This is a genomic window from Caballeronia sp. AZ1_KS37, assembly GCF_023631165.1.
GTDB classification, from domain to species: domain Bacteria; phylum Pseudomonadota; class Gammaproteobacteria; order Burkholderiales; family Burkholderiaceae; genus Caballeronia; species Caballeronia zhejiangensis.
In genome coordinates this window covers 1-104,339 of record NZ_JALQDP010000032.1, presented here as the reverse complement: position 1 = coordinate 104,339, position 104,339 = coordinate 1, and the positions used below count along the sequence as shown (strand labels likewise).

The following is a 104,339-nucleotide window of genomic DNA, read 5'->3' as shown; positions in this document are numbered from 1 at the left end:
GGACGCCAGATTCAATATACAAGTAACCAAAGAAAGCAGCTTCCGATACGCCCGCGGTCACACGCAATTTGGGTAGTCCTCTCGTCCATCGTGGGCTGCCTAACGAGTGCCCTCATAGGCCCCATCGGGCTTGGCTCGCGCACGGTCTGTCACATCGCACCACACAACAAACTGGTTCAGCACCACATAGCTCCGGCCCGCTTCGCGGCCGACCGGTCAATCGGGTCCGCGCGTGCTTCGCTACTAACGTCTCAATCTCGCTGCACTTGCCGCACGTTGGTTTCCCTTGCATACCGGGCGGCAGCGCGTAGCGCTGTGCCGAAGCTCTTTCGTGCTGAACCAGTGTCCTCAGCGTTTTCGGGCGGCGGACCGTGTGCGAGCCAAGCCCGATTAGGTGTTTGAGGGCACTCTTTAGGCGAGTGCCGCCTGTGACGAGAGGACTACCCAAATTGCGTGTGACCGCGGGCGTATCGGAAGCTGCTTTCTTTGCTTACTTTCTTTGCAGCAGCAAAGAAAGTGAGTGCCGCCCCGCACAGGGGCAACGCTAATAGACCGACGCGAAACCGGGATCCGGCGAAAAAGCCCCCGAATAACAAACGCTCAGCGAGCAAGACGCAAAGCCCGAACCCACTTCTCGACGCGAAGCGGATCAAGCCTCCCAGTACGTCCATCGCGCTCATCGCAAAGAGCCCCACGAAACCCGGCAATATCCGGCGCGAGCAAACGAATCCTGTCGAGATCGTCCCAACGCAGAGACCCGGCGACGGCAATCATCGTCCCCCGCTTGCGCGCATCGCCGATGCAGGAAGCAAGCGCCCCCACATCGACGCAATCGAACAACGTGCGCCCGTCCTTGCTCGCCGTATCGAACACGATGCCCACAAAACCCAGTTGCGCCGCAAGCGCGGCCAGTTCGCGATCCACGCCATCGTCGGATAACAACACCGGCACGACAGCCGCCGGCAAGCTCGCCAGATGCCGCAAGCACGCAAAAGCGCCCGCCCCGGGCGACACCCCGACCTTCACATAATCGACGCCCGTAGCCGCGACATCGAGCACGCGCGCGGTCATCTCGTCGAGCGCATCGTTGGGCAAATCGCCGATCGTCGCGCTGATCGGCCGCACCGCATACCGCGCACGCAACGCCCCCACGATACGCGCGATATCGCCGATCGCAACAGCGCCCAGCGCGCCCGCGCCCGGCTCCTTCAGGTCGATCAGTTCGGCGCCGGCGTCCGCCGCATCGAAGGCTTCGTCGGCCGAGCGGACGCTCGCGAGCAATGCGGTCATCGTCGAAACTCCAGAGGGATGGCTAAGGAAAACGCGTCAGCTCACAGCCTTCGCGCGATGCGCCTCGATCGCCTGCAAAAGCCATTGCCAGGCCTCGCGCTCGGCGTCGCCCGCAGTCTTGTCGATGGCGATCCGCAAATACGCCACCTCGCTATCCACCTTTTCAGGCGGCAACATGAACAGCCGGCTCACGAGAATCGCGCCTTCGACAACCGCCGCCTGCGCGCGATTGAAGCCCGGAAACGGCGCATGCGTCTCGCGATGCACACATTCCATGCGCAACGTCGGGCGCGCTTCGTCATCGAGAAGTTCGGCGAGACGCAGCTCGATATGCGCGAGCGTCGATGCGAGCCGCACGCTTGGCACCGTGCTCGCGGCAACCGTCGGCCAGTCGCGCGCAATGCCCGTCACGCAGCCCGCGAACACGCGCACGTCCGTCGTCAGATTGATGACGGCGCTCTTCGTCGCGATGACGTTATCGAGCGTCGTCGACGGACGGAACGGCGCAAGAATCGCGAGGCCCTCTTCGAAGCGCACGCCCATCGGCGCGATATGCGGCCGGCCATCGCGATCCGCGGTCGTGACGATGGTCTCGTAAATCATGATGGTCGGCGAAAGTATTCGTAGCCGCACGAAAGAGCCGCCATCGCTTCGATGCGGCTTCGTGCGGGTTCGGTCCGCGTTTAGCGGGTGGCGATATACATCGTGATTTCAAAACCAAAACGCATATCGGTGAAGCTCGGCGTGGTCCATTGCATGGGCGTTCCTCCAGATGAGTCGGGTTGATGCCTCGATACCGCTTCGATGATTTGCCGATGCGGACGAATCCGCCAGGCGGCCGGGAGGGGGCCGGCCCTTCGACGATGCAAGCGCCATGCCAATGACATGAAGCGGATGCCGAAGAGCGCGGCTCGCTCATGATGCGCGCCGACTGTGACGAAATCAGAACACAGTGTCCCATTGCTTCGTTCATAAACGCATCAGGGCTATTCCCGACTAAGGCATCGCTTAAGCCCGGGCAAGTAATTCGTGAATTCCTTTCTGTGCGACGCGTGCTTACTCTGCAATGACAGCAGGGCGCGGTTCACAAGCGGCGATCGCTTCGAGCAGCACCGCGACGCCACTCTCATCTCACTGTCGAGGAAACGGAATGAACGACTTCAGCAAGGCCGCCGTCGAGGCGGTGCGCAATCCGTCCGATCCGCGCTCGCGCTATGCGGCCGGCGTCATGAAGTATCGCGAGATGGGCTACTGGCAGCCCGATTACACGCCGAAGGACACCGACGTCGTCGCGCTCTTTCGCATCACGCCGCAAGCGGGTGTCGAGCCGGAGGAAGCGGCTGCGGCCGTGGCGGGCGAGTCGTCGACGGCGACATGGACGGTCGTGTGGACCGACCGTCTCACTGCATGCGACATGTACCGCGCGAAGGCGTATCGCGTCGAACCGGTGCCGAATGCGCGCGCCGACGAGCCGCAGTACTTCGCTTACATCGCGTACGAACTCGATCTTTTCGAAGAGGGATCGGTCGCGAACCTGACGGCGTCGATCATCGGCAATGTGTTCGGCTTCAAGCCGTTGAAGGCGCTGCGGCTCGAAGACATGCGTATTCCCGTTGCGTATCTGAAGACGTTTCAGGGACCGCCGACGGGCATCGTCGTCGAACGCGAGCGGCTCGATAAATACGGACGTCCGCTGCTCGGTGCGACCGTGAAGCCGAAGCTCGGCTTGTCGGGAAAGAACTATGGGCGCGTCGTGTACGAAGGCTTGAAAGGCGGGCTCGATTTTCTGAAGGACGACGAGAACATCAATTCGCAGGCGTTCATGCACTGGCGCGATCGTTACCTCTTCGCGATGGAAGCGGTGAGCCGCGCGCAAGCCGAGACCGGCGAAGTGAAGGGTCACTATCTGAACGTGACGGCCGGCACGATGGAAGACATGTACGAGCGCGCGGAATTCGCGAAGGAACTCGGGTCGTGCATCGTGATGATCGATCTCGTGATCGGCTGGACCGCTATTCAGTCGATGTCGAAGTGGGCGCGTCGCAACGACATGATTCTGCATCTGCATCGCGCGGGACATGGGACTTATACGCGGCAGCGCAATCATGGCATCTCGTTTCGCGTGATCGCGAAGTGGCTGCGGATGGCGGGCGTCGATCATGCTCATGCGGGCACTGCCGTCGGCAAGCTGGAAGGCGATCCGTTGTCGGTGCAGGGCTATTACAACGTGTGCCGCGAGGCGCGCAATGAGCCTGATCTGTCGCGAGGGATTTTCTTCGATCAACCGTGGGCGGGGTTGCGCAAGGTGATGCCGGTGGCATCGGGCGGGATTCACGCAGGGCAGATGCATCAGTTGCTCGATCTCTTTGGGGATGACTGCATTCTGCAATTCGGCGGCGGGACGATTGGACATCCGCAAGGGATTCAGGCCGGGGCGACGGCCAATCGCGTCGCGCTCGAAGCCATGGTGAAAGCGCGGAATGAAGGGCGGGATATTGCTCGTGAAGGCCCCGATATTCTTGAAACCGCCGCGCGGAGGTGTACGCCGTTGCAGCAGGCGCTCGATACCTGGCGCGATGTCACTTTCAATTATGCGTCGACGGATACGCCGGATTTTGCTGTTACTGCTACGGCGGGGGTTTAAGAGGTTTGTTGTTGTTGTTGTTGTTGTCGCCGGATCCCGTTTTCGTGTCGGTCTATTAGCACTGCCCCTGTGCGGGGCGGCAGTCACTTTCTTTGCTGCTGCAAAGAAAGTAACCAAAGAAAGCAGCTTTTCAGGCCCGCGGTCACACGCACGTTGGGTAGTCCTCTCGTCACAGGCGGCACTCGCCTAAAGAGTGCCCTCAAACACCTAATCGGGCTTGGATCGCGCACGGTCTGCCGCCCGAAGGTGTTGAGGACACTGGTTCAGCACGAAACAGCTTCGGCACAGCGCTACGCGCTGCCGCCGGGTCCGCAAGGAAAACCAAAGGGCGGCGATTGCAGTGAGATGGAGACGTTAGTAGAGAAGCACATGCATCCCCGATGGACCGGTCGGCCGCGAAGCGGGCCGGAGCTATTTGGTGCTGAACCCGTTCGGTGTGTGGTGCGATGTGGCAGACCGTGCGCGATCCAAGCCCGATGGGGCCTATGAGGGCACTCTTTAGGCAGCCCACGATGGACGAGAGGACTACCCAAATTGCGTGTGACCGCGGGCGTATCGGAAGCTGCTTTCTTTGGTTACTTTCTTTGCAGCAGCAAAGAAAGTGACTGCCGCCCCGCACAGGGGCAACGCTAATAGACCGCCGCGAACACAGGATTTCATAGAAGAAGCCGAATCTCCAAACATAAGGAACCCGAAATGAACATCACCCAAGGAACATTCTCCTTCCTGCCACCATTAACCGACGAAGAAATATCCGCACAGATCAATTACGCGTTAGAGCAAGGCTGGGCCTGCTCGGTGGAATACACCGACGATCCCCATCCAAGGAATACGTATTGGGAAATGTGGGGCCTCCCCATGTTCGACCTCCACGATGCCGCCGGCGTGCTGATGGAAGTGAACGAATGCCGCAAGACGTATCCGAACCACTACATCAAGGTGAACGCCTTCGACTCGGTCCGCGGATTCGAAACGATGCGCCTCTCGTTCATGGTGAATCGCCCAGCGGAAGAACGAGGCTTCCGACTCGAACGCCAGGACGACAGAAGCCGCATCCAGCGCTATGCGATCCGCACCTACGCAACCGATCGCCCGAGCGGCGAGCGTTATTGATGAGGAACACCGACCATGAACGCCGAAGCCACGCTCGAAGAAGCGCCGCAAGCGAAAGCGATGCACGCCGACCTGATGGCGCTCTATCGCGAATCGCGCATCGGCGAAGTACTGGCGGAACTGGACCGCGATCTCATCGGCCTCGCGCCGGTCAAGACGCGCATCCGCGAGATCGCCGCCCATCTGCTCGTGGAGCGCGCCCGCGAGACACTCGGTATCGCATCGGGTGCGCCCACGCTGCACATGTGCTTCTCGGGCAATCCCGGAACCGGCAAGACCACGGTTGCGCTGCGCATGGCGCAAGTGCTGCATCGCCTGGGCTATATCCGCCGCAATCATCTCGTCTCGGTGACACGCGACGATCTCGTCGGCCAGTACATCGGCCATACCGCGCCCAAAACGCGCGAAGTGCTCAAGCGTGCGATGGGCGGCGTGCTCTTCATCGACGAGGCCTATTACCTGTATCGCCCGGAAAACGAACGCGACTACGGACAGGAAGCCATTGAAATCCTGCTGCAAACGATGGAGAACCAGCGCGACGACCTCGTCGTGATCCTCGCGGGATACGAGTCGCGCATGGAGACGTTCTTTCATAGCAACCCGGGCTTTCGTTCGCGCATCGCGCATCACCTCGTATTTCCGGACTACGCGCCCGGCGAGCTTCTGCAAATCGCCGAGCACATGCTGAGCGACATGCACTACCGCTTCGACGACGCCGCGCGATGCGCCTTCGAAGACTATCTCGCGCATCGCATCAGACAGCCGAACTTCGCCAACGCGCGTTCGGTGCGCAATGCGCTGGATCGCGCGCGACTGCGTCAGGCGAACCGGCTGTTCGCCGCGGCTGAAAGCGGCAACGGTGTCGCCGATGCCAACGCGCTGATGCAACTCGACGCCAGCGATATCCGCGCGAGCCGCGTGTTCACCGATTCATAACTCGAAGGAGAACGCGATGCAGGATGGACGCACGACCTTATCGAAGTTCCTGATCGACACGCTCGACCGCAAGCCCGGACCCGAGGCGGCGAGCGGACTCTCCGCGCTGTTGATCGACGTGGCCGCATCGATCAAGACGATCGCGGCCGCATTGACGCGCGGCGCGTTGAGCGGACAGCACGGCTCGGCACAATCGATCAATACGCATGGCGAGGAACAAAAGAAGCTCGACCTCGTGACCAACGATATCTTCCTGCAGCATTGCGAATGGGACGGTCTGCTCGCGGGCATGGTGTCGGAAGAAATGGACGACGTCTACGCGATTCCCGAGCCGTATCCGCGCGGCGAGTATCTGCTCGCGTTCGATCCGCTCGATGGCTCGTCCAACATCGATATCAACGGCGTAGTCGGATCGATCTTCTCGGTGTTGAGGCGCGCGAGCGACGAAAGCGACGCGCCCAACGATGCAGCGTTTCTGCGTCCGGGCCGCGAGCAGGTTGCGGCAGGCTATGCGATCTACGGCCCGTCGACGATGCTCGTGCTCTCCGTCGGCAATGGCACGCACGGCTTCACGCTCGAACGCGATGTCGGCAACTTCGTGCTCACGCATTCCGATATTCGCATTCCCGAGGATTCGTGCGAGTTCGCGATCAACGCATCGAACGAGCGCTTCTGGGAACCCCCCGTGCGCCGCTACGTGCAGGAATGCAAGGACGGCCGCACCGGATGCCGCGCGCAGGACTTCAACATGCGCTGGATCGCATCGATGGTCGCGGAAGTGCATCGCATCCTCATGCGCGGCGGCGTGTTCATGTATCCGCGCGACTTCAAGACGCCAGCGATGGAAGGCCGCCTGCGTCTCCTGTATGAAGCCAGCCCGATGAGCTTTCTCGTCGAGCAGGCGGGCGGGCTGTCGATCACCGGGCGCGAACGCATTCTCGATGTCGAGCCGAAAGCGCTGCATCAACGCGTGCCCGTGATACTCGGCTCACGCAACGAAGTCGACCGCATTCAGCGCTATCACGGCGAATACGATCGCGGCGAGGACAAGCCGTTCACGTCGCCCTTGTTCAAGGAGCGCTCGCTGTTCCTGCCGGAAACGGAAGCCTGATCCCGCATCTGAAACGGCGCTCATCGATTACATTCAGGGAGACAAGCGCATGTCAGTCAAACATCCGATCGTTGCAGTGACCGGTTCGAGCGGCGCCGGCACCACCACCGTCATGAAGAGTTTCACGCATATCTTCAGGCGCGAAAAAATCAACGCGCAGATCGTCGAAGGCGATGCGTTCCATCGATACGATCGCCTCGGCATGCGCGAAGCGATGAAGCAGAGCGAACGCGACGGTCTCGTCAACTTCAGCCACTTCGGGCCGGAAGCGAATCTGCTGCTTGAACTCGAAACGCTGTTCGATACCTACGGCGAAACCGGCGGCGGCAAGTTTCGCCACTACGTGCACGATGAAGGCGAAGCCGTGCATTACAAGCAGGAAGCGGGCACCTTCACGCCATGGGAAGACGTCACGCCCGGCACGGACATGATGTTCTACGAAGGCCTGCATGGCGCAGCCGTCACCGACAAGGTCGATATCGCGCGTCATGCGGACTTGCTCGTCGGCGTGGTGCCGATCATCAATCTCGAATGGATTCAGAAGCTGCATCGCGATCAGACGATGCGCGGATACTCGCATGAAGCCGTCGTCGATACGATCCTGCGCCGCATGCCCGATTACGTGAACTACATCTGCCCGCAATTCTCGCGCACGCATGTGAATTTCCAGCGCGTGCCGACCGTGGATACGTCGAACCCGTTCACGTCGCGCGAGATTCCGCAGCCCGACGAGAGCTTCGTCGTGATCCGCTTCGCGAAGCCGAAGGGCATCGACTTTCCGTATCTGTTGACGATGCTGCACGACTCGTTCATGTCGCGGCCGAATGTGATCGTCGTGCCCGGCGGCAAGATGGGTCTCGCGATGCAGCTCATCTTCACGCCGATGATCCTGCAGCTACGCGACCGGCGCGCGCGCGCATGAAAGGTTTCTCATCATCGCATCCAAGGAGGCATCACATGAATGCCGTCGCTGAAGCATTGCCCCGACTTCATCGCTCACCCGACACGCGGCAGATGGCGAACGCGTTGCGCATGCTCGCCGTCGATGCCGTGAGCCAGGCCAACTCCGGTCATCCCGGCATGCCGATGGGCATGGCGGAGATCGCGGTCGCGTTATGGGGACGTCATCTGAAACATAATCCCGCCGATCCCGACTGGCCCGATCGCGACCGCTTCGTGCTGTCGAACGGGCACGGCTCGATGCTGCTCTATGCGTTGCTGCATCTGAGCGGCTATGACTTGTCCATCGACGAGATCAAGCGCTTCCGGCAGATGGGCAGCAAGACGCCCGGACATCCGGAATTCGGCGTGACGCCCGGCGTCGAAACGACGACCGGACCGCTCGGGCAAGGGCTGACGAACGCAGTCGGCATGGCGCTTGCCGAAGCCTTGCTCGCGCGCGAGTTCAATCGGCCGGGGCATGAGATCGTCGACCATCGCACGTATGTTTTCGCGGGCGATGGCTGTCTGATGGAAGGCGTGTCGCACGAAGCGGCGTCGCTTGCGGGCACGTTGCGGCTGAACAAGCTCACCGTGCTTTACGACGACAACGGCATTTCCATCGATGGCCACGTCGACGGCTGGTTCACCGACGATACGCCGAAGCGCTTCGAATCGTACGGCTGGCATGTCGTGCGCGCGGTGGACGGCCACGATGTCGACGACGTATCGCATGCGTTGCAGCTCGCGCGCGAGTCGGACCGGCCGACGCTGATCTGCTGCAAGACGGTGATCGGCCTCGGCGCGCCGAAGATGGCCGGCACGCACGATGTGCACGGCGCGCCGCTTCCCGCCGACGAAGTGGAAGCGACGCGGCACGCGCTTGGCTGGATGCATCCGCCGTTCGAGATCCCATCGCCGATACGCGCGCTGTGGGACGCGCGCGAGGCGGGCGCGGCGGCACAGGACGACTGGAATCGTCGCTTCGGTGCGTATCGCCGCGTGTTTCCGGGCGAGGCCGCCGAATTCGAGCGGCGCGTGCGCGGCGCGTTGCCCGCGAACTGGCGCGACACGGCGCATACGCTCGTGCGCGATGCGGATCGCGCGCGACAGAGCATCGCGACCCGCAAGGCGTCGCAACTCGCGATCGAAGGACTGGCGCGCGCGTTGCCCGAATTGCTCGGCGGTTCGGCCGACCTGACCGGCTCGAATCTCACGCGCTGGAAGGACGCGGTCGATGTAAGCGCCGCGCCGGAGAAGGGCAACTACATCCACTTCGGCGTGCGCGAGTTCGGCATGAGCGCGGTGCTGAACGGCGTTGCGCTGCATCGCGGGTATCTGCCGTTCGGCGGCACGTTTCTGACGTTCTCCGACTATTCGCGCAATGCGCTGCGCATGGCCGCGCTGATGAAGACGCGAACGGTGTTCGTTTTCACGCACGATTCCATCGGACTCGGCGAGGATGGCCCGACGCATCAGCCGATCGAACACGCCGCGACGCTGCGCATGATTCCGGGCCTCGACGTGTGGCGTCCGTGCGATACGGTCGAGACGATGCAGGCGTGGATCGGCGCGATCGAGCGCGACCGGCCTTCGTGTCTGCTGTTGTCGCGGCAGAATTTGCCGTTCGTGCCGCGCGACGAAGCGCAGATCGACGGCATCGAGCGCGGCGGCTACGTGCTCGCCGACTGGCCTTCGACTTGCGAGCGCGATGCGCGCCGCGTCGTGTTGATCGCGACCGGCTCGGAAGTCGCGCTTGCGCTCGCCGCCGTCGAGCCGCTGAAGAAAGAGGGCATTCTCGCGCGCGTCGTGTCGATGCCTTCGACGACCGTGTTCGATCGCCAGTGCAACGCGTGGCGCGAACGCGTGCTGCCCGAAGGCGTGCCGCGTGTCGCGATCGAAGCGGGCGTCACGGCGTTCTGGCGGCAGTACGTCGGGCTGAATGGCGGCGTGATCGGCATCGATCGCTTCGGTGAATCGGCGCCCGCCAGCGAACTGTTCGCGCACTTCGGCGTGACGACCGATGCGCTCGTCGACGAAGCGCGCCGCGTGGCCGCATGATTTTCGCGTTTTGCATGGAGACATCACGATGGCTTTCATCGCATTGAGGCAGTTGCTGGATCACGCGGCGGAGCACGGTTACGGCGTGCCCGCGTTCAACGTCAACAACATGGAGCAGGTCCACGCGATCATGCAGGCGGCCGAGGCGACGAGAAGCCCGGTCATCCTGCAGGCGTCGGCGGGCGCGCGCAAGTATGCGGGCGAGCCGTATCTGCGGCATCTGGTGTTGGCGGCGGTCGAGGCGCATCCGGATATTCCGGTGGTGCTGCATCAGGATCACGGCGCGAGCCCGTCGGTTTGCCAGCAGGCGATTCGTTCGGGCTTCACCTCCGTGATGATGGACGGCTCGCTCATGCCCGATCAGAAAACGCCCGCGGAATACGACTACAACGTGGACGTGAGCCGGCGCGTCGTCGAGGCGGCGCATTCGGTGGGCGTGTCGGTGGAGGGCGAGCTGGGTTGTCTCGGATCGCTGGAGACGGGGCGCGCCGGCGACGAGGACGGCGTCGGCGCACAAGGCGCGCTGAGTCACGATCGCCTGCTGACCGATCCCGACGAAGCGCGCGCGTTCGTCGAGGCGACGGGCATCGATGCGCTCGCGATCGCCATCGGCACGTCGCACGGCGCTTACAAGTTCAGCCGCCAGCCAACCGGCGATATTCTCGCGATCGATCGCATCGCCGAGATTCACGCGCGCATTCCGGATACGCATCTCGTGATGCACGGTTCGTCGTCAGTGCCGCAGGAATGGCTCGCGATCATCCGCGAGCATGGCGGTGAGATTCCGGCGACGTTCGGCGTGCCCGTCGATGAAATTCGGCGCGGCATCGCGAACGGCGTGCGCAAGGTGAACATCGATACGGATATCCGGCTCGCGATGACCGGCGCGATGCGGCGCGCGATGGCGTCGGCGAAGTCGGAGTTCGATCCGAGGCATGCGCTGAAGGCGGCGACGGCGGCGGCGCGGGATTTATGCGTCGAGCGGTTCGAGGCGTTCGGCTGCGCGGGACACGCGGATCGCATCAGGCCGATGGGACTCGAGGCGATGGCGAAGCGGTATCACTGAGAGGAGCGCCGCTCGGTGAGACGGGCGGCTTCAGGCAGATCCTTCTGCGCTTCTTCGACACTGAAAATATACTCATGTCCTCGGATAGTTAAGGAGAACTTCGATGCTATCCGAGTGCAATCGCCCCACCAATATGCCAAACCGCCAATCGAAACAATTGGGACCTATTTCATGCCTACCGAATCACCGACAGCCATCCCCGCATGTTCCATCTCGGCCCTGCGCAATCGAAGATCGTACGACATGAGCAGCGCCCGCATCTGCGGCGACATGCCGTGATAGTGAACGAGAAAGCTCGACGGCACACGAAAGCCCCACGGCGTGTTGATGTCAACGAGGCTGCATATCTCTTCGCTGCCCAACGATGCCTGCTCCGAGACCGCGCAATTGAAATGCCATTGATCCCCGCCGCCCGATACGAGACTTTGCTTGTCATCGACGTTCTCGACGCTTGCGATGACCCGATCGAGTAGCGCGGCATTCGCAGGCGTGCGGCGAAAGCCCATCACGCCTGAATTGAAAATCCAGGTGCCGACATCGCGCGCAAGAACGAGATCGCGGCTGCTGCAGAAAGACTCGAGTGGCCGGTCGAGATCGTTGACGAGCGTGTCGGCGTCGAGCCAGAAAGCCCATTCGTGATGCGGGAGGTTTTCGCGCAGCAGGAAAGGCTTGACCCAATTGCCGCGCATCGGCAGGCGTTCGGCGATGCGGCGCGGAACCTCGCGATGCACGTACAAGGTATAGCCATGACGTTCGCAATACTCACGCAGGTTCGCTTCTGCGATGCGTCCGTAGATCGCTGCCTCTGGCGTGTAGACGGTCGTGATCGACACGGGCCGTCCGGGATTGCAGGTGCTCATGGCCGTCATCGTGCTTTCATCGGATGCGCCGTCCTCGAACGCACGCGCATGGCTGTTGCGATGTGCATTGAGATGCTCGATGAGCGCTTCCCGCAGCCGGGGATGCACGCATGTTCGCGAGAGATCGGCGTGCTCTTCGGCGATAGCGAGCGCGAATACGCGAAACCGCGGCCATACGGGCATGAGGGGGCCACTGGCGGCGAGCACCGCGTAGATCGGACTCCGCGCGTTACCGCAAACGCGAGGAAACGTGCATGCATCGAAGGCATCGAGCAGGTCGGTTTCGATTGGCGGTATAGGCGATCCGAACCGGCAGCGATTCACGACTTTCAGCAGCTCGGCGCGCACCCGAGCCGTGTTGCGCCAGATTTGAACATCGGGTTGAGGCCGCACGTCCTTGATACGGGTGAGCAGCCAGTCGCGTTCGCCGAGCACGAAGTCGAGCGGCACCGGCTCGACGATCGCAGCGTTCTCGCTCAGCAACAAAACGATCTCGCCCTCTTCGGCGCGGTGCATTTCGGAAAGCAGCGACTCGTACTTGAAGAGCCATTGCGCCGGCGCGTTCCGATAGATGTCTGCCGCGTCGATGACGATATGGCGATACCCATGCAAGGCGGCATAGTGTCGATGATTGTCGAGCGCTGCGCGGGAGGGGTGAAGAAAAAGACTGATGACTTGCATGATGGCGGCGCCGCTCCGTTGAAAGGAGAGCTGCGCGAAGGCTTAAAGGCGTGGAGAAATGTTCAACGGCGGATGCGAAGTACAAAAAACTAAGGATTACGCTGTAGTTTGTGTTGTTAGCGGAACCGCATTTTAGGCTATTTGCAGTCAACCATTGAATAGTTCGAGCAACCTTTTTGGAGCGATGTCATCATGCCTACCGAATCACCGACTGCCGAACTCGGCGCGATCGCATCCGGTTTCGTGCTCCCCGCGACCGACGGCAGCATGCACACACCTCATTCTCTGAAGGGTGAGAACGGCCTCGTGATCGTCTTCATGTGCAATCACTGTCCCTACGTGAAGGCCGCGATGCCGAACCTGATCCGCGATGCGCGCGCGTTGCATGAAATCGGCGTCAACGTGGCAGGCATCAATTCGAACGATGCGGCCGTCTACACCGACGACGCCTTCGATCGCATGATCGCGGTCGCCGAAGAATGGAACCTGCCGTTTCCGTATCTGCACGACGAAACGCAGGAAATCGCGCGCGCGTATGGCGCGGTCTGCACGCCGGAGTGCTTCGGCTTCGACCGCGAATTGCGCCTGAAATATCGCGGCCGAATCGATGCGTCGCGCAAGCAGGCTTTGCCCGATGCGCGCCGCGATCTCTTCGAAGCGATGCGCGCAGTAGCGATAAACGGCGAAGCGCCCGAAGCGCAATATCCCGCGCTCGGCTGCTCGATCAAATGGAAGCCTTAGCTTGTCTTTTTTGTGCTGCCGGGCGCATGCCACGCCATCAGGTCTTCATCGGGCCGATCGACTTCGCATCCCCAATCGAGTTGCTCATCCTGATCGAAGCGCTTGCCCAGCTGCCACGCGATTTCCGCGCGCGCGAGCTGCACGCCGAGGTAGAACGCGTGCCCGCCATCGTTTTCGATCTTCAGCGCGGGATAGAGCGCGAACGGATCGACGGCGACGTGATGCCCGTCGCGGTTATAGACATGTATGCCGTCCGCCGATACTTGCACGCGAAAATTCGGATCGCGCACGGCGGCGGCGAATGCGGCGATCTCTTCGGCATCGTACGGAAACGGCCGCTTTGCGTGCAGCGCGGACAGATCGGCGGATATGCCTTTGGGCAGCGTCTGCGTTTCGCGCGCGGCGTGCATCACGCGACGCGCGACATCGGCTTCGCGAACGGCGCGGCGCGCGTGCAGGCTGACCGACGTCGTCAGCACGGCGGCGATGCGCAATTCCGCCGCCATGCCGAACAACACTGCGTTGATGCCGCTCGTGTCGGCCTCGGTCAGCTCGGTCACATTGCCGACGCCCATCATGATCGGCACTTCGGGATGACGCTCGCGCAACGACACGTAACGCGCGATGGACGCCGCGAGCCCGAACGGAATCGGATCGAGAATCGGATCGGCGAGAAAGGCGCGGCCGCGCCTCGTCATCGCGTCGATTGCGGCATCGAGCGATGCGACGTCCGCGGGCTCGCGCGGCACGAGTATCGGCGTCGAAGCAATTTCATCAGTTATCCATAGCGTATCGACGTTGAGGCTCATCACATAGTCCGCGCCCGCGCGCCCGCCGCGCACGAGTTCCTCTTCACGCATCGAATCGACGCTCACGCGATAGCCTTGCTCTTTAAGCATCGCGACCGCGTCCTCGAGATGAGCAAACGGCGTTTCCGGCAGACAGCCGATATCGATTACATCCGCGCCTTGCCGCTTGTATTCGCGCGCGCGCGCCGCGATGCCGTCGAGATCGAGACGCGGCGCATCGACGATCTCCGCGAATATCTCCGTCTCGTAGCGCGACAGATCGACATGCCGCGCCTCGCGTCCGAAGAATTGCGGCAAGTCCTTCACCTCTTCGGGACCGCGCTCGACCTTCACGCCGTAATGCACGGTGAGGGCGTCGAGATCGCCGCGGCATCGGCCGGGCACGATCATGCGAGTCGTGCCTTCGCTCAAGGGCGTCGCGACGCGCCGGCGGATCATGTCGGCGGTCATCAGGCCCGCGACCTGAAGGCCGATCTCGCGCACTTCCCATGTGAACGGCGATCCTGCGGCCACAGGCGCGATGCTTTCGAGCACTTGCCGAAGGCTCGGCTCCGCGAGCCGTCCCGTCAGGAAGACGATGTGTTCCATGCGAGCTTCAGGTCCGACAGGCGTTGATCGAGCGCGGCTTTGAGATCGTCGAGCGAGCGGGCCACGGTGGTATGCGCGAAGCGCGCGAGCCGCTCGACGTTCTCGAACTCGATCGCGCGCGGCCTCACTTCGACCCATTCGTGCGGGGCGTGCGTGATGACGGAGGGCGCGGTATCGCATGCGAACACGATGCCCGGCACGCATTGCTTGCCGGCTTGCGCATAGAGATTGGTGGGCAGGGTGTCGGAGATGCCGAACGCGCATTTGGCGACGGTGTTGCTCGTCGCGGGCGCGATCACGACCGTGTGATATTCGCCGCTATAGATCATGCCGACGGGCACGCTGCTCGCGCTGTTGTCGCGCAACACCTTGAAGTGCTCGCGCAGTTTCGCGACAGTCCAGCCATAGAGCGGCAGCACTTCCTCGCCGGCAGACGAGAGAAACAGATCGACGCCCGGAAGCTGCCGTGCGAGCGCGATCGATTCCTCGAGCATATGGCCCGAGCCCGTCACGCACCACGCAAAGCGCGCGTCGGGCTTGAACTCGTCGAGCCGGCGGGCGGGCGTGGGTTGCGTCATGCGTCGGATGCGCCCGGCGTATCCTGCGACAGCCGGATATGCAGACGATGCATCTTCCGATACAGCGTATTGCGGCTGATGCCGAGCACCTTCGCGACATTGCTCACGTTCCAGCGATGCTCGTCGAGCAACTGAAGCACGGTCTCGCGCTCCTTGACCTGGATCGCGTTGAGCGACGACGTATCGGCATCGTCGGCGAGATGCGGCGCTGCGGTTATCGGCGTGCGTGCGGCGGTTTGCGTGACCGGCGTGACGCCGTTCGCGATCTCTGGCGGCAGATGCGCGCAGCGAATCTCGGGGCCGTCGCAGAGTGCGATCGCCATCTGCAGCACATGCCGCAACTGGCGGATATTGCCCGGCCACGGATAGTTCAAGAGCGCCTGCTTCGCTTCGGCGGAAAGCGCGGGCGGTTCTTCGGCTTCGGTCTCGAGAATATGGCCGATGAGCGCGAGCGCATCGGCGCGTTCGCGCAGCGGCGGCAGATTGATCTCGATACCGTTCAGCCGGTAATACAGGTCCTCGCGGAACATGCCCGTTTGCACGAGCTCGACGAGATTGCGGTGGCTCGCGCTGATGAGCTGAAAGTCCACCTTCACCGTCGTTTCCGCGCCGAGCGGCGTGACCTCGTGTTCTTCGAGCACGCGCAGAAGACGCGCTTGCAAGGCGAGCGGCATGTCGCCGATTTCATCGAGGAAAAGGGTGCCGCCGTTCGCCTGCACGATCTTGCCGCGACGGCCTTCACGCTGCGCGCCGGTGAACGCACCGGCGCGATATCCGAACAGTTCGCTTTCGATCAGATTCTCCGGCAGCGATGCGCAATTCACCGCGACGAACGCACCGGTTCCGTTAGGGCTGATGCTGTGCAGCGCATTGGCGAAGACTTCCTTGCCGGTGCCTGTCTGGCCGCGCAGGATGATCGGGATCTTCCGCTGGATCACGCGCGCCGCGAGTTGAATCTGCGAGGCCATGCGCGGATCGCCGAACTCCAGATGCGCGAGCTTGTCGAGGCGGCCCGCCGATGCCGGCTCGCGCGCGTCCTTCTTCGACGCTTTGGCGCGCGCGCCGGGCGCGGACAGATCGCGCGATGCCGGATCGCTCATCAGGATGCGCGTTGCGCCCTTCGCGCCTTCGCGCGACGTCTGCGCAGTGAGGAAGAAGCGGCTGTTCGCCTTCGCGCTGTAGACCGTCACCGGATGGAACGAGCCGCGAATGCTGCGCGCGATCATGTCTTCGAGCGACGCATTGAACGCTTCCTCGATGCGCTTGCCGCACAGCTCGGCGGGCGAGCGCAGATCGAGCTGGAAGAGGGCGCTGCGGCTTGCGGCGAGCACGACGCCATCGTCGCTGACGGCGAGCTTGCCCGCATGCAGAGTGCCGACGAACTCGGGCCGGCTATGAAAGTGGATCATGTTCGCGTGCCGGTAGCGCGCATCGATCAGACGATTTTCGATCATCTGCCGCGACATGCCGACGAGCACGAGCGAATGCTGCTGCAACAGCTTCGAGCGGCTCGTGACATCGAGCACGCCGACGACGGTGCCGCGTTCATCGAAGATCGGCGCGGCGGAGCACGTGAGCGATGTATAGCGTGGATAGAAATGCTCGTGCTGACAAACGGCGATGCAGTCGCGCTCGATGAGGCACGTGCCCATGCCGTTGGTACCGGCTTCGCGCTCGCTCCACATCGCGCCGACGCGCAGGCCGTCGGCGGCGACGGCTTCGCCGAACGGCACCGACGACACCTGATGCACGATGACGCCATCGGCATCGACGAGCACGACGGCGAGTTCAGGATCGGCGAGTTGCTGATAGAGCGTCGTCATTTCGAGCTTCGAGCACGCGATGAGATCGCTCGCGGCTTCGCGACGCTCGTTGAGTTCGTGCTGCGCGAGCACGGGCGGCATGACGAAGCGGCCTGGATCGAGCCTGAATTCCGTGAGGCATCGCAGCCACGATTGCGCGACCGAATCGCTGGCGCGGCGCGCGGCCAGCGGATTATTGACGATGTTCAGCACTTCCCGGACATGCGTGTCTACGTCAGCAAGTGACGACATGGGGGCAAGTCTCCGTTGCGCCGCATTCCGGTGCGCGTTTCGCGCGGCCGTTCGACGCCGAATCTGTTGTGTTTTACGCTGGCGCTGCGGCCAATCGTGCCTGAAGGCGCGCCTCGTGGCCGGATGATCGGGAGATTTCAGGTGCTGTCTGCGGACCCGAACGACCGGTTCTCAAAAACTGTACATCCTTAGGCGCGTAGGTTCAATAAGTAGTCGCATAGAGTGATGCGAACGCGCCCGCTTTTTGCTTGCCATTCGCGGATGGATTCGGCGATTGGCGCCGGGTCTCTTTTCTATAAAGGGCCGCATTCGCGCGGTGATGAACATATGGGCCGATTCGAACCGATCCGCGAAGCTGCGTATGTTGCGCCGCAACCTGATGCGTCCCTATCGCATGCTGCAATGGACATCGTTTATATCGAGGGGCTGACGGGGCAGACGGTTATCGGCATCGACAAGAGCGAGCTGCATGATCCGCAGCCGGTGCGGATGAGCCTCGCGATCGGAGTGCCGTCGTTGCGCGCCTGCGTGACGGATCGGATCGAGGACACGGTCAACTATGCGGCAGTGCGGGAGGCGGTTCACGGGCTGCTTGCGTCGCATGGATTGCAGTTGCTGGAGGCGCTGGCGGAGCGCATCGCGCAGATGCTTATCGCGGATTTCGGTGCGCATTGGGTAAGGGTTACGCTGGCCAAGCCAGCCAAGTTCGATGATGTCGATGCTGTGGGTGTTGTGATTGAGCGACGACGTAGCGTCGATGTGCGTGGCGGCGGTTCTGTTAGCCTTGCTTGGATCGGGCGGGGGTATGTGCCGGGGTGATGGGTTTTTGGTTTTTTTCGCTTTTGGTTTTTGGCTTTGGTTTTCGCCGGATCCCGGTTTCGCGTCGGTCTGTTAGCGTTGCCCCTGTGCCGCCCCGCACAGAGGCAGTGCTAATAGACCGACACGATCACGGGATCCGGCGAAATCAAGAGCGCGAGAGAAAACTGCAAGCAAAAAGAACTTCACTTGGCAGCAGCCTTCTGCTGAATCCCACAAGCCTTATAAGCATCCCTCTGCAATTCCCGATACTTTTTGGTTTGAGCCTTCGCGCGATCCACGCGAAACTCTGCCCCACCTTCCCCACCCAACGTAGCGTACTTGGAAAACGTAGATTGCTCGACGTAATCGTCATAAGTAAGCACCTTGGCGATCTTGTCGATCGCACACGAGCACTTGTACACGTTGGCGAAATCGTGCCCGTTATCGTCCATGCATCCGAGCACGTATTCCACGCGCCCTTCGGTCGGATAATCGTGCGTCTTCGCCGGCGGCGGCCCGCCACCCGCGCCTGTCGCGGCGAACGAAAGCGGCGAGATCAGCGAGAGGCAAATAAGCAGCGACAACGCGCAGCAACGTGGGGTCATGCGAAGAGCCTCGTGGTTATGAAACGAACAACGCCAAAACAGCCGGCACGCAAAAGACCCACACGCACCGGCCCCAAACAACAAATCAGCTCGGCGAGAACGGATGCGACATCGTTCCCTTCTTCGATACTACATCCTGGGCCGATGGCTCGCCCGCCACCGCGCGCGCAATCGCTTCCTTCGTCGCCTGATAGTTGAAGTCGTGAATCTTCTGGTCGTTGTCCGCTTCCCAGTGAATGAACACGCCGACGCAAATGAACAGGTCGTCGGCTTCGTCGGCGGGAATGACGCCGCCTTCCACGCTGTCGGCGACAGCCATCGCCACCGCGCGCTGCGCCGGGCCGAACATCTGCACGGCCTGCTTCGCGCCCTTGATCGTCACCTTGTTGAAGAGAATCGTGTTCGGCTTGGTCAGCAGATTCGGCGCAACCACGGCGAGCAGCGACGTGAAGCCGTCCTTGTTGTTCGTGAGCGCGTTGCAGAACGCGGTCTCGGCAGCGGAACCTCGCGGTCCGATGATCAAGTCGATGTGTGCCACCTCGTTGCCATCGCCGACGAGCGACTCTCCTACCAGGACGCGGTTGATCTTGGCCATGCTGTTCCTCCAGTGATGTGTGGTTCTAGGGACTAGCGACTTGCTCTCGACTCGCGACGGGCACCTCTTTAGCCGCGCAAGGCTCGCGGTCCCACCGGATTGCCGATGCGACCGCTCAACCGCGAACTTCCTAACATGTTCCGTGCCAATTTCCGGTCCGCGCGGGCAGACTTCATGCATTCGCCGATGACGTCGTCAACGCGACGAAAAGCGCCGCCACCGCGAGGTCCGCGCTCGTGCCGGGATTGATGCCGCGCGCCTTCAGTTCGGCATCCCATCGATCGAGCGCGGGCGACTCCGCGGGACAACCCGCCGCGTGCCAGTTCGCGCGATGCATCGCCGCATCGCGCGTGACACTTTGCGCCATCGCCGCGCCCTGCTTGCGCACAATGTGCGAATCGGGCCAGCCGGAAAGAAACGTCAGGAACGCTTCCAGCATCGCGCGATGCTCCGTCGCCGACGACACGGCGCCCACCGCATCGAGGCCCGCGCCGAAGATATCGGCGAAACCGTTCTCATACTGACGCGCAATGCTGTCGCGATCCGCCGCGAGCGACATCGCCGCGCGCAAGGTCACGGTCGGCGGCGCATGCACGGGCTGCTCGGGCGCGTCGCCGAGGCCGCCCGGATTCGCCAGCGCGATCGCGCGATACGCGAGGCGCGCATCGTCGACGTCCAGTTCCGCGAGCACGCGCTCGGTCGCCGCGCGCCAGCGCGATGCATCGATCGGAGCGTCGCCATCGAAACGTTCGAGCGCGGCGCACAAAGGCGCGGCGAGCAGCACGATGCCCAGATTCGTGTTGCAGCCGACCGCGTCGAAAGTCCGCCGCACGGCGTCGAGAATGCGCGCGCCCACGCGTGCGCGCGGCGTGAAGAGTCCCGCCGCCGCCGTGCCCGCGCTCGCGATGAATTGCGCCGATGTCATGTTGTGCCCCGCGCTCGCGACGCTCACGTTGCCGGGCTTCCTGGTCTCGACATCGAGCCGGCACGCGCGCAGAAACGCGGTGCGCGCGGCGTCAGACGCGCTCATCGCCGCTGGCGAGCGCAAGCGGGCCTTTCGATGCGGCCAGCTTGCGATCGAGAAAATCGTCGACGAGCAGCGCCGCGATATCGCGCGGCGTCACCGATTGCAAACCGCGCCACGCCGCGACGCCGTTCACTTCGAGCACGACCGGCCGTCCGCCTTCCGCCGGAATCAGATCGACGCCCGCGTAGTCGAGACCGAGCGCCTGTGTCGCGCGCACGGAGATGTCTGCGAGCGCGGGCGTGATTTCGGCAGGCTCGCATTTCGCGCCGCGCGCGAAGTTGTGGATCCAGTCTTCGCCGCCGACGCGCTTCATCGCCGCGACCGCCTTGCCGCCGATAACGAGCACGCGCCAGTCGAAGCCAGGCGCACCCGCATCGACATAACGCTGCAGATACGCGACCTGACTGAAGGGTTCCAGCGACGGCAGCGTCACGCCGGGCTTCTTCAGCCCTTTGCCCTGCGAACCGAAAAGCGGCTTCATCACGACTTGCCGGCCCGCCGCCGCCTCGCGCATCAGCACGCGCTGCGCATGCGACGGCGATTCGCTTGCCCACGTCGCGGGCGTCGGCACGCCGTATCGGTTGAGCAGAAAGCTCGTCATCGACTTGTCGACGCTGCGCTCGATCGCGCGCGCATCGTTATAGACGGGCACGCCGCTCTCGCGCAGCGCATGCAGGATGCCGAGCCGCAACGTCACCTGCTCGAACGTGCCGCCCGCGATGCCGCGCACGAACACCGCGTCGGGCAGCGTGTGGCCGAAGCCGGGAATCGCGAGACCGTGCGGCTTCCATGTCGTGTCGATGCGGCAATCCGCGAGATCGACGCAACGCGCTTCGACATCGCGCGCGCGGAATGCTTTCTTCAGGCGGCCGGTGTGCCAGCCTGTCTCATCGGTCATGATGGCGACGCGCAAGCTCATGACGCGCTCCATTGCGCGTCGAGCAAAGGCTTGTCGACCTTGCCGCCGTGATACGTCGCGCCGCTTTCGAGACTCGACACCCACGCTTCGGCGGGCGCGAAGAGCGCCGGATCGATCTGATAGAAGTCGTAGTTGAACGACGTGAAGATCTCCGCGAACGGACGCCCGTAATCGCGCGCATTCGACGACGGCAATTCGGCGGCGAGCCGCTTCGCGACCGCGTCGCTTTTGACCGTCAGATGCACGCGGCCGCCGTAGAGGATCGCGTCGTTGGTGCGGCCCATCGCCTGGATGCCGTCGGGCGCGGGCGGCGGAAGCGGCGCGCTGCCGCTGCCTTCGACGATCTCCGCGAGATCGACGCCCAGCACATGCGTCTTGTGCAGCGCGACTTCCACGACACGCGCGACGACCTGCACCGTGCCCGCAACAGACTGTGTCGGCGTCACGGCGATGACGAGCTTGTCCGGCGCGAGGCCGCAATCGTTGAGCACTTTGTCGATGACAACTTGCGGCGGCAGCCGGTCCACTTCCATCACGAGCGCACCGCGATCGTGGCGGTCGCGATAGCCCAGTTCGTCGAAGAGCGGTTCCTTGCACGCGAGCGCGCGCGCCGGCCCCGAGCCGAGCGAGAAAAATTTCTTGCCGCCCGTTTGCTCCTTGGTCGCGGAAAGGCTCCAACCCGCGTACTGACTCGCGAGGCACGCGAGCACCGGGTTGCTCGTATGCACTTCGATGAAGCTCGGCCAAAGCGGTGCATCATCGAACGCGCTGCGCCGCGCGACCCGCCCGAGCCCGCCCATGCAGATGCGCGCGATCAGGATGCCCGCGTCGGCGCTGCCTTTGGCGTTCACGCCCGCATCGACGATGACGGTGCCGCCATCGGTGCGCGTGGCGTCGACGTGAAGACGCGCGGCATCGTCGATGAGACGCGCGACGAGCCGCTCGCTCGATGCGTTGACGCTCACCGCCGAATCCGCCTGGAAAGTTGAAGTCATGGTCTCGATAAGAGTTCGATGCGTTGCAAAAGGCGCGCATGCTCGCGATCCAGCGCGTCGCGCAGATCGGAGAACGCGGGCGCGGACGCGGTCATCGTGCAGACCGGCTGGCCCGCTTCGATGCGCGCGCCGGCGAGCGGGACGTCGTGACACGCGGGATCGTCGAAACATGCGTCGCTGAACGCGGGCGACGCCGTGAAGCCTTCGTGCGCGAACACGACGCGCTGCCCCGCATGGAGCGGCGGGGTGCGAGCGGCGGTATCCGGCGCGTGCGGCAGCTCGCCGTGCAGACACGCATCCAGATGCGCGCCGATCAAACCGCGCGGCCAGGCGTCGGGCCAGGCGGCTTCATAGAGCGCCATCGTCGATGACGGGCGCGTGTTGATTTCGAGCACGCTGAACGTGTCGCCGTCGAGCAGAAAGTCGATGCTGTTCAGCCCCGTCAGATCCGTTTGCCAGACGATTCGATCGATCGCTTCGACGATGCGCGCCGCGATGCGCGCGGACAATCGCACCGGCCCGAGCGAGCCCGCGTGCACGAAGGGCAGACGTCCCGCCGCGACCGTCAGTTGCTCCGCGAAGCCGATGACCGCCGCCTCGCGATGCGCGGCGACGAAAAGCGCGGACATCGAACGGCCCCGCGCGAGCCGCTGAAAATACGCGCCGGCGGGCGCGCGCCCGACATCATCGGCCCATTCGATATGCGTGCCGCCGCAGCCGTCCGAACGTTTGACGAGCCAGCCGCTGCGATCGGCGGGCGGCGTGTAGCGCACTTCCGGATGCGCGATGTGCGCTTCGTCGAGCAGCGCGAAGAAGCGGCGCGGATCGCGCACCGCCGCCGCCTGCGCGCCGTTGCCGATGAAGCGCGGCATGTGCGGCGCGCGGCTCAGTTCGCCCGCGAGCGGCTCCAGTCCGCTCGTCACGATGAGACCGAGCATGCGCGGCAGGCGCGCGGCGTGTTCGAGCGCATCGAAGAGACGCGCGCGATCGATCGACAGACCCTTGCCGCCAATATCGAACCACATGCCCGCGTGCTCGCGCGTGTCGCGATCGCCGAAGATATCGAGCGCGACGACGTTCAGTCCCGCGCGCGCCGCCGATTGCGCCAGAAGCCGCGCCGACAAACCCGCGACGGCGATGCGCGGTGCGCGGGATAGCTCGCCTGCGATCATGAGCTTTGTCCCGCGACGATCGCGCGGGCTTCGTCGAATGCTTCGGGAAAGCCGAGATAAACGGGCTTGCCGCCGGTGCGCATGCGCAAAAACAGCCGATGCTCTGCCTGATATTTGACGTTGCCGATCGCGAGCGCGCCGATGCCGACCGCGTCCGCGCGCGCGGCGCCCGCGAGCGGCTTGCCGTCGTCCATCACGTTGACGCCGGCGATGCCTTCGGGCGGCACGGCGTTCACATCGGCGGCGATCAGCAGGTTTTTTGCGTGGGCGAGATCGGCGGATGTCATCACCTGTACGCCCGCGACCGCCGTCGCGAACACGACTTCGGCGCGCGCGAGTTCGCGATGCAACTGATCGGGCGAGCCGGTCGCGACGCCCGAAGTCGCGATATCGAAGCGGCGATTGATTTCGTCGCTCACTTGCGTCGCGCGCGACTGGCTCGAATGGCTCGCGACGACGACATCCGCGCCGAGCGATGCGGCCATCGCCGCGGCCACGCGTCCGACCGCGCCGGTGCCGCCGAGAATGAGCACGCGCTTGCCGCCGAGATCGACGGAATGCGCGGCGCGCAGATGCTTTTCCGCGAGCGCGACGAGCGCGGCGGCGGTCGTGTACGCGCCGCTCGGATCGGCGAAGACGGAGACTTCGAACGGCGGGACCATCGCGTTGCGGGCTTTTTCGAGCATGTCGGCGGCGAGCATCACGTCGCGTCCGCCGATGAAGATGCCCGTGCGCGACACGCCTTTTGGCCCGCGCGAGAAGATCGCGTCCTGCGTGAGCTGCACGACGATGTCTTCATCGACATTGCAGTAGGGCACGAGGATCTGATAGCCCGCGTCGGCGGCCATGTTCACATCGAACGGACTCATTTGCGGCGTGCTGGTGAACATGTGCAGGACGTAGGGTCTTTCGGTGGCTTCGGGCATGGCGATGGACTCGTTGGGCGTGGTGGATGGTTCGATGTGCGTTCCGTGCTCAGGCCGCGTCCGCGCCGTGATGACGATGACCCGCCGCACGCCACGTCGCGCCGCGATTGCGTCCGGCGGCGATCGTGAACGCGAGCGGTGCGCCTTGCGAGACGCGCTGCGCGGCGGCGAGCGCGCGTTCGGCGTCCTGCGCGCTCGCGACGAACGCGAAGCCGACCGGCCCCCACGATGTCTGTCCGATGCCCGCTTTCTGCTCCGCGGCGACGGCTTCGAGCGCGCGCGCGACGGCGGGGCTCGCGAACACGCCGCCTTGAACGGGCGCGAAGTATTCGCCGATGGTGTGTTGCAGGTCGCAGATGGCGTCGGCGTAGGTGTCGAAATCGTGTTCCGCGACGGCGGGCAGGACGCGCATCAGCACGAGATGCGAAAGGTGCGCGGCGAGCGATGCGGGGAAGGGTGCGAGCGATGCGAGGCCGCGTTTCTCTTCGTCGCCGTGGAGGCCTTCGCGCGAGGTGTCGTCGATGAGCAGGACGCGCCATGCGTCCGGGAATGGCTGGCGGGCGATGAGCGGCGGCAGTTTCGTCGTGGAGGTGTGGCGGGTATTGCGCGCGTCGCGGCCGCCGTCGACGATCAGGCCGCCGTGATCGAAGCCGTGTATGCCGATGCCGGAGCGCGCGCCTCGCGCGAGGATTGTGGCGATATCGGCGGTGGTGGCTTCGTGGCCTCGTACGCGGGCGTAAGCGGTTCCCAGGGCCAAGGCCAGCTGCGTGCCGGAGCCTAAGCCCGTGTGGGCGCGCGGGGTTTCGTGTACCTCGATGTCGATCGTTGGGCCTTTGCCCAGTGCTGCTTCCAGTTGCTCGACGTGGTGTTCGATGCGTTCGCGTTGTGCTTCGGTGGTTGCGCCTTCGATGTGCGCATCGCGTCTGGATGCTGGTGCTTGCCTCGCCGTTATGCGCGTGCCGTGCGCGTCGATCGCAAGACCCACGCTGCCGAAGACGCGGCCCAGCGAGCCATTCGGATCGATGAAGCCAAGATGCAGGCGCGCAGGCGATTCGACTGTGATCGCCGTGGGCGGCGAGATGCGTGCTGGTTGAGTCGGCATCGGGATGGGCTTCCTTTTTCTTGGTGGGATTTTTTTGGGGCCTTTGGGTTAGGCAAATCCTGTACCAGTTTTTTGTTTCGCCGGATTCCGTGGTCTGTCGGTCTATTAGCGTTGCCCCCTGTGCGGGGCGGCACTCGCTTTCCTTGCTGTAGTCGCCGGATCCCGGTTTCGCGTCGGTCTATTAGCGTTGCCCCTGTGCGGGGCGGCACCTACTTTCTTTGCTGCTGCAAAGAAAGTAGGCAAAGAAAGCAGCTTTTCAGGCCCGCGGTCACACGCAATTTGGGTAGTTCTCTCGTCACAGGCGGCACTCGCCTAAAGAGTGCCCTCATCACAATAACGGGGCTTGGCTCGCGCACGGTCCGCCGCCCAATAACTTCGAGGGCGCTGGTTCAGCACGAAATAGCATCGGCACAGCGCTACGCGCTGCCGCTGGGTCTGCAAGGGAAACCATCGGTTTGCGCGCGCAGTGCGATAAAGATGTTAGTAGCGAAGCACGCGCCGACCGGATAGACCGGTCGGCCGCGAAGCGGGCTGGAGCTATTTGGTGCTGAACCAGTTTGTTGTGTGGTGCGATGTGACAGACCGTGCGCGAGCCAAGCCCGATGGGGCCTATGAGGGCACTCTTTAGGCAGCCCACGATGGACGAGAGGACTACCCAAATTGCGTGTGACCGCGGGCGTATCGGAAGCTGCTTTCTTTGCTTACTTTCTTTGCAGCAGCAAAGAAAGTGAGTGCCGCCCCGCACAGGGGCAGTGCTAATAGACCGACACGAATACGGGATCCGGCGAAAGCGAAAGCGAAATCAAAAGCGGAACCGAAAGCAAAAGCAAAAACAAAACCTCAACCCTCGTCATACTTGATATAGCGGAAGCGCTGATCATCCGAGGGAGTGCCCTCGAGCGGCCCATCCTCCTTCCCGGGCTGCCATTGAATGACCTCTTCGATCTTCGAAGCAAGAGCAAAGTCCTTATCCGTGATGCCTTTAGCGGAATGCGTCTTGAGCTTGACGATGACGAACGCATAAGAAACCGTGAGATCCGGATGATGCCAGGCCGCTTCGGCAAGATGCCCCACCGTATTCACGACCATGAGCGTCCCCTTCCAGCTTTCGGTCTTGAACTTGCGCCTGAGCCACCCATCCTCGACATACCAGTGCTTGAGCACACCGGTCAGACGCTGCTTGATCTCCTCATCGGAATAGACCTTCTCGGCTTGAGCCATGGCGAAGCCTCCGCAAAGTTATCGACGCAAGACCCAGTATGCGCCAAACAAAACATGCTGCATCGCGTCATGTCACACGCGCCGCATGACTGTTCGCGTATTTGACACAGTATGTGTCGCCACCCGACAGGAATTCGTCCACTAACGACAGCATCACCCGTCAAACTCCCGATTTAAAGCAACAAAAGTTAAACCGGCATGGAATATGCAATTGGCCTCTCTACGCAAACGTCCGGCCATGTACTGGACGAAGCGCAACTCGTTACCTGCATTTGAAGGCGCGCACGATGCAACCCGGTAGCGTGGTCATCCCTGGGTCGGAGGCATCACCATTCTGGAGGAGACATGAACTTACGCACCCTGGTTCTTGGACTGGCGGTGGCAGCGACGGCAGGCCTGAATTCTTATGTCGCTCAGGCCGACTCGCAGCTCGACAGCCTGATCAAGAATCCCTCGAACTGGGCGGCGCAAGCGGGCGATTACTCGAATCACCGCTATAGCACGCTCAAGCAAATCAACGAAAACAACGTCGGCAAGCTACAGGTTGCCTGGACCATGTCGACTGGAGTGCTGCGCGGTCATGAAGGCTCGCCGCTCGTCATCGGCGACACGATGTATATCCACTCGCCCTTCCCCAACAAGGTTATCGCCATCAACCTGAAGGATCAGACCTTCATCTGGCAATACCAGCCCAAGCAGGACAATCAGGTCATATCGGTGATGTGCTGCGATACGGTCAACCGTGGCCTTGCATATGGCGACGGCAAGATCTTCCTCCAGCAAGCCGACACCAAGCTCGTCGCGCTCGACGCAAAAACCGGCGACGTCGTATGGACCGCGACCAACGGCGATCCGAAGAAAGGCGAAACCAACACCAACGCGCCGCACGTTTTCGGCGACAAGGTCCTGACCGGCATCTCGGGTGGTGAGTTCGGCGTGCGCGGCCGTATCGTCGCGTACAACATCAAGGACGGCAAGGAAGTCTGGAAGGCCTACAGCACCGGTCCCGACAACGAAATGCTGATGGACCCGCAGGCGACCATGACCTGGACCGACGGCAAGATGACGCCGGTCGGTGCCGACTCGTCGCTCAAGAGCTGGCAGGGCGACCAGTGGAAGTACGGCGGCGGCACGACATGGGGCTGGTACGCATGGGATCCGAAGCTGAATCTCATCTACTACGGCTCGGGCAATCCGGGCACATGGAACCCGACGCAGCGTCCGGGCGACAACAAGTGGTCGATGACGATCTTCGCGCGCGATCTCAACACGGGCCAGGCGAAGTGGGTCTATCAGATGACGCCTCACGACGAGTGGGACTATGACGGCGTCAACGAGATGATCCTCTCGGACCTGAACATCGGCGGCAAGACCGTGCCGGCGATCGTTCACTTCGACCGCAATGGCTTCGGCTATACGCTGAATCGCCAGACGGGCGAACTGCTCGTCGCGCAGAAGTACGACCCGGCGGTGAACTGGGCCGATAGCGTCGATCTGAAGAGCGGCCTGCCGATTCGCAATGCGAGCTACTCGACGCAGAAGGCCGGTCCCGATCACAACGTGAAGAACATCTGCCCCGCAGCGCTCGGCTCGAAGGATCAGCAGCCGGCCGCATTCGATCCTGGCTCCAAGCTCTTCCTCGTGCCGACGAATCACGTCTGCATGGACTACGAGCCGTTCCAGGTCGATTACGTGTCGGGTCAGCCGTTCGTCGGCGCGACGCTCTCGATGTATCCGGGCCCGAACGAGAAAGGCGCGATGGGTAACTTCATCGCGTGGGATGCCTCGAAGGGCAAGATCGTGTGGTCCAAGCCGGAGAAGTTCTCGGTGTGGTCCGGCGCGCTCGCGACCGCAGGCGGCGTCGTGTTCTACGGCACGCTCGAAGGCTACATCAAGGCAGTGCGCATCAAGGACGGCAAGGAGCTGTGGAAGTTCAAGACGCCATCGGGCGTCATCGGCAACGTGTTCACGTACCAGTACCAGGGCAAGCAGTATATCGGCGTGTACTCGGGCATCGGCGGCTGGGCCGGCATCGGCATGGCGGCGGGTCTCGAGAAGTCGACGGAAGGCCTGGGCGCGGTCGGCGGCTACAAGGAGCTCGCGAAGTACACGGCTCTCGGCGGCACGCTCTTCGTGTTCGCGATTCCGGGCGGTTGATGTTTCTTCGATGTGAATGAGTCGATGTGCGATGCGCGGCGGCTGCAACGGCCGCCGCGCCGCAGCAACACGAAGCACCTCATATACAAGACATGTTCAAGGAGTCAGACGTATGAAAGGCCGATCACTCTTGATGCTGACGATGACGCTCGCTGCTTCGTCCGCTTCCTTTGCACAGACGCCGCCTGCGATGCCTGCGCAAATCAAGCCGGTCGCGTATAAGGTCGTCGATGGCAACAAGGTAGACAGCGACACGCTGCAGGGCTGGAAGACCTGGCGTGCGCTCGCGTGCGAACGCTGTCACGGGGCGAAGCAGGAAGGGATGGTCGGCCCGTCGCTGATCGATGCTTTCAAGACGCTCGACAAGAATGAGTTTCATCGAACCGTATTCGGCGGTCGCGTGGACAAGGGTATGCCCGACTTCAGCGCGAGCCAGATGATGCAGAAGAACTGGGAGAACCTCTATGCGTATCTGAAGGGGCGCTCCGACGGCAAGATCAACCCGGGCGATCTGCAGGCAATCGATGCAAAATGAAGACGTTGCATGGCCGATTGGCGGCTGACGTCTGATGATTGCTCTCATACCCGGAGGTGTCGATGTCTGATCGTAATGCAAGCCGCGCCGCTTCGTTCCGATTCGTAGCCACGTTATGCGCGGCATTCGCGACGTTCTCGGCGCAACAGGCGTTCGCGCAAGGTGCGCTCGCTCCGCCGCCCGATCTGCCGAACAACGATGGCGCGGACGGTATCCTGCGCGTGTGCGCCGATCCGAACAACATGCCGCTCTCCAACAAGAAGGGCGAGGGTTACGAGAACAAGATCGCGAGTCAGATGGCGAGCGATTTCGGCTACAAGCTCGAATATACGTATTGGCCGCAACGCATGGGATTCGTGCGCAACACGCTGCGCGAGAAAGTGCCGCAGACGGAGCGCTTCAAATGCGATCTGATCATCGGCGTGCCGAAGGGTTATGAATTGACCGCGACGACGCGTCCGTATCTGCATTCCACTTACGCGATGGTGTTTCCGAACAAGCCCGAATACGCGAGCATCAAGACTCCATCGGATCTGATGAATCTGCCGCCGGATCAGTTGAAGAAAATGAAGCTCGGCGTCTTCGTGAAGAGCCCCGCCGTGGACTGGCTGCTTCGCCATGATCTGATCGCTCAGGCTGTGTCGTATCAGGGGCAAAGCGGCGATCCCGAGGCGTTTCCCGGCGAGATGATCGAACGCGATCTGGCGAAGGGCGACGTCGATGCGGCTTTCGTATGGGGGCCGATCGCGGGCTATTTCGCGAATCGTTCCGATAACAAGGTGCGTCTCGTGCCGTTCCCGGCCGGTCAGCCGATTCGCTTCGACTATGAGATTTCGATGGGCGTGCGTTATGGCGAAAAGGCGTGGCGGGACAAGGTCGATAACTGGATTGCATCGAACCAGCCGAAGATCGATCAGATTCTGACGAGCTATCAGGTTCCATTGTTGCCGTTGCAGCCGGAAAGCGCGCAATGAAGCGGATATACGCGGCTTCTCTTTGCGCGTGGGTTATCGCGCTGGGCAGTGCGATGCCGCGCGTCGCGATGTGTGCGGACGCGCCCGTGGCTTCGGCGCCGACGTCCGTCGATATCAAGCCCGCTGAGCAGTTGCTCTTCATGCAGCCGCATATGACCGGTGTCGAGGCGCAGACCGAGCTCGATTACGCGGTGGATTATTCCGGGCCGCCGTCGAAGGTCAATGACACGTTGCGCGTGCTCGTCGTGAGTCAGGGCAACAGTAAGAACGACGCGAAGGTTTCCGATCGGACGGGGAATGTCAACGTGCCGGGCGGCTTGCCTTGCAATCCGGTAATCATCTATTTTCTGGAGCATGACATCGCGGAGATGGAGCAACTGACGGGCGGTCAGCGGCGCTATTTCCAGCAGCGCGTGAGGATGGCGCTTGCGGCGGGGCCTGCTATCACGCCGGTGTCGAGCGAAGCGCTCGGGCTTGGCAAGCATGCGAAGGCGCAGCAGATCGTCATTCAGCCTTATTTGAACGATCCCAATGCCGAGCGGTTCACCAAGTACCTCGCCAAGCGCTATACGTTCGTCATGGCCGATGACGTGCCCGGGCGATTGCTCATGATTCGCACCGAAGTGCCCGGTGATGGGAACGATTTTGCGCATCCGCTGCAGAAGGAGACGATTGCTTTTCAAGGGACGTTCAGGAATATGGGCGCGCCGGGGAAGCCCTCGAATGCGCCTCGGGCTAGTCGGTGATTTTTTTTCTTCTTCGCCGGATCCCGTTTTCTTAGTGGTCTATTAGCGTTGCCCCTGTGCGGGGCGGCACTCACTTTCTTTGCTGCTGCAAAGAAAGTAAGCAAAGAAAGCAGCTTTTCAGGCCCGCGGTCACACGCAATTTGGGTAGTTCTCTCGTCACAGACGGCACTCGCCTAAAGAGTGCCCTCATCACAATAACCGGGCTTGGCTCGCGCACGGTCCGCCGCCCGAAAACGCTGAGGACACTGGTTCAGCACGAAACAGCTTCGGCACAGCGCTACGCGCTGCCGCGGGGTCTGCAAGGGAAACCAACGGGCGGCGAAGGCGGCGAGATCGAGGCGTTAGTAGGGAAGCACACGCGGTCCCGATTGACCGGTCGGCCGCGGAGCGGGCTGGAGCTATTTGGTGCTGAACCAGTTTCGTGTGTGATGCGATGTGGCAGACCGTGCGCGAGCCAAGCCCGATGGGGCCTATGAGGGCACTCTTTAGGCAGCCCACGATGGACGAGAGGACTACCCAAATTGCGTGTGACCGCGGGCGTATCAGTAGCTGCTTTCTTTGCCTACTTTCTTTGCAGCAGCAAAGAAAGTAGGTGCCGCCCCGCACAGGGGCAGTGCCAATAGACCGACACGATCACAGGATTCCAAAGAAGCCGCAGCGAACCAAACCCGCCCAAAACGACCCCGTGAATTTCATCCGCTCCCTAACCCTGCGTCAGCTGCAAATCTTCGTGATAGCAAGCCGCTGTCCAAGCTTCGCCCGCGCAGCGGAGGAACTGCACCTCACCCAACCAGCGGTATCGATGCAAATCCGGCAACTCGAAGAAGCGATCGGCTTACCGCTATTCGAGCGAGTCGCGCGACGCTTATCGCTGACCGAAGCCGGCGAAAGGCTCTCACATCACGCGAGCCGCATACTCGGCGAAATCAAAGACGCCGAAGACGCCATGATGTCGCTCACACAAGCCGATAGCGGCGCGATAGCGGTGAGCATCGTCAGTTCGGCGACGTACTTCGCCCCCAAGCTTCTCGCGCTCTACAGGCAGCAATATCCCAAGGTCGATGTGCGCTTCTCCGTCGGCAACCGAGAAACGCTCTTGCGTCTCTTGCAGGACAATGCAACCGATCTAGCCATCATGGGCCGCCCGCCGCCCGAACTCGGTACGACCGCCGAGCCACTCGCCTATCATCCGCATGTGATCGTCGCGCCGCTGTCGCATCCGCTGCGTCATGCAAAACAATTCGACCTTCAGGAACTTGCGAACGATACGTTCCTGCTGCGCGAACCCGGCTCGGGCACGCGCGCCGTCGCCGAGCATGTCTTTCGGCAGAACCTCTTCGTGCCCGCGCATAGCGTCACGCTCGGCAGCAATGAAACCATCAAGCAGGCCGTCATGGCGGGCATGGGCGTGAGTCTCATCTCGCTGCACACGCTCTCGCTCGAACTGCGCACCGGCGAAATCGCCGTGCTCGACGTGAACGGCACGCCCGTCGAACGCACGTGGCAACTCGTGCATTCACGCTCGAAACAACTTTCGCCGACTTGCCTCGCTTTTCGCCGCTTCCTCCTCGAACACGCCGAACCGTTTCTGGAGCGCGAATACGCGCAGTTCGGCCTGCGCAGACCCAGGCGGCTCGCCGAAGCAAGCGACGTCCGATGAACGTCGCATCGGCCTGCCGTCGCATCACGTTCCTCGTACTAATTGCGTGTGCAACTATCGCGCGTGCACAGACCGCGCTGCAGGTCACGCAGATCGCGCCCGGTAACTACGCGCATCGCGGTCACGACGATGTCGCGACGCACGAGAACGGCGGCGATATAGCGAATGTGGGCTTCATCGTCGGAACACGCTGCGTCGCGGTGATCGACACAGGCGGCACGCTCGCGGAAGGCCGCGCGTTGCGCGCCGCGATACGCGCTGTCACGCCGCTGCCGGTCTGCTATGTCATCAACACGCACATGCATCCGGATCACATCTTCGGGAATGCGGCTTTCAAGGACGATCATCCGCAATTCGTCGGCAGCGCGACGCTCGCGCAAGCCGAAGCCTCGCGCGCGGACAACTACATGCGCGCGCTCAATCGCGAGTTGGGTAGCGCGGCAGCGGGCAGCGAAATCGTCGCGCCGACGAAGACGATCGACGGCACGGGCACGCTCGATATCGGTGGACGCACGCTCACGCTGCGCACATGGAAAACCGCGCATACCAACAACGACTTGACGGTATACGATGAGAAGAGCGGCACGTTGTGGACGGGTGATCTGCTGTTTGTGCACTGCATTCCTGTGATCGATGGCAGCGTTATCGGCTGGCTCGACGACATTGCGCGCATTCGACAGATGAATCCCCGTCATGTCGTGCCGGGGCACGGTCCGCTCGATCCGCCTTGGACGCAATCGCTCGACGCCGAGGAACGCTATCTCGCCGATCTGGCGCGCGATGTGCGTGCTGCGATCAGGAAGGGCGAAACGATCGGGCAGGCAGTCGATAGCATCGGTCTCGGCGAGAAAGACAAGTGGCTTCTCTTCGACATGTATCACCGTCGCAATGTGACGGCCGCTTACGCGGAGCTCGAATGGGAGCAGTAGTGCAGGACTGGAGGGACATCATGAAGACAACATGGTCCGGCGTTCGCGCGATGACGGTCGCGAGCCTCGCCGCCGCGGCGCTCTCGCCGTATGCCGCGCAGGCGGCGCAGCCCGACGACGATCCCGACAAGGTGGCGCGCTGGATCGACTTCAGGGAAGGGACGTTCAAGGGCCGCACGATCGACACGCACGGCGATGCGGTCATCAAGCTCGACGCCCCCGCGCGCGCAGCCGATGCCGCCGTCGTGCCGATCGCGATCAACGCGCAGTTTCCGCAATCGCCCGCGCGTTACATCAAGAAGCTCTATCTCTTCATCGACGAAAATCCCGAGCCGTATGCAGGATCGTTCGAGTTCACGCCGGAATCGGGACTCGCGACGATCGAAACGCGCGTGCGCGTGGAGGACTACACGTTCATGCGCGCGATTGCTGAGACGAACGACGGCAAGCTCTATAGCGCCGTTCGTTTCGTGAAGGCGTCGGGCGGATGTTCCGCACCCGCCGACAAGGACGAAGACGCGGCCGAGCGGACAGCGGGACAGGTCCGTCTTCAGGCCGAAGGTCAGGCCGTGGCGGGCAAGCCCGAACTCGCGCAACTGATGGTGCGTCATCCGAATCGAACCGGCATGGCGATGAACCAGGTCACGCGCAACTACGCGTCGGCCTATTTCATTCGCAAGGTGTCGGTCACCTATGCGGATAAGCCGGTGATGACCGCGAACGTCAACTTCTCGATTAGCGAGAACCCGAATTTCCGCTTCTATTTCGTGCCGAGCGGAAGCGGCGAACTGAAGGCGTTTATCGAGGATACGAAGAACAAGCATTGGGACGGCGCCGTGGCGGTCAACGCGCAACCGGGCAGCGCGCAAACGTCGGCGATGAAATGACGGTGCGCCGCTTGCGAGCGCTGTTCTTCACGCTGCTCTTTGCTGTCAGCACGCTCACGCATGCGGCGATGAGCGGCATGCCGGCACCTGTCGCCATTGCGCCGGGCGTGTACGCGTTCATCGGCGACAACGATGCCGTCGCGCCCGCGAATCACGGCATCGTCGCGAACAACGGCTTCATCGTCGGACAGAACGGCGTGACAGTCATCGACACAGGTTCGTCTTATCGCTATGGCCGCGCGATGATCGAAGCGATCCGCAAGGTCACGCCGTTGCCGGTGAAGCTCGTCATCATCACGCATCAGGCGCCCGAGTTCGTGTTCGGCGCGGCCGCGTTTCGCGACGAGGGCGTGCCGATCCTCGCGCACGCGCGCGCCGCGCAATTGATTCGCGAACGCTGTTCGATTTGTCTCGCCAATCTGCGCAAGACGCTCGGCGAAGATGAAATGGCCGGCTCGCGCGTGACCGTTCCCGATCAGACGGTAAACGGCACGACGGAGATCGAAAGCGGCGGACGCAAGCTGCAACTGCTGCACTTCGGTCCTGCCAGCACGCCCGGCGATCTCGCCGTGCTCGACACGCAAACCGGCGTGCTGTTCGCGGGCGGGCTCGTATCGAATGGACGCATACCCGAGCTGCGCAACGAGCAGATTTCCGGCTGGCTCGCCGCGCTCGAGAACCTGCGCGGGCTCGACCTGAAGACGGTTGTACCCGGCTTCGGCAAGCCCTTGCGCGGCGACGACATCATGCGGACCGGCACGTATCTGCGCGAGCTCGAAGCCGCGGTGAAGCAAGCCTACACGAGCGGCGTCGGACTGACCGAAGCGATGCACACCGTACAGGTGCCCGCGTTCAGGAACGACAAGCTCTACGCGACCGCGCAGCCGCAGAACGTGCAGCGCATCTATCTGCAACTGGAAAAGCAGTAGCGCGTTGACGCAACCTTTCTTCCAACGCCGTAAAACTACCAGGAGACACAACGATGGCCCAGCTCGTAGCGCTATATAAAAATCCGTCCGACCCGCAGGCATTCGACGACTACTATGCGTCGACTCACGCGCCGCTGGCAAAGACGCTGCCGGGCCTGCGGCGCTATGAGATCAGCGCGGGACCGGTCGTGGCGGCATCGGGAGAATCGCCATATCACCTCGTCGCGCTGCTTCAGTTCGATTCGCTGGAAGCGATCCAAGCCGCGTTCGACTCGCCCGAAGGCCAGAAGACCGCCGGCGATCTCGCGAATTTCGCGCAAGCCGGCGTCGATCTGCTGATGTTCGATTCGAAAGAAGCCTGACCGACCTTCATGCCTTCGGAGATGCAACCGCGTCTCCGAAGCGCGTCTCTTTCCTCAGCTTATTTCCCCGAACGCAAGACCCGCGTCGCCGAATGGGGATGCTGCACGGTTTTATATCTATCGATACAATACGTTTTCTATCGGACGATATAAAACGTCCGTCCTTCAATTCGATGGAGCGGGATCATGGCGCGACCGCGCAATTTCGACGAGGACAGCGTGCTGGATGCCGTTGCCGAAGCGTTCTGGACGCACGGCTACGACGGCACGTCCACACGCGACCTCGTGCAGTACACGGGCCTTACACAGCCGAGCCTCTATAACGCTTTCGGCGACAAGCGCGCGCTCTTTCTGCGCGCGCTCGATCACTATCTCGAACACACCTTGCGCGAGCGCATCAACAGGCTCCAATCCACGATGACGCCCGATCGCGCGATCAGCGCGTTCTTTCGCGAGGTCGTCGAGCGTTCGGTGTCGGACGAGCATCGGCGCGGCTGCATGCTCGTCAATGCGGCGCTCGGCGCATCGCCGGAAGACGAAGCGTTTCGCGAGCTCATCGCGGAGGAGATGTCGCTGATGCGCGCGTTCTTCGAGCGCTGCCTGAAGGCCGGATTCAAGAGCGGCGAAATCGAGCGCGTGATGCCGGCCGATGCCGCCGCCACGAATCTGCTCGCGGTGCTGCTCGGCGTGCGCGTGCTCGCGCGCGTCGATCCGAAGCCCGCGTTGTTGATCGGCGCCGTCGCGCCGACGCTGGCGATGCTGAAGCTGCCGCCGCTCGGGCTCAGCGTCGGCAAGCGTTAAGGCCTTCGTATCCATTCACGTCACGTTGTCCGTCCGCGTGCAAGCGCTGCGGCCGGGGGAGTCGTCATCATGTCGGAACAAACGGTATCGGCCGTCAGCGCCGATCAGCCCACTGCGCTCGATGCCCGCACTTTCTTCGCGATGCTCGCGGGCTTTTGCGCGAGTCTCGTCGCCATCGGCCTCGCGCGCTTCGCCTACACGCCGCTGATTCCGCCGCTGATCGAGGCGCACTGGTTCACGTCTTCCCAAGCGGTGACGCTCGGCGCCGCTAACTTCGCGGGCTATTTCGCGGGCGCGCTCTTCGGCCGCGCGATCGCCCATGCGCTCACGAATCGTCACGCGCTGCGGCTGCTCATGGCGATCGCGACGGTGGCCTTCTTCGCCTGCGCGTTTCCGCTGTCGATTGCCTGGTTCTTCGCGTGGCGGTTCCTTTCGGGCTTGTCGGGCGGCGCGATCATGGTGCTCGTCGCGACGACGATCCTGCCGCATGTTCCGCCCGCGCGTCGCGGCTTCGCGAGCGGGATGATCTTCGTCGGACTGGGCTTCGGCATCGCTGCATCGGGGACGCTGATTCCGAAGCTCCTTCATCACGGATTGCACGATACGTGGATGGGGCTCGGCGTGTTTTCGCTGATATTGACGGCAATTGCGTGGTTCGGATGGCCCGCGTCGAACCCACCTGCCGTCGCAAAGCAAGATGCGGCAACGCATTCGAACCCGCACGGCAATACGCGTTTGCGCCTGCTGTATGGGCAATATGCGGCGAACGCGCTCGGCCTCGTGCCCGTGATGATCCTGCTCGTCGATTGCATCGCGCGCGGCTATGGCCGAGGCGCCGAAGTGGGCGCGAGCTATTGGGTGCTGTATGGCGTCGCGGCGATCTTCGGGCCGCTCGTCTGCGGCAATGCGGGCGATCGCATCGGCTTCGGCATGGCTTACCGTTTTGCGCTGCTGGTGCAGGCGTGCGCGGTGGCGTTGCTGGCTTTATCGGCGAATCCGTATGTGATCGGTGTCGCGACGGTGGCGCTCGGCATCTCGACGACCGGCATCGTGCCCCTCGCGCTCGGGCGCGTGCATGAACTGCTGCCGCACGATCATACCGAGCAACGTGCGGCATGGAGCAGGGCGACGTCGGCGTTCGCGTTGTGTCAGGCGCTTGCCGGATATGGCTACTCGTTTCTGTTCTCGCATACGCATAACGATTACGCGCTGATTTTTGCGTGCGGAGCGTGTGCGCTGGCCGTTGCGTTCATTGCGGATATCGTCGTGAACCGCAAGCGCGCCGCGAGCTAATCGATGTGGCCGGAAGTCGAATCGTCCGCTTCGACTTCGGGGTCTGCGACGCTCAAGTCCTCGCGTCGATGATTGATGACGAGAAACACGCTCATCAGCGCGAGAAAGGCACCGACCAGCATCGCGGCATTGATGAAGACACGTTCATAGCCGAGCTCCGCGACGTTGATGAACGGATAGGGATAGAAGTCGGAGAGACGTCCGCGCCACAGCGTGATGCAAAGATAAGACAGCGGATAGACGAGCCAGAGCGCGCATCGTTTCAATGAAAGGTGAAAGCGCGGCACGAAGAGATACCAGTACAAGGCCGCGAGCGCGGGCACGATGGTATGCAGCGATTCGTTGACGAGCGCGCGATAGCCCGATGGTGTCCATAGATAGCGCAGCAACGCGTTATAAGCGATGCCGACGAACACGATATATACGACGACCGCCGTGACGACGGTCGGTTTGCGGAAGAAGCGCGCGAGGGGAAATCGCGCGCGTGTTGCAACGCAGGTGAAGCAGAACGCGGTCAGCGATACGGTCAGGTTCGTCAGGTAGCTGCTCATGCGCGCGAGGCCGTCGAAGACGGTGAAGCCGCGATTGACGAGACGCGCGATGGTGATGTCCGTCTGCGCCGCGAACGCGAGCCACGCGATCATCGCGATGGCGGCGGCCAGCGCGAGCGATGCGGTGCTGGGCGTGTGAAGCGGCAACTCGGGTTCTTGCCGGGGAGGTTGGCGGGACGTGTTCGACATGACGCCATTTTACGTGCGCGCCAGGCGACTGCACCGACGATCGCGTCAGCCGTCACCGCATGAAGCGTGGAAGGCCAAAGATCCAGCCTGGCGCCCGTTCGAGACACGTCCGATCTGGTGCACGGCAAACTCGACTTATAAGTATCCGTGCTTCGCCCTCGAGGAAATCCAGACATGATGTGGCGGGGATTTCCCGGATGCGCACAACAACGTTCGTCTCGCTTGGAAGTGCGGCGGGGCGCAATCGATACGCACGGAGTGCCTCGCCGCGACCCGCTCACCCGAGCCTGACAACCGCATCCCTCAACGCCGTCCTCAACCCTTCCTCGACCACCGGGTGATAAAACGGCATCCGCAGCATCTCATCGACCGTGAGCTTCATCTGCAACGCCCACGCCAGCAAATGCGCGATGTGTTCCGCATCCGGCCCAATCCATTCCGCCCCGACGAAGCGGCGGCTCGCGCGATCGACATACACATGCATCAACCCGCGATTTCTGAGCATCACGCGGCTGCGGCCTTGATCCTCGAAACTCACTTCGCCCGTCACGAACGACTCGGGCTTAAGGTCGACATGACGCGAGCCGACCATCGCAATGCCCGGATCGGTGAACGCAATTGCAATCGGCGCGCGACGCTCGACCGCTTCGACATGCGGATAACGCGCCGCATTCGTGCCCGCCGCGCGTCCTTCGTCGGCGGCTTCGTGAAGCAAGGGCAGCACGCCGTTCGCATCGCCGGCGATGAACACCGGATGAGCGCCCGCCTGCAGCGTGAGCGGATCGTAGACCGGCAAGCCAACGTCATCGAGTGCAAGCGATGTATTGCTCAAAGCCAGCCCGCCGACATTCGGCTTGCGCCCGGCAGCGACGAGCACGTAATCAAAGGTTTCCTCGATCGACTCGCCCGCATCTGACACATAGCGCAAACGCACTTCATCTCCTTCGCGCACGGCGGCCTGCACTTGCGCAAACGGCTCGAAACGAAACGCTTCGCTGAACACACGCCCGGCATACGCACGCACATCGGGATCGGTGAAAGGCCCGACGCGCCCGCGCGCGCCCAGCAGCGACACACGCACGCCGAGCCGCGCCAGCGCCTGACCGAGTTCGAAGCCGATGACGCCCGCGCCGATCACCGCAACGCGCTTCGGCAAATCGTCCCACGCGAACACATCGTCGTTGATGATGGCGCGATCGCCGAGCGCGCGATACATCGACGGCATAACGGGACTCGACCCCGTCGCGATGACGATGCTCTTCGCCTGTACCTTCGTATCGTCGCCCACTTGCAGCAGGTTATCGTCGATGAAGCGCGCGTAGCCGGTGAGCTTGTCCGCATCGGGCATCGCATCGACGCCCGCGACGACGAAGCTGACGAAACGATCGCGCTCGCGCTTCACGCGCGCCATCACTTCGCGCCCGTCGATGCGCAGCGCGCCATCGATATGCACGCCGAACGCCGCCGCGTGCGCCGCGTGATGCGCGGCATCGGCCGCTGCGATGAGAAGCTTCGACGGCATACAGCCGACGCGCGCACACGTCGTGCCGTGCGCGCCGCCTTCGATGAGAATCGCCGAAGCGCCCGCAGCCTTCGCCGCGCGATACGCCGAAAGTCCCGCGCTGCCCGCGCCGATGATGGCGACATCCGTATGGATCGTGTTCATGATGAAGTCCCGAGTGATTGATGCAGTTGCGGATCATCATGAAGCGCGGCGCGCAAATCGTGAATGCTCGTTCGTATCGCTTTTCTGCTCGATCGTCTCAACTCGCGACGCATCGAAGTGATGTATTCATCTAGACGTCTCATGCGCGTCACTATCTCGTCATGTTCGCTTCCTAGAATCTCCCGAACGTTTCAGCGCGCCATGTGAGCGCGCCCATCGAGGGAAGCTATGGACGCAATTCGCATCGAGCGTCTCACCAAGACGTTCCGGAATGGCCGCAAGGCGCTCGACTCCGTCGATCTGCGCGTGGAAGAGGGCGAGATGGTCGCGCTCATCGGCGCTTCCGGATCGGGCAAGTCGACGCTTCTGCGGCACATCGCAGGCTTCACGGCATCCGACCCCGCGCCGTCGCACGTCACGTTGCTCGGCCGCCCGATCCAGCAGAACGGCAGGATCGTGCGTGAAGTGCGCTCGATACGCCGCGACGTCGCCTTCGTGTTTCAGCAGTTCAATCTCGTCGGACGTCTTTCAGTGCTGACGAACGTGCTGATCGGCGCGTTGTCGCGCGTGTCGTTGTGGCGTCGTATGTCCGGGCGCTTTCCGCGCGACGAACGCTCGCTCGCGATGGATTCGCTCATCGCGATGGGCATCGGCGAACACGCGTTCGAACGCGCGAGCAATCTGTCGGGAGGTCAGCAGCAGCGCGCGGCACTGGCACGCGCGCTCGTGCAGCGTGCGCGCATCGTGCTCGCGGATGAACCGATCGCATCGCTCGATCCCGAATCGGCGCGACGCGTCATGGAACTCATGCAGACGCTCAATCGCGAGCGCAAGCTGACGGTCGTCGTGTCGCTGCATCAGATCGATGTCGCGATGAAGTACTGCCCACGCACGATCGCGTTGCGCGATGGCCGCGTCGTCTTCGATGGCGCGAGCGAGCGTCTCACGCCCGAGGTGCTGCACAAGCTCTACGGATCGTCCGCCAGCGAACTGCTTGCGCATCACGTAGCGGGGACGCACGCCGCGGAACCTCAACTCAACGTCAACTCCTGGATCGCATCATGAAAAAATTTCTGGCCGGCGCCGCGCTCGCGTCTTGCCTGCTGACGCAATCCGTTCTTGCCGAGACGATCAACTTCGGCATCATCTCGACGGATTCGTCGGCCGCGCTCAAGCAACGCTGGCAACCGCTCATCGACGATCTGAACAAGCAGACGGGTCTCGACGTGAAGGCCTACTTCGCGACCGACTACGCGGGCATCATCGAAGCGATGCGCTTCAACAAGGTGCAGATCGGCTTCTTCGGCAATGCATCGGCGATCGAAGCGGTCGATCGCTCGAACGGCGAAGTCTTCGCGAAGGTGAAGTACAAGAACGGCGAAGCGGGCTATTACTCGCTGCTCATCACGAACGCGAACAGCAAGTGGAAATCGCTCGATCAGGTGCTGAAGAACACGAAGGAAATCAATCTCGGTTTCGGCGATCCGAACTCGACGTCGGGCACGCTCGTGCCGTCGTATTACCTCTTCGCGAAGAACGGCATCAACGCGAAGTCGTCGTTCAAGAGCGTGCTGCCGTCGAGCCATGAGGCGAACATGCTCGCGGTCGTCAACGACAAGATCGATGTCGCGACCAACAACACCGACATGCTCGACACCATCAAGACGCAACATCCCGAGCTGTATCCGAAGGTGCGCGTGTTGTGGAAGTCGCCGCTCATTCCATCGGACCCGCTCGTATGGCGTCGCGATTTGCCGCAAGCGACGAAGGACAAGCTGCGCAACTTCTTCGATCACTACGCGGAAAAGGACCCGCGCGAACAAGCGGTGATGACTGCGATCTCGGGCTATTCGGGCTTCGCCGATTCGTCGAACGCGCAACTCGTGCCGATTCGTCAGATGGCGCTCTTCCAGAAGAAGCAGCAGGTGCAGAACGACGCGCATCTCGACGACGCCGACAAGAAGGCGCAGATTGCCGCGCTCGATCAGAAGATCGCCGCGCTCGACACGACGGCGGCGAAGTAAATGAAGCCGCTCGACGTAACGACGTTCGAGGCCGGCATCGTGCGGCCCGTGCGGACGAGTGCACCGAAGCGCAGCTGGACATCGATGTTCGGCTGGATCGTTCTGATCGCCGTGCTGGGTCTGTCATGGCAGAGCGCGGACATGCGCCCGCTCGATCTGCTCGGCGCATCGGGCAACATGAGCCAGTTCGCGCGCGACTTCTTTCCGCCCGACTTCACGGAATGGCGCACGTACGTGCATGAAATGATCGTGACGCTCGCGGTCGCCGTGTGGGGCACGGCGCTCGCGCTCGTCTGCGCCGTGCCATGCGGGCTGCTATCGGCGCAGAACATCGCGCCCGTATCGATCTCGCAACCCGTGCGCCGCCTGATGGACGCGTGCCGCGCGATCAACGAAATGGTCTTCGCGATGTTGTTCATCGTCGCGGTCGGACTCGGGCCTTTCGCCGGCGTGCTCGCGTTGTGGGTTCATACAACAGGCGTGCTCGCGAAGCTCTTCGCCGAAGCGGTCGAAGCCGTCGATGCGCGGCCCGCCGAAGGCGTGCGCGCGACCGGCGCGAGCAGTCTCGATGAAATCGTCTACGGCGTGCTGCCGCAAGTGTTGCCGCTGTGGATTTCGTTCGCGCTGTATCGCTTCGAGTCGAACGTGCGCTCCGCGATGGTCGTCGGCATGGTCGGCGCGGGCGGTATCGGCGTCGTGCTGTATGAAGCGATCCGCTCGTTCAACTATGCGCAGACGTCGGCGGTGATGCTGATCGTCATCGCGATCGTGTCGATGATCGATCTCGCTTCGGGGTGGGTGCGCGAACGCGTGATTTGATTGCGCTTGCAACTATCGATGCCGAGCGCCTCATCAGGCGCTCGCGTCGTTTTCAGGCGTGGTTCGTACGCGCGAGCAGCGCGAGCAATTGCATGCCGGCGTCTGCGAGCATGCCCGAGTTGTCGATCTTCACGACATGCGCGTGCGACGGCAGTTCGAAGGCCGGACGGCGCGCGAGACGCGCTTCGATCTGCCGGGCGTCTTCGCGTCCACGACGCGCGAGGCGCGCGGCAAGCACGGACGGCGCTGCATCGATATGCACGAAGCGCGCATGCGGATAACGTTCGAGCGCGAGTTCCGCATGCTGGCGCGAGCCGTTCACGACGACTGGCCTGCCGCGCGCGAGCCACGCATCCAGCTCGATGCCGATGCCATACCGCAGCCCGAGGCTTTCCCAATGCATCGCGAAGAGGCCGTATGACAGTCTCGAAGCGAATTCGTCATGCGAAAGGGCGATATGGTTCTCGCCGTCCGCGACCGCGCGCGTGATGTAGCGATGCGCGAACAGCACCTGTGCGCCGATGCGTTCGCGCGCGAAGCCGAGCAGCGAGTCCTTGCCCGCGCCTGACGGTCCCATCACGTAGATCAGTTTCGTGCTATCCACTTCGGTCATGCCACATCCCGTGCGTTGTTGAACGGCAGGCGCTGCCATAGCGTGAACGGCGCGTCCGGCTGCGGCTCGATGAAAAGCGCCGCGCCGTGCACCGGCAGCGGGCCGAGCGTATCGATGCGCGCCTTCCATTCCGACATGATCGACGCGCGCGCGTTCGCATCGTCGAGGGAATCGGAAAGGGTCATATGGAAACGATATTCGTCGAGGACATACGGATAACCCCATTCGCGCAGCAGTTCGATCTGCCGTGCGCTCATGCCATCGACGATGCGCCGCTCGATGCTTTCCCGCGATGGCATCGTACGCAACGCGGAGAGCGCCTTCAGTGCGCTCGCGGCCAATGCTCGAAGGGTTGCGTCGTCGGCGGGCGCGGCGGGCCGTAGCGCGACGAAACGGCCCATTTCCGTGGGGCATACCGGCATCTCGAAGCGCGGCGTCGAACTGGCCCACGCACGCGCATATGCCAGCACGTCCGCGAGCTCGACACCCGGGGCCATATGAAACGGCGCGACGAGCGTCGCGTGCCAGCCGTAACGGCGCGGGGCGTGCGTCACGGCATGCGCGGGCGTCGCGGTTTCGCGGCCGCTCTCGGGATCGCGGCCGAGCCATTCGCAACCTTCGCGCCACCATGCGGAAGCGGCAGGCGGCGCGTAGTAGAGCGCCACGCGCGGATGAACGGCGGCGCTCATCGATCGTGCTCGACCATCAATTGCACGCGATCCGCCGCGAAATGCGTGATGCCGTATTTGATCGGCACGCCGTCCTCGTCGACATCGACGTTTTCGACCCACAACACCGGCTGCTGACGATTGATCTGCAAGCGCCGCGCCACGTCCGACGAAGGCAGCACGCTGCCGATGCGGCTCCATTTGCGCATGTAATCCTTTACGCCGAACGTCTCCAGCGCGGCACTGACACCGCCCGCCGCTTCGATGACCGCGGGCAGATCGTTGAAGCGCGCGGCTGGGTACCAGTTGCGCGCATACGTCATCGGAATGCCGTCGGAGTCGTGGCGCGTTTCGATCTGATAGACGAGCGTGCCGGCGCGCACGCCGAGCGCCTTCGATACGGTCGGATCGGCCTTCACGCGCTCCGAACTCAGCACGACGCCAGCCGACGTGTGCTTCTGGCGGCGCAGATTCTCGGTGAAGCGCGTGCGCCGGCCGATCTGATAATCGATCGCGCCCGGCTGCACGAACGTGCCGCGCCCCTGCTCGACGCTCACGAGACCCGTTGCGGCAAGCCGCAGCATCGCGCGGCGAACCGTATGACGGTTCACGTCGAAACGCTTGGCGAGTTCCGCCTCGCTCGGCAGGCGTCCTTCGTCGCCGAAGCTCTTCGCGGCAATCTCGGCGGCGAGTATCTGCTCGATCTGCCGCCAGACCGCGACCCCCGCGCCGCGCTCCACGGCAACGCCAGGCGCCGCATTTTCGTTGGATGTCATTGCGCTGTCATTCCTGTCGGTTTGAATATCGTTCTCCCGGATTGTAGTGCGCAACTCGTGATGGAAATGTGAAAGCCTCACTACACGACCAAACGTCTAGACGACTAGACTAGACAACGAGTAGCATGACGATGATCCGATCCTTCCAGACAAAGGGAATGCGATGAGTACTTCAATGGAGCCGCGCGCAACGCGAGGCCGCCGCGAATGGATGGCGGTGCTTGCCCGCACGCCGCGCGAGGCGCTGCAACATGCGCTCGAAGCGGCGCTCGAAGGCGCGCGGGTGCCCGACTACGAGTGGCTGCGCGCGCCGGATATCGGGCTTGCGATGGTGCGCGGGCGCATCGGCGGCACGGGCGATGCGTTTAACCTCGGCGAAACGACCGTCACGCGCGCCACGCTTCGTCTCATCGCCGATGACGGCAGCGCGCCGGTCGGTGTCGCCGTGCACATGGGGCGCGACAAGGAACGCGCGACGCTCGCCGCGCTCGCGGACGCCCTCCTGCAGATGCCGCGCTTCGCCGACAAGTTGCAGACGCAACTCATCGAGCCGCTGGCTGCGCGCATCGCAGATGAACGACGCCGCAAAGAAGCCGAAGCGGCCGCGACGAAGGTCGAATTCTTCACGATGGTGAGAGGCGAATGATGCGAATCGACATGACCACGCTCGTGCCTGGCTTCAACGACACGGTGCACGACGCGCAACGCGTGTTCCGCGCATTGCTCGATGCGCTGTCGCGGCCCGGCAGCATCGTTGCGATCGATGCCGCGCTGCCGGACAACCATGCGATGCGCGATGGCCTCGCCGGGCGCGTGCCGCTCGCGGCGTTCGCGTCGCTGCTCGCGCTGACGGATTATTCGACGCCGGTTTTCATCGAGCGCGAAGACAACGTGCTTGGCGCAGCGCTGCGCTTTCACGCGAGCGCGCGCTTGACGCGCGATCGCCGCGAGGCCGCATTCGTCTATATCGACGATGCGCGCGACATGCCTTCGCTCGATGCTTTCTCGCACGGCGAACCCGAATCTCCCGAGCATGCCGCGACGCTCTTTATCCATGTGCCGTCGCTGACCGAAGGCGAGCCGCTCGTGTGGAGCGGTCCGGGCATCGCGCAATCGCGCAGCGTCGCCATTGCGGGCCTGTCACGCGAGTTCTGGCGTCAGCGCGCGGCGCTCACGGCGCTCTTTCCTTGCGGCATCGATTGCTACTTCGTCGCGGGCGGCGCGCTCGTCGGCCTGCCGCGCACGACGCAAGTGGAGGTGAACTGATGTACGTCGCGGTCAAAGGTGGCGAACGCGCCATCGAACGTTCGTGGGACGTGCTCGCGAAGAAGCGTCGCGGCGATGTTTCCGTCCCCGAGTTGTCCGTCGCGCAGATTCGCGAGCAGATGCGTCTTGCCGTCGCGCGCGTGATGACGGAAGGCTCCGTCTACGATGAAGACCTGGCCGCGCTCGCGATCAAGCAGGCAGCCGGCGATCTCGTCGAAGCGATCTTTTTGCTGCGTGCGTATCGCACGACATTGCCGCGTTTCGGCTACACGCTGCCGATCGATACTGAAGCGATGTGTGTCGAGCGCCGCATCTCGGCGGCCTTCAAGGACATTCCCGGCGGACAGATGCTGGGCGGCACGTACGACTACACGCAACGCCTGCTCGATTTCACTTTGCTTGCCGAAGGCCAACAAGTTGCGCATGCAACTATCTCGGCGAAAGAGACGGACGCGAGCGCGATGCCGCGCGTGTTGTCGATGCTGGACAAGGAAGGCCTGATCGAGCAGGAACGCGCGCACGAGAACGCGCCCGAGCCGGGCGATCTTTCGCGCGAACCGCTGTCGTTTCCCGCCGATCGCTCGACGCGCCTGCAAAACCTCGCACGCGGCGACGAAGGCTTTCTGCTCGCGGTCGGCTATGCGACGCAGCGCGGCTACGCGCACAGCCATCCGTTCGCGGGCGAGATCCGTCATGGCGAAGTCGCGGTGGAAATGATGGTCGATGAACTGGGCTTTGCGGTCGAGATCGGCGATATCGACATCACCGAATGTCAGATGATCAATCAGTTCGCGGGCAGCGGCGATGTGCCGCCGACGTTCACGCAAGGCTATGGTCTCGCGTTTGGCCACTCCGAGCGCAAGGCGATGGCGATGGCGCTCGTGGATCGCGCGTTGCGTGCCGAAGAACTCGGCGAAGCCGTCGGCTCACCGACGCAGGATCCCGAGTTCGTGCTGTATCACAGCGATAACGTGGAAGCATCCGGTTTCGTGCAGCATCTGAAGTTGCCGCACTACGTCGATTTTCAATCCGAGCTGGAACTGCTGCGCCGTTTGCGCGCCGCGCACGGTTCGGACGACAACAAGGAGAATGCGGCATGAACGCACTCACCGAAGGCTATAACTTCGCGTACCTCGACGAGCAGACCAAGCGCATGATTCGCCGCGCGTTGCTCAAGGCGGTCGCGGTGCCGGGTTATCAGGTGCCGTTCGCATCGCGCGAAATGCCGCTGCCGTATGGATGGGGCACGGGCGGCCTGCAGGTCACGTCCGCGATCATCGGTGCAAGCGATACGCTGAAGGTCATCGATCAAGGCTCCGACGAAACGACGAACGCGGTGAACATTCGCCGCTTCTTCGCGCGCACGGCGGGCGTCGCGACCACCACGCGCACCGCCGATGCGAGCATCGTGCAGACGCGTCACCGCATTCCCGAGACGCCGCTCACGGACAAGCAGATCATCGTGTATCAGGTGCCGATGCCCGAGCCGCTGTTCCGCCTCGAACCGCGCGTGACCGAGTGCAAGAAGCTGCACGCGCTCGCGGAATATGGCCTCATCAACGTCAAATACTATGAGGATATCGTGCAGCACGGCAGCATCGCGACGACCTACGATTACCCGGTGCTCGTGAACGGCCGCTATCTGACGTCGCCTTCGCCGATCCCGAAGTTCGACAATCCGAAGATGCACATGAATCCCGCATTGCAGCTTTTCGGCGCGGGCCGCGAGCGGCGCATCTACGCCATTCCGCCATATACGAAAGTGAAGAGCCTCGATTTCGAGGATCATCCGTTCACCGTGCAGAAGTGGGAGCACGCGTGCGCGCTGTGCGGCTCGCACGATAGCTTTCTCGACGAGATGATCGTCGACGATCAGGGCACGCGCATGTTCGTCTGCTCCGACAGCGATTACTGCCATAGCCGTCGCGACGACGAAGAGGTGACGCGATGAACGCACTCCTGAAAGCGACGCGCCTCACGAAGCGTTATGAAGGACGCGGCGGGTGCGTCGATGTCGATCTCGATGTTCATCCGGGCGAAGTGCTGTGCATCGTCGGCGAATCGGGATCGGGCAAATCGACGTTGCTGAATGCGCTCGCGTTGCGCAGCGACATCGACGGCGGTGCGCTCACCTACACGACGCGCGAAGGCGAAGCGCTCGATCTGCTGACGCTCGCCGAGCCGCGCAAGCGTCTTTTGTCGCGCACCGAATGGGGCTTCGTGCATCAGAACGCGCGCGACGGATTGCGTCGCAACGTATCGGCGGGCGCGAACATCGGCGAGCCGCTGATGGCGATCGGCGCGCGTCACTATGGCCGTCTGCGCGAGACGGCCGCCGACTGGATGAGCCGCGTCGAACTCGATGCCGCGCGCATCGACGAATTGCCTTCGGCATTTTCGGGCGGCATGCAACAACGTCTGCAGATCGCGCGTAATCTGGTGACGGGACCGCGCCTCGTGTTCATGGACGAACCCACCGCCGGCCTCGACGTATCGGTGCAGGCGCGTCTGCTCGACTTGCTGCGCACGCTCACGAGCAAGCTGCATCTCGCGGCCGTGATCGTCACGCACGATATCGGCGTTGCGCGTCTGCTCGCGCATCGGCTGATGGTGATGAAGGACGGGCGCGTCGTCGAAAGCGGGCTGACGGATCAGGTGCTCGACGATCCGCAACATCCTTATACGCAGACGCTCGTCGCGTCCGTGCTGCCTGTTTGAGGTTTGACCGATGACACACGATTCCTTCATCACCAACGACAAGCTGATGCTGCGCGCAATCGGCATCGAAAAGACTTTCACACTGCATCAGCAGGGCGGCGCGCGTATCGCCGCGCTGTCGGGCGTATCGCTCGATGTGGAACGCGGCGAATGCGTCGTGCTCTCGGGCGCGTCGGGCGCGGGCAAGAGCACGTTCCTGCGCTGCATGTACGGCAACTATCTCGCGACGCGCGGCACGATCGCGATTCGCGACGACAGCAAGCCCTCGCGTCATACGATGCTGACCGACGCCGCGCCGCACGAGATCATCCGGCTGCGCAACACGACGATGGGTTACGTGAGCCAGTTCCTGCGCGCGATTCCGCGTGTGTCGTCGCTCGATCTCGTCGCGGAGCCGCTCGTGTCGCGCGGCGTCGATGAAGACGAAGCACGTAAGCGTGCGAGCGCGTTGCTCGAACGCCTCAACGTGCCGCGCCGTTTGTGGACGCTCGCGCCCGCGACGTTCTCGGGCGGCGAGCAGCAGCGCGTGAACATCGCGCGCGGACTGATCGCGGCGCATCCGCTGCTGTTGCTCGATGAACCCACTGCGTCGCTCGATGCCGAAAACCGCGACGTGGTCGCCAATCTGATCGTCGAGGCGCGCGAGCAGGGCGCGGCGATCGTCGGCATCTTTCACGACGAAGACACGCGCGAGCGCGTCGCGACCCGCATCGTGCGGCTCGCATCGAGCGCGGCCATCGCTCATCAAACCGATTCCGGAGTGTTGCAGACATGCTGATAACAAATGCGCGCATCGTGACGCGCGACGAGGATTTCGTGGGCACCTTGCGCGTCGAGGACGGATGCATCGCCGACATTGCGCCGGGCAATACGGCGGCGCGCGAGGCGCACGACTGGGACGGGGATTATCTGTTGCCCGGCTTCGTCGAGCTGCATACGGACAACATCGAGAAGCATCTCGCGCCGCGCCCCGGCGTGCTGTGGAATCACGAAGCGGCGATCATCGTGCATGACGCGCAAGTGGCGTCGGCGGGCATCACGACCGTGTTCGATGCGCTCGGCGTCGGTTCGCGTCCCGAAGACGGCGTGCGCGGCCGCGAGCTTCAGGTGCAATGCGCGAAGTCGATCGGCAAGTTCGTCGCGCGCGATCTCTTGCGCGCCGATCACTTCCTGCATCTGCGATGCGAAGTCGGCACGACGGATGTCGTCGAAGTGTTCGACCTGCTTTCGTCCGATCCGCTTTTCCGGCTTGCATCCGTGATGGATCACACGCCCGGCCAGCGTCAGTGGCAGGATCACGAGAAGTGGCGCAAGTATCAGGAACGTCATGGCAAATGGAGCGACGAGCACGCGAAGAAAATCCTCGCCGAACTCGCGGATCATCAGGCGCGTTACGCGGCGAAGCATCGCGCGGAAATCGTCGCGCGCTGCAAGAGCCTGAACATCTCGCTTGCGAGCCACGACGACACGCTCGTCGAGCATGTCGAGGAAGCGGCGCGCGACGGCATCGCGCTCGCCGAATTCCCGACGACGCTCGAAGCCGCGCGCGCCGCGCGCGAACACGGCATCGCGACGATCATGGGCGCGCCGAACGTCGTGCGCGGCGGCTCGCATTCGGGCAACGTGTCGGCGCTCGAACTGGCGCACGAAGGGCTGCTCGATATCCTGTCGTCGGATTACGTGCCGTCGAGTCTGCTGATCGCGGTGTTCGATCTCGTCGCCAAGGCGGGCTGGTCGCTGCCGCGCGCCGTCGCGACCGTTTCGTGGGCGCCCGCGCACGCGGCGGGTCTCGCGGACCGCGGCGCGATCGCGACGGGCCTGCGCGCGGACTTCGTACGCGTCGCCTCGGTGGACGGCCTGCAGGTGCCGCGCGAAACGTATCGCGCGGGGCGGCGCGTCTCCTGACTGTCCGCAGATTCGCTGCCTTTTGACAGCCACACGTCAGCGCTTCGTCATACGCGGGAAAGCCCGCGTTGACGAAGCGCAAACTTCTTCAGTACCCTCACTCGCGAGTTCGCTATGTGAATCGGTGTTCGTCTAACGAACTTTTCTCCGATCTCCATGCGGTTTGACCGGGGTTCGCTGCTCGCACGACAACAACAAGAACGGCGGCGGGAAGCGGTTTCAGTTCCGGGACGCGGCCTTGCGAGGCGCGCGCCCATCACCGAAAAGGGAATGAAGTGAGTAGAAGTCCTGCCGTGAACGTACAGACGTTCATCAACGAGCATCCGTTCTCGCCGTTTCAGTGGCTCATCTTCGTGATGTGCTTCGTGATCGTGCTGCTGGACGGTTTCGATACCGCCGCGATCGGCTTTATCGCGCCGTCGCTCGTCGCCGAATGGCATATCAGCCGTCCGGCGCTCGCGCCCGTCTTGAGCGCCGCGCTGTTCGGCCTGGCCGCGGGCGCGCTGTTGTCCGGGCCGCTGTCCGACAAGCTCGGCCGCCGCGCGATGTTGCTTTCGTCGGTGCTGATCTTCGGCGTCGCGTGTCTCGCGTCGGCGTTCTCGGCCGACCTCACGCAATTGACGACGCTGCGCTTCATCACCGGCCTGGGGCTGGGCGCCGCGATGCCGAACGCCGTCACGATGATGAGCGAGTTCTGTCCGGACAGCCGCCGCGCGACGCTCATCAATCTGATGTTCTGCGGCTTTCCGCTCGGCGCGGCGTTCGGCGGCTTTCTCGCCGCGTGGATGATTCCGCAGTTCGGCTGGCGCAGCGTGCTGATGCTCGGCGGCATCGCGCCGCTCGTGCTGTCGGTGCTGTTGATCGTCACGTTGCCGGAATCGGTGCGCTACATGGTGGCGAAGTCGAAGCCCGTCGAGAAGATTCGCGCGACGCTCGCCCGCATTTCGTCCGACGCGATGAACGCCGGCTCGTTCTTCATGACCGAGGCCGCGCCCGCCGCGACGGGACAGAGCGGCATCAGCGTGGTGCTGTCGCGCTCGTATCTCGTCGGCTCGATCATGCTGTGGCTCACGTATTTCATGGGCCTCGTGATCTTCTACGCGTCGATCAACTGGATGCCGATTCTGCTGAAGGAGTCGGGCCTGCCGCCGCAAAAGGCGACGCTCATTTCCGCATTGTTCCCGCTCGGCGGCGTCGGCGCGGTGCTGTGCGGCGTGCTGATGGACAAGTTCAACGCGAACCGCATCATCGCGGCGTGCTACGCGCTGACCGCCGTGAGCGTGTATCTGATCGGCCAGGCGGCGGGCAATGTCGGCATGCTCGTGCTGGTCGTGTTTGTCGCGGGCGTGCTGATGAACACCGCGCAATCGTCGATGCCCGCGCTCGCCGCGGCGTTCTATCCGACGCAAGGGCGCGGAACGGGCGTCGCGTGGATGCTCGGCATCGGGCGCTTCGGGGGCATCGCGGGATCGTTCCTCGTCGCCGAGCTGACGCGTCTGCATTTCACGTTCGGCGGCATCTTCGCGACGATCGCGGTGGCGGGCATCGTTTCGGCGGTCGCGCTGCTCATCAAGCAGGCCGCGCATCCGCAAACGGCGATGGCGAGCGACCTGAAATCGACAGAGCCGGTCGGGCACTGAAGCAGCATGGACCGACGCCCCGCATGACTTCGGTCATGCGGGGCGTTTTGCTTTGTGCGCCGCGTTCCGCGCCTCAAGATTCGACGCGCCTTGCCGTTAAATTGCACGCAGCTTTCGATAACGACGCGGCGTCGCACCCGCTCACGCAAACGTAAAATCGCCCGCGATCGGAAGCCGCAAAGCGAGCGCCTGCCCCGGCGCGTCCATCGGCTATTACAACCAGATCGTGAAAAAACTTTCTTTCAAGACCAAGCTCATGAGCATCGTGGGCTTCGTATGGCTCAGTCTGATTCTTCTGTGCGCGCTCAACGCGATCTCCACGAAACATTCGCTGATGAACAACCGCGAAGGCGCGCTCGCCGAACAGGTTCAGTCGGCGGCGAGCGTCGTCAGGTTCTATGTGAAGCAGGCGCAAAGCGGCGCGCTGCCCGAAGACGAAGCGAAGAAACGCGCGATCGCGAGCGTGCGCGCGATCCGCTACGGCACGAGCGGCTATGTCGGCATCATCGATTCGAAGATGTGGCAGGTGCTCGATCCGCCGCGTCCGCACTCCGAGGGCAAGATCAACGATTTCGTCGATAGCACGGGCAAGCACTTCACCGCTGAGATCGTCAAGCACGGTCTCGACGGCTCGCATATCACGACGTATTCGTATCCGAAACCGGGCGAGCAGGAACCGCTGCCCAAGGTCACGTACGGTGATTACGTGCAGGAATGGGACTGGCACGTCTACACGGGCGCGTGGATCGACGACATCGATCGCGCCTTCCATGCCATCGTGCTCAAGTCGCTCCTGCTGATCGGCGTGATCGGCGCGGCGCTGACGGTCGCGATGACGCTCATCATCCGCGGCGTGCTGAAGAGCATCGGCGGCGACCCGCGCGATGCGGCCGTCGTCTGCCAGCGCATCGCGGCCGGCGATCTCGCGCAGACCGTGCAAGTGCAGCGCGGCGACGATTCGAGCCTCATGCATTCGATGCATACGATGCAATCGCGCCTCACGCAGACGATCGCGCAGATCAAGCTCGTCGCGGACGGCATCACGGCGGCGTCGCGCGAAATCGCGGACGGCCATCACGATCTTTCGTCGCGCACGGAAGAGCAGGCCGCGTCGCTCGCGCAAACGGCGTCGAGCATGGAAGAGCTCACGTCGACCGTGCGTCTGAACTCCGATAACGCCGGCGAAGCGTGCCAGCTCGCGGCGAGCGCATCGTCGACGGTGGAAAGCGGCAGCGGCGTCGTGCTCGGCGTCGTCGCGACGATGGACAAGATCGCGGGCAGCTCGGAGAAGATCGTCGACATCATCGGCGTGATCGAAGGCATCGCGTTTCAGACCAACATCCTCGCGTTGAACGCGGCCGTCGAAGCGGCGCGTGCGGGCGAGCACGGGCGCGGCTTCGCGGTGGTCGCATCGGAAGTGCGGGCGCTCGCGCAGCGCTGCGCGGCGGCCGCGAAGGATGTGAAGACGCTCATCGACGAATCGGTGACGAACGTCACGGCGGGGCAAGACCTCGCGCAGCAATCCGGCGACACGATGAAGCAGATTCTCACGTCCGTTTCGCGCGTGACCGACATCATGAACGAGATCTCGTCGGCGTCGACGCAGCAGACGCAGGGCATCGAGCAGGTCGGCGTCGCGATCGTGCAGATGGACGCGGTCACGCAGCAGAACGCCGCGCTCGTCGAACAGGCGACGGCCGCCGCCGCCGCGCTCGCGACGCAGGCCGAAGAGCTGAAGCGCGCCATCGCGGTCTTCAAAACCTGACACGAAGACGCGAAGACGTTGGCGAATCGTCAGACCTTGGCATGTCGCGTGCTGACTCCTGACGTGCGAACGGCCGCTCGCGTGAAGCGCGGCGGCCAGCAGGCAGAACAAGCCGTGAGCATCGCATTTCGCAACCGCCAACAGGAGTCTTCGATATGAAACGTTTCGCCCTTTCCGCCGCTGCCGGCGCTTTCGCGCTGGTGTGCGCGTCCGCTTTCGCGCAGGACAATCCGCCGAGCTCGAACACGGGCCTGCAGGCCGGCGACAACGCGCAGACCACGACGCAGCCCGCGCAGCCGAACGCGCACGCGCACAAATCGACGCATTCGAAGAAGACGCACAAGAGCACGATGAACTCGGGTCCGTCCACGCAACCGGGCGGCACCGCGACGCCGAGCGGTCCGGGCGCGCCGGTCAGCGCGAGCGGCTCCGGCCAGTAAAGCGCGCTGCAATGACGAACGGGACGCCGCGCGGCGTCCCGTTTTTTATTTCGCGAAGAGCGACGACATATCGGCGAACGCTTTGATCTCGACGGCATTGCCCGACGGATCGAGGAAGAACATCGTCGCCTGTTCGCCGACTTCGCCCTTGAAGCGCACATGCGGCTCGATGATGAAGCGCGTGCCCGCCGCGCGCAGCTTGTCGGCGAGCTCGTTCCACTGCGGTATGGACAGCACCACGCCGAAGTGGCGCACCGGCACGGCGTCGCCATCGACCGCGCTCGTCGTGCGATGTCCGCATTCCTCCGGCGCGAGATGCGCGACGATCTGATGGCCGTAGAAATCGAAATCCACCCATGCGTCGGAGCTGCGGCCTTCCGGGCAGCCGAGCAGTTCGCCGTAGAACTCGCGCGCGGCCGCGAGGCTATGAACGGGAAACGCGAGATGGAACGGCGGCATGGCGTGCTGGGTCGTGCTCATGGAGTTGAGTCCTTCAATCGACGTTCATGGGAACTGGAACCAAAGTTTATTAATAAATATTTGTGTTGAAAAACGATATATTTCTGGAGTCAGCCCAAATATTTTCGATGAATCGACATGCTGCGCGAACTCCGGACTTTCATCGCGGTGGCGCGCCACGGCACTTTCGCGGGTGCCGGTGCGCAGATCGGCCTCACGCAATCGGCCGTGAGCGCGCAGATGCAGCGCCTCGAAGCGCATCTCGGCGCGAAGCTGTTCGACAGGACGGGCCGCTCCGCGACGCTCAACAAGGCCGGCAAGCGCACGCTCGAACTCGCCGATGAACTGATCGCGCTGTACGCGCGCCTCGCTGAGCCGGAAGGCGAGGACGGGCGCGGCGGCTCGCTTTCGGTGGGCGCTATCGCGTCGGCGCATGCGGCGCTTTTGCCCGATGCCATCGGCGCGTTCCGGCGCATGCTGCCGGCGTGGCGCATCCGGCTCGTGCCGGGCGTGTCGCTCAATCTGCTCGCAAGCGTCGATGCAGGCGAGATGGACATGGCCGTGATGATCCGCCCGCCGTTTTCGCTGCCCGCGGAACTGCAATGGCGCACGCTCGCCGTCGAGCCGTTCGTGCTGCTCGTGCCTGCCGCGAAGAAGGGCGCCGACTGGCGCGCGCTGATCGAATCGGAGCCGTTCATCCGATACGACCGGCGCTCGTTCGGCGGCCGGCAAGTCGACATGTTTCTGACGAAGCGCCGCATCGCCGTGCGCGATTCGATCGAGGTCGACGAGCTGCCGGGCATCGCGCAACTGGTGGCGCGCGGGCTGGGCGTGGCGCTCGTGCCGGTATCGGACGGCATCGGCGCGTGGCCGCGCGGCGCGGTCGCGCTCGATCTCGGCGGCGACACGTTTCATCGCGAGATCGGGCTTGTGGAGCGCGCGCGGCGCGTGCGCGCGGACGAGCCGGATGCGGCGGCGCGCCTCGCGGGCTGCATCGTCGAAGCGGCGCAGCGCGGCGGGCCGATTGCGGCCGTCAAACGCGCGCGCAGGCGCAACGCGTCCTAGAATGCGTGGCAGGTGCGTTACCTGTGGGGAAGCCAATGGATGACGAGCAGCCCATCGGCGACGCGAAAGCGCGTCTCGCGGATTCGTCGCTGACGATCGTGCAAGCGCTCGTGCAGCGCGTGCAGGCCGTGCTCGCGTGGCTCGATCGCGTCGATCCGGGCACGCATCGGCGCATCAAGGGATTGCGGCTCGTGACCGCGTACGGGCTGGCGGCGGCGCTCGGCGCGCTGCAGGACGTGACGCAAAGCGTGCCGGCGGGTGTGTCGGTGGGCGCGCTCGCGGGCGGCTTCGCGCTGTGGGCGAGCGTGTCCGAGGCGCGCACGACGCGTTTGGAGTCGAGCCGCGATCTCGTCATTCTGTGCGTCGCGGCTGCGTTCGGCGCGTTCACCTTCACGTTTTTTGCGCCGATGCTTCGTGAAACCGGACGCGGCGGCGCCGAGCTGATTCTCGTGACGGGCGCGTTCCTCGCGGGCTATCTGAAGCGCTTCGGGATGACGGGCGCGGGCGTCGGCTCGCAGCTCTATATCGGCCAGCTCCTCGCTTACGGGATGGATCTGCGCCCCGGCGATTCCTGGGCGATCCTGCTCGCGTTACTGATCGGCATGCTCGCGGCGATCGTGCCGCGCGTGCTGAGCGGACCGGCCGAGCATCCGGTCGTGCTGCCCGCGCTGGCGTCGGAGCCCGCTTACGGCCGGGACGCGATCTCGCCCGCCTTCGCGATGGGTCTGCAGGCGGCGTGCGGCGCGCTCGTCGTCGTGGCGTTGAATCGCCTGTTCGGGCTCGCGGAATCGGCGTGGGCGATCACGGCTTGCGTGTATGTCGTCGCGACGTCGGCGGTCGGGACGGCGGAGCGCGTACGGCGGCGCATCTACGGGACGCTTGTCGGCGTGCCGATCGGCATCGTGTGTCTGCCGCTCGCGGAACATTGGCCGCTCGTCGTGTGGATTCTGTCCGCGTTCGCGATGATCGCCTATGCGATGGCGCTGCCGGAGCGATACGACATCGCGTGCGGCGCGTTCGCGTTCGTGCTCATCGTGACGCTCGCGGCGAGCGGCGTGCATTCGCTCGAACTGCTGACGGCGCGCGCGTGGGAAACGCTGCTCGGCGGCGCGCTGGGGCTGATCGCGTCGCGGGTGATTTTTCCGTTGCGGGTGGTGAGGGCGTGATCGCCCTCACCGCTTCGCCACCTCCTCCAGCAACCGGTCCAGCACGTCGAAATCCACCGGCTTCACCAGATGCGCGTCGAAGCCCGCCTGCGCGGAGCGTTCCTTGTCGCTGTCCTGTCCGAAGCCCGTCATCGCGACCACCGTCGCACGCCCGATGAGCCGCTGCGAGCGCAGCGCGCGCAGCACCGCGTGACCGTCCATGTCGGGCAAGGCGAGATCGAGCAGAATCAGTTGCGGCGGGAAATGGCGGATCACGTCGAGTCCTTCCTTGCCGTGATACGCGGTACGCACGTCGTGGCCTTTCATCTGCAAGAGCAGCGCGAGGCTGTCGGCGGAATCCTGGTTGTCGTCGATCACGACGATGCGCAGGCCGCCGCCCGTGCCTAGCGTCGCAGTCTGCGCGAGCACGCGATGCGGCCGCGGCGCATCGTGGTCGGACGCGTAAGGCAGGCGCACGACGAACGTGCTGCCCTGATTCGGTCCGGCGCTCGCCGCGCTGATCGACCCCCCGTGCATCTCGACGATCGACCGGCACAGCGTCAGCCCGATGCCGAGGCCCGCCTCGCCGGGATTGAGATAGTGATCCTCCTGCACGAACAGATCGAAGATGGACGTGAGACCCTTCTGCGAGATGCCGCGCCCCTTGTCGATCACTTTCAGCAGCAGCGCTGTCGCCTCGCGCTCGACTTCGACGCGGATCGTGCTGGCGCGCGGCGAGAACTTCGACGCGTTGTTCAACAGGTTCTGCACGACCTGCACGAGCCGCGTGATGTCGCCCATCACATGAACGGGCTCGGACGGCAGCTTGCTGACGACGTTCTGCGCGCGTTCGTCGGTGAACGGATGCACGAGTTCGATGCTGCGCGCGACGATCTCGCTCACGTCCACGCGCGTCATGCGCAGATCGATCTTGCCGGTCGTGATGCGGCCCATGTCGAGCAGATCGTCGACGAGCCGGCCGAGATGCGAAGTCTGTCTGTCGATGATGTCGCGGCATGCGGCGATGCGTTCCGGCACGTCGCTTTCCATCTGCATCACGCCGATCGCATTGCGCACCGGCGCGAGCGGATTGCGCAACTCGTGCGCGAGCGTTGCGAGAAACTCGCTGATGCGCCGCGACGACACTTCGAGCTGATCGAGGCGCTTTCTGTCGCTCATGTCGCGCGTGACCTTCGCGAAGCCGCGCAGCACGCGATGCTCGTCGTACACCGCGTTGATCACCACGTTCGCCCAGAAGAGCGAGCCGTCCTTGCGCACGCGCCAGCCTTCGCTCTCCACGCGGCCCGTGCGGATCGCGGTCTGCAGTTCGATCTCGGGGAGGTTGGCTTCGAGATCCTCGGGGCAATAGAACATCGAAAAGTGCTTGCCCAGGATCTCCGACGGCTGATAACCCTTGATTCGCATCGCGCCCGTATTCCAGCTTGCGATATGGCCGGCCGGATCGAGCATGAAGATCGCGTAATCGCTGACGCTTTCCACGAGCAGACGAAAGCGCTCTTCCGAGAGCCGCAGCTTCTCTTCCTCGGCGCGCTTCGCGGTGAGATCGCGCGTGTACTTCGCGTAGCCGATGATCTCGCCCTGCGTATTGCGCGCCGCCGTGATGACGACATTGGCCCAGAACAGCGTGCCGTCCTTGCGCACGCGCCAGCCTTCGTCCTCGAAGCGCCCGGTCGCGTAGGCCTGCTTCAGCTCGTACTCGGGCCAGCCGCGCGCCACCGATTCCGCCGTGTAAAAGCGCGACAGATGCTGTCCGATGATTTCGTGCGCCTCATAGCCCTTGATCTTGCGCGCGCCCTTGTTCCAGCTCGTGATGCGGCCGCTCAGGTCGAGCATGAAGATCGCGCAGTCTTCGATCGCATCGACGAGCGCGTGATACTGCGGCTCGCTCATGGCGGGCTCGGATGGCGCGTGGCGGGCGAGGTCGAGGGGCGAGTCGGCTTTAGGTCTGGTCATGGTTCGGGTGGTCGGCGCAGCGGCGGACGTTTCCTGGACAAAAGGTCCGCCGACGCCACAGTCTACCCGGAGCCCCGGCATCGCTGCCATGCCTTTAGTGAGCGTAGCTATCGGCGTGCCGGGCCGCGAAACGGCGCGCGGCGGTCGCACCACCCGTTTTCAGCCGTGCTTTTGGAGGGATTTCAACGCCGATGCACGCACGTAGACTGCGTTCACATTTCAGAAGGTCGGTGCTGGGCAGGCAGTGCGACGAGGCCGATGAAGTGGATTCGTGAAACCCTCAGGAGCACTACCATGACCGGCAATCTCAAAGGCATCATCTTCGTCGCGGCGCTCGCATGCGCTTCCTACGCGCTCGCAAGCGGATACGGCCCCGCGCCGCACTATTCGCCGATGGAAGGCGCGCCCGTCTCGCAGCAAGGCATGAACATGCAGACGATCGCGCAGGACGCTCAGCCAGGCAACGATGCAGGCGCCGGGAAGGCGAAGCAGGACAGCCCGCTCATTCAGGCGCAGGATTGAGCGCTTTTTGCATGAGACCGCGTTCCGCCGGTCGTCTCGGCGGGACGCGGCGCGTTCAATGAAACGCCTGATTTGCGGCGTTTTTCGCATCGGCCGCGCCGACCGTCTCGACCGTGCCCTTCGCGCGCCCGATGTCGATCTTTGGCATGAACAGCATCGAAATCACGGTGCCTAGCGCGATCACGAACATCGCCGTGAAGGTCAGATGCAGCGAATGGTGCAGCACGAGGCGAATCTCGTTGTTCATCGCGAAGTCGCCGGGCACCGACGACAGCAGTTGCTTCAGCTGATCCGCATGAACGGGCGGCAGGCCGGCCGTGTGCGTGAGGCCGTAGTTCTGCACCGCGCCGAACACGGCTGCACCGAGCGTATTGCCGAGGTTGCGCGAAAAGAGGTTCGATGCCGTCGCGCTGCCGCGTTCCATCGGCTGCACGATTTCCTGTATCAGGATGAGGCAGGACACGCTCGTGATGCCCATGCCGAAGCCCAGCACCGCCGAGCCGACGCCCGCCCAGACCGGGCTCGATTGCGGACCGAGCAGCACGAACGGCAACGCGCCCAGCGGAATGAAGACCGGGCCGATCATCAACAGACGCCTCAGGCCGATGCGGCTGAACGCGCGCGACGTGAAAGTGGCGCCGCTCGGCCAGCCGATCATCATCATCGTGAGCGCGAGGCCCGCTTCCACCGGCGTGCGATGCATCACGCCCTGCACGTACATCGGCAGGAAAGTGGTGAGGCCCATCATCGCCATGCCGGCGAGGACCGTCGCGACGTTGCTCGCGGCAATCGGCCGATGCGACCACAGCCTGAACGAGATCATCGGATCGGCGGCGCGGCGCTCCTGAATCACGAAGCACACGATCGCGAGCACGAACACGCCGATCTCCACGCCGACGCGCGCATTGCTCGCGTGGCCGGCGTCGGTGAGCGCCATCATCAGCGCGGCGACGGCGGCGGTGAAGAAGAACGCGCCCGCGAGATCGATCGCCGGACGGTCGTGGCGCTTTTCCTCGTGCAGAAAGAGCGTGAAAAGCAGCGCGGCCAGTATGCCGATCGGCACGTTGATCCAGAAGATCCACGCCCACGAGAACTGGCGAATCAGCAGGCCGCCCACCATCGGCCCGAGCACGGCGGACACGGCCCACACGCTCGCGAGATAGCCCTGCACCTTGCCGCGCTCGCGCGCCGGATAGAGATCGCCGACGACCGTCAGCGCGACCGGCAGGATCGCGCCCGCGCCGACGCCCTGAATCAGCCGGAAGACGATCATCGCGGGCATCGACCACGCGAAGCCCGCGAGCACCGAGCCGATCAGAAAGATCGCGATGCCCGCGAGGATCGCCGGCTTGCGGCCGTAGAGATCGGCGAGCTTGCCGAACACGACCGTGAGCGCCGTCTGCGTGAGCAGGAACGACGAGAACACCCAGCTATACAGATTGAGGCCCCCGAGCTGCGTCGCGATTTGCGGCATCGCGGTGGAGACGATGGTGGCTTCGATCGCGACCATGGCCATCGAGGCCATCACCGCGCCGATGACGAGGGGACGGACGGTTTTGCTGTGCTGTGACATGCGGGCAGGAAGGCATATCGCCCGCCGCGCGTACGAGACAACGATGCGCGCAGACGGGCCATGCTCGAAAAATGAAGATGCGGCGGCGACGCCCCGGCTTGCGGATTCCTTGCAGCCGAAGCAATGTCGCCGATGAAAAAGCGCCGGATGCAATGTTATCCCGCCGCGCGAATCGCTGCTCGATGCGCATTTGCGCGCTCATTCAACGCTAATTCTTCGGGCCTACCTTCTGTACGTGGACGGGCAGCATGCTTCCCCGAGCAATCCGGCGGCCCGTTTCACGTATTCTCCTCAGCCCTTGGCGCCGGCCGTGATTCGGACCGGCGCATTTTTTTCCGCGCTTACGCGCATCTGCCACGCACATGTCGTCTTTCAGACCGAAATCCCCGGGAATGTCGCCTAAAATCGAACGGGCTGCAGCTTTGCCCCGTTCCCTTCCGAAGCGGCGGACTCGCATGATCAAATCACTGAAGAATCAGCTGGTGCTCGCGCTCGGGCTGCTCGTCAGCGTGATCGGCGTCGTGCAGGGCGTGAGTTCGTATCAGTTGAGCAAGACCGGCATGAGCGCGCTGCTCGACATGCGGCTCGAACAAGTGGCGGCGCGTCTGCGCGACGGACTCGCCGACAGCCTGCCGAAAAATCCCGCACGCGGCACGCAGGACGAGCGCGATGTCGTCGCCGTGGTGTGGAAGCCGGGCGAGGCGCTGCCTTTCCGCACGACCGACCCATCGCTGCACTTTCCGCGCGACGCGCAGCCGGGTTTTTCCGGCGTCGACGTCAACGGCGAGCATTGGCGCATGTTCACGCGCCAGGAGCCGACGATGACGATCCAGGTCGCGCAGCGCTCGTCGATCCGGCGCGAAATCACGCAGGAAGCCGCGACGCAAACGCTCTGGCCGATCGCGGTGCTTTTGCCGCTCGTGTGGATCGCGGTCGCGCTCGTCGTGCGGCGCTCGCTGCGTCAGTTGAACGAGCTGGGCGAGGAAGTCCGCGCCATCGACATGGGTCATCTGCAGCCGCTGCCGACCGTCGGCGTGCCCACGGAAATCGCGCCCTTCATCCATTCGATCAACACGATGATCGAGCGCCTCGCGACATCGATCGAGAAGGAGCGCAAGTTCATCGCCGATGCCGCGCACGAATTGCGCACGCCGCTCACCGCGCTGCAGCTTCAGGCCGACAATCTCGCGCCGCATATCTATCCCGGCAATCAGGAGCGCTTTCAGGAGTTGCGCAAGGGCATCGCGCGCAGCGGCAAGCTGATTACGCAACTCTTGCGGATGGCGCGCGCCGATGCGCCGATGAACGGCGCGCCGCTCGCGCGCGTGAACATCGCGGACGTGGTCACGGCCGCCGTCGCCGACGTGCTGCCGATCGCCTTGTCGCGCGGCATGGATATCGGCGCGGAGGAAATGGTGAACGCGCACGTGCGCGCGGTGGAAACCGACATCGGCATGGCGGTGAAGAATCTCGTGTCGAACGCGGTGCGCTATACGCCCGATGGCGGCACCATCGACCTGCGCACGCGGCGCGATGGCGACATGGTCTGGATCGATGTCGTCGACACGGGGCCGGGCATCGACGAAGCCTTGCTGCCGCGCGTGTTCGACCGCTTTTTCCGCGCGAATCCGGACATCGAGGGCAGCGGGCTGGGGCTGTCGATCGTGAAGGCGATTGCCGCGCGTTACGGCGGCGACGTGACGCTCGAAAATCGCAGCGACGGGCGCTCGGGCATCGTCGCTTCGATCGGTTTTCCGGTCGAGGAAGTGAGCGAAAGCGTGCCATCGCCCGCGTTGAACCTTTAGTGTTTTGCGCGCTGTTTTCCGCCGATTACAATGCATTCGCTGCGTGGCGCGAAGCGATCGTCGCCGGTCAGTAGAACACTCAAAATGACCGGTCGTGCGTTTTCCGTTTTCCCAGATCCTTCGGGCCGCATTCCGGGCGCGTGGCGCGCGCCATTCTCGCGGGACGCGGGGTGGAACATGCGAATTCTTCTGATCGAAGACGACGTGCAGATCGGCACGAGCCTGATGCGTGCGCTCAAGGACGCCGATTACGCCGTCGATTGGGTCCGCGACGGCAACGCGGGCCGCGAGGCGATCAACGCCGCCGAGTACACCGTCGTGCTGCTCGATCTCGGCTTGCCGGGCATGACGGGCATCGAACTCTTGCGGCAGGCGCGCACGTCCGGCAACGCGACGCCGGTGCTGATCCTCACCGCGCGCGACGATCTCGACACACGCGTCCAGGGCCTCGATCTCGGCGCCGACGACTATCTGCTCAAGCCCTTCGACATGCCCGAACTGCTGGCGCGCATCCGCGCGGTGCTGCGCCGCAAGGCGGGCTACGCGGTCTCGCGCCTCGGCGACGATTCGCTCTGCCTCAATCTCGATCAGCGTACGCTTACGTGCGGAGAGACGTCGGGCGTGCTGTCCGCGCGTGAATTCGCGCTGATGCACGCGCTGCTCGAACGTCCCGGCACGATCTTCTCGCGCGATCAACTCGAAGACCGTCTCTACGGCTGGGGCAAGGAAGTGGAGAGCAACGCGGTCGACGTGCTGATCCATTCGGTGCGCAAGAAATTCGGCGCGGGCGTGATCCGCAACGTGCGCGGCCTCGGCTGGACGGTGATGCTCGGCCAGGCCGGCCGCGAGGAAACGAAATAGCGCGCGCGACATCGGCGGCGCGGGTCAATGCTCGTCGTATCGACGGCCGAGCGCGCCGCAAAAATACATGCTGTAGTCGTGATCCTGCGTTTCGATCTGACGCATGCGCCGTTCGAGATCCGCGAGATCGCTCGACGATGCGAGATAGTCGTCGCGGGCTTCCTGCGCGGTGCGGATCGAAAAGAGATGGTCGATGGAGTGAGTGAGACGTTCAAACATGATGTGCTCCCGTCGTTGAATGCAGGCCGATGAGTGGGGCCGACGAAAGCAGGTTATGCGCGCTGAATTAGCAGCGAATGAGAGCGCGAAGCAGCGACTCGCGGCATGCGCGATGCTGCTCTTCGCATGACGAAGCGTTCGCCAACGCACCGTGACGCGGATCACGCTGCGGGGAGGCACTGCCGCGCCGCACCATCCCGTGCTATCTTGTTTTAATAGGGGTTTCATACGGAACTGTGCGCTGTTCGCATTCGTCGATCGTCTCTCGTGAAGGCCGCCATGAACGATGTGTCTCGTACCCTCAGTGCCCGCGACCGCGTCGAGTTGCTGTGCTGGCTCACATGCGGCAGTCTCGGCGCGTATTACCTCAATGGCGACTGGCCGGCGGCTTCGTTTCACGTACAGGCCGCGCACAAGTGGCTCGACCGTCATCAGCGGCTCGCGGACTGGCTGACGGTCGCGAAGCTCGCGGCCATCGCCCGCGACATCGCCACGCAGCATTGCGCGATGCTCGAAGCCGACTGGGCCCGCGACGCCGTCGAGGAAATTCTCGATAGCGAAGACCTCAACTATCAATCGGATGTCGTGCGGCAGGTTTTCGACGATTGCCGCCGCGCGCTCGCGGAAAAGCGCACGCCGGAATGAGCCGGCCATCGCGACGGGCGTCCTCTAGCGCGAACACCTGTATGGATGTACAGTAAGCCATTTTTCTGCTCTCGTCGCCGCGATGGACGCGCTGTCCTTCACATCCGCACCGCGCCGCATCGCGCATCTCGACATGGACGCCTTCTTCGCGTCGGTCGAACTTCTGCGTTATCCGGAATTGCGCGGCATGCCCGTCGTGGTCGGCGGCGGGCGCAGCGCCACGCCTGAAACGTTGCCCGACGGCAGGCGCCGCTTCAAGCGTCTGCGCGATTACGCGGGTCGCGGCGTCGTCACCACGTCTACCTACGAGGCGCGCAAGTTCGGCGTCTTTTCCGCGATGGGCATGATGAAAGCCGCCCAGCTCGCGCCCGACGCAATTCTTCTGCCGACCGATTTCGAGTCCTATCGCCATTATTCGCGGCTTTTCAAGGCGGCCGTCGCGACGTTCACCACGCAGATCGAGAATCGCGGCATCGACGAAATTTATATCGATGTCAGCGATCTACCCGGCGAATCCGCCGAGATCGGCCAGCGCATGAAGGACGCCGTGCACGACGCGACGGGCCTCACCTGCTCGATCTGCATCGCGCCCAACAAGCTGCTCGCGAAGATCGGCTCCGAGCTCGACAAGCCCGACGGTCTCACCATCCTCACGATGGACGATCTGCCAACGCGCATCTGGCCGCTCGCCGCGCGCAAGGTGAACGGCATCGGACCGAAGGCGAACGAGAAGCTCGCGGCGCTCGGCATCGTGACCGTGGGCGATATTGCCGCCGCCGATCCCGGTTTCCTGCAGACGCATTTCGGCCACACGTACGCCGCCTGGCTCGCGCGCATCGCGCAGGGGCAGGACGAGCGGCCTGTCGTCGTCACTTCGACGCCCAAGTCGATGAGCCGCGAGACGACCTTCGAGCGGGACTTTCATCCGAAGCAGGATCGCGCGACGCTTTCCGCCGAGTTCACGGGGCTGTGCACGCGCGTCGCCGAAGACTTGCAGCGCAAGGGCTACGTCGGGCGCACGGTCGGCATCAAGCTGCGTTTCGACGACTTCCGCACCGTGACGCGCGATCTTACCGTGCCCGTCGCGACCGCCGATCCCGTCGAGATTCGCCGCGCCGCGACCGAATGCCTGAAGCGCATCGTGCTCGATCGCCGCATCCGTCTGCTCGGCGTACGCGTCAGCGCGCTCGCCGGGCGCGACGAAAGCGGCTTCGTCGAGCCGGTGCAGGTCGAATTGCCGTTCGATATCGCCGGCGACTGAAGCGCGCCTTATTTCATAGGCGCATAACGTAATCGCAGATGCTTCGTTGCCGCGCGAATCGCCGCGCGTTAGATTGATCGCTTCCCCAAGCTATCGATTGCCATTAGTCCGACGTGACGATTCTCACTGCCCCCATTGCCGAGCACGCTGCCGCCGATCAATCCATCGAGATTCGCCCGTTCGATGCGCCGCTCGGCGCGGAAGTCATCGGGCTCGATCTGTCGAAGCCATTGTCACAAGCCGATTTCGCGCGCATCCATCGCGCGCATCTGGATCATCACGTTCTCGTGTTTCGCGATCAGCGCATCACGCCCGACGAACAGGTCGCGTTCAGCAAGCGCTTCGGTCCGCTGCAGATTCACGTGCTGCATCAGTTCGGGCTCGGGGGGCATCCGGAAGTGCTGATCGTGTCGAACATCGTCGAGAACGGCAAGCCGATCGGTCTCGGCGATGCGGGTCATTTCTGGCATTCCGATCTTTCGTACAAGGACAAGCCGAGTCTCGGCTCGATGCTGCACGCGCAGGAATTGCCCGCGACCGGCGGCGACACGCTGTTCGCGAATCAGCATCTCGCGTGGGACACGCTGCCCGCGCATCTGCGCGATGCAGTCGAAGGCCGCGTCGCCGAACACACCTATCTCGCCAAATACGGCGAGCTGCAAGAGCGCAGTCCGTGGCGTCCGAATCTGTCGGCGGAGCAGATCGCGCAAGTCAAGCCGGTGACGCATCCGATCGTGCGGACGCATCCGGAAACCAAGCGTCGCGCGCTCTTCGTGAGCGAGCATTTCACGACGCGCATCATCGGTCTGCCGGAAGACGAAAGCCGCGCCTTGCTCGCGGAACTCTTCGCGCATAGCACGCAAAGCGAGTTCGTCTATCGCCATCAATGGCGCGAACGCGACATGGTCTTCTGGGACAACCGCTCGGTGATGCATCTCGCCGCCGGCACGCCCGACGATCAGCGCCGCAAGCTCTATCGCACGACCATCGAAGGCGACGCGCCTTTCTAAAAAGCCACTATTTTTACGGGGTTTCATCGATGCATTCTCGAACCGGGAAGGGCGGCGCACGCGCGCTCGTCGCGGCGCTTTCGCTCGCGATCGGCGTCACGTCGGCGAGCGCGCATGCCGAAGGCACGTTGCGCATCGCCGAGCAATTCGGCGTCGTGTATCTGCTGCTCAATGTCGCGCGCGACCAGAAGTTCATCGAGCAGGAAGGCAAGAAGGAAGGGCTCGATATCAAGGTCGACTGGGCGAAGCTGTCGGGCGGATCGAGCGTCAACGATGCGCTGTTGTCCGGCTCGGTCGATATCGCCGCGGCGGGCGTCGGCCCGTTGCTGACGATCTGGGACCGCACGCACGGACGGCAAAACGTGAAGGGCGTCGCGTCGCTCGGCAACTTCCCGTATTACCTCGTATCGAACGATCCGCGCGTAAAAACCATCGCCGATTTCACCGACAAGGATCGCATCGCGGTGCCGGCAGTCGGCGTGTCGGTGCAATCGCGCGTCCTGCAATACGCGGCGGCGAAGCAATGGGGCGACAAGGAATACAACCGCCTCGACAAGCTCACGCAAGCGGTGCCGCATCCGGACGCAGCCGCGGCGCTCATCGCGGGCGGCACGGAGATCAACGCGCACTTCGGCAATCCGCCGTTCCAGCAGCAGGAACTCGCGGGCAATCCAAAAGCGCATATCGTGCTCAATTCATACGATGTGCTCGGCGGCCCCAGTTCCGCGACGGTGCTCTACGCGACCGAGAAATTCCGCAACGAGAATCCGAAGACGTATCGCGCGTTTGTCGCCGGTCTTGCCGATGCCGCGCGCTATATCACGCAACATCCGGAACAAGCCGCCGATATTTATCTGCGCGTGAACAACGCGAAGATCGACCGCGATTTGCTGATCAAGGTGATCAAGGATCCGTCGGTGCAATTCAAGGTCGCGCCGCAAAACACGTTCGGGCTCGCGCAGTTCATGCATCGCGTCGGCGTCATCAAGAACGAGCCGAAGTCGTGGCAGGATTACTTCTTCACCGATCCCGCGACGAAAGACGGAAGCTGACGCCGCTTATCGGCGATTGCGGATTCGATATGCGCAATGATTGGTTCGCTCGAGCGCAGCGCGCCGGTATCGTGATCGTTTGCAATCGGGCAGATGAACATGGCCGCCAATCCCCAAGCGCTTTATTCGCACGAAGCCGATCGTGAGGCTGCGACGAGCGGCAAGCTTCTCAGCGCGAAGAACGTCACGCTCGAATACCGCACGCCGGAGCGGCTCGTTCGCGCGACGCACGATGTCAGCTTCGATGTCTACGGCGCCGACCGCTTCGTGCTGCTCGGGCCTTCGGGCTGCGGCAAGTCGACCTTGCTCAAGGCCGTTGCGGGCTTCATCGAGCCGGTTGGAGGCAGCATCGAAATCGGCGGTGAACGTGTGCGCGGGCCGGGCGCGGATCGCATCGTCGTGTTTCAGGAGTTCGATCAGTTGCCGCCGTGGAAGACCGTCGTGCAGAACGTCGCCTTTCCGCTGCGCGTCGCGCGCAAGCTCGGCCGCGCCGAAGCTCGCGAACGCGCGCTGCATTATCTCGACAAGGTCGGTCTCGCCAAATTCGCCGATGCGTATCCGCATACGCTGTCGGGCGGCATGAAGCAGCGCGTCGCCATTGCACGCGCCCTCGCGATGCAGCCGCGCGTGCTGCTGATGGACGAGCCCTTCGCCGCACTCGATGCGCTCACGCGACGCCGCATGCAGGAAGAGCTCTTGCGCCTCTGGAGCGACGAGCGATTCACGCTGTTGTTCGTCACGCACTCGATCGAGGAAGCGCTGATCGTCGGCAATCGCATTCTGCTGCTGACGCCGCATCCGGGACGCGTGCGCGCCGAGCTCAACAGTCATCAATACACGCAGGACAGCCTGGGTCGCGGCGAGTTTCAGCAGAGCGTCGCGCGCATTCATCGTCTGTTGTTCGAAGAGGAGCGCGCGCAATGAGCACGCCGCATCTGATCGTGCCGCCCGTGCGGCCCGAGTATGAAATCGCGCCTGCCGCGAGCGTCGCCGTCGAACATGAAGCGCCGTTGCCGCTGTCGAAGCGGCTAGCGGATCGTGCGTGGCTGCGCAAGTCGATCATCGCGCTCGTGCTGATCGCGTTGTGGGAAATCGCCGCACGCGCCGTCGATAACGATCTGCTGTTGCCCACTTTCAGCGCGACCTTCGTCGCATTCGTGCAGGGCATCGCGTCGGGCGAACTCATCGAGAAGATCGGCATTTCGATGTCGGTACTGCTGCGCGGCTATGCGCTCGGCGCGGCGCTCGCGTTCGCGCTGACATCGCTTGCGGTCTCGACGCGCATCGGCCGCGACATCCTTTCGATGCTCACCGCGATGTTCAATCCGCTGCCTTCCATCGCGCTGTTGCCGCTCGCGTTGCTGTGGTTCGGCCTCGGCACCGGAAGCCTGCTTTTCGTGCTCGTGCATTCGGTGTTGTGGCCGCTCGCGCTCAACACGTATGCGGGCTTTCAGGCCGTGCCAACGACCTTGCGCATGACGGGCCGCAACTACGGTCTCAACGGCATGCGCCATGTGATGCTGATTCTGGTGCCCGCCGCGTTGCCTTCGATTCTCGCGGGCTTGCGCGTGGGCTGGGCCTTCGCGTGGCGCACGCTGATTGCGGCGGAGCTCGTGTTCGGCGCGAGCTCGGGCAAGGGCGGGCTCGGCTGGTACATCTTCCAGAACCGCAACGAGCTTTACACGGACCGCGTGTTCGCGGGACTGGCTGCGGTCATCGTGATCGGCCTTGCTGTGGAGCATCTCGTCTTCGATACGATCGAGCGCGTGACCGTGCGCCGCTGGGGCGTGCAGCAATGAGCGCGCTCAATTCCCCGCGCGAATGAAGTCGATGAACGCGCGCAACGGCCCCGGCATGTGCGCGCGGCTCGGATAATAGAGACGCGGCCCGGTGAAACTCTGCCACCACGGTTTGAGCACGGGCACGAGCGCGCCATCGTCGATGGCCGCGCGCACGAACTCGTCGAACGTATAGACGAGGCCCAATCCCGCGATGGCCGCGCTTCGGCTGATCTCGATCGACGACGTGACGAGCGGTCCTTCCGGCGCGATGCGTATCGTTTCCTTGCCGCGCATGAATTCCCACACGGCCAGCACGCCGCTATCGAAACGATGCCCGATGCACGCGTGATTCACGAGTTCGCGCGGATGCTTCGGCTCGCCGTGCGCCGCGAGATAAGCCGGCGACGCCACCGCGACGAAGCGTTGCGTGCGCGGCCCGATCGGCACGGCGATCATGTCGCGCTCGATGCGCTCGTCATAACGGATGCCCGCATCGAAACCGGCGGCGAGCACGTCGATGAAGGTATCGGTTGCGCTGATCTCCAGCTTGATGCCCGGATGCGCCGTCAGAAAACGCGCGACGATTGGCGGCAGGATCTCGCGTGACACGATGCGCGGGACGTTCAGGCGCAACGTGCCGGTCGGGCTGTCGCGAAAGCCGTTGACGGCATCGAGCGCGCCCGCGATTTCCGCGAACGCGGGCCCGAGGCGTTCGATGAGCCGCTCGCCCGCTTCGGTCGGCGTGACGCTGCGCGTCGTGCGATTCAAAAGCCGCACGCCCAGACGCGTTTCGAGCCTGCGTATGGCCTCGCTCAGCGACGACGCCGACACGCCGCGCAACAGCGCCGCCTGCCTGAAGCCACGCGACCGCGCGACGGCCAGAAACGCGTGAAGATCCGACAAATCCGGTTCGCTCATCTCTCACCCATTGTTCGCTGAGGCGCACAGCCCATTCGGATTGAGGCGGATTATCGCACGCGAGGTTTGCTCCCATAATCGTCTCCATTCTTCAAGGAGAGAACGAACATGGAACAACGCAAGCTCGGAAAGAACGGACCGCAATCGTCGGCGATTGGCCTCGGATGCATGGGCATGTCGGGCATGTACGGGCCGTCGGATCGCGCGGAGAGCATCGCGACGATACACGCGGCCCTCGAAGCGGGCGTGACGCTGCTCGACACCGGCGACTTCTACGGCATGGGGCACAACGAAATGCTGATCGGCGAAGCGTTGAGAAGCGCGCCGCCTTCACGCCGCGATGCGGCGATTCTCAGCGTGAAATTCGGCGGCATGCGCGATCCGGCCGGCCGGTTCATCGCGTTCGATGGACGGCCCGTCGCCGTGAAGAATTCGCTCGCGTATACATTGCAGCGGCTCGGCGTCGAACATATCGACATTTATCGGCCCGCGCGCCTCGATGCGAACGTGCCGGTCGAAGACACCGTCGGCGCGATCGCCGAGATGATCGACGCGGGCTATGTGCGCCACGTCGGATTGTCGGAAGTCGGCGCGGACACGATTCGCCGTGCCGCCGCCGTGCATGCGGTGTGCGATCTGCAGATCGAATACTCGCTGATTTCGCGCGGCCTCGAGGAATCGATTCTTCCGGCATGCCGCGAACTCGGCATCGGCATCACGGCGTACGGCGTGCTGTCGCGCGGACTCATCAGCGGACACTGGAGCCGCGACGCCGCGCAATCCGGCGACTGGCGCGCGAACAGTCCGCGCTTTCAGCAAGGCAACGTCGAACGCAATCTCGCGCTCGTCGATGCGTTGCGCAAGATCGCCGATGCAAAGGGCGTGAGCGTCGCGCAGATCGCGATCGCGTGGGTGCTCGCGCAGGGCGATGACATCGTGCCTGTCGTCGGCGCGCGCCGTCGCGACCGGCTGACGGAATCGCTCGGGGCGCTCGATGTCGCGCTCACGAAGGATGACTTCGCCGCGATCGAAGCGGCGGTGCCGAAGGGCGCGGCGGCGGGCGATCGCTACGAGGCCGTGCAGATGGCGCATCTCGACAGCGAGAAGCGCTGAATCTCCCCGCGTGGTTCGCGACGCGGCACGCAAACTGCGACGCGTGTAGCATCGATCCCGATCCACCGATGGAGAGACGCCGAGTGAAAATCGCGACCTTCAACATCAACGGCATCCGTCCGCGGCTCGACGCCTTGCTGACATGGCTCGAACGCGAATCGCCCGATATCGTCTGCCTGCAGGAACTGAAAGCGACCGACGCGCAGTTTCCCGCCGACGCGATCGCGAACGCGGGCTACGGCGCGCTATGGCATGGGCAGCAATCGTGGAACGGCGTGGCGATTCTCGCGAAAGACGCGGAGCCGGTGCTGAGCCGGCGCGGGCTGCCGGGTTACGAAGACGATACGCATAGCCGGTATATCGAGGCGGCCGTGGGCGGCTTGCTGATCGGCTGTCTTTATCTTCCGAACGGCAATCCGCAGCCCGGCCCGAAGTTCGATTACAAGCTCGAATGGTTCGCGCGCTTCAACGCACATGCGAAGATGTTGCTCGATAGCGGACATCCCGTCGTGCTCGCGGGCGATTACAACGTCGTGCCGACCGATGACGACATCTACAACACGCGCTCGTGGCTGAAGGACGCGCTGTTGCAGCCGGAGAGCCGCGCGGCCTACGCGGATTTGCTCGCGCAAGGCTGGACCGATGCGCTGAAGCAGAAGTTTCCCGATGAGCGCATCTATACGTTCTGGGATTACTTCCGCAATCATTGGCAGACGAATTCGGGCTTGCGCATCGATCACATCCTTCTTAGCAAGGATCTCGCGAAGAAGCTGGAGGCGGCGGGCGTCGACAAATGGGTGCGCGGCGAGCCGCATGCGAGCGATCATGCGCCGGCGTGGGTCACGCTCAAGCTCGGGCGCACGCGCAAGAAATCGGCTTAGGCTTGCAGCGTGTCGCGCGTCGGTTGCAGTGACGCGAGGAATTGCATCGCGTGTTCGCGGCCGCCCATCGTCCAAACGTCGAGATGATCGGCGTCTTCGATGAGCGCGAGACGCTTGTCGCCGCGTGCTGCATCGAAGAGACGCTGGAAGTGTTCGGGCGGAATCACGCCGTCTTTCGTGCCGCCGTAGATCAAGAGCGGCGCATCGATCGATGCGATTTTCGCGAGGCTTTCGTAGCGATCGCGTGCGAGCAGCCGCACGGGAAAGAGCCGGAAGCGTTTCGCGGCGACATCGACGATGCTCGTGAACGGCGCTTCGAGCATCAGCGCATGGATCTTCGCGACGCTTGCAAGCTGCACGGCGACACCCGAGCCGAGCGAATAACCGTGCAGCACGATGTTGCGTGAACGCGCCGCGGCGTAGGCGTAGGCGGCGCGCGAATCGGCGTAAAGGCCGGCTTCGTGCGGCCTGCCGGGATTGCCGCCGTAGCCGCGATATTCGGCGAGCAGCACGCCATAGCCCGCTTCGATCATCTCCAATGCAACATGACCGCGCTGGAAAAGGTCTTCGCCATTGCCGTGAAAGAGGATGACCGTGGGCGCGTCGTCGTCGGGCGGCGCTTTGTAGCGCATGGTCAGGTCGAGGCCGTCATCGGTTCTGATGACGACTGCTTCGGTGCGCGCTTCCACATCGGCGTTCTTGAAGGCTTCGATCTGTTCCAGCGGATAGACGAGCCTTCCTTGCAGCCAATACAGGCCCGCGAGCGCGATCGTGTAGACCAGCGCTATGGCGAGCAGGGCGATCCAGAGGACTTCGCGCATCGGTGTCGGCGGCGGGTTGGCGTTCCTCGTATGGTAGTGGAGTTGCGGCGTGTGGATGCGTGCGCTTGCGCCTGCATTTCATGTATGGGCGGTGAATTGTTACCGACAGAAAAATGACCCAGATGAATTCCGCGGATCCAATCGATCAAATTCGACGCGGACAACTTGTCGGTGTCAAATCGCCATCGAGTTGATCTGGCGCGCACGCTCGTCGACGCTAACAACAGCGTCGCGCGGACTGACATTGTTGTTCTCTATGGCTATTTCGAAAAGGGCGACGAGACGGAACGGCGGTCACAAAAAAGCGCGTTGAATCCGTCGTTAGCTATCTTCGTGCGCTCGGCGTCGAAGAGAGGCGTATCGAGGTCGACTATGAGATTTGGCCTACCGTTCCAAATGTCCCCGATTCGGAGCGCTTCCAGGTTCTGTTCGAATTCATCCCGGCCCAAAGCCCTTGCGGTTAGGTAGGGCGCGGTTGCGCGCGAGCGATTGCAGGCCGCTTGCGTGGCGCCATCGGCCGGATCTCCGGCAACTCGCTCACTCCCGCACATCCACATCCCCCTGCCGCAAGCTCAAAGGCATCTCCGCAGCGATCTCCTTCTCCACGTCCTCCGCTTCCCGCTCGCGATTGAACAGCGCGTTGAGCAGAATCGCGAACACCGCGGCGAGCGTGATTCCGCTATGCGTCAGCGGCCCCGCCGACGCCGGCATGTGCGCGAAGAACGTCGGCGCGGCAAGCGGAATCACGCCCACGCCCAGACTGATCGCGATGATGAGCAAGTTGTTCTTGCTATCGAAATCGACCTTGCTCAGGATCTTCACGCCGGTCGCCGCGACCATGCCGAACATCGCGATGCCCGCGCCGCCGAGCACGACCACCGGTATCGAAGCAATCAGATTCGAGAGCTTCGGCAGCAGCCCGAGCAGGATCAGGATCACGCCTGACACCGCGACCACCCAGCGGCTTTTGACGCCCGTAATGCCCACGAGCCCGATGTTCTGCGAAAACGACGAATGCGGAAACGTATTGAAGATGCCGCCGATCACGGTGCCGAGACCATCGGTGCGCAGTCCGCGCGTCGCATCGATGCGCGAAACGGGGCGCATCGCGAGATCGCCGAGCGCGAGGAACATGCCGAGCGATTCCACCATGATGACGACCATCACGAGACACAGCGAGGCGATCGCCGCGACATCGAAGACCGGCATGCCGAACGCGAACGGCCGCACCGGCGCGAACCACGCGGCTTGACCGACGCCCGCGAAATCGACGAAGCCGAGCGGCAACGCGATCACGAAGCCGATCGCCATGCCGAGCAACACCGAAATATTCGCGACGAAGCCCTTCAGATACTTGTTGATGAGCAGAATCGCGAGCAGCACGATGCCCGCGATCATCAGATTGCGCGGCTCGCCGAAATTCGGTGCGCCGCGTCCGCCGCCCGCCCAGTTGATCGCGACGGGAAAGAGCGTCATGCCGATCGTCAGAATGATCGTGCCCGTGACGATCGGCGGAAAGAAGCGCATCAGCCGTCCGAAGAACGGCGCGATCAGGACCGCGAACACGCCCGCCGCGATGGTCGCGCCGAAGATCGCCGGCAGGCCCGCACCGGATGATGCCATCGCGACCATCGGCCCGACCGGCGCGAAGCTCACGCCCATGATGACCGGCAGGCGGATGCCGAATTTCCATACGCCGATGCACTGCACCAGCGTGACGACTCCGCACGCGAAGAGGTCCGAGCTGATCAGAAACGCGACCTGCTCCTTCGGCAGCTTCAGCGCCGCGCCGATGATGAGCGGCACCGCGATCGCGCCCGCGTACATCACGAGTACGTGCTGAATGCCGACCGCGAGCATCTGACCGATGGGCAGCACTTCGTCGACGGGATGAATCGTTTGGGCCATGTGCGCTCCGGCAAGCTCGAATGTCTATGACGTTGAGTGGGTCGCCCGAGTATTGCACCGCGCGACGGCCGAAAAAATATTCGGGCCGCTATACATGGCATCGGACGCGCGCTTGACTTTGTTCAGGATATTTGACCGATATTGTCCATGCGATCGCGCGCACACGGCAGCATTTGCCGATTCGGCGCAGCGCACATCGCGACAAACGGAAGAAATCCTCGAATCCCTTGTGCCGCAAGGCTTGTCGCACTGTCGATTTTTGGGATGGCGTGCTACATTCCGAGCGCTTCGCGTTGCTTTATTTCGATAGCTTTCGCGGCGATGCAACAATCCAGCTTCCAGGGCTTGGCGCCCAATAACATCATTCGCACGGGGATCTCGGCATGGAAATGGTCGGCGGAACGCGGCTTGCCCAACTGTTCACCAGCAACCAGGAGCAATTGCTCGCGGAATGGTTCGCGCAGCAGCACGCCATCGCGGCGCGGCGCGGCCTCGTCGGCGAGGCGGAACTGCGCAATCAGTTCAGCCAGTTCACGTCGCTTCTCGTGACGGCGCTCGGCGCCTCCGAACGCGTCGATTTCAAATCGTCCGCATGGCAGGAAGTGCGCGCGTTTCTCGCGGAAATGTCGGCGCAGCGTGCGCGTCAGGGCTTCACGCCCGTCGAGACCGCGATGTTCGTGTTCTCGCTCAAGCAGCCGCTCTTCGCCCGCCTGCGCGACACGCTCGTCAACGATGCCCCCGCGCTCGCCGATCTCACCTGGACGATCAGCACGCTCTTCGACGAGCTCGGGCTCTTCACGACCGAAGTGTTCCAGGCGAGCCGCGAGCAGGTCATCGTGCGCCAGCAGCAGGAACTGCTCGAACTGTCGACGCCCGTCGTGCAGTTGTGGGACGGCATTCTCGCGCTGCCTCTCATCGGCACGCTCGATTCGGCGCGCACGCAAGTCGTGATGGAAAACCTGCTGCAGAAGATCGTCGAGACGGGCGCGGCCATTTCGATCATCGACATCACCGGCGTGCCGACCGTCGATACGCTCGTCGCGCAGCACTTGCTGAAGACGGTCGCGGCGGCGCGTCTGATGGGCGCGGACTGCATCATCAGCGGTATTCGTCCGCAGATCGCGCAGACCATCGTTCATCTCGGCGTGAATCTCACGAACGTCACGACCAAGGCGACGCTCGCGTCGGCGTTCGTCGTCGCGCTGCAGCGCACGGGCAAGTCGGTGACGGCCGGATCCGCGCAGGACGCCTCGCGCGGCAGCCGCGCAAGCGACGGCTTCGATTCGCTGCAAGCGGAATGACGCAGCCTTTCGCCATTCGAAGCACGCATCGAACGCAACGCGACTGAACGGGGTTTCAAGCGATGGAACGCATTCCGATTCTCACGATGGGCAGGCTCCTGCTCGTCACCATTCAGGTCGACATGCACGACCGGCTCGCGCTCGCGCTGCAGGACGATCTGACGAGCCGCATCGTGAAAGACGGCGCGCGCGGCGTCCTGATCGACATTTCCTCGCTCGACGTGGTCGATTCGTTCATCGGACGCATGATCGGCAACACGGCCGCCATGGCGCGCGTGCTCGATGCCGAGACGGTCGTCGTCGGCATGCAGCCTTCGGTCGCGATCACGCTCGTCGAACTCGGCCTCACGCTTTCGGGCGTACGCACGGCGCTGAACGTGGAGAAGGGCATGGCGCTCCTTTCGAAGGGCGGCACGGCCTGACGGCCGCATGCACACGACTCCATGACGATCTTCAATTCCACAGCCGCGCCGACGTCCTCGTCGCCGCCCGACACGCTGCCGATCCGCAACGACGAGCAGATCGTGCGGCTGCGCCAGTTCGTGCGCGAGAAGGCGGTCTCGCAGGGCCTGTCTCTCATCGACCAGACGAAGTTCGTGACGGCGGCGAGCGAGCTGGCACGCAACACGCTCATCTACGGCGGCGGCGGCGACGTGCATTGCTATCTCGTCGAGCGTAACGGCCGCCGTGGCCTCAAGCTCGAATTCGTCGACAATGGTCCGGGCATTCCGGATATCCCGCGCGCGCTCTCCGACGGATTCACGTCGGGCAGCGGCCTCGGGCTCGGGCTTGGCGGCGCCAAGCGCCTGTGCGACGAATTCGACATCCGCTCCGCGCCGGGCGAAGGCACGCACGTCTCGATCACGAAATGGAAACCGTTCTGAAGGAATCGATGGCCGCGCAGCAGCGCTACGAGATCGCCGAGGCGAGCCAGATCGCCTATGCGCGGCGTTCTATCGGCGAACTCGCGCGCGGGCTCGGTTTCAACGAGACGGCCGCGGGCGAGCTCGCGATCGTCGTCACCGAATGCGGCACGAATCTGCTGAAGCATGCACAGCGCGGCGAATTGCTCGTGCGTCCGCTCGTCGACAGGGGCGCCGGCGCGACTTTGCGCTACGGCATCGAAGTGCTGTGCATCGACAACGGGCCGGGCATTTACGATCTGCATCGCTGTTTCGAGGACGGCTACACGACGGCGGGCAGTCCCGGCAACGGCATGGGCGCGATCGAGCGTCTTTCCGACGAACTCGACATCTGGAGCGCGCCGCAACGCGGCACGGTGTTGCGCGCCGTGTTCTGGAACGCGCCGGGCGCGGCGAACACGCGTGCGCCGCAACTGACATACGGCGTCGTGAACCTGCCGCTGCAAACCGAAACCGTATCCGGCGATGCATGGTCCGTCTACGCGCATGACGGCGAATTCACCGTGCTCGTCGCCGATGGCCTCGGTCACGGACCGCTCGCCAATGTCGCGGCGATCGAGGCGGCCAAAGCGCTCGCCGCGAACGGCGACCAGGCGCTCGATCGCATCATGGAGGCCGCCAACGAGGCGCTGCGCCCGACGCGCGGCGCGGCGGTCGGCATCGCGCGCATGCCAGCGTTCGCGTCGATGCCGGGCATGGCGGTGAGCTTCGCGGGCATCGGCAATATTTCGGCGAGCGTGTGGACCGAAGGCACGCACAAGCATCTCGTCTCGCACAGCGGCATCGTCGGGCATGCGGCGCGGCGCGCGCAGATCTTCGACGTGCCGTATCCGCCGAACGCGCTCGTCGTGCTGCATTCGGACGGGCTCACGTCGCGCTGGGATCTCGCGCGCTATCCGGGCCTCGCGATGCGGCACCCGGCGCTCGTCGCGGCGGTGCTGTATCGCGACTTCGCGCGCGGCCGCGACGACATCACCGTGTTCGTGGCCCGCGCGGCCGGGAGCGCAGGATGACGCAACCGCTCTACTCGATGCGGATCGATCACGAGCGCGATATCGTCGCGGTGCGCGTGAAGGCGCGCGATGCGAGCGCGGCGCTCGGCTTCTCGCCGCAGGATCAGACGCGCATTTCCACGTCCGTGCTCGAAGCCGCGCGCACCGTGCTGATCGCGGGGCAGGCGGCGCGCGCGGAATTTCTCGTCGATAACGCCGCGCGCCCGCCGCGCTTCGTCGTGCGTTTTCTGGCGGGCGGCGGTGCGGGCCAGCGTCTGCGCGCCATGCGCCACGACGACTCGCAAGCCGCGCTGGGCCTGCTCGCGGCGCAACGTCTGATGGATCAATGCGCGATCGCCGACGAAGCCGATGGCGACACCTCGATCTCGCTCGCGAAGGCTTTACCCGATGGCGTGCCGTGCGATGCGCAGGCGGTGAACAACGCACTCGAGCGTCAGCCGAGCGAAGACACGGCGGCGGAATTGCAGCGCCAGAATCGCGAGCTGATCGCCGCGCTCGCGGATCTGCGCGAGCGTCAGGAGGAGCTCACGCGTCTTACGCGCGAACTCGAGGACACCAATCGCGGCGTCGTCGCGCTTTATGCGGAGCTGGATGCGCGCGCCGATCATCTGCGCCGCGCGGACGAATCGAAATCGCGCTTTCTGTCGAACATGAGCCACGAGTTCCGCACGCCGCTGTCGTCGATCCGCGCGCTCTCGAAACTCTTGCTCGAACGTATCGACGGCGATCTGACGGAAGAGCAGGAAAAGCAGGTGCGCTTCATCCGCAAGGCGGCGGAGGATTTGTCGGAAACGGTCGACGATCTGCTCGATCTCGCGAAGATCGAAGCGGGCAAGATCGAAGTGCGTCCCGCCGAATTCGAAGTCGATACCCTGTTTTCGGCGCTGCGCGGCATGTTGCGGCCGCTGTCGCCGGGCGGCGCGGTGGAACTCGTGTTCGAATCGTGCGAAGGCCTGCCGCCCATTCATACCGATGAAGCCAAGGTCGCGCAGGTGCTGCGCAACTTCGTATCGAATGCGCTCAAGTTCACCGAGCGCGGCGAAGTGCGCGTCGCGGCGAGCTATGACGACGCGCGCCGGCTCATCACGTTTTCCGTCAGCGATACGGGCATCGGCATCGCGCCGGAGCATCAGCAGGTCGTCTTCGAAGAGTTCGGGCAAGTCGAAAACCGCCTTCAGCAATACGTGAAGGGTACGGGCCTCGGCCTGCCGCTGTGCCGCAAGCTGTGCAAGCTGCTCGGCGGCGATGTGTCGCTCGCGAGCGAACCCGGGCGCGGCTCGACTTTCAGCGCGACGATTCCCGCGCATTACGGCGCGGACGTCGACGCCGCGCATCACGCCGCGAGCGATACGCGGCCCGCCGTGCTGATCGTCGCGAGCAATCCGATCGAGCGGCTCGACTGCGAGGCCGCGCTGCGCGCTTCGCCGTATCGCCCGATGAGCGCCGCGACGCTCGACGAAGCGAGCCGCCTGCTCGCGCGCACGCAGCCCGCCGCGTTGCTGCTCGCCGTGCGGCCCGCGCCGTCGGAAGCGTGGATCTGGCTCGCCGCGTTGCGCGCGCAGGCCGCGACGCGCAGCATTCCGATCGTGGTGCTCGGCGAGGACGAGGATCGCAATGAAGCGCGGGCGCTGGGCGCGACCGCGTTCGTTGAAAAGCCGGCGGGCGGTGGCGAGCTGCCGGGCGTGCTGGATGCGGTGACGGGCGAGGGACGAGCATCATGAGAAGCGACTGGAACGAGGTGCTGATCCTCAACGTCGACGACAACGACGGCGCGCGCTATGCGAAAACGCGCATCCTGTCGCGCGCGGGCTTCAACGTGATCGAAGCGCCGACGGGCACGGCCGCGCTCGAACGCGTGCGCGCCGAAGCGCCCGATCTCGTGCTGCTCGACGTGAAGCTGCCCGACATCAACGGGCTCGAAGTGTGCAGGCAGATCAAGGCATCGCCGGAGACGTCGGGCACGCTCGTGCTGCAGACATCGGCGGCGGCCGTGCATAGCCTCGATCGCATTCGCGGTCTCGAAGGCGGCGCGGATAGCTATTTGACCGAGCCTGTCGAACCCGCGGAACTGATCGCGCATGTGCGCGCGTTGCTGCGCGTGCGGCTCGCGGAAAATGCGCTGCGCGAGAGCGAGGAGCGCTTTCGCCAGCTTGCCGGGAATATCGACGACGTGTTCTGGATGCTCGATCCGGCATCCAACGAACTGCTCTATGTGAGCCCCGCTTACGCGCATCTCTTCGATACCGGCGGCGGCGCGCCCGCGCCCCTGCCTGGCCCCGATCACTGGTCCGGCGACATTCTTCCCCTCGATCGCGATCATGTCGCCGAGGCGTATCGGCAACTGCTCGCGAACGGCACGCCGTATCAGGTCGAATATCGCATCGTGCGCGCGAGCGGCGGGCCGCGCTGGGTCGCGGAGCGCGCGTTTCCGGTTCACGGCGCGGCGGGTCATCCGGCGCGGCCGTATCGCATCGCGGGCATCGTCAACGATATCTCCGAGCGCAAGGCCGCCGAACTGCTGTTGCGCGAAGCGGACCGCCGCAAGGACGAGTTTCTCGCGATGCTCGCGCATGAATTGCGCAATCCGCTCGCGCCGATCCGCAATGCGGTCGATCTGCTCGATCCGGATCGCGAGCCGTCCGTGCAGCACTTCGCGACGGTGCGCGCGATCATCGACAGACAGGTGCGGCATTTGAGCCGGCTCGTCGACGATCTGCTCGACGTTGCGCGCATCACGCAGGGAAAGATCACGCTGCGCCAGGAGACGGTCGATCTCGCGGCGGCGCTCGCGGCGGCCATCGAGACCGTGCAGCCCGCGCTCGAACGAAAGCGGCACGCGTTGACGGTGAAGCTGCCGGATGCGCCGCTCTACATCGTCGGCGACAGCGTGCGGCTCGCGCAGGTGTTCGGCAATCTGCTGTCGAATGCGTCGAAGTACAGCGTCGAGGAAGGCGAGATCGCCATCGAAACGGAACAGTTCGGCGATGAGGTGCGTATCGTCGTGCGCGACAAGGGCATCGGCATCGCGTCCGACATGCTGCCGCACATCTTCGATCTGTTCGTGCAATCGGAGACATCGCTCGAACGATCGGAGGGCGGGCTCGGCATCGGCTTGCCGCTGGCGAAGACGCTCGTCGAGTTGCAGGGCGGACGCATCGAAGCATTCTCGGCGGGGGCGCAGGCGGGCAGCGAGTTCGTCGTGTGGCTGCCGCTCGCGAAGGATGCGCAAGTGGCCACGCAAGGCGCGCCGGCAACGCCCGCGACCGTCAACGCGGGCAAGCGCGTGCTGCTCGTCGATGACAGCGTCGACGCGGCCACCGCGATGGCGCTGCTGCTCGAAGCCGACGGCTTCGACGTTCGCACGGCGCACGATGCAACCGAAGCGCTCGCGGTCTCCGACACCTTCATGCCGCAGATCGTGCTGCTCGATATCGGCTTGCCGGGCATGGACGGATACCGGCTCGCGGCCGAGATGCGCGCGCGTCCCGCAACCGCCGATGCCTTGCTGATCGCCGTGACGGGATACGGGCAGGCGCATGATCGTCAGCGCTCGAAGGAAGCGGGCTTCGATCATCATCTCGTGAAGCCGGTGGCGTTCGCGGAGATTCAAAGGGCGGTGTCGGGAAAGTTCGCCTGAGGGCGGAGCCGAAAAATCTGAATTGCCGATGGAAATGGCGTAATCGCGCGCCGATTGCGGCACACTCCGCCGGGAACAAATCAGAACGGATTCCGGTTCCCATGACATCCTCACCGCTCGTCACCGTCGTCATGCCCGCGTTCAACGCGCAGGCCTTCATCGGCGAAGCAATCGCTTCGATTCGCGCTCAAACGCTCGAAGACTGGGAGCTCATCGTCGTGGACGATGGCTCGATCGATCAGACGTTCGCCGTCGCGCAGCAGGCAGCGGGCGACGATAGCCGCGTGCGCCTCATACGCTTCGGCCGGAACGAGGGCATCAGCGCCGCTTCGAATGCGGGTTTCGACGCGGCGCGCGGCGAGTTCATCGCGCGCATCGACTCGGACGACCGGGCGCTGCCGACGAGGCTCGCCGCGCAAGTCGCCGCTTTCCGCGAGTGCGCGCGCCTTGCCGCTTGCGGCGGCCATGCGCGCTTGTTCGGCGATGGTATTGCCAACGACACTTATGGCCTTTGCACGCTCGGCGACGGCGCTCTGAAGGCCCGGCTTTTCGAAGGCTTCAACACCATCGGCGGCGCGATGCTCATGGTGCGCCGTTCGTTCGTCCGCGAGCATCGCATCCGGTTCGACGTGCAGATGGCGAGCGCCGAAGACCTGAACTATCTCGTCGCGATCATGGTGGCCGGCGGCGAGATCGGCAATGTCGATGAAGTCCTCGTCGAGGTCAGGTCGCACCGCACCAGTTTCACCAGAAGCCGGGAAGATCTGGCGGGCCCGGCGATGAAAGGCCTCCGCAAACATCTTTTGGCGCTCTGGTACCCGAGCCTCGGTCCGCGCGACATCGATCTCATCGTTGGCATGTGGTTCGGCCTGGAAGTCGGCACCGACGAATTGCTCGCCGTCGTGCGCGCGGTCGACAGACTCATTGCTGCCGACGCGAAGGACTTCGGGCAAGACGTGTCCGTGCTTCATGATCTCATCGTCAGGCGCTTGGTCGCGGTGGTCGACTTCTTTCGAGGCGCATTCGATGCGTCCCATTTTCAGGCAATCCGCGTGTTGGCCGCTCCGGCCATCGGCGTCGCGCTCGATGCGGCCCGTCTTTCGCACGAAGCGGTCTGAGGCGTCGCTTCGCGTTTTCACCTAGCAATTCAAGGTTGACTCGCGTGCTCGCGCGTCCGACACTTTAGCCATGCAAGTGTGATCACAGGTCACACCAATCGAAAGCATCGCAGCAGCCGAACGAAAGAACGGAGGCAAAAGTTGGCGACACGCTCGACGACGGACTTACCCGCGCTCGAATTAGTTGCACGCGAAACCATGGCCGGCCGCGTTCATGCGCAATTGAGGCAGGCGATCATGACCGGCCGCTTCGCGCCTGGGCAGTTGCTCAGCTTGCGCAGCGTCGCGGAAGCGGTCGGCTCGTCGACCATGCCCGTGCGCGCCGCGCTCACGCGCTTGCAGGCGGAAGGCGCATTGATCGACGGTCCCGGCCGCGCGCTGATGGTTCCGCCGATGACGCTCGAACTCCTCGATGAGTTGCGGGACGTTCGCATCGCACTGGAAGGCGCGGTCGCCAAACGCGCGGCGTCGCGCATGACACGCGCGCATCTCGACGCGCTGCAGGCCATCTTCGACACGATGGACGCACACGTCGAAGCGGGCGACGTGCCCGCGTATCTGCGCAGCAACTTCGAATTTCATATCGCCATTTACACGCACGGCGCGAGCGATCTCACGCTCGCGACCATCCAGAACCTCTGGATGCGCATCGGCCCGTTCCTGAATCTCGTCGCGCCCGACATTCCGCATATGCGCCGTTCGATGGCGGCGCATCGTCATATCGTCGAAGCGCTCTGGCGCGGCGATGGCGAAGGCGCGCGCGCCGGCATCGAGGAAGACATCGGCGATGCGGCCGCCGATCTGCAAGAGCGTTTGCAAAGCGGCGAACTAAGCAACAAGGCAAGCGCCTGACACGCATAACAACAACGGAGACATGGATGACGGTTCTTCAGATGCTGAAACCGCACGCGGGATTGCGCGTGCTCATCACGGGCGGCGCATCGGGCATCGGGCTCGTGATAGCGCGCGCGTTCATCGATGCAGGCGCGCGCGTGCACGTCTGCGATGCGAGTCCCGAAGCAATCGACGCATTGGCGAAAGCCGAAGCGAGCGCGGAGTGCAATGCGATCACGTCGACGCTCGCGGACGTAGCGGACAAGGAAGCGGTCGAGCGCGTATTCGTCGATGTGGAACGCGAGCTCGGCGGACTCGATGTGCTCGTGAACAACGCGGGCATCGCGGGGCCGACGGGCGGCATCGACGAGCTCGATGCGAACGAATGGGAACAGACCGTCGATGTGAATCTGAACGCGCAGTTCTACTTCGCGCGCCGCGCGGTGCCGCTCTTGCGCAAGGCGAATGGCGGCGGGGCGATCATCGCGCTGTCGTCGGTGGCGGGACGGCTCGGCTACGCGTTTCGCACGCCTTATGCCGCGACGAAGTGGGCCGTCGTCGGCATGACGAAGAGCCTGGCTATCGAGCTCGGGCCGTCGAACATTCGCGTCAATGCGATCCAGCCGGGCATCGTGAAAGGGCCGCGCATCGAGCGCGTGATCGCGGCGCGCGCGAAGCAACTGAACGTCTCCTATGAAGAGATGGAGAAGCAATATCTCGCGAAGATTTCGCTGCGCCGCATGACGACGCCCGAGGAAGTCGCGGCCACGGCGCTCTTCCTGTGCTCGCCCGCGGGCAGCGGCATCTCGGGACAGGCGATCTCCGTCTGCGGCAACGTCGAAGTCCTTTAATAGAACGAGGAGCACATGGCAACGAAACGCAAGGTCATCATCACCTGCGCGCCGACGGGCGCGATCCATACGCCTTCGATGTCGCCGTATCTTCCGCTCACGCCGCAGCAGATCGGCGATGCCGCGCTCGCGGCTGCAAAGGAAGGCGCCGCCATTCTGCACCTGCATGCACGCGACCCGAACGATGGTCATCCGACGCAGGATCCCGCCGTGTTTCAGGAGTTTCTGCCGCGCATCAAGGCGGAAACCGATGCGGTCATCAACATCACGACGGGCGGCAGCCCGCACATGACCGTCGCGGAGCGATTGAAGCCCGCGCATCACTTCAAGCCGGAAGTGGCGTCGCTCAACATGGGATCGATGAACTTCGGCCTGTACCCGATGCTCGATCGCTTCAAGGAATTCAAGTACGAGTGGGAGCGCAAGCATCTGGAAAACAGCCGCGATCTCGTGTTCAAGAACACGTTCGCGGATATCGAATACATCCTCACGTCGTGCAGCGATAACGGTACGCGCTTCGAGCATGAGTGCTACGACATCTCGCACCTGTACAACCTCGCGCACTTCGTCGATCGCGGGCTCGTCAAGCCGCCGTTCTTCGTGCAGAGCGTTTTTGGCTTGCTCGGTGGCATCGGGCCGCATCCCGAAGATCTGGCGCATATGAAGCGCACGGCGGATCGTCTCTTCGGCGACGACTATGTATGGTCGATTCTCGGCGCGGGACGTCATCAGATTCCGCTCGGCTCGATGGGCGTCGCGCAGGGATCGAACGTGCGTGTCGGCCTCGAAGACTCGTTGTGGATCGAGCCGGGCAAGCTCGCCGAATCGAGCGCGGCGCAGGTGAAGAAGATTCGCCAGGTGATCGAAGGACTGTCCCTCGATATCGCGACGCCCGCCGAAGCACGCGAGATGCTCAAGCTCAAAGGCGCGAGCGATACCAACTTCTGATAGCGGAGGGCATCGTGAGCACGAAGCTGAAGGTAGTCGCGATGCCGACGGGCTGGCTCACCGTCGATCGCTCATCGCAAGTGTATGGCCGCTACTTCGGCCAGCAGATGAAGGTGCCCGTATGGTCGACGGCGATTGTCGGCGCGCAGAAGAAGATCGTCGTCGATACGGGCATACACGATCCAGGCTGGGTGTCGAACTTCGTGTGCCCATGCGATCAGGCGCCGGAGGAAAAGCTCGAACGCGCGTTGAAGGAGTATGTCGGCTGGAGCGCGGACGAGGTCGATATCGTCATCAACACGCATCTGCATTACGACCATTCCGGCGGCAACACGCTTTTCAAGAATGCGCGCTTCATCGTGCAGGCGGCCGAGTGGGAATACGCGGGTCATCCGCTGCCGACGCAGGCCACGTATTACCAGGAGTTTCTGATCGGCCGCGAGCCGCTCGCGTATTTTCGGTGGCAGTTCGTGAACGGCGTGACCGATATCGTGCCCGGCGTGCGCGTCGTGCCGACGCCGGGTCATACGCCGGGGCATCAGTCCGTCGCGGTCGACACGGAAGAAGGTGTCGTGCTGATCGCCGGCGATTGCGCGAACTGCATGGAGAACATCGTCGATCTCGTTCCAGTGGGCATCGTGCATGAAACGCTGGCGGAGATCGGCTCGTTGTCGCGCATCCGTCAGATCGCCGATTTCGTCATACCCGGACACGACCCGAATGTCGTGCCCGGCAGCGCGGGCATCGCTCTGCCCGCGAGCGCTCGTCTGCCGCACATCCGAAGTTAGAAGCGCCCGCTTCATAACCATACGAATACCGGAGGAAGACATGAAAGCATTGACGCAGTCGATTCGTCATGCGGGACGGGCAGCGCTCGGCCTCGCGTTCGCGGCGGCGCTCGCCGTATCGGGCACGGCGCACGCGGCCGGCAAATACAAGATCTTTTTGTCGATGAGCTATGTCGGCAACGACTGGCAAACCGAAGCCGCGAACATGGTCAAGGCGATGGCCAATACGCCGGGGCTGAAAGACAAGGTCGATCTCGAAGTGCAGGTCGCGGGCACCGATGCGCAGAAGCAGATTCAGCAGATCAACTCGATGGTGCAGGCAGGCGCGAAGGCCATCGTCATCTATCCGATCTCGCCGACGGCGCTCAATCGCGCGATCAAGAACGCGTGCTCGAAGGGCGTCGTCGTCGCGGCGTATGACGGAGAAGTCACCGAGCCGTGCGCGCATAACGTGACGATCGATCAGCATCAGGCGGGCACCGTCACCGCGGAATGGCTCGCGAAGACCATCAACGGCAAGGGCAATGTCGTGATGATCACGGGCGTGCCGGGCACGTCGGTCGATCGCGCACGCACCGAGGCGGCGAAGGCCGTGTTCGCGAAGTATCCGGACATCAAGATCGTCGCGGAAGGAACGGGCATGTGGAGTCAGGCGACCGCGAAGACCGAGCTTTCGAAGATTCTCGCGACGAACAGCTGGGACAAGATCGACGGCCTGTGGATGCAGGTCGGCTGCTTCACGGCGGCGTCGATGCAGCTCGAAGCGGGCATTGCCGACGACAAGATCAAGCCGTGCGCGGGCGAATCGTCTAACGGCCATCGCGTGCAGATGCTGCCGCCGGGCGAAGTGAAGGGACAGGGCGGTTATCGCTCGATCGGCTATCGCTCGATCTCTTACGGCGCGCCTCCGTACTCGGGCGCGATGGCGCTCAAGATGGCCGTGAAGAAGCTCGACGGCGGCGACTTTCCGGCGCGCGTGACGCTCAAGCTGCCGCTTGTGCTGACCTCGGAATCGAAGCTGTGCAAGACGGGCAGCATCGACGAACTGAAGGCGGGCTGCACCGCGTTCCCGCCGGACAAGGTGCCGCCGGGCTGGTTCGCGGACATCTACTCCGAAGAGACGAAGGAAGTCGGCTTCAATGCGGCCTTGACGGGCAATCAGGACTGAGGCGGCGCGATGAACGACGCATCATTGGCGATCGATCTGTCGAAGGTGACGAAGCGCTTCGGCGCGACCGTCGCGCTCGATGGCGCGTCGTTCTCGGTGAAGCGCGGCGCGGTGCATGCGCTGCTCGGCGAGAACGGCGCGGGAAAGTCCACCACGGTCAAGCTGCTGTCCGGATTGATGCAGCCGGATGCGGGCAGCATCCGCGTAATGGGCAGCGACGTGACGATGAAGAGCCCGAAGGACGCGCATCGCGCGGGCGTGCAGACGGCGTTTCAGGAGATGACGCTCGTGCGCGATCTCACGGTCGCGCAGAACCTATTGATGTCGTACGAGCCGACGGGTTTTCTCGGGCGCATCAGAAAGCGCGACGCGCAGCGGCAAGCAGCGGAATGGCTCGACAGGCTCGAACTGTCCGATGTGCGTCCCGGCGCTTATATTCGCGATCTTTCGTTGCCGGTGCGGCAGAAGATCGAGATTGCGAAGGCCATCGTGCGCAAGCCGAAAGTGCTGTTGCTCGACGAACCGACGTCCGCGCTGTCGGGACGCGATGTCGCGTGGCTCTCACGGCGCATCGACGAACTGAAGGCGAGCGGCGTGACTTTCGTGTTCATCTCGCATCGCATGCAGGAAGTGCGCGAGTTCTGCGACAGCCTCACGGTGTATCGCAATGGCCGAGATGTGGGCGCGTTCGACGCTGCGGATATATCGGATGACGAAGTAATTCGACTCGTCATCGGGCGTTCGATGGAGGCGAAGTATCCGCCCAAGATCACGACGGTACAAAGCGACGCGACGCCGGCGATCGAGACGCGCAACGTTCGCGTCGATGGCGTCGTCGCCGATTTCGATCTCGCCGTGAAGCCGGGCGAAGTGCACGGCATCGCAGCGCTGCAGGGGATGGGGCAACGCGAGCTGTTCGAGGCGCTGTTCGGTGCCACTTACATCGACGATGGCGAGATTCGCATCGACGGCAAACCGGTGACGCTGACATCGACGGCGGATTCGCTGAAGGCCGGCGTATCGACGAGCTTTCTGCCCGAAGACCGCAAGACCGAAGGCCTGTTCCTGCGCTTGCCCGGCGGCGAGAATGTGTCGCTTCCCGTGATCGGCCGCTATGCGCGCTTCGGCCTCATCGATCGCAAGCGCGAGCAGGCCGCGATTCGTCGCTCGCTTGCGCAGATGGAGGTGAATCCGCGCGCGCTGTACAAGCCGTGTCTGTCGTTCTCCGGCGGCAATCAGCAGAAGATCGCGATGGCCAAGTGGCTGCTCACGCAAAGCCGCGTGTGGCTCATGTTCGATCCGACGCGCGGCATCGACGTCGGCACCAAGCATCAGATCTTCGTGCTGATGCGTGCATTCGCCGCGGCGGGTGGCTCCGTGCTTTTCTATTCGACGGACGTGCCCGAGCTCGTCAACGTGTGCGACCGCGTGTCGGTGATGTATCGCGGACGCAACGCCGGCGAGTTGAGCGGCGACGCGCTGACCGAAGAAAACGTGATGCGCAAGATGCTTTCCAGTTGAGAGGTTGCTCATGAAGATAGCCGTTGCGTCGCCCGAAAGCGAGGTCGTGCGGCCGGGCGCGCGCGTGGGATTTGGCGCGCGCATCGATCATCATCGCGGACTCATCATCGCGATCAGTGCGTTGCTTGCGATGCTCGCCGGATGGGTTTCGCTGTCCGCGACGCCTGTCGGGCTCTACGACATCGGATCGGTAATTTCGAGCGCAACTACACTCGCGCTCGCGGCGATCGGGCAGACCATCGTCGTGCTGTCGGGCGGATTCGATCTGTCGGCCTCGGCGGTCGTGTCGCTCGCGAACGTGCTTGCCGTGCGCTTCGTGCAAGGATCGCCCGTCGAACAATGGGGCGGCGCCGCGCTGATTCTGGCGATCGGCGGCGGCATCGGCCTCGTCAACGGCGCGCTGATCGCATGGTTTCGCTTGCAATCGATCGTCGTCACGCTCGCGACGATGTTCATGGTGCAAGGCTTGACGCTGCTGATTCAGAACAAGCCGGGCGGCAGCGTCGGCGATCAGTTCGGCGCGGTGCTCACCGCCGATCTCATCCCCGACAAGATGCCGATGTCGGCGGGCTTGCTGATTCTTGCGCTGTTGATCTGGTCGTTCATCAAGCGCACGCGTTACGGCGTGGGTCTGTACGCGTTAGGCAGCGATGCCGACGGCGCGTATGCGAACGGCATGCCGGTCACGCGCTACCGCATCGCGACGTATGCGCTCGCTGGCATGTTCTACGCGGCGGCGGGTCTGTATGTATCGGCACAGACGGGCTCGGCCGATCCGCTCGTCGGCCGTCCGCTGCTGCTCTCGATGTTCACGGCCGTCGTGCTCGGCGGCACGTTGCTCGGCGGCGGACGTGGCGGCTGCGTCGGCACCGTGTTCGCAGCAATGACGCTGATGATCACCGTGAACATTCTGCTCGTGCTGAACGTATCGGCGTTCTTCACGACGATAGCCGAAGCGGTGATCCTGATTCTCGCGGTGCTCGGTTCGTCGATCGGCAAGCAATCGGCGGCGCATGAATGCGCGCGTCACGCGGCGCAGTGGCTCAAGGCGGTGCGAACGGGCACGCGCGCACGCGACGACAAGCATGCGCGGCGCGTTGCGTTCGAAGTCGACGATTATCGTCCGGTTGAAAACACGGAGCTGAAGGGACGACCGATCGCCGACTGGATCGAGCGCAATCGCGAATGGGTCAAGTATGTGGTGCCGGCTTATCTGCTGTTCTTCGCGGTGGTCGTCATCACGGGCTTTGTCTATGGGCCGGGCGTGCTCGTCAGCGCGAACTTCTATAGCAGCCTGCTCACGCTGACCTTGTTTCTCGCGATACTCGGCCTCGGCCAGGGCGCGGTGATCCTGACGGGCGGACTCGACTTGTCGATGCCCTGGCTCATCACGCTGTCGGGCGTGTTGCTGACCGGACTCACGCACGGCGTGAACGGCGCGGCCGCGTGGGCGGTGCCGATGGTGCTGCTGGTCGGCCTGCTCGTCGGCGTGTTCAATGGCGTGGGCGTCGTGATGCTCGGCTTGCCGCCGATCGTCGTCACGCTTGCGGCGAACGGTTTGCTGCAAGGCCTCACGCTGATCTATTGCAATGGCTCGCCACAAGGATGGTCGCCGTCGACGATCAGCGAATTCACCAACGGACGCTTCGGTCCGCTGTCGATCGCGGCGTGGAGCGTGCCGGTGTTTCTCGTCATCGCGTTGCTGCTCCTGCATCGCACGCCGTTTGGGCGGCGCGTGTATGCGGTCGGCAATTCGCCGGTCGCGGCGAAGCTGTCGGGCGTGCGCGTGGGCACGACGCTCATCGCCGTGTATTGCCTGTCGGGTCTGTGCTCCGCGATCGTCGGCTTGTTGCTCGCGGGGTTCAGCTCGCAAGCTTTTCTCGGCATGGGCGATCCGTATCTGCTGCCGTCGATTGCAGTGGTTGTCGTCGGCGGCGCATTGATTACCGGTGGACGCGGGCACTATCTCGGCGTGTTCGGCGGCGCGCTGCTGCTTACGGCGCTCGGGACGTTGCTTGCGGGAACCACGGTGCCGCCCGCGGTGCGCGACATCATCAACGGACTCGTCGTGCTGGCGGCTGTCATCACGCTGCGGGACAAGAAGGGCTAAACCAACTCGAACGAGGACCAGATGCAGATGCAAGCGAACAACATTGCGGTGATCGGTTCGGGCCGTATCGGCCGCGCGTGGGCGATCGTCTTTGCGAAGAGCGGCTTCAACGTCACGATCCACGATGCATCGAAGGACATGCTCGGCGGCGCGATTCCCGCGATCCGCGAAAGCGTCGAGGATCTGGCGTCGTTCGACCTGATCGATGAAGCCGTCGATGCGATCGTGGCCCGCATCACCGCATGCGAACATCTCGCCGATGCTGTCGCCGACGCCGATCTCGTGCAGGAGAACATCGCGGAAGTGGTGGAAGCGAAGCGCGCGTTGTTCATCGAACTGGACCGCCTCACGAAGCCTGACGCGATTCTCGCGAGTTCGACATCGGGATTGCCTGCATCGACCTTCACGGAAGGCATCGCAGGCCGCGCACGCTGTCTCGTCGCGCATCCGGTGAATCCGCCGTCGCTGGTGCCGCTCGTCGAGTTGTGCGGCGCGCCGTGGACCTCGCAGGACACGATGGAACGCGCACGCGCCATCTACGAAGGAGCGAAGCAAAAGCCCGTCACCGTGAATCGCGAGATCTCGGGCTTTCTGCTCAATCGTCTGCAAGGCGCGTTGCTCGACGAAGCGTTGAGTCTCTATGAACAAGGTTATGCGAGCGCCGCCGATCTCGACACCGTGATACGCGATGGACTCGCGATGCGCTGGTCGTTCATGGGCCCGTTCGAAACGATCGACCTCAACGCGCCCGGTGGCGTGGCCGATTACGCTGCGCGCTACGGCGGCACATACAAGAGCATCGCTGCGGGACGCAAGCCGTTCGACTGGTCCGCCGAGACGCTCGGCAAGCTCGATGCCGAACGGCGCGCGGTGCTGCCCCGCGAGAAGATCGAAGAACGCAGCCGCTGGCGCGATCGGCGTTTGATGGCGCTGCTCGCGCATCGGCGCGATATCGAGGACGGTGAAGCCTGAACAAAGGAGACGACGATGCCCGAAGTACGCTTGCTGGTCGATGCGAACAATCATCTCGGCGAAGGACCGCTATGGGATGTGAAGGAGGAACGGCTCTACTGGATCGACAGCACGGCCGCGGAAATCTATAGCTGCCGTGCTGACGGCGGCGACGTGAAGCGCTATTTCGTGCCGCGTCACATCGGTTCGATGGCGTTGCGCGAGCAGGGCGGCGCGGTGGTCGCGCTCGCGAACGGCCTGCATTTCTACGACTTCGATGCGCAGACCGTGCAGTTCATCGCCGATCCCGAAAGCGACGATCCCGAGACGCGGTTCAATGACGGAAAGGTGGATCGCCGTGGACGCTTCATCGCGGGCACCATGTCCTACGACTTCGACCGCTACGATGCCGATCGCGGCCAGCGCTCGACGCGCAGCGGCGGGCTGTATCGGCTCGATACGAATGGCCAGGTCACGCGGCTCGACAGCGGCATCAGTTGTTCGAACGGCCCATGCTGGAGCCCCGACAACAAAACCTTCTACTTCACCGACACATACAGCAAGGAGATGTACGCCTACGACTACGACATCGAAACGGGCGCGGCGACGAACAAGCGCCTGTTCGCATCGGCGCACGACATGGCCGGCACGTTCGATGGCGCAACCGTCGATGAAGAAGGCTATGTCTGGTCGGCTCTCGTCTTCGGCGGACGCATTCTGCGCTTCGCTCCCGATGGCAAACTCGATCGCGTCGTGCCGTTTCCCGTGCGCAATCTGACGAGCGTGATGTTCGGCGGACCGAGTCTCGACATCCTCTACGTATCGACGATGGGCCGCCCGATGTGGGGCATTCCGCAGAAAGAGCGCGACAAGGGCGGCCTTTTCGCGGTGACGGGCCTCGGCGTGCGCGGCATTCCCGAGCCGCGTTTCGCGGGATAGAGCATGAGCGTTTATCATTCGGGCCTCAGGGTCTCGAACGATATCGCTCGACATGGATACGAACAAGCTCATTGCGTCGCTGCCCGCGCGCATCGACGCGATCATCTCGCGCGGTGCGAAGGCGCATCCCGATCACATCGCGTTGCATGAGGACGCGCGCACGTTGACTTATGCGCAACTCGACGATGCAATCGATGCGCTGGCCGCGCGTCTCGGTGCGGCGGGCGTGCGCGCCGGCGATCGCGTCATGCTGATCGGCGAGAACAGCGTCCTGCTCGTCGCATCGCTTTTTGCCGTGAGCCGTCTCGATGCGTGGGCGCTGATCGTGAATGCGCGATTGTCCGCAGTCGAGCTCGATGCGATCCGCGCGCATGCGAAGCCACGCATCGCGCTCTATACCGTCGATGTTTCCGACGACGCCGCGCATCACGCGCAACGTGACGGCGCTTCGGTCGAATCGCTCGATGCGACGCCGATCGGCGCGTTTGCGTTAAGCGATATCGATGCCGCGTCTCAGCAGGAGCCGCACGGACTGTCATCGGACAGGCAATGCGCGGCGCTCATCTACACGACGGGAACGACCGGCGCGCCGAAGGGCGTGATGCTGTCGCATCGTAATCTGCTGTTCGTCGCGGCAGTATCCAGCACGCTGCGTCGTGTCGGTACCAGCGATCGCGTCTATGCCGTACTGCCGGTATCGCATGTGTTCGGTCTTGCGTCCATGTGCCTCGGTTCGCTGTATGCGGGCGCGACGTTGCGTCTTGCGGCGCGTTTCGATCCCGCGCGCGCGGGACGCGTTCTCAGCGATGAACGCATGACGATCTTTCAAGGCGTTCCCGCGATGCATGCGAAGCTGATCGATCATTTCACGCCGCGCGGCGGCCTGAATGCGCCATCGTTGCGCTTCGTCTATTGCGGCGGCTCGCCTCTCGACATGACGCTCAAGGCCGCTGCCGAAGCGTTCTACGGTGTGCCCTTGCATAACGGCTATGGCATGACGGAGAGCAGTCCGACCGTATCGAACACGCTGCTCGATGCACCGGCGCCCGATTCGTCCGTCGGGCCGCTGATTCCAGGCGTCGAGGCGCGCATCGTGCCGCTCGCGCATCAAAGCGACGCCGACGATACCGGCGAGCTATGGGTGCGCGGGCCGAACGTGATGCTCGGCTATTACCGCGATGCGGCGCAGACGGCGGCCACGGTGACGGAGGACGGCTGGCTCAAGACGGGCGATCTCGCGCGCTTCGAGAGGGGCAATCTGTATATCGTCGGGCGCAGCAAGGAGTTGATCATCCGCTCGGGTTTCAACGTGTATCCCGCGGAAGTGGAGCAGGCGTTCAACAGTCATCCCGCCGTGCTGCATTCCGCCGTGATCGGACGGAGCGTGCAGGGCAATGAAGACGTGCTTGCGTTCGTCGAATTGAGGCCCGGCTGCACGGCGAGCGAAAGCGAACTCGCGGAGTGGGTCGGCGAGCGGCTCGCGCCCTACAAGCGGCCTTCTTCTATCCGCATACTCGATGCATTGCCCGTGTCCGCGAGCGGCAAGGTGCTCAAGCATCGGCTCGGAAAGCTCGCTAATTAGTTGCGGATGCAACCGGTTTGCTCGCTGCATTCGTGTCTTCGCCTGCGCCGCCCAGCGACTGGAAAAGTGCCGCGGTGTCCGAGAGACGATTGGCGTGCGCGAGCGCGTAATCGAGTTGCGTCTGAACCGCCTGACGTTGTGTGTCGAGCAGATCGAAGCGGCTCACACCGCCCGCCGTAAAGCGCGCGCTGGCTGTGTCGAGATTGGCTTGCGCTTCGTTCGCCGCGATCTCGCGCGCGTGCAGGGCATCGGCATCGTTTTGAAGCGCGGTCAGGCTATCGGCGACTTGTTGCAGCGCGTCCAGCACGGTCTGTCGATAGGCTTGCATGGCTGCTTCGTAGGCCGCTTCGGACGATCGCTTCCTCGCGCGCAGCTCGCCGCCATGAAATAGCGGCTGCGTGAGATTCAGGCCGACGTTCCACACGTTGAGGCTATTGAGCATGTCGTGGATGTTCGTGCGCTGGCTTCCCACGCCCGCAGAGAGCGAGAACTTCGGATAGAGGTCGGCAGTCGCCACGCCGACGTTCGCGCTCGCCCGATGCAGCAACGCTTCCGATGCGCGGATGTCGGGTCGTTCGCGTGCGAGCGTCGAGGGCAAGGTCAGCGGAACGTTGCCCGGAACATGAAGCGAGTCGAGCGTGAGGGCATCGAAGTCGGCCTTGGATGGCTCGACGCCCAGCAACACTGCAAGCCGGTGATCGGCCTGATCGCGTTGCGTGACGAGCGACGGAAGGCTGGCGCGCGTCTGCTCGACGAGCGTGCGCTGGCTGCGCACGTCGAACGGCGCGACGCCGCCCGCCTTCAGGCGGCCTTCCATGATGGACAGTTGACGCATCTGTGCATCGACGAGACCTTCGGTGAGCGTGATCTGATGCTGCAACGAAGCGCGCCGGATCGCGGTGGCAACGACATTGCCCGCGATCGAAAGCCGCGCCGCATCGAGCTCGAACGACTGATAGTCCACTTGCGCACGCAATGCTTCGAGTGCGCGCCGCTCGCCGCCGAAGAAGTCGAGCGTGTAAGACACGCTCACCGAGGCATCATAAAGCGTGAACGGACCCGGACTCGGAATCGGCACGCCGAAGGCAGCAGGATCGACCTTTTGACGCGAGCCGGAGAGCGAGGCATCGAAGACGGGAAAGTATGTCGCGCCCGCCTGCGTGCGATAGTCCTCGCGCGCCTGCACGAGCTTCGCCCGCGCCTCGTCGAGCGTGGGACTGTCGCTCAATGCGCGATCGACGAGACGGCTCAGCGTATCGGAGCCGAACTGCGTCCACCAGCGCGGCAGCGCATGATCGGCCGCGGGAAAGTCCTTTACCGCGACCGGCGTTTTGACATAGGTCTGCGGGTCCGGCGGCGCAGGCGCATGAAAATCGGGGCCGACAGTGCAGCCGCACAACGTGAGCGCGCAGAGGGGAAGAATCTTTTTCATCGATGTTTCCCTAGTCGAGCGTGCGCCGATAGAAGCGCAACGCAATGCCCATCACGATGACGGTGAAGAGCGCCATCGGCCATACCGCGGGCCACAGGTCCGCCCAGCCGTTGCCCTTGAGAAGAATGCCGCGTATCAGGCGATTGAAGTACGTGAGCGGCAGCAAATTGCCGATGAACTGCGCCCACGCCGGCATGCCCGCGAACGGAAACATGAAGCCGGAGAGAAGGATGTTCGGCAGGAAATAGAACATGGTGAGCTGCATTGCCTGAAGTTGGTTCTGCGCGAGCGACGACAGCGTGATGCCCACTGTCAGATTCGCGGCGATGAAAAGCAGCGCGGCGAGATAGATCGCGAGCGGATTGCCGACGAGCGGCACATGGAAGACGAAACGCGTGGCCGCGAGAATGATCGACGCCTGAATGAGACCGATGAACACGTAAGGCACGATCTTGCCCGTCATCACCTCGACGGGACGCACGGGCGTGGCAAGGAGGTTTTCCATCGTGCCGCGCTCGCGTTCGCGCGTCATCGCGAGGCCGGTCATCATGACGAGCGTCATCGTGAGAATCACGCCCATCAAGCCGGGCACGACGTTGTATTGCGTGATGCCTTCGGGGTTGTAGAGGTTGTGGACCTGCACGTCGAATGGGGCGGGCGTTGCGTTCAAACGAGCAAGCGGGCCGGTGATGTCCTTGTCGGCAACGGACTGCACGAGCATGGTCAGCGCGTTGCTCGCCTTGCTCACCGCATTCGGATCGGTCGCGTCGGCCTCGACGAGCAGCGCGGGCCGCTCGCCGCGCAACAGCTTGCGCGAGAAGTCGACGGGAATGTTCAGCACGAAAAGCACGCGGCCTTGCGCAAGTGCGCGACGGCCAGCTTCGTCGTCGGGCAGCGTCTCGACGATGTCGAAATAACCGGAGTGCTCCATTGCCGCGATGAAGCTGCGCGAAAACGGACTCTGATCGCCGACGATCACGGCCGTCGGCAGATGCTTCGGGTCGGTGTTGATTGCGTAGCCGAAGAGGGCGAGCTGCACGATAGGCAAGCCGACGATCATGCCGAACGTGATGCGGTCGCGCCGCAATTGCAGGAACTCCTTGATGACGATGCTCCACCAGCGCGTCACGGAGAAGCGCGCGAATATCGCGAGCGGGCCGCGTGCCTTCATGACGTCACCTTGAAGTTGTCGGTCGACCGGCTCATCAGATAGATGAAGACATCTTCGAGTCCGGTTTCGATCGGCTCGGCGCGCGTTGCGCCGTCTTTTGTCGCATCGCGCACGGCCGCCTCGAGCGCAGCGTGATCGCTGCCGCTCACATGCAGCGCAGAGCCGAATACGACGGTCTGATCGATGCTGGGCGTCTTGCGCAAGCGTTCGGAAAGTTCGCTCAAATGCTCGCCGTGAATGCTCCATGTCGCGAGGTTTTGCGATGCGATCACTTCGTTCGCGGTGCCTTGCGCAAGCAGCTTGCCATACGCGATATACGCGAGCTTGTGGCATCGCTCGGCTTCATCCATGTAGTGCGTGCTCACCAGCACCGAAATGCCTTTCGCGGCGAGACGATGCAACTCCTCCCAGAAGTCGCGGCGCGCGGTGGGATCCACGCCTGCGGTCGGCTCATCGAGCAGGAGCAGCTTCGGCTCGTGCAGCATGCATGCGGCGAGCGCGAGGCGTTGCTTCCATCCGCCCGAGAGCGAGCCCGTCAACTGACTCGCGCGGCTCTGCAGACCGAGCGCTTCGAGCGCGCGATCCACGGTTTCGCGGCGATTGCTCATCTGATAGATGCGCGCGACGAAGTCGAGATTCTCGCGAATCGTCAGGTCTTCCCAGTACGAGAAGCGCTGCGTCATATAGCCGACGTTGCGCTTGATCTCTTCGCTTTCGCGCACGATGTCGTAGCCGAGGCACGTACCGCTGCCCGAATCGGGGGTGAGCAGGCCGCACATCAGGCGGATGGATGTTGTCTTGCCGCTGCCGTTCGGGCCGAGAAAGCCGAAGATCTCGCCGCGCGCGACTTGCAGCGATACATCGTTGACGACGTGTTTGTCGCCGAAGTGCTTGTTGAGATTCTGGACGTCGATGACGTATTGCGTGTCCTGCATGCTCGTTACACTCATTGCAACCTCACGCCGACGGGTTGGCCCGGATGAAGCTTCGATGCATCGGCCGGTTGAGGATGCGCTTCGACCATGAACACGAGCTTCGAGCGATTCTCGTTGCTATAGATGACCGGCGGCGTGTATTCGGCCTGATTCGAGATGTAGGTGATTTTCGCGGGCACGTCTTCCGTGCAGCCGTCGCAATGAATCGATATCGCGCGCCCCGTTGCGAGGCTACCCACCGTGTTTTCCGCAACGAAGAAGCGCACTTTCACGTTCTGCGGCGGCAACATCTGCACGACCGGACTGCCCGCCTGTACCCATTCGCCGACACGATAAAGCGTGTCGTACACGAGCCCGTCCGCAGGCGCCGCAACGCGCTTTTGGTCGACCTTCCATTGCGCCTGAGCGACAAAGGCTTGCGCGGCTGCGACTTGCGCGCGTTGCGCCGCGATCTGTTGAGGACGGCCCGGCAGGCGTGCGATATCGACCTGTTCGGCGAGGTCGCGTACTTGCGCGGCGGCGGCATCCGCATTCGCGCGCGAATCGTCGAGCTGCCCTTTGGCGATGCCGCCCGCGCTGAACTGCGCTTCATCGCGGCTCAGTTGCAGCGCGGCCTTGCGAGCGTTCGCGCGTGCCTGCGCGAGTTGCGCGCGCACCGATGCGACCTCCGGTGCGCGCTTTCCCGTGAGGATGTCCTCGAGTTGCGACTGCGCGGCCGTGAGTTGACGCTGTGCCTGATCGAGGGCGGCGGTTTCATCGGCCGATTCGAGCATGAAGGCGCTCGTTCCCGCCTTCAACGTTTGCCCCCGCGCGACGGACAGCGCTGTGAGTTTGCCCGATTGCGACGAGCCGAGGTAGACGAATTCACCTTCCACGTAGCCCTGATAGATATCGCGGTCCTGATGCGAGCACGCCGCGAGCGCCGTGGCGAAAAGCAAGCAGGTCGGGATGGCGGTGATGCGGCTCATGGCGCGCTCCGTGGAAGTATTCGTTACTTGGTTGGTCTACCAAACAATACGTGAGGCCGCTCGTCGGTGTCAAGCAGAGCGGCGGTGAGTCGCACGCGGGTGTGCCAAATCAAGGATAGACGGCGCGAGTAAAAATTACAGGCGGGGGCAGATGCGCCGGCGTAAAACGACGCCATGAGCGAAAGTAAGACGAAAGCGCGAGCAGGCATTACGTGTGCTTCGCTGATAGCGACACGAGGCGACTACGACATGGACAATCTTTTGAAGATCGCGCAGGACTGCGGCTTTTCAGTGGTGCTGGAAGGCCGGATCGGCACGCAGGAATACAACAGCGTGAGTGGTCCGCTGCAGGCGTTGGAGAAGTTCGCGGAAGTCATCCGCGATACGGCTTTGCAGGAGCAGCCGCGGCAGGACGAGTGAGCTCGAGTCGCTGTTCGAGAATGGCGTCATTCGGGTGAAAGCGTTTCGCGAATAGATTCGGCGTCCGAATTAAATAACCGCCGACAACCTTTGCGTGTCTCCTGCATTCGAATTACAGTGCGATATTCGTGTGACTGGAATCGACACTGATAAGAACGGAGACGCCAAGATGAATCGAAGAAAGGGACAACGCCTGATTGCGCTGACGATCGGCGCATCTCTAATCGCACCGCTCGACGCGCGAATCGCATTCGCCGATACACCGGGCGATGAAACGATTGCCGTTGCCGGTCTTTCGCAACCGTCGGACATCCTGATCGACCGTTGGGGCGTACCGCACATCTTCGCCGTCAACGATAGCGACGCCTTCTTCGTGCAAGGCTTCAACGCCGCGCGTGACCGCATGTTTCAGATCGATCTGTGGCGCAGACGCGGCCTCGGCGAGCTTTCGGAGGTCTTCGGTCCCGCTTATGTGGAACAGGACAAGGCCACGCGGCTCTTTCTTTATCGCGGCGACATGGCGACCGAATGGCAGCGCTATGGTCCCGATGCGAAGCCTGCCGCGACACGCTACGCAGCCGGCGTGAATGCGTATATCGACTGGCTTGCCGCGCATCCGGACCGCATGCCTTATGAGTTTCGCAAGATCGGCTATTGGCCGGCGAAATGGAGCGCCGACGATATCGTGCGTATTCGCAGCCACGGTCTCACGCGAAATCTCACAAGCGAAGTCGCGCGTGCACGCGTGACGTGCAAGAGCTCGCTCGACGCGGACACCGTGCGTTTCGGACTGCAGCCGCAGTGGAAAGCGCAGATGCCCGCGGGCCTCGATCCCTGCCTTCCCGATGATGTCCTCAAAGTCTTTACGCTCGCAACACAAGGCGTGCGCGTGACGAAGGAGTCGATGAAGAGCACGGATGCATCGACGACGATGATCGCCGCAGCCGAGAATCCCGAGGAAGTGACCGAAGGCAGCAACAACTGGGTGATCGCGCCATCGAAGTCGGCGACGGGCCGCGCGATCATGGCGAACGATCCGCATCGTGCTTATGCCGCGCCGAGCCTTCGCTACATTCAGCAGATCAGCACGCCGACGCTCGATATCATCGGCGCGGGCGAACCTTCGGCGCCAGGCATTTCGATCGGGCATAACGGCTCGATCGCTTATGGACTCACGATCTTCAACATCGATCAGGAAGATCTCTATGTATACGAGTTGAATCCGGCGAATTCGCGGCAGTATCGTTATAAGGGCAAGTGGGAGCCGATGCGCGTCGTGCGTGAACAGATCGCCGTGCGTAATGGCGCTCCCGTCACCGCCGATCTGCTTTACACGCGACACGGTCCTGTGATCTATACGGAAGAAGGCAAGCATCGCGCCTTCGCCGTGCGCACGGCGTGGCTGTCGCCCGGCATGTCGCCGTATTTCGATTCGATGCGCTATATGCGCGCGAAGAATTACGCGCAGTTCAAGGCATCGCTTGCGACATGGGGCGCGCCGACTGTGAATCAGCTCTATGCGGACAAGGATGGAAACATCGGCTGGGTGCCGAGCGGCCTCGCGCCGAAACGCCCGAATTGGGACGGCCTCATGCCCGTGCCCGGCGATGGCCGCTATGAATGGGCGGGCTTCTGGCCGCGCGATGCAATGCCTTCGGTCTATAACCCGGCGCAAGCTTATTTCACCACGTCGAACGAAATGAATCTGCCCGCGGGTTATCCGTATGCGGAGCGCAAGCTCGGCTTCGAATGGACCAACGGGTCGCGGCATCAGCGTATCGACGAAGTGTTGAAATCGCTGCCGAGGGTGTCGATCGAAGACTCCGAGCGCTTGCAGAACGATGACGTTTCGATTCCGGCGCGCAGGCTCGTCGCATTACTCGCGCCGCTTTCGAGCGATGATGAAGACACACGCGCCGCGCTCGCGATGCTCAAGGACTGGGACGCGCACATGAGCGCGAGTTCGCCGCAAGCCGCGCTCGAAGAAGTATGGTTCTCGCGTCATCTCGGACGCACGTTCAAGGAAGCGGTGTTGCCGAAGGACGCGGCGGCGTCGTTCGGCGCACCCGATACCTCGGTGATGCTCGATTCGCTCGAACATCCCGAGACGCGCTTCGGCGACGAGGCGCCGGCCAAACGCGATGCCGTTCTGCTTTCGAGTCTGCGCGATGCCTATGCGGAGATGCGTCATCTGCAAGGCGCCGATGCAACCCAGTGGCGTTGGGGCAAGCTGCAAACGAACCTCAACGCGCATCCTCTGGCCGATGTCGTCGATGCGGACATGCGTGCGAAGCTGAACGTCGGGCCGATCGGAAAGGGCGGCAGCGCTTACACGCCGAATCAGTCGACCTATCGCGCGAGCGACTTCCGTGAGACGAACGGACCGTCGTTTCGTGTGGTCGTCGATGTCGGCAACTGGGACAACTCGCGTGCGGTGAATCTGCCTGGCGAATCGGGCGATCCGGATAGCCCGCATTATCGGGATCTCGCGCAGATGTGGCTCGACGGGCAGTACTTCCCGTTGCTGTATTCGCGCTCGGCCGTCGAAGCCGCAACGGAGAAACGCGTGCATCTCGTGCCGGACGCGCATTGAGCACGGGCTGCGTGAGCGCCGATGATCTTCACGGCGCTTTGCATCACGATTACGATCGCGGTGGACGGGTGCTGGCTGGCGCCTTGCCGGACTCCTCATCCGGTTCATCCTCCGCGCTTCCTTCTTTTTTCTTCTTATAGAGTCTGCTTCGACGGGGGAATAGATCGCTGCGTACCCGGGTTAACCAATCGAAGCCTCTACGCTTGAAACCTAGGTCGAGTGAGTCGAAGCCGCGCAAGGGCCCTGTGCGTTCGATGAGGTCGTGGATCGCGTGCGATCCGGTCAACCTTTTCTGTCGGAGTGAACATCATGAACGCCATCGCCAAAATCGTCGTGTCCGTCGCCGTGGTCGCTGCACCCACGTTCGTTTTCGCGCAGAGCCAGAACGCCCCTCTGACGCGCGAACAAGTCAAGGCCGAGCTTGTTCAGCTCGAACAGGCGGGGTATTCGCCGGCCACGGGCGAGCAAGCCAACTATCCCTCGGATATTCAGGCGGCGGAAGCGAAGGTCGCCGCGCGGCGGAACACGAACGAAGCGAATGAAGCGTACGGCGGCACCCATGCCGGCGGCGCGGCGTCGGGTTCAGGCGCGATGCGCAAGCCGATGTCGATGAAGCATGGTTCGATGTGGATGTCTACGTCGGATTGCGTCGGGCCCGCGAGTTATTGCACGCTGTTTTTCGGAAGCTGAGTCGTCGGGCTGTTGGTGAGCGCGGGGAGTCGGTCGGGACTTCCCGCGTTTGCATGTCTGGCTATTTGTACGTCCAGCGGCGTTTGGCGGGCGCAGAAAAATAATTTGCGAAAGGGGCTTGCGGAGATGTCATCGGCTCTTCATAATCTCGTTTCTCTGCTGCTGATGCAGCGACGCAAGACGGAAGTTGAAGTAAGGCTTGTCTTGCGATGTGCTCTTTAAAAACTAACAGCCGATAAGTGTGGGCGCTTGATGGCGAGTGCGGCTGGTTCTTCGGAATCGGCGATAG

The 104,339-nt window shown here is 63.4% G+C and carries 99 protein-coding genes; 66 read left to right on the top strand and 33 right to left on the bottom strand.

The genetic code is table 11. The features are described from left to right. Nucleotides 1-600: 600 nt before the first annotated feature. The 3 genes from NCS00_RS19855 to pqqA all read right to left on the bottom strand — a co-directional run bounded on the left by NCS00_RS19855 (nucleotide 601) and on the right by pqqA (nucleotide 2,048). Nucleotides 601-1,290, bottom strand: a complete 690-nt coding sequence (locus NCS00_RS19855) for a (5-formylfuran-3-yl)methyl phosphate synthase (protein WP_175983317.1) — start codon at nucleotides 1,288-1,290, stop codon at nucleotides 601-603. Between the two features lie 36 nt (nucleotides 1,291-1,326). Next, the gene (locus NCS00_RS19850; RefSeq protein WP_008354334.1) at nucleotides 1,327-1,893 is read right to left on the bottom strand and encodes a DUF447 domain-containing protein; all 567 of its coding nucleotides are present in this window, start codon (nucleotides 1,891-1,893) and stop codon (nucleotides 1,327-1,329) included. A gap of 80 nt (nucleotides 1,894-1,973) precedes the next feature. Then, complete coding sequence (gene pqqA, locus NCS00_RS19845; RefSeq protein ID WP_008354335.1) at nucleotides 1,974-2,048, bottom strand: pyrroloquinoline quinone precursor peptide PqqA; 75 nt, start codon at nucleotides 2,046-2,048, stop codon at nucleotides 1,974-1,976. Nucleotides 2,049-2,440: 392 nt separating this feature from the next. Between pqqA and NCS00_RS19840 the strand changes: the two genes are divergently transcribed. The 7 genes from NCS00_RS19840 (at nucleotide 2,441) to fba (ending at nucleotide 11,160) form a co-directional block, all read left to right on the top strand. Next, entirely contained in the window at nucleotides 2,441-3,934 is a 1,494-nt protein-coding gene (locus NCS00_RS19840) for a form I ribulose bisphosphate carboxylase large subunit (RefSeq protein ID WP_250440792.1), read from the top strand. Between the two features lie 696 nt (nucleotides 3,935-4,630). Then, a complete protein-coding gene (locus tag NCS00_RS19835; RefSeq protein WP_008354337.1) occupies nucleotides 4,631-5,047 on the top strand; it encodes a ribulose bisphosphate carboxylase small subunit in 417 nt (138 codons plus the stop codon). A gap of 15 nt (nucleotides 5,048-5,062) precedes the next feature. After that, nucleotides 5,063-5,983 carry a CbbX protein gene (gene cbbX, locus NCS00_RS19830; protein ID WP_008354338.1) on the top strand — a complete coding sequence of 307 codons (921 nt, stop codon included), beginning with the start codon at nucleotides 5,063-5,065 and terminating at the stop codon, nucleotides 5,981-5,983. A gap of 16 nt (nucleotides 5,984-5,999) precedes the next feature. Then, nucleotides 6,000-7,094, top strand: a complete 1,095-nt coding sequence (locus NCS00_RS19825; RefSeq protein ID WP_008354339.1) for a class 1 fructose-bisphosphatase — start codon at nucleotides 6,000-6,002, stop codon at nucleotides 7,092-7,094. Nucleotides 7,095-7,143: 49 nt separating this feature from the next. After that, nucleotides 7,144-8,016: a phosphoribulokinase gene (locus tag NCS00_RS19820; protein ID WP_175982833.1), complete on the top strand. Its 873-nt coding sequence runs from the start codon at nucleotides 7,144-7,146 to the stop codon at nucleotides 8,014-8,016. 35 nt (nucleotides 8,017-8,051) lie between these two features. Continuing rightward, nucleotides 8,052-10,094, top strand: a complete 2,043-nt coding sequence (gene tkt / locus NCS00_RS19815; protein ID WP_250440791.1) for a transketolase — start codon at nucleotides 8,052-8,054, stop codon at nucleotides 10,092-10,094. A 28-nt stretch (nucleotides 10,095-10,122) separates the two neighbouring features. Further along, entirely contained in the window at nucleotides 10,123-11,160 is a 1,038-nt protein-coding gene (gene fba, locus NCS00_RS19810) for a class II fructose-bisphosphate aldolase (RefSeq protein WP_008354342.1), read from the top strand. 164 nt (nucleotides 11,161-11,324) lie between these two features. On the opposite strand, the gene NCS00_RS19805 is transcribed toward fba, so the two are convergent. Next, the gene (locus tag NCS00_RS19805) at nucleotides 11,325-12,701 is read right to left on the bottom strand and encodes a glycosyltransferase family protein (RefSeq protein ID WP_250440790.1); all 1,377 of its coding nucleotides are present in this window, start codon (nucleotides 12,699-12,701) and stop codon (nucleotides 11,325-11,327) included. Nucleotides 12,702-12,893: 192 nt separating this feature from the next. On the opposite strand from NCS00_RS19805, the gene NCS00_RS19800 reads away from it, so the two are divergent. Continuing rightward, nucleotides 12,894-13,442 carry a thioredoxin family protein gene (locus NCS00_RS19800; RefSeq protein WP_175982836.1) on the top strand — a complete coding sequence of 183 codons (549 nt, stop codon included), beginning with the start codon at nucleotides 12,894-12,896 and terminating at the stop codon, nucleotides 13,440-13,442. Here the strand turns inward: NCS00_RS19800 and NCS00_RS19795 are convergent. From NCS00_RS19795 to NCS00_RS19785, 3 genes are read right to left on the bottom strand one after another with little or no spacing between them, the layout of a single operon-like run. After that, entirely contained in the window at nucleotides 13,439-14,839 is a 1,401-nt protein-coding gene (locus NCS00_RS19795) for a DUF6513 domain-containing protein (protein ID WP_250440789.1), read from the bottom strand. The two genes, NCS00_RS19800 and NCS00_RS19795, sit on opposite strands and share 4 nt — an antisense overlap. Beyond that, on the bottom strand, nucleotides 14,818-15,417 hold the full coding sequence (locus NCS00_RS19790) for a flavoprotein (protein ID WP_250440788.1): 600 nt from the start codon (nucleotides 15,415-15,417) through the stop codon (nucleotides 14,818-14,820). The genes NCS00_RS19795 and NCS00_RS19790 overlap by 22 nt, the downstream gene beginning before the upstream one ends. Beyond that, nucleotides 15,414-17,471 (bottom strand): sigma-54-dependent Fis family transcriptional regulator, encoded by a 2,058-nt coding sequence (locus tag NCS00_RS19785; RefSeq protein ID WP_250440787.1) that lies wholly within the window; start codon nucleotides 17,469-17,471, stop codon nucleotides 15,414-15,416. Before NCS00_RS19785 ends, NCS00_RS19790 begins: the two co-directional genes overlap by 4 nt. 327 nt (nucleotides 17,472-17,798) lie before the next feature. Between NCS00_RS19785 and NCS00_RS19780 the strand changes: the two genes are divergently transcribed. Continuing rightward, nucleotides 17,799-18,290, top strand: coding sequence for a dihydroneopterin aldolase (locus tag NCS00_RS19780; RefSeq protein WP_075583615.1), 492 nt, complete (start codon nucleotides 17,799-17,801; stop codon nucleotides 18,288-18,290). Between the two features lie 182 nt (nucleotides 18,291-18,472). Here the strand turns inward: NCS00_RS19780 and NCS00_RS19775 are convergent, their stop codons facing one another. The 9 genes from NCS00_RS19775 to NCS00_RS19735 all read right to left on the bottom strand — a co-directional run bounded on the left by NCS00_RS19775 (nucleotide 18,473) and on the right by NCS00_RS19735 (nucleotide 26,831). Further along, nucleotides 18,473-18,874: a hypothetical protein gene (locus NCS00_RS19775; protein ID WP_250440786.1), complete on the bottom strand. Its 402-nt coding sequence runs from the start codon at nucleotides 18,872-18,874 to the stop codon at nucleotides 18,473-18,475. An 85-nt stretch (nucleotides 18,875-18,959) separates the two neighbouring features. Next, the gene (fae, locus tag NCS00_RS19770; protein ID WP_008354351.1) at nucleotides 18,960-19,469 is read right to left on the bottom strand and encodes a formaldehyde-activating enzyme; all 510 of its coding nucleotides are present in this window, start codon (nucleotides 19,467-19,469) and stop codon (nucleotides 18,960-18,962) included. Between the two features lie 172 nt (nucleotides 19,470-19,641). After that, entirely contained in the window at nucleotides 19,642-20,499 is an 858-nt protein-coding gene (locus NCS00_RS19765; protein ID WP_175982838.1) for a triphosphoribosyl-dephospho-CoA synthase, read from the bottom strand. Beyond that, nucleotides 20,486-21,415, bottom strand: a complete 930-nt coding sequence (locus NCS00_RS19760) for an ATP-grasp domain-containing protein (RefSeq protein WP_175982839.1) — start codon at nucleotides 21,413-21,415, stop codon at nucleotides 20,486-20,488. Before NCS00_RS19760 ends, NCS00_RS19765 begins: the two co-directional genes overlap by 14 nt. Next, nucleotides 21,412-22,410 carry a methenyltetrahydromethanopterin cyclohydrolase gene (gene mch, locus NCS00_RS19755; protein WP_250440785.1) on the bottom strand — a complete coding sequence of 333 codons (999 nt, stop codon included), beginning with the start codon at nucleotides 22,408-22,410 and terminating at the stop codon, nucleotides 21,412-21,414. The genes NCS00_RS19760 and mch overlap by 4 nt, the downstream gene beginning before the upstream one ends. Next, a complete protein-coding gene (locus tag NCS00_RS19750; protein ID WP_250440784.1) occupies nucleotides 22,407-23,582 on the bottom strand; it encodes an ATP-grasp domain-containing protein in 1,176 nt (391 codons plus the stop codon). Before NCS00_RS19750 ends, mch begins: the two co-directional genes overlap by 4 nt. Next, a complete protein-coding gene (locus tag NCS00_RS19745; RefSeq protein WP_008354357.1) occupies nucleotides 23,579-24,508 on the bottom strand; it encodes an NAD(P)-dependent methylenetetrahydromethanopterin dehydrogenase in 930 nt (309 codons plus the stop codon). Before NCS00_RS19745 ends, NCS00_RS19750 begins: the two co-directional genes overlap by 4 nt. A 49-nt stretch (nucleotides 24,509-24,557) precedes the next feature. After that, nucleotides 24,558-25,610 carry a beta-ribofuranosylaminobenzene 5'-phosphate synthase family protein gene (locus NCS00_RS19740; protein WP_008354358.1) on the bottom strand — a complete coding sequence of 351 codons (1,053 nt, stop codon included), beginning with the start codon at nucleotides 25,608-25,610 and terminating at the stop codon, nucleotides 24,558-24,560. 840 nt (nucleotides 25,611-26,450) lie between these two features. Beyond that, nucleotides 26,451-26,831: a 4a-hydroxytetrahydrobiopterin dehydratase gene (locus tag NCS00_RS19735; RefSeq protein ID WP_008354359.1), complete on the bottom strand. Its 381-nt coding sequence runs from the start codon at nucleotides 26,829-26,831 to the stop codon at nucleotides 26,451-26,453. Between the two features lie 345 nt (nucleotides 26,832-27,176). On the opposite strand from NCS00_RS19735, the gene NCS00_RS19730 reads away from it, so the two are divergent. From NCS00_RS19730 to NCS00_RS19680, 11 genes are all read left to right on the top strand, one after another. Further along, nucleotides 27,177-28,988, top strand: a complete 1,812-nt coding sequence (locus tag NCS00_RS19730) for a methanol/ethanol family PQQ-dependent dehydrogenase (protein WP_008354360.1) — start codon at nucleotides 27,177-27,179, stop codon at nucleotides 28,986-28,988. Between the two features lie 112 nt (nucleotides 28,989-29,100). Beyond that, nucleotides 29,101-29,523 (top strand): c-type cytochrome, encoded by a 423-nt coding sequence (locus tag NCS00_RS19725; protein ID WP_250440783.1) that lies wholly within the window; start codon nucleotides 29,101-29,103, stop codon nucleotides 29,521-29,523. 62 nt (nucleotides 29,524-29,585) lie between these two features. Then, nucleotides 29,586-30,497: a substrate-binding domain-containing protein gene (locus NCS00_RS19720; RefSeq protein WP_008354362.1), complete on the top strand. Its 912-nt coding sequence runs from the start codon at nucleotides 29,586-29,588 to the stop codon at nucleotides 30,495-30,497. Further along, on the top strand, nucleotides 30,494-31,243 hold the full coding sequence (locus NCS00_RS19715) for a hypothetical protein (protein ID WP_008354364.1): 750 nt from the start codon (nucleotides 30,494-30,496) through the stop codon (nucleotides 31,241-31,243). Before NCS00_RS19720 ends, NCS00_RS19715 begins: the two co-directional genes overlap by 4 nt. Before the next feature lie 685 nt (nucleotides 31,244-31,928). Then, nucleotides 31,929-32,903, top strand: coding sequence for a LysR family transcriptional regulator (locus NCS00_RS19710; RefSeq protein WP_033536897.1), 975 nt, complete (start codon nucleotides 31,929-31,931; stop codon nucleotides 32,901-32,903). Beyond that, on the top strand, nucleotides 32,900-33,832 hold the full coding sequence (locus NCS00_RS19705; protein WP_250440782.1) for a quinoprotein relay system zinc metallohydrolase 2: 933 nt from the start codon (nucleotides 32,900-32,902) through the stop codon (nucleotides 33,830-33,832). Before NCS00_RS19710 ends, NCS00_RS19705 begins: the two co-directional genes overlap by 4 nt. A gap of 20 nt (nucleotides 33,833-33,852) precedes the next feature. Next, nucleotides 33,853-34,719 carry a quinoprotein dehydrogenase-associated SoxYZ-like carrier gene (locus NCS00_RS19700; RefSeq protein ID WP_250440781.1) on the top strand — a complete coding sequence of 289 codons (867 nt, stop codon included), beginning with the start codon at nucleotides 33,853-33,855 and terminating at the stop codon, nucleotides 34,717-34,719. Further along, nucleotides 34,716-35,648 (top strand): MBL fold metallo-hydrolase, encoded by a 933-nt coding sequence (locus NCS00_RS19695; RefSeq protein WP_250440780.1) that lies wholly within the window; start codon nucleotides 34,716-34,718, stop codon nucleotides 35,646-35,648. The genes NCS00_RS19700 and NCS00_RS19695 overlap by 4 nt, the downstream gene beginning before the upstream one ends. 53 nt (nucleotides 35,649-35,701) lie before the next feature. After that, a complete protein-coding gene (locus tag NCS00_RS19690) occupies nucleotides 35,702-36,010 on the top strand; it encodes an EthD family reductase (protein ID WP_008354369.1) in 309 nt (102 codons plus the stop codon). 186 nt (nucleotides 36,011-36,196) lie between these two features. Further along, entirely contained in the window at nucleotides 36,197-36,811 is a 615-nt protein-coding gene (locus NCS00_RS19685) for a TetR/AcrR family transcriptional regulator (protein ID WP_175982846.1), read from the top strand. 69 nt (nucleotides 36,812-36,880) lie between these two features. Next, complete coding sequence (locus NCS00_RS19680; protein ID WP_175982847.1) at nucleotides 36,881-38,104, top strand: YbfB/YjiJ family MFS transporter; 1,224 nt, start codon at nucleotides 36,881-36,883, stop codon at nucleotides 38,102-38,104. Here NCS00_RS19680 and NCS00_RS19675 read toward each other — a convergent pair. Together NCS00_RS19675 and NCS00_RS19670 are read right to left on the bottom strand one after the other, a co-directional pair. Further along, nucleotides 38,101-38,844, bottom strand: a complete 744-nt coding sequence (locus NCS00_RS19675; protein WP_250440779.1) for a Pr6Pr family membrane protein — start codon at nucleotides 38,842-38,844, stop codon at nucleotides 38,101-38,103. The two genes, NCS00_RS19680 and NCS00_RS19675, sit on opposite strands and share 4 nt — an antisense overlap. Nucleotides 38,845-39,121: 277 nt before the next feature. Then, nucleotides 39,122-40,510, bottom strand: a complete 1,389-nt coding sequence (locus tag NCS00_RS19670; protein WP_250440778.1) for a dihydrolipoyl dehydrogenase — start codon at nucleotides 40,508-40,510, stop codon at nucleotides 39,122-39,124. 228 nt (nucleotides 40,511-40,738) lie between these two features. On the opposite strand from NCS00_RS19670, the gene phnC reads away from it, so the two are divergent. The 3 genes from phnC (at nucleotide 40,739) to phnE (ending at nucleotide 43,353) form a co-directional block, all read left to right on the top strand. Then, nucleotides 40,739-41,575 (top strand): phosphonate ABC transporter ATP-binding protein, encoded by an 837-nt coding sequence (gene phnC / locus NCS00_RS19665; RefSeq protein WP_250440777.1) that lies wholly within the window; start codon nucleotides 40,739-40,741, stop codon nucleotides 41,573-41,575. Then, nucleotides 41,572-42,534, top strand: a complete 963-nt coding sequence (phnD, locus tag NCS00_RS19660; RefSeq protein ID WP_008354376.1) for a phosphonate ABC transporter substrate-binding protein — start codon at nucleotides 41,572-41,574, stop codon at nucleotides 42,532-42,534. The genes phnC and phnD overlap by 4 nt, the downstream gene beginning before the upstream one ends. 84 nt (nucleotides 42,535-42,618) lie before the next feature. Next, entirely contained in the window at nucleotides 42,619-43,353 is a 735-nt protein-coding gene (phnE, locus tag NCS00_RS19655) for a phosphonate ABC transporter, permease protein PhnE (RefSeq protein ID WP_250440795.1), read from the top strand. Between the two features lie 52 nt (nucleotides 43,354-43,405). Here the strand turns inward: phnE and phnN are convergent, their stop codons facing one another. Genes phnN through phnF form a run of 3 tightly spaced genes read right to left on the bottom strand, consistent with a single transcriptional unit; the run spans nucleotide 43,406 to nucleotide 45,410 of the window. After that, nucleotides 43,406-43,966, bottom strand: coding sequence for a phosphonate metabolism protein/1,5-bisphosphokinase (PRPP-forming) PhnN (gene phnN, locus NCS00_RS19650; RefSeq protein WP_008354378.1), 561 nt, complete (start codon nucleotides 43,964-43,966; stop codon nucleotides 43,406-43,408). Continuing rightward, nucleotides 43,963-44,655, bottom strand: a complete 693-nt coding sequence (locus NCS00_RS19645; protein ID WP_250440776.1) for a DUF1045 domain-containing protein — start codon at nucleotides 44,653-44,655, stop codon at nucleotides 43,963-43,965. The genes phnN and NCS00_RS19645 overlap by 4 nt, the downstream gene beginning before the upstream one ends. Next, on the bottom strand, nucleotides 44,652-45,410 hold the full coding sequence (phnF, locus tag NCS00_RS19640) for a phosphonate metabolism transcriptional regulator PhnF (RefSeq protein WP_034473492.1): 759 nt from the start codon (nucleotides 45,408-45,410) through the stop codon (nucleotides 44,652-44,654). Before phnF ends, NCS00_RS19645 begins: the two co-directional genes overlap by 4 nt. A 163-nt stretch (nucleotides 45,411-45,573) precedes the next feature. On the opposite strand from phnF, the gene phnG reads away from it, so the two are divergent. From phnG to NCS00_RS19585, 10 genes are all read left to right on the top strand, one after another. Then, the gene (phnG, locus tag NCS00_RS19635; protein ID WP_034473491.1) at nucleotides 45,574-46,056 is read left to right on the top strand and encodes a phosphonate C-P lyase system protein PhnG; all 483 of its coding nucleotides are present in this window, start codon (nucleotides 45,574-45,576) and stop codon (nucleotides 46,054-46,056) included. Then, nucleotides 46,053-46,676: a phosphonate C-P lyase system protein PhnH gene (gene phnH, locus NCS00_RS19630; protein WP_250440775.1), complete on the top strand. Its 624-nt coding sequence runs from the start codon at nucleotides 46,053-46,055 to the stop codon at nucleotides 46,674-46,676. Before phnG ends, phnH begins: the two co-directional genes overlap by 4 nt. Then, complete coding sequence (locus tag NCS00_RS19625; RefSeq protein ID WP_250440774.1) at nucleotides 46,676-47,776, top strand: carbon-phosphorus lyase complex subunit; 1,101 nt, start codon at nucleotides 46,676-46,678, stop codon at nucleotides 47,774-47,776. Before phnH ends, NCS00_RS19625 begins: the two co-directional genes overlap by 1 nt. Next, on the top strand, nucleotides 47,773-48,627 hold the full coding sequence (locus NCS00_RS19620; RefSeq protein WP_250440773.1) for an alpha-D-ribose 1-methylphosphonate 5-phosphate C-P-lyase PhnJ: 855 nt from the start codon (nucleotides 47,773-47,775) through the stop codon (nucleotides 48,625-48,627). Before NCS00_RS19625 ends, NCS00_RS19620 begins: the two co-directional genes overlap by 4 nt. Next, a complete protein-coding gene (phnK, locus tag NCS00_RS19615) occupies nucleotides 48,624-49,394 on the top strand; it encodes a phosphonate C-P lyase system protein PhnK (RefSeq protein WP_008354386.1) in 771 nt (256 codons plus the stop codon). The genes NCS00_RS19620 and phnK overlap by 4 nt, the downstream gene beginning before the upstream one ends. A gap of 10 nt (nucleotides 49,395-49,404) precedes the next feature. Continuing rightward, a complete protein-coding gene (gene phnL / locus NCS00_RS19610) occupies nucleotides 49,405-50,172 on the top strand; it encodes a phosphonate C-P lyase system protein PhnL (protein ID WP_250440772.1) in 768 nt (255 codons plus the stop codon). Beyond that, on the top strand, nucleotides 50,166-51,299 hold the full coding sequence (locus NCS00_RS19605) for an alpha-D-ribose 1-methylphosphonate 5-triphosphate diphosphatase (protein ID WP_008354389.1): 1,134 nt from the start codon (nucleotides 50,166-50,168) through the stop codon (nucleotides 51,297-51,299). The genes phnL and NCS00_RS19605 overlap by 7 nt, the downstream gene beginning before the upstream one ends. A 275-nt stretch (nucleotides 51,300-51,574) precedes the next feature. Beyond that, on the top strand, nucleotides 51,575-52,939 hold the full coding sequence (locus NCS00_RS19600; protein ID WP_250436130.1) for an MFS transporter: 1,365 nt from the start codon (nucleotides 51,575-51,577) through the stop codon (nucleotides 52,937-52,939). 226 nt (nucleotides 52,940-53,165) lie between these two features. Then, the gene (locus NCS00_RS33370; RefSeq protein ID WP_350029363.1) at nucleotides 53,166-54,704 is read left to right on the top strand and encodes a methyl-accepting chemotaxis protein; all 1,539 of its coding nucleotides are present in this window, start codon (nucleotides 53,166-53,168) and stop codon (nucleotides 54,702-54,704) included. Between the two features lie 155 nt (nucleotides 54,705-54,859). Continuing rightward, complete coding sequence (locus NCS00_RS19585) at nucleotides 54,860-55,144, top strand: hypothetical protein (protein ID WP_008354392.1); 285 nt, start codon at nucleotides 54,860-54,862, stop codon at nucleotides 55,142-55,144. Between the two features lie 45 nt (nucleotides 55,145-55,189). Here the strand turns inward: NCS00_RS19585 and NCS00_RS19580 are convergent, their stop codons facing one another. Continuing rightward, nucleotides 55,190-55,624 carry a VOC family protein gene (locus NCS00_RS19580; protein ID WP_008354393.1) on the bottom strand — a complete coding sequence of 145 codons (435 nt, stop codon included), beginning with the start codon at nucleotides 55,622-55,624 and terminating at the stop codon, nucleotides 55,190-55,192. A gap of 117 nt (nucleotides 55,625-55,741) precedes the next feature. Here NCS00_RS19580 and NCS00_RS19575 point away from each other — a divergent pair, with 117 nt between their 5' ends. Both NCS00_RS19575 and NCS00_RS19570 read left to right on the top strand, forming a co-directional pair. Next, nucleotides 55,742-56,668, top strand: a complete 927-nt coding sequence (locus NCS00_RS19575) for a LysR family transcriptional regulator (protein ID WP_008354394.1) — start codon at nucleotides 55,742-55,744, stop codon at nucleotides 56,666-56,668. A gap of 35 nt (nucleotides 56,669-56,703) precedes the next feature. Then, nucleotides 56,704-57,834 (top strand): FUSC family protein, encoded by a 1,131-nt coding sequence (locus tag NCS00_RS19570; protein ID WP_250436129.1) that lies wholly within the window; start codon nucleotides 56,704-56,706, stop codon nucleotides 57,832-57,834. 6 nt (nucleotides 57,835-57,840) lie between these two features. On the opposite strand, the gene NCS00_RS19565 is transcribed toward NCS00_RS19570, so the two are convergent. Further along, a complete protein-coding gene (locus NCS00_RS19565; RefSeq protein WP_175982860.1) occupies nucleotides 57,841-59,724 on the bottom strand; it encodes a PAS domain-containing hybrid sensor histidine kinase/response regulator in 1,884 nt (627 codons plus the stop codon). 357 nt (nucleotides 59,725-60,081) lie between these two features. Here NCS00_RS19565 and NCS00_RS19560 point away from each other — a divergent pair, with 357 nt between their 5' ends. Continuing rightward, complete coding sequence (locus NCS00_RS19560) at nucleotides 60,082-60,309, top strand: hypothetical protein (protein ID WP_008354398.1); 228 nt, start codon at nucleotides 60,082-60,084, stop codon at nucleotides 60,307-60,309. A gap of 55 nt (nucleotides 60,310-60,364) precedes the next feature. Here the strand turns inward: NCS00_RS19560 and NCS00_RS19555 are convergent, their stop codons facing one another. After that, on the bottom strand, nucleotides 60,365-61,882 hold the full coding sequence (locus NCS00_RS19555; RefSeq protein ID WP_250440771.1) for an MDR family MFS transporter: 1,518 nt from the start codon (nucleotides 61,880-61,882) through the stop codon (nucleotides 60,365-60,367). Between the two features lie 455 nt (nucleotides 61,883-62,337). Here NCS00_RS19555 and NCS00_RS19550 point away from each other — a divergent pair, with 455 nt between their 5' ends. Next, nucleotides 62,338-63,687 carry a sensor histidine kinase gene (locus NCS00_RS19550; RefSeq protein WP_250440770.1) on the top strand — a complete coding sequence of 450 codons (1,350 nt, stop codon included), beginning with the start codon at nucleotides 62,338-62,340 and terminating at the stop codon, nucleotides 63,685-63,687. A 177-nt stretch (nucleotides 63,688-63,864) separates the two neighbouring features. Next, a complete protein-coding gene (locus tag NCS00_RS19545; RefSeq protein ID WP_033536934.1) occupies nucleotides 63,865-64,548 on the top strand; it encodes a response regulator transcription factor in 684 nt (227 codons plus the stop codon). Nucleotides 64,549-64,572: 24 nt separating this feature from the next. Here NCS00_RS19545 and NCS00_RS19540 read toward each other — a convergent pair whose 3' ends face one another. Next, on the bottom strand, nucleotides 64,573-64,767 hold the full coding sequence (locus tag NCS00_RS19540; protein WP_008354402.1) for a DUF3563 family protein: 195 nt from the start codon (nucleotides 64,765-64,767) through the stop codon (nucleotides 64,573-64,575). Between the two features lie 279 nt (nucleotides 64,768-65,046). Between NCS00_RS19540 and NCS00_RS19535 the strand changes: the two genes are divergently transcribed. The 6 genes from NCS00_RS19535 (at nucleotide 65,047) to NCS00_RS19510 (ending at nucleotide 70,534) form a co-directional block, all read left to right on the top strand. Next, a complete protein-coding gene (locus NCS00_RS19535) occupies nucleotides 65,047-65,412 on the top strand; it encodes a hypothetical protein (RefSeq protein WP_008354403.1) in 366 nt (121 codons plus the stop codon). Nucleotides 65,413-65,494: 82 nt separating this feature from the next. Beyond that, nucleotides 65,495-66,673 carry a DNA polymerase IV gene (dinB, locus tag NCS00_RS19530; RefSeq protein ID WP_250440769.1) on the top strand — a complete coding sequence of 393 codons (1,179 nt, stop codon included), beginning with the start codon at nucleotides 65,495-65,497 and terminating at the stop codon, nucleotides 66,671-66,673. 113 nt (nucleotides 66,674-66,786) lie between these two features. Beyond that, complete coding sequence (locus tag NCS00_RS19525) at nucleotides 66,787-67,683, top strand: TauD/TfdA dioxygenase family protein (protein ID WP_250440768.1); 897 nt, start codon at nucleotides 66,787-66,789, stop codon at nucleotides 67,681-67,683. A 29-nt stretch (nucleotides 67,684-67,712) separates the two neighbouring features. Continuing rightward, complete coding sequence (locus NCS00_RS19520; protein ID WP_008354407.1) at nucleotides 67,713-68,735, top strand: ABC transporter substrate-binding protein; 1,023 nt, start codon at nucleotides 67,713-67,715, stop codon at nucleotides 68,733-68,735. Nucleotides 68,736-68,834: 99 nt separating this feature from the next. Next, nucleotides 68,835-69,659, top strand: a complete 825-nt coding sequence (locus NCS00_RS19515; RefSeq protein WP_008354408.1) for an ABC transporter ATP-binding protein — start codon at nucleotides 68,835-68,837, stop codon at nucleotides 69,657-69,659. Continuing rightward, the gene (locus NCS00_RS19510) at nucleotides 69,656-70,534 is read left to right on the top strand and encodes an ABC transporter permease (RefSeq protein ID WP_250436124.1); all 879 of its coding nucleotides are present in this window, start codon (nucleotides 69,656-69,658) and stop codon (nucleotides 70,532-70,534) included. Before NCS00_RS19515 ends, NCS00_RS19510 begins: the two co-directional genes overlap by 4 nt. 6 nt (nucleotides 70,535-70,540) lie before the next feature. Here the strand turns inward: NCS00_RS19510 and NCS00_RS19505 are convergent, their stop codons facing one another. Continuing rightward, the gene (locus NCS00_RS19505) at nucleotides 70,541-71,434 is read right to left on the bottom strand and encodes a LysR family transcriptional regulator (RefSeq protein ID WP_008354410.1); all 894 of its coding nucleotides are present in this window, start codon (nucleotides 71,432-71,434) and stop codon (nucleotides 70,541-70,543) included. 108 nt (nucleotides 71,435-71,542) lie between these two features. On the opposite strand from NCS00_RS19505, the gene NCS00_RS19500 reads away from it, so the two are divergent. Beyond that, nucleotides 71,543-72,547, top strand: coding sequence for an aldo/keto reductase (locus tag NCS00_RS19500; protein ID WP_250440767.1), 1,005 nt, complete (start codon nucleotides 71,543-71,545; stop codon nucleotides 72,545-72,547). A gap of 68 nt (nucleotides 72,548-72,615) precedes the next feature. Then, nucleotides 72,616-73,428 (top strand): exodeoxyribonuclease III, encoded by an 813-nt coding sequence (locus NCS00_RS19495; RefSeq protein ID WP_033536902.1) that lies wholly within the window; start codon nucleotides 72,616-72,618, stop codon nucleotides 73,426-73,428. On the opposite strand, the gene NCS00_RS19490 is transcribed toward NCS00_RS19495, so the two are convergent. Both NCS00_RS19490 and NCS00_RS19485 read right to left on the bottom strand, forming a co-directional pair. Continuing rightward, the gene (locus NCS00_RS19490; protein ID WP_250440766.1) at nucleotides 73,425-74,249 is read right to left on the bottom strand and encodes an alpha/beta hydrolase; all 825 of its coding nucleotides are present in this window, start codon (nucleotides 74,247-74,249) and stop codon (nucleotides 73,425-73,427) included. The two genes, NCS00_RS19495 and NCS00_RS19490, sit on opposite strands and share 4 nt — an antisense overlap. Nucleotides 74,250-74,786: 537 nt before the next feature. Continuing rightward, complete coding sequence (locus tag NCS00_RS19485) at nucleotides 74,787-76,157, bottom strand: nucleobase:cation symporter-2 family protein (RefSeq protein ID WP_250440765.1); 1,371 nt, start codon at nucleotides 76,155-76,157, stop codon at nucleotides 74,787-74,789. Between the two features lie 383 nt (nucleotides 76,158-76,540). Here NCS00_RS19485 and NCS00_RS19480 point away from each other — a divergent pair, with 383 nt between their 5' ends. From NCS00_RS19480 to NCS00_RS19400, 17 genes are all read left to right on the top strand, one after another. Beyond that, the gene (locus tag NCS00_RS19480; protein WP_008354416.1) at nucleotides 76,541-77,458 is read left to right on the top strand and encodes an STAS domain-containing protein; all 918 of its coding nucleotides are present in this window, start codon (nucleotides 76,541-76,543) and stop codon (nucleotides 77,456-77,458) included. A gap of 62 nt (nucleotides 77,459-77,520) precedes the next feature. Next, on the top strand, nucleotides 77,521-77,880 hold the full coding sequence (locus tag NCS00_RS19475) for an STAS domain-containing protein (protein ID WP_008354417.1): 360 nt from the start codon (nucleotides 77,521-77,523) through the stop codon (nucleotides 77,878-77,880). Nucleotides 77,881-77,901: 21 nt separating this feature from the next. After that, nucleotides 77,902-78,342, top strand: a complete 441-nt coding sequence (locus NCS00_RS19470; RefSeq protein ID WP_008354418.1) for an anti-sigma regulatory factor — start codon at nucleotides 77,902-77,904, stop codon at nucleotides 78,340-78,342. Then, nucleotides 78,327-79,394: an ATP-binding SpoIIE family protein phosphatase gene (locus tag NCS00_RS19465; RefSeq protein WP_008354419.1), complete on the top strand. Its 1,068-nt coding sequence runs from the start codon at nucleotides 78,327-78,329 to the stop codon at nucleotides 79,392-79,394. The genes NCS00_RS19470 and NCS00_RS19465 overlap by 16 nt, the downstream gene beginning before the upstream one ends. Then, the gene (locus NCS00_RS19460) at nucleotides 79,391-81,115 is read left to right on the top strand and encodes an ATP-binding response regulator (RefSeq protein WP_250440764.1); all 1,725 of its coding nucleotides are present in this window, start codon (nucleotides 79,391-79,393) and stop codon (nucleotides 81,113-81,115) included. Before NCS00_RS19465 ends, NCS00_RS19460 begins: the two co-directional genes overlap by 4 nt. Continuing rightward, a complete protein-coding gene (locus tag NCS00_RS19455) occupies nucleotides 81,112-83,031 on the top strand; it encodes a hybrid sensor histidine kinase/response regulator (protein ID WP_008354421.1) in 1,920 nt (639 codons plus the stop codon). Before NCS00_RS19460 ends, NCS00_RS19455 begins: the two co-directional genes overlap by 4 nt. Nucleotides 83,032-83,132: 101 nt before the next feature. Further along, nucleotides 83,133-84,149 (top strand): glycosyltransferase family 2 protein, encoded by a 1,017-nt coding sequence (locus tag NCS00_RS19450; protein WP_350029727.1) that lies wholly within the window; start codon nucleotides 83,133-83,135, stop codon nucleotides 84,147-84,149. 198 nt (nucleotides 84,150-84,347) lie between these two features. Then, the gene (locus tag NCS00_RS19445; RefSeq protein WP_008354423.1) at nucleotides 84,348-85,001 is read left to right on the top strand and encodes a GntR family transcriptional regulator; all 654 of its coding nucleotides are present in this window, start codon (nucleotides 84,348-84,350) and stop codon (nucleotides 84,999-85,001) included. Nucleotides 85,002-85,027: 26 nt separating this feature from the next. Then, entirely contained in the window at nucleotides 85,028-85,834 is an 807-nt protein-coding gene (locus tag NCS00_RS19440) for an SDR family oxidoreductase (protein WP_250440763.1), read from the top strand. Between the two features lie 15 nt (nucleotides 85,835-85,849). Next, complete coding sequence (gene kce, locus NCS00_RS19435; RefSeq protein ID WP_008354425.1) at nucleotides 85,850-86,782, top strand: 3,5-dioxohexanoate:acetyl-CoA acetone transferase; 933 nt, start codon at nucleotides 85,850-85,852, stop codon at nucleotides 86,780-86,782. Nucleotides 86,783-86,796: 14 nt separating this feature from the next. After that, the gene (locus tag NCS00_RS19430; protein WP_008354426.1) at nucleotides 86,797-87,570 is read left to right on the top strand and encodes an N-acyl homoserine lactonase family protein; all 774 of its coding nucleotides are present in this window, start codon (nucleotides 86,797-86,799) and stop codon (nucleotides 87,568-87,570) included. A gap of 40 nt (nucleotides 87,571-87,610) precedes the next feature. Continuing rightward, nucleotides 87,611-88,738, top strand: a complete 1,128-nt coding sequence (locus NCS00_RS19425) for a sugar ABC transporter substrate-binding protein (protein WP_008354427.1) — start codon at nucleotides 87,611-87,613, stop codon at nucleotides 88,736-88,738. A 9-nt stretch (nucleotides 88,739-88,747) separates the two neighbouring features. Further along, the gene (locus tag NCS00_RS19420; RefSeq protein ID WP_250440762.1) at nucleotides 88,748-90,259 is read left to right on the top strand and encodes a sugar ABC transporter ATP-binding protein; all 1,512 of its coding nucleotides are present in this window, start codon (nucleotides 88,748-88,750) and stop codon (nucleotides 90,257-90,259) included. 10 nt (nucleotides 90,260-90,269) lie between these two features. After that, on the top strand, nucleotides 90,270-92,369 hold the full coding sequence (locus NCS00_RS19415) for an ABC transporter permease subunit (RefSeq protein ID WP_008354431.1): 2,100 nt from the start codon (nucleotides 90,270-90,272) through the stop codon (nucleotides 92,367-92,369). Nucleotides 92,370-92,396: 27 nt separating this feature from the next. Next, nucleotides 92,397-93,341 carry a 3-hydroxyacyl-CoA dehydrogenase gene (locus NCS00_RS19410; protein ID WP_175982877.1) on the top strand — a complete coding sequence of 315 codons (945 nt, stop codon included), beginning with the start codon at nucleotides 92,397-92,399 and terminating at the stop codon, nucleotides 93,339-93,341. Between the two features lie 15 nt (nucleotides 93,342-93,356). Continuing rightward, nucleotides 93,357-94,259, top strand: coding sequence for an SMP-30/gluconolactonase/LRE family protein (locus NCS00_RS19405; protein ID WP_250436106.1), 903 nt, complete (start codon nucleotides 93,357-93,359; stop codon nucleotides 94,257-94,259). Between the two features lie 52 nt (nucleotides 94,260-94,311). Further along, complete coding sequence (locus NCS00_RS19400; protein WP_250440761.1) at nucleotides 94,312-95,841, top strand: class I adenylate-forming enzyme family protein; 1,530 nt, start codon at nucleotides 94,312-94,314, stop codon at nucleotides 95,839-95,841. On the opposite strand, the gene NCS00_RS19395 is transcribed toward NCS00_RS19400, so the two are convergent. Genes NCS00_RS19395 through NCS00_RS19380 form a run of 4 tightly spaced genes read right to left on the bottom strand, consistent with a single transcriptional unit; the run spans nucleotide 95,834 to nucleotide 100,347 of the window. Continuing rightward, nucleotides 95,834-97,273, bottom strand: a complete 1,440-nt coding sequence (locus NCS00_RS19395; protein ID WP_250440760.1) for an efflux transporter outer membrane subunit — start codon at nucleotides 97,271-97,273, stop codon at nucleotides 95,834-95,836. The genes NCS00_RS19400 and NCS00_RS19395 overlap by 8 nt on opposite strands. A 10-nt stretch (nucleotides 97,274-97,283) precedes the next feature. Then, nucleotides 97,284-98,444 carry an ABC transporter permease gene (locus NCS00_RS19390; RefSeq protein WP_250440759.1) on the bottom strand — a complete coding sequence of 387 codons (1,161 nt, stop codon included), beginning with the start codon at nucleotides 98,442-98,444 and terminating at the stop codon, nucleotides 97,284-97,286. Further along, nucleotides 98,441-99,394: an ABC transporter ATP-binding protein gene (locus tag NCS00_RS19385; protein WP_502801589.1), complete on the bottom strand. Its 954-nt coding sequence runs from the start codon at nucleotides 99,392-99,394 to the stop codon at nucleotides 98,441-98,443. The genes NCS00_RS19390 and NCS00_RS19385 overlap by 4 nt, the downstream gene beginning before the upstream one ends. Then, nucleotides 99,391-100,347 carry an HlyD family secretion protein gene (locus tag NCS00_RS19380; RefSeq protein WP_175982881.1) on the bottom strand — a complete coding sequence of 319 codons (957 nt, stop codon included), beginning with the start codon at nucleotides 100,345-100,347 and terminating at the stop codon, nucleotides 99,391-99,393. The genes NCS00_RS19385 and NCS00_RS19380 overlap by 4 nt, the downstream gene beginning before the upstream one ends. Before the next feature lie 249 nt (nucleotides 100,348-100,596). On the opposite strand from NCS00_RS19380, the gene NCS00_RS19375 reads away from it, so the two are divergent. From NCS00_RS19375 to NCS00_RS19365, 3 genes are all read left to right on the top strand, one after another. Next, nucleotides 100,597-100,767 (top strand): hypothetical protein, encoded by a 171-nt coding sequence (locus NCS00_RS19375; protein WP_008354446.1) that lies wholly within the window; start codon nucleotides 100,597-100,599, stop codon nucleotides 100,765-100,767. A 169-nt stretch (nucleotides 100,768-100,936) separates the two neighbouring features. Then, entirely contained in the window at nucleotides 100,937-103,360 is a 2,424-nt protein-coding gene (locus NCS00_RS19370; RefSeq protein WP_250440758.1) for a penicillin acylase family protein, read from the top strand. A 309-nt stretch (nucleotides 103,361-103,669) separates the two neighbouring features. Next, nucleotides 103,670-104,050, top strand: coding sequence for a DUF4148 domain-containing protein (locus NCS00_RS19365; RefSeq protein ID WP_250440757.1), 381 nt, complete (start codon nucleotides 103,670-103,672; stop codon nucleotides 104,048-104,050). A gap of 61 nt (nucleotides 104,051-104,111) precedes the next feature. On the opposite strand, the gene NCS00_RS19360 is transcribed toward NCS00_RS19365, so the two are convergent. Next, nucleotides 104,112-104,339 (bottom strand): hypothetical protein (locus NCS00_RS19360; protein ID WP_250436099.1); only part of this gene is annotated, 228 nt, incomplete at its 5' end.

Coding starts and splice junctions, on each gene's coding strand:
- NCS00_RS19460 (WP_250440764.1), top strand. CDS start 79,391: ATGACGCAACCGCTCTACTCGATGCGGATCGATCACGAGCGCGATATC.
- phnE (WP_250440795.1), top strand. CDS start 42,619: ATGTTCGGCTGGATCGTTCTGATCGCCGTGCTGGGTCTGTCATGGCAG.
- NCS00_RS19790 (WP_250440788.1), bottom strand. CDS start 15,417: ATGACGCAACCCACGCCCGCCCGCCGGCTCGACGAGTTCAAGCCCGAC.
- mch (WP_250440785.1), bottom strand. CDS start 22,410: ATGACTTCAACTTTCCAGGCGGATTCGGCGGTGAGCGTCAACGCATCG.
- NCS00_RS19645 (WP_250440776.1), bottom strand. CDS start 44,655: ATGAGCGCCGCCGTTCATCCGCGCGTGGCGCTCTACTACGCGCCGCCT.
- NCS00_RS19540 (WP_008354402.1), bottom strand. CDS start 64,767: ATGTTTGAACGTCTCACTCACTCCATCGACCATCTCTTTTCGATCCGC.
- NCS00_RS19510 (WP_250436124.1), top strand. CDS start 69,656: ATGAGCACGCCGCATCTGATCGTGCCGCCCGTGCGGCCCGAGTATGAA.
- NCS00_RS19570 (WP_250436129.1), top strand. CDS start 56,704: ATGGATGACGAGCAGCCCATCGGCGACGCGAAAGCGCGTCTCGCGGAT.
- NCS00_RS19730 (WP_008354360.1), top strand. CDS start 27,177: ATGAACTTACGCACCCTGGTTCTTGGACTGGCGGTGGCAGCGACGGCA.
- NCS00_RS19375 (WP_008354446.1), top strand. CDS start 100,597: ATGGACAATCTTTTGAAGATCGCGCAGGACTGCGGCTTTTCAGTGGTG.
- NCS00_RS19465 (WP_008354419.1), top strand. CDS start 78,327: ATGGAAACCGTTCTGAAGGAATCGATGGCCGCGCAGCAGCGCTACGAG.
- NCS00_RS19390 (WP_250440759.1), bottom strand. CDS start 98,444: ATGAAGGCACGCGGCCCGCTCGCGATATTCGCGCGCTTCTCCGTGACG.
- NCS00_RS19780 (WP_075583615.1), top strand. CDS start 17,799: ATGGGCCGATTCGAACCGATCCGCGAAGCTGCGTATGTTGCGCCGCAA.
- NCS00_RS19775 (WP_250440786.1), bottom strand. CDS start 18,874: ATGACCCCACGTTGCTGCGCGTTGTCGCTGCTTATTTGCCTCTCGCTG.
- NCS00_RS19690 (WP_008354369.1), top strand. CDS start 35,702: ATGGCCCAGCTCGTAGCGCTATATAAAAATCCGTCCGACCCGCAGGCA.
- NCS00_RS19670 (WP_250440778.1), bottom strand. CDS start 40,510: ATGAACACGATCCATACGGATGTCGCCATCATCGGCGCGGGCAGCGCG.
- NCS00_RS19820 (WP_175982833.1), top strand. CDS start 7,144: ATGTCAGTCAAACATCCGATCGTTGCAGTGACCGGTTCGAGCGGCGCC.
- NCS00_RS19380 (WP_175982881.1), bottom strand. CDS start 100,347: ATGAGCCGCATCACCGCCATCCCGACCTGCTTGCTTTTCGCCACGGCG.
- NCS00_RS19490 (WP_250440766.1), bottom strand. CDS start 74,249: ATGCGCGAAGTCCTCTGGATCGCCCTGCTCGCCATAGCGCTGGTCTAC.
- NCS00_RS19740 (WP_008354358.1), bottom strand. CDS start 25,610: ATGCCGACTCAACCAGCACGCATCTCGCCGCCCACGGCGATCACAGTC.
- phnF (WP_034473492.1), bottom strand. CDS start 45,410: ATGACATCCAACGAAAATGCGGCGCCTGGCGTTGCCGTGGAGCGCGGC.
- NCS00_RS19745 (WP_008354357.1), bottom strand. CDS start 24,508: ATGCCCGAAGCCACCGAAAGACCCTACGTCCTGCACATGTTCACCAGC.
- NCS00_RS19680 (WP_175982847.1), top strand. CDS start 36,881: ATGTCGGAACAAACGGTATCGGCCGTCAGCGCCGATCAGCCCACTGCG.
- tkt (WP_250440791.1), top strand. CDS start 8,052: ATGAATGCCGTCGCTGAAGCATTGCCCCGACTTCATCGCTCACCCGAC.
- NCS00_RS19440 (WP_250440763.1), top strand. CDS start 85,028: ATGACGGTTCTTCAGATGCTGAAACCGCACGCGGGATTGCGCGTGCTC.
- NCS00_RS19565 (WP_175982860.1), bottom strand. CDS start 59,724: ATGAGCGAGCCGCAGTATCACGCGCTCGTCGATGCGATCGAAGACTGC.
- NCS00_RS19695 (WP_250440780.1), top strand. CDS start 34,716: ATGACGGTGCGCCGCTTGCGAGCGCTGTTCTTCACGCTGCTCTTTGCT.
- phnC (WP_250440777.1), top strand. CDS start 40,739: ATGGACGCAATTCGCATCGAGCGTCTCACCAAGACGTTCCGGAATGGC.
- NCS00_RS19850 (WP_008354334.1), bottom strand. CDS start 1,893: ATGATTTACGAGACCATCGTCACGACCGCGGATCGCGATGGCCGGCCG.
- NCS00_RS19495 (WP_033536902.1), top strand. CDS start 72,616: ATGGAGAGACGCCGAGTGAAAATCGCGACCTTCAACATCAACGGCATC.
- NCS00_RS19855 (WP_175983317.1), bottom strand. CDS start 1,290: ATGACCGCATTGCTCGCGAGCGTCCGCTCGGCCGACGAAGCCTTCGAT.
- NCS00_RS19585 (WP_008354392.1), top strand. CDS start 54,860: ATGAAACGTTTCGCCCTTTCCGCCGCTGCCGGCGCTTTCGCGCTGGTG.
- NCS00_RS19675 (WP_250440779.1), bottom strand. CDS start 38,844: ATGTCGAACACGTCCCGCCAACCTCCCCGGCAAGAACCCGAGTTGCCG.
- NCS00_RS19405 (WP_250436106.1), top strand. CDS start 93,357: ATGCCCGAAGTACGCTTGCTGGTCGATGCGAACAATCATCTCGGCGAA.
- NCS00_RS19765 (WP_175982838.1), bottom strand. CDS start 20,499: ATGAGCGCGTCTGACGCCGCGCGCACCGCGTTTCTGCGCGCGTGCCGG.
- NCS00_RS19415 (WP_008354431.1), top strand. CDS start 90,270: ATGAAGATAGCCGTTGCGTCGCCCGAAAGCGAGGTCGTGCGGCCGGGC.
- NCS00_RS19420 (WP_250440762.1), top strand. CDS start 88,748: ATGAACGACGCATCATTGGCGATCGATCTGTCGAAGGTGACGAAGCGC.
- NCS00_RS19400 (WP_250440761.1), top strand. CDS start 94,312: ATGGATACGAACAAGCTCATTGCGTCGCTGCCCGCGCGCATCGACGCG.
- NCS00_RS19725 (WP_250440783.1), top strand. CDS start 29,101: ATGAAAGGCCGATCACTCTTGATGCTGACGATGACGCTCGCTGCTTCG.
- phnL (WP_250440772.1), top strand. CDS start 49,405: ATGACACACGATTCCTTCATCACCAACGACAAGCTGATGCTGCGCGCA.
- NCS00_RS19555 (WP_250440771.1), bottom strand. CDS start 61,882: ATGTCACAGCACAGCAAAACCGTCCGTCCCCTCGTCATCGGCGCGGTG.
- NCS00_RS19395 (WP_250440760.1), bottom strand. CDS start 97,273: ATGAAAAAGATTCTTCCCCTCTGCGCGCTCACGTTGTGCGGCTGCACT.
- NCS00_RS19580 (WP_008354393.1), bottom strand. CDS start 55,624: ATGAGCACGACCCAGCACGCCATGCCGCCGTTCCATCTCGCGTTTCCC.
- NCS00_RS19475 (WP_008354417.1), top strand. CDS start 77,521: ATGGAACGCATTCCGATTCTCACGATGGGCAGGCTCCTGCTCGTCACC.
- phnK (WP_008354386.1), top strand. CDS start 48,624: ATGAACGCACTCCTGAAAGCGACGCGCCTCACGAAGCGTTATGAAGGA.
- NCS00_RS19720 (WP_008354362.1), top strand. CDS start 29,586: ATGTCTGATCGTAATGCAAGCCGCGCCGCTTCGTTCCGATTCGTAGCC.
- phnH (WP_250440775.1), top strand. CDS start 46,053: ATGATGCGAATCGACATGACCACGCTCGTGCCTGGCTTCAACGACACG.
- NCS00_RS19385 (WP_502801589.1), bottom strand. CDS start 99,394: ATGAGTGTAACGAGCATGCAGGACACGCAATACGTCATCGACGTCCAG.
- NCS00_RS19785 (WP_250440787.1), bottom strand. CDS start 17,471: ATGTCGTCACTTGCTGACGTAGACACGCATGTCCGGGAAGTGCTGAAC.
- phnD (WP_008354376.1), top strand. CDS start 41,572: ATGAAAAAATTTCTGGCCGGCGCCGCGCTCGCGTCTTGCCTGCTGACG.
- NCS00_RS19705 (WP_250440782.1), top strand. CDS start 32,900: ATGAACGTCGCATCGGCCTGCCGTCGCATCACGTTCCTCGTACTAATT.
- phnN (WP_008354378.1), bottom strand. CDS start 43,966: ATGACCGAAGTGGATAGCACGAAACTGATCTACGTGATGGGACCGTCA.
- NCS00_RS19410 (WP_175982877.1), top strand. CDS start 92,397: ATGCAAGCGAACAACATTGCGGTGATCGGTTCGGGCCGTATCGGCCGC.
- NCS00_RS19760 (WP_175982839.1), bottom strand. CDS start 21,415: ATGAGCTTGCGCGTCGCCATCATGACCGATGAGACAGGCTGGCACACC.
- NCS00_RS19485 (WP_250440765.1), bottom strand. CDS start 76,157: ATGGCCCAAACGATTCATCCCGTCGACGAAGTGCTGCCCATCGGTCAG.
- NCS00_RS19515 (WP_008354408.1), top strand. CDS start 68,835: ATGGCCGCCAATCCCCAAGCGCTTTATTCGCACGAAGCCGATCGTGAG.
- NCS00_RS19795 (WP_250440789.1), bottom strand. CDS start 14,839: ATGGAACACATCGTCTTCCTGACGGGACGGCTCGCGGAGCCGAGCCTT.
- NCS00_RS19685 (WP_175982846.1), top strand. CDS start 36,197: ATGGCGCGACCGCGCAATTTCGACGAGGACAGCGTGCTGGATGCCGTT.
- NCS00_RS19805 (WP_250440790.1), bottom strand. CDS start 12,701: ATGCAAGTCATCAGTCTTTTTCTTCACCCCTCCCGCGCAGCGCTCGAC.
- NCS00_RS19450 (WP_350029727.1), top strand. CDS start 83,133: ATGACATCCTCACCGCTCGTCACCGTCGTCATGCCCGCGTTCAACGCG.
- NCS00_RS19455 (WP_008354421.1), top strand. CDS start 81,112: ATGAGAAGCGACTGGAACGAGGTGCTGATCCTCAACGTCGACGACAAC.
- NCS00_RS19545 (WP_033536934.1), top strand. CDS start 63,865: ATGCGAATTCTTCTGATCGAAGACGACGTGCAGATCGGCACGAGCCTG.
- NCS00_RS19550 (WP_250440770.1), top strand. CDS start 62,338: ATGATCAAATCACTGAAGAATCAGCTGGTGCTCGCGCTCGGGCTGCTC.
- NCS00_RS19735 (WP_008354359.1), bottom strand. CDS start 26,831: ATGGCTCAAGCCGAGAAGGTCTATTCCGATGAGGAGATCAAGCAGCGT.
- kce (WP_008354425.1), top strand. CDS start 85,850: ATGGCAACGAAACGCAAGGTCATCATCACCTGCGCGCCGACGGGCGCG.
- NCS00_RS19370 (WP_250440758.1), top strand. CDS start 100,937: ATGAATCGAAGAAAGGGACAACGCCTGATTGCGCTGACGATCGGCGCA.
- NCS00_RS19535 (WP_008354403.1), top strand. CDS start 65,047: ATGAACGATGTGTCTCGTACCCTCAGTGCCCGCGACCGCGTCGAGTTG.
- cbbX (WP_008354338.1), top strand. CDS start 5,063: ATGAACGCCGAAGCCACGCTCGAAGAAGCGCCGCAAGCGAAAGCGATG.
- NCS00_RS19365 (WP_250440757.1), top strand. CDS start 103,670: ATGAACGCCATCGCCAAAATCGTCGTGTCCGTCGCCGTGGTCGCTGCA.
- NCS00_RS19750 (WP_250440784.1), bottom strand. CDS start 23,582: ATGATCGCAGGCGAGCTATCCCGCGCACCGCGCATCGCCGTCGCGGGT.
- NCS00_RS19625 (WP_250440774.1), top strand. CDS start 46,676: ATGTACGTCGCGGTCAAAGGTGGCGAACGCGCCATCGAACGTTCGTGG.
- NCS00_RS19620 (WP_250440773.1), top strand. CDS start 47,773: ATGAACGCACTCACCGAAGGCTATAACTTCGCGTACCTCGACGAGCAG.
- dinB (WP_250440769.1), top strand. CDS start 65,495: ATGGACGCGCTGTCCTTCACATCCGCACCGCGCCGCATCGCGCATCTC.
- NCS00_RS19840 (WP_250440792.1), top strand. CDS start 2,441: ATGAACGACTTCAGCAAGGCCGCCGTCGAGGCGGTGCGCAATCCGTCC.
- NCS00_RS19560 (WP_008354398.1), top strand. CDS start 60,082: ATGACCGGCAATCTCAAAGGCATCATCTTCGTCGCGGCGCTCGCATGC.
- fba (WP_008354342.1), top strand. CDS start 10,123: ATGGCTTTCATCGCATTGAGGCAGTTGCTGGATCACGCGGCGGAGCAC.
- NCS00_RS19425 (WP_008354427.1), top strand. CDS start 87,611: ATGAAAGCATTGACGCAGTCGATTCGTCATGCGGGACGGGCAGCGCTC.
- NCS00_RS19505 (WP_008354410.1), bottom strand. CDS start 71,434: ATGAGCGAACCGGATTTGTCGGATCTTCACGCGTTTCTGGCCGTCGCG.
- NCS00_RS19825 (WP_008354339.1), top strand. CDS start 6,000: ATGCAGGATGGACGCACGACCTTATCGAAGTTCCTGATCGACACGCTC.
- NCS00_RS19800 (WP_175982836.1), top strand. CDS start 12,894: ATGCCTACCGAATCACCGACTGCCGAACTCGGCGCGATCGCATCCGGT.
- fae (WP_008354351.1), bottom strand. CDS start 19,469: ATGGCCAAGATCAACCGCGTCCTGGTAGGAGAGTCGCTCGTCGGCGAT.
- NCS00_RS19470 (WP_008354418.1), top strand. CDS start 77,902: ATGACGATCTTCAATTCCACAGCCGCGCCGACGTCCTCGTCGCCGCCC.
- phnG (WP_034473491.1), top strand. CDS start 45,574: ATGAGTACTTCAATGGAGCCGCGCGCAACGCGAGGCCGCCGCGAATGG.
- NCS00_RS19700 (WP_250440781.1), top strand. CDS start 33,853: ATGAAGACAACATGGTCCGGCGTTCGCGCGATGACGGTCGCGAGCCTC.
- NCS00_RS19575 (WP_008354394.1), top strand. CDS start 55,742: ATGCTGCGCGAACTCCGGACTTTCATCGCGGTGGCGCGCCACGGCACT.
- NCS00_RS19715 (WP_008354364.1), top strand. CDS start 30,494: ATGAAGCGGATATACGCGGCTTCTCTTTGCGCGTGGGTTATCGCGCTG.
- NCS00_RS19480 (WP_008354416.1), top strand. CDS start 76,541: ATGGAAATGGTCGGCGGAACGCGGCTTGCCCAACTGTTCACCAGCAAC.
- NCS00_RS19520 (WP_008354407.1), top strand. CDS start 67,713: ATGCATTCTCGAACCGGGAAGGGCGGCGCACGCGCGCTCGTCGCGGCG.
- NCS00_RS19445 (WP_008354423.1), top strand. CDS start 84,348: ATGGCCGGCCGCGTTCATGCGCAATTGAGGCAGGCGATCATGACCGGC.
- NCS00_RS19835 (WP_008354337.1), top strand. CDS start 4,631: ATGAACATCACCCAAGGAACATTCTCCTTCCTGCCACCATTAACCGAC.
- NCS00_RS19605 (WP_008354389.1), top strand. CDS start 50,166: ATGCTGATAACAAATGCGCGCATCGTGACGCGCGACGAGGATTTCGTG.
- NCS00_RS19500 (WP_250440767.1), top strand. CDS start 71,543: ATGGAACAACGCAAGCTCGGAAAGAACGGACCGCAATCGTCGGCGATT.